This is a genomic window from Haliea sp. (assembly GCF_041395985.1).
GTDB lineage: Bacteria > Pseudomonadota > Gammaproteobacteria > Pseudomonadales > Halieaceae > Haliea.
The window spans coordinates 55,937-169,302 of the sequence record NZ_JAWKZJ010000001.1 but is presented as its reverse complement, the minus strand read 5'-3'; the positions used below and the strand labels follow the sequence as shown (position 1 = coordinate 169,302).

At 63.7% G+C, this 113,366-nt stretch carries 105 protein-coding genes (2 of these 105 running past the window's edge); 56 read left to right on the top strand and 49 right to left on the bottom strand.

Going from position 1 to position 113,366, the window contains the following annotated elements; all coding sequences use genetic code 11:
- From R3E49_RS00785 to R3E49_RS00765, 5 genes are all read left to right on the top strand, one after another.
- Positions 1-544, top strand: partial view of an urea amidolyase associated protein UAAP1 gene (locus tag R3E49_RS00785; protein ID WP_371293310.1) — the 3' portion only. 173 nt of this gene lie to the left of the window's left edge; only the last 544 of its 717 coding nucleotides appear in the window; its start codon lies beyond the left edge, outside the window; the stop codon is at positions 542-544.
- 10 nt (positions 545-554) lie between these two features.
- Positions 555-1,196 (top strand): urea amidolyase associated protein UAAP2, encoded by a 642-nt coding sequence (locus R3E49_RS00780; protein WP_371293309.1) that lies wholly within the window; start codon positions 555-557, stop codon positions 1,194-1,196.
- 72 nt (positions 1,197-1,268) lie between these two features.
- Positions 1,269-4,892 carry an urea carboxylase gene (uca, locus tag R3E49_RS00775; RefSeq protein WP_371293308.1) on the top strand — a complete coding sequence of 1,208 codons (3,624 nt, stop codon included), beginning with the start codon at positions 1,269-1,271 and terminating at the stop codon, positions 4,890-4,892.
- Entirely contained in the window at positions 4,889-6,703 is a 1,815-nt protein-coding gene (atzF, locus tag R3E49_RS00770) for an allophanate hydrolase (protein WP_371293307.1), read from the top strand. The genes uca and atzF overlap by 4 nt, the downstream gene beginning before the upstream one ends.
- A 67-nt stretch (positions 6,704-6,770) precedes the next feature.
- Complete coding sequence (locus R3E49_RS00765) at positions 6,771-7,109, top strand: P-II family nitrogen regulator (protein ID WP_290742375.1); 339 nt, start codon at positions 6,771-6,773, stop codon at positions 7,107-7,109.
- A gap of 24 nt (positions 7,110-7,133) precedes the next feature.
- On the opposite strand, the gene R3E49_RS00760 is transcribed toward R3E49_RS00765, so the two are convergent.
- The 6 genes from R3E49_RS00760 to R3E49_RS00735 are packed head-to-tail and all read right to left on the bottom strand — an operon-like array spanning position 7,134 to position 11,781.
- On the bottom strand, positions 7,134-7,898 hold the full coding sequence (locus R3E49_RS00760; RefSeq protein ID WP_371293306.1) for an HAD family hydrolase: 765 nt from the start codon (positions 7,896-7,898) through the stop codon (positions 7,134-7,136).
- Complete coding sequence (gene xerC / locus R3E49_RS00755) at positions 7,849-8,760, bottom strand: tyrosine recombinase XerC (RefSeq protein WP_371293305.1); 912 nt, start codon at positions 8,758-8,760, stop codon at positions 7,849-7,851. Before xerC ends, R3E49_RS00760 begins: the two co-directional genes overlap by 50 nt.
- The gene (locus R3E49_RS00750) at positions 8,760-9,464 is read right to left on the bottom strand and encodes a DUF484 family protein (protein WP_371293304.1); all 705 of its coding nucleotides are present in this window, start codon (positions 9,462-9,464) and stop codon (positions 8,760-8,762) included. The genes xerC and R3E49_RS00750 overlap by 1 nt, the downstream gene beginning before the upstream one ends.
- Positions 9,465-9,501: 37 nt before the next feature.
- Positions 9,502-10,332 carry a diaminopimelate epimerase gene (dapF, locus tag R3E49_RS00745; protein WP_371293303.1) on the bottom strand — a complete coding sequence of 277 codons (831 nt, stop codon included), beginning with the start codon at positions 10,330-10,332 and terminating at the stop codon, positions 9,502-9,504.
- Positions 10,333-10,345: 13 nt separating this feature from the next.
- Entirely contained in the window at positions 10,346-11,596 is a 1,251-nt protein-coding gene (lysA, locus tag R3E49_RS00740; protein WP_371293302.1) for a diaminopimelate decarboxylase, read from the bottom strand.
- A gap of 14 nt (positions 11,597-11,610) precedes the next feature.
- On the bottom strand, positions 11,611-11,781 hold the full coding sequence (locus R3E49_RS00735; RefSeq protein ID WP_371293301.1) for a lipoprotein: 171 nt from the start codon (positions 11,779-11,781) through the stop codon (positions 11,611-11,613).
- Positions 11,782-11,944: 163 nt separating this feature from the next.
- On the opposite strand from R3E49_RS00735, the gene R3E49_RS00730 reads away from it, so the two are divergent.
- Positions 11,945-12,946, top strand: coding sequence for a DUF3187 family protein (locus R3E49_RS00730; protein ID WP_371293300.1), 1,002 nt, complete (start codon positions 11,945-11,947; stop codon positions 12,944-12,946).
- 34 nt (positions 12,947-12,980) lie between these two features.
- Here R3E49_RS00730 and argH read toward each other — a convergent pair whose 3' ends face one another.
- On the bottom strand, positions 12,981-14,384 hold the full coding sequence (argH, locus tag R3E49_RS00725; protein ID WP_371293299.1) for an argininosuccinate lyase: 1,404 nt from the start codon (positions 14,382-14,384) through the stop codon (positions 12,981-12,983).
- 112 nt (positions 14,385-14,496) lie between these two features.
- Here argH and R3E49_RS00720 point away from each other — a divergent pair, with 112 nt between their 5' ends.
- From R3E49_RS00720 to R3E49_RS00695, 6 genes are all read left to right on the top strand, one after another.
- Entirely contained in the window at positions 14,497-15,555 is a 1,059-nt protein-coding gene (locus R3E49_RS00720) for a sensor histidine kinase (protein WP_371293776.1), read from the top strand.
- Positions 15,552-16,280, top strand: a complete 729-nt coding sequence (locus R3E49_RS00715; RefSeq protein ID WP_371293298.1) for a LytR/AlgR family response regulator transcription factor — start codon at positions 15,552-15,554, stop codon at positions 16,278-16,280. The genes R3E49_RS00720 and R3E49_RS00715 overlap by 4 nt, the downstream gene beginning before the upstream one ends.
- Before the next feature lie 73 nt (positions 16,281-16,353).
- Entirely contained in the window at positions 16,354-17,286 is a 933-nt protein-coding gene (gene hemC, locus R3E49_RS00710; protein ID WP_371293297.1) for a hydroxymethylbilane synthase, read from the top strand.
- A 4-nt stretch (positions 17,287-17,290) separates the two neighbouring features.
- Complete coding sequence (locus R3E49_RS00705; protein ID WP_371293296.1) at positions 17,291-18,052, top strand: uroporphyrinogen-III synthase; 762 nt, start codon at positions 17,291-17,293, stop codon at positions 18,050-18,052.
- A complete protein-coding gene (locus tag R3E49_RS00700; protein WP_371293295.1) occupies positions 18,049-19,248 on the top strand; it encodes a uroporphyrinogen-III C-methyltransferase in 1,200 nt (399 codons plus the stop codon). The genes R3E49_RS00705 and R3E49_RS00700 overlap by 4 nt, the downstream gene beginning before the upstream one ends.
- Positions 19,249-19,250: 2 nt before the next feature.
- Entirely contained in the window at positions 19,251-20,501 is a 1,251-nt protein-coding gene (locus R3E49_RS00695; RefSeq protein ID WP_371293294.1) for a heme biosynthesis HemY N-terminal domain-containing protein, read from the top strand.
- A 9-nt stretch (positions 20,502-20,510) separates the two neighbouring features.
- Here the strand turns inward: R3E49_RS00695 and ubiD are convergent, their stop codons facing one another.
- The 3 genes from ubiD to trxA all read right to left on the bottom strand — a co-directional run bounded on the left by ubiD (position 20,511) and on the right by trxA (position 23,920).
- The gene (gene ubiD / locus R3E49_RS00690; protein ID WP_371293293.1) at positions 20,511-22,013 is read right to left on the bottom strand and encodes a 4-hydroxy-3-polyprenylbenzoate decarboxylase; all 1,503 of its coding nucleotides are present in this window, start codon (positions 22,011-22,013) and stop codon (positions 20,511-20,513) included.
- Between the two features lie 80 nt (positions 22,014-22,093).
- On the bottom strand, positions 22,094-23,362 hold the full coding sequence (gene rho / locus R3E49_RS00685) for a transcription termination factor Rho (RefSeq protein ID WP_290742330.1): 1,269 nt from the start codon (positions 23,360-23,362) through the stop codon (positions 22,094-22,096).
- Between the two features lie 231 nt (positions 23,363-23,593).
- On the bottom strand, positions 23,594-23,920 hold the full coding sequence (trxA, locus tag R3E49_RS00680; protein WP_371293292.1) for a thioredoxin TrxA: 327 nt from the start codon (positions 23,918-23,920) through the stop codon (positions 23,594-23,596).
- Positions 23,921-24,078: 158 nt separating this feature from the next.
- Here trxA and R3E49_RS00675 point away from each other — a divergent pair, with 158 nt between their 5' ends.
- A complete protein-coding gene (locus tag R3E49_RS00675) occupies positions 24,079-24,363 on the top strand; it encodes a GIY-YIG nuclease family protein (RefSeq protein ID WP_371293291.1) in 285 nt (94 codons plus the stop codon).
- Here R3E49_RS00675 and R3E49_RS00670 read toward each other — a convergent pair.
- Positions 24,347-26,248 carry an ABC-F family ATP-binding cassette domain-containing protein gene (locus R3E49_RS00670; protein ID WP_371293290.1) on the bottom strand — a complete coding sequence of 634 codons (1,902 nt, stop codon included), beginning with the start codon at positions 26,246-26,248 and terminating at the stop codon, positions 24,347-24,349. The two genes, R3E49_RS00675 and R3E49_RS00670, sit on opposite strands and share 17 nt — an antisense overlap.
- A gap of 51 nt (positions 26,249-26,299) precedes the next feature.
- Between R3E49_RS00670 and R3E49_RS00665 the strand changes: the two genes are divergently transcribed.
- Both R3E49_RS00665 and R3E49_RS00660 read left to right on the top strand, forming a co-directional pair.
- Complete coding sequence (locus tag R3E49_RS00665) at positions 26,300-26,788, top strand: TIGR02444 family protein (RefSeq protein WP_371293289.1); 489 nt, start codon at positions 26,300-26,302, stop codon at positions 26,786-26,788.
- Between the two features lie 76 nt (positions 26,789-26,864).
- A complete protein-coding gene (locus R3E49_RS00660; protein WP_371293288.1) occupies positions 26,865-27,629 on the top strand; it encodes an FKBP-type peptidyl-prolyl cis-trans isomerase in 765 nt (254 codons plus the stop codon).
- Between the two features lie 3 nt (positions 27,630-27,632).
- Here R3E49_RS00660 and R3E49_RS00655 read toward each other — a convergent pair whose 3' ends face one another.
- From R3E49_RS00655 to gshA, 3 genes are all read right to left on the bottom strand, one after another.
- The gene (locus R3E49_RS00655) at positions 27,633-28,121 is read right to left on the bottom strand and encodes an Rsd/AlgQ family anti-sigma factor (protein WP_290742314.1); all 489 of its coding nucleotides are present in this window, start codon (positions 28,119-28,121) and stop codon (positions 27,633-27,635) included.
- Between the two features lie 80 nt (positions 28,122-28,201).
- The gene (locus tag R3E49_RS00650; protein WP_290742311.1) at positions 28,202-28,696 is read right to left on the bottom strand and encodes a disulfide bond formation protein B; all 495 of its coding nucleotides are present in this window, start codon (positions 28,694-28,696) and stop codon (positions 28,202-28,204) included.
- 34 nt (positions 28,697-28,730) lie between these two features.
- Positions 28,731-30,320 (bottom strand): glutamate--cysteine ligase, encoded by a 1,590-nt coding sequence (gshA, locus tag R3E49_RS00645; RefSeq protein ID WP_371293287.1) that lies wholly within the window; start codon positions 30,318-30,320, stop codon positions 28,731-28,733.
- Between the two features lie 164 nt (positions 30,321-30,484).
- On the opposite strand from gshA, the gene R3E49_RS00640 reads away from it, so the two are divergent.
- Positions 30,485-32,218 carry a ShlB/FhaC/HecB family hemolysin secretion/activation protein gene (locus R3E49_RS00640; RefSeq protein WP_371293286.1) on the top strand — a complete coding sequence of 578 codons (1,734 nt, stop codon included), beginning with the start codon at positions 30,485-30,487 and terminating at the stop codon, positions 32,216-32,218.
- 128 nt (positions 32,219-32,346) lie between these two features.
- On the top strand, positions 32,347-33,510 hold the full coding sequence (locus tag R3E49_RS00635; RefSeq protein ID WP_371293285.1) for a PilT/PilU family type 4a pilus ATPase: 1,164 nt from the start codon (positions 32,347-32,349) through the stop codon (positions 33,508-33,510).
- Positions 33,511-33,527: 17 nt separating this feature from the next.
- On the opposite strand, the gene R3E49_RS00630 is transcribed toward R3E49_RS00635, so the two are convergent.
- Genes R3E49_RS00630 through moaA form a run of 4 tightly spaced genes read right to left on the bottom strand, consistent with a single transcriptional unit; the run spans position 33,528 to position 37,186 of the window.
- Positions 33,528-33,734, bottom strand: a complete 207-nt coding sequence (locus R3E49_RS00630; RefSeq protein ID WP_371293284.1) for a hypothetical protein — start codon at positions 33,732-33,734, stop codon at positions 33,528-33,530.
- Between the two features lie 7 nt (positions 33,735-33,741).
- Positions 33,742-35,226, bottom strand: a complete 1,485-nt coding sequence (locus R3E49_RS00625; protein ID WP_371293283.1) for a VWA domain-containing protein — start codon at positions 35,224-35,226, stop codon at positions 33,742-33,744.
- Entirely contained in the window at positions 35,213-36,154 is a 942-nt protein-coding gene (locus R3E49_RS00620) for an AAA family ATPase (RefSeq protein WP_371293282.1), read from the bottom strand. Before R3E49_RS00620 ends, R3E49_RS00625 begins: the two co-directional genes overlap by 14 nt.
- 21 nt (positions 36,155-36,175) lie before the next feature.
- Positions 36,176-37,186, bottom strand: a complete 1,011-nt coding sequence (moaA, locus tag R3E49_RS00615) for a GTP 3',8-cyclase MoaA (protein WP_371293281.1) — start codon at positions 37,184-37,186, stop codon at positions 36,176-36,178.
- Between the two features lie 118 nt (positions 37,187-37,304).
- Here moaA and R3E49_RS00610 point away from each other — a divergent pair, with 118 nt between their 5' ends.
- Positions 37,305-38,372, top strand: coding sequence for an SMP-30/gluconolactonase/LRE family protein (locus R3E49_RS00610; protein ID WP_371293280.1), 1,068 nt, complete (start codon positions 37,305-37,307; stop codon positions 38,370-38,372).
- Positions 38,369-39,748 (top strand): DASS family sodium-coupled anion symporter, encoded by a 1,380-nt coding sequence (locus R3E49_RS00605; RefSeq protein ID WP_371293279.1) that lies wholly within the window; start codon positions 38,369-38,371, stop codon positions 39,746-39,748. The genes R3E49_RS00610 and R3E49_RS00605 overlap by 4 nt, the downstream gene beginning before the upstream one ends.
- Positions 39,749-39,783: 35 nt before the next feature.
- Here R3E49_RS00605 and R3E49_RS00600 read toward each other — a convergent pair whose 3' ends face one another.
- On the bottom strand, positions 39,784-40,263 hold the full coding sequence (locus R3E49_RS00600; protein ID WP_371293278.1) for a peroxiredoxin: 480 nt from the start codon (positions 40,261-40,263) through the stop codon (positions 39,784-39,786).
- A gap of 30 nt (positions 40,264-40,293) precedes the next feature.
- Between R3E49_RS00600 and R3E49_RS00595 the strand changes: the two genes are divergently transcribed.
- The gene (locus tag R3E49_RS00595; RefSeq protein WP_371293277.1) at positions 40,294-40,971 is read left to right on the top strand and encodes a class I SAM-dependent methyltransferase; all 678 of its coding nucleotides are present in this window, start codon (positions 40,294-40,296) and stop codon (positions 40,969-40,971) included.
- 9 nt (positions 40,972-40,980) lie between these two features.
- Here R3E49_RS00595 and R3E49_RS00590 read toward each other — a convergent pair whose 3' ends face one another.
- Positions 40,981-41,643 (bottom strand): TetR/AcrR family transcriptional regulator, encoded by a 663-nt coding sequence (locus R3E49_RS00590; RefSeq protein WP_371293276.1) that lies wholly within the window; start codon positions 41,641-41,643, stop codon positions 40,981-40,983.
- 22 nt (positions 41,644-41,665) lie between these two features.
- On the bottom strand, positions 41,666-42,139 hold the full coding sequence (locus tag R3E49_RS00585) for a phasin family protein (protein ID WP_371293275.1): 474 nt from the start codon (positions 42,137-42,139) through the stop codon (positions 41,666-41,668).
- Between the two features lie 280 nt (positions 42,140-42,419).
- Between R3E49_RS00585 and R3E49_RS00580 the strand changes: the two genes are divergently transcribed.
- Complete coding sequence (locus R3E49_RS00580; RefSeq protein ID WP_371293274.1) at positions 42,420-44,735, top strand: TonB-dependent receptor; 2,316 nt, start codon at positions 42,420-42,422, stop codon at positions 44,733-44,735.
- 122 nt (positions 44,736-44,857) lie between these two features.
- Here R3E49_RS00580 and R3E49_RS00575 read toward each other — a convergent pair whose 3' ends face one another.
- Positions 44,858-45,430, bottom strand: a complete 573-nt coding sequence (locus tag R3E49_RS00575; protein ID WP_371293273.1) for a hypothetical protein — start codon at positions 45,428-45,430, stop codon at positions 44,858-44,860.
- Between the two features lie 224 nt (positions 45,431-45,654).
- Here R3E49_RS00575 and R3E49_RS00570 point away from each other — a divergent pair, with 224 nt between their 5' ends.
- Entirely contained in the window at positions 45,655-46,848 is a 1,194-nt protein-coding gene (locus R3E49_RS00570; RefSeq protein WP_371293272.1) for an efflux RND transporter periplasmic adaptor subunit, read from the top strand.
- Between the two features lie 2 nt (positions 46,849-46,850).
- Positions 46,851-49,967, top strand: coding sequence for an efflux RND transporter permease subunit (locus tag R3E49_RS00565; protein WP_371293271.1), 3,117 nt, complete (start codon positions 46,851-46,853; stop codon positions 49,965-49,967).
- Between the two features lie 42 nt (positions 49,968-50,009).
- Here the strand turns inward: R3E49_RS00565 and R3E49_RS00560 are convergent, their stop codons facing one another.
- Positions 50,010-51,569 carry a phosphoenolpyruvate carboxykinase gene (locus tag R3E49_RS00560; protein WP_371293270.1) on the bottom strand — a complete coding sequence of 520 codons (1,560 nt, stop codon included), beginning with the start codon at positions 51,567-51,569 and terminating at the stop codon, positions 50,010-50,012.
- A 146-nt stretch (positions 51,570-51,715) separates the two neighbouring features.
- A complete protein-coding gene (hslO, locus tag R3E49_RS00555) occupies positions 51,716-52,630 on the bottom strand; it encodes an Hsp33 family molecular chaperone HslO (protein WP_371293269.1) in 915 nt (304 codons plus the stop codon).
- A 177-nt stretch (positions 52,631-52,807) separates the two neighbouring features.
- On the opposite strand from hslO, the gene R3E49_RS00550 reads away from it, so the two are divergent.
- From R3E49_RS00550 to R3E49_RS00540, 3 genes are all read left to right on the top strand, one after another.
- The gene (locus R3E49_RS00550) at positions 52,808-53,674 is read left to right on the top strand and encodes a TIGR03619 family F420-dependent LLM class oxidoreductase (protein ID WP_371293268.1); all 867 of its coding nucleotides are present in this window, start codon (positions 52,808-52,810) and stop codon (positions 53,672-53,674) included.
- Between the two features lie 71 nt (positions 53,675-53,745).
- Positions 53,746-54,621, top strand: a complete 876-nt coding sequence (locus R3E49_RS00545; protein ID WP_371293267.1) for a DMT family transporter — start codon at positions 53,746-53,748, stop codon at positions 54,619-54,621.
- A gap of 30 nt (positions 54,622-54,651) precedes the next feature.
- Complete coding sequence (locus tag R3E49_RS00540; protein ID WP_290742245.1) at positions 54,652-54,927, top strand: polyhydroxyalkanoic acid system family protein; 276 nt, start codon at positions 54,652-54,654, stop codon at positions 54,925-54,927.
- Here the strand turns inward: R3E49_RS00540 and R3E49_RS00535 are convergent.
- Both R3E49_RS00535 and R3E49_RS00530 read right to left on the bottom strand, forming a co-directional pair.
- Entirely contained in the window at positions 54,920-55,939 is a 1,020-nt protein-coding gene (locus tag R3E49_RS00535) for a patatin-like phospholipase family protein (protein ID WP_371293266.1), read from the bottom strand. The genes R3E49_RS00540 and R3E49_RS00535 overlap by 8 nt on opposite strands.
- 40 nt (positions 55,940-55,979) lie before the next feature.
- Positions 55,980-56,981 (bottom strand): AraC family transcriptional regulator, encoded by a 1,002-nt coding sequence (locus tag R3E49_RS00530; protein WP_371293265.1) that lies wholly within the window; start codon positions 56,979-56,981, stop codon positions 55,980-55,982.
- Between the two features lie 110 nt (positions 56,982-57,091).
- On the opposite strand from R3E49_RS00530, the gene R3E49_RS00525 reads away from it, so the two are divergent.
- A complete protein-coding gene (locus R3E49_RS00525) occupies positions 57,092-58,273 on the top strand; it encodes a ferritin-like domain-containing protein (protein ID WP_371293264.1) in 1,182 nt (393 codons plus the stop codon).
- Positions 58,274-58,342: 69 nt separating this feature from the next.
- Here the strand turns inward: R3E49_RS00525 and rpsT are convergent, their stop codons facing one another.
- Positions 58,343-58,612 carry a 30S ribosomal protein S20 gene (gene rpsT, locus R3E49_RS00520; RefSeq protein WP_290742230.1) on the bottom strand — a complete coding sequence of 90 codons (270 nt, stop codon included), beginning with the start codon at positions 58,610-58,612 and terminating at the stop codon, positions 58,343-58,345.
- Between the two features lie 160 nt (positions 58,613-58,772).
- On the opposite strand from rpsT, the gene R3E49_RS00515 reads away from it, so the two are divergent.
- A complete protein-coding gene (locus tag R3E49_RS00515; protein WP_371293263.1) occupies positions 58,773-59,411 on the top strand; it encodes a TetR/AcrR family transcriptional regulator in 639 nt (212 codons plus the stop codon).
- A gap of 12 nt (positions 59,412-59,423) precedes the next feature.
- Entirely contained in the window at positions 59,424-60,431 is a 1,008-nt protein-coding gene (locus tag R3E49_RS00510) for a tyrosine-protein phosphatase (protein ID WP_371293262.1), read from the top strand.
- On the opposite strand, the gene R3E49_RS00505 is transcribed toward R3E49_RS00510, so the two are convergent.
- Positions 60,432-60,704: a hypothetical protein gene (locus R3E49_RS00505; protein ID WP_371293261.1), complete on the bottom strand. Its 273-nt coding sequence runs from the start codon at positions 60,702-60,704 to the stop codon at positions 60,432-60,434. It abuts the gene before it with no gap.
- A gap of 274 nt (positions 60,705-60,978) precedes the next feature.
- The gene (locus tag R3E49_RS00500; protein WP_290742219.1) at positions 60,979-61,200 is read right to left on the bottom strand and encodes a hypothetical protein; all 222 of its coding nucleotides are present in this window, start codon (positions 61,198-61,200) and stop codon (positions 60,979-60,981) included.
- 165 nt (positions 61,201-61,365) lie between these two features.
- Between R3E49_RS00500 and R3E49_RS00495 the strand changes: the two genes are divergently transcribed.
- Both R3E49_RS00495 and dinG read left to right on the top strand, forming a co-directional pair.
- Complete coding sequence (locus R3E49_RS00495) at positions 61,366-62,535, top strand: 1-acyl-sn-glycerol-3-phosphate acyltransferase (protein WP_371293260.1); 1,170 nt, start codon at positions 61,366-61,368, stop codon at positions 62,533-62,535.
- On the top strand, positions 62,529-64,661 hold the full coding sequence (dinG, locus tag R3E49_RS00490; RefSeq protein WP_371293259.1) for an ATP-dependent DNA helicase DinG: 2,133 nt from the start codon (positions 62,529-62,531) through the stop codon (positions 64,659-64,661). Before R3E49_RS00495 ends, dinG begins: the two co-directional genes overlap by 7 nt.
- Here the strand turns inward: dinG and nhaR are convergent.
- Entirely contained in the window at positions 64,658-65,557 is a 900-nt protein-coding gene (gene nhaR / locus R3E49_RS00485; protein ID WP_371293258.1) for a transcriptional activator NhaR, read from the bottom strand. The genes dinG and nhaR overlap by 4 nt on opposite strands.
- 169 nt (positions 65,558-65,726) lie before the next feature.
- Between nhaR and purE the strand changes: the two genes are divergently transcribed.
- The 8 genes from purE to R3E49_RS00445 all read left to right on the top strand — a co-directional run bounded on the left by purE (position 65,727) and on the right by R3E49_RS00445 (position 73,126).
- On the top strand, positions 65,727-66,224 hold the full coding sequence (gene purE / locus R3E49_RS00480) for a 5-(carboxyamino)imidazole ribonucleotide mutase (RefSeq protein ID WP_371293257.1): 498 nt from the start codon (positions 65,727-65,729) through the stop codon (positions 66,222-66,224).
- Positions 66,221-67,315 carry a 5-(carboxyamino)imidazole ribonucleotide synthase gene (locus R3E49_RS00475; protein ID WP_371293256.1) on the top strand — a complete coding sequence of 365 codons (1,095 nt, stop codon included), beginning with the start codon at positions 66,221-66,223 and terminating at the stop codon, positions 67,313-67,315. Before purE ends, R3E49_RS00475 begins: the two co-directional genes overlap by 4 nt.
- Position 67,316: 1 nt before the next feature.
- The gene (locus R3E49_RS00470) at positions 67,317-68,261 is read left to right on the top strand and encodes a sodium-dependent bicarbonate transport family permease (protein ID WP_371293255.1); all 945 of its coding nucleotides are present in this window, start codon (positions 67,317-67,319) and stop codon (positions 68,259-68,261) included.
- Between the two features lie 2 nt (positions 68,262-68,263).
- Positions 68,264-68,566, top strand: coding sequence for a P-II family nitrogen regulator (locus R3E49_RS00465; protein WP_290742200.1), 303 nt, complete (start codon positions 68,264-68,266; stop codon positions 68,564-68,566).
- Positions 68,567-68,595: 29 nt separating this feature from the next.
- A complete protein-coding gene (locus R3E49_RS00460) occupies positions 68,596-68,913 on the top strand; it encodes a YqcC family protein (RefSeq protein WP_371293254.1) in 318 nt (105 codons plus the stop codon).
- A 198-nt stretch (positions 68,914-69,111) separates the two neighbouring features.
- On the top strand, positions 69,112-70,281 hold the full coding sequence (locus tag R3E49_RS00455) for an amidohydrolase family protein (protein WP_371293253.1): 1,170 nt from the start codon (positions 69,112-69,114) through the stop codon (positions 70,279-70,281).
- Positions 70,274-71,596: an OprD family outer membrane porin gene (locus R3E49_RS00450; protein WP_371293252.1), complete on the top strand. Its 1,323-nt coding sequence runs from the start codon at positions 70,274-70,276 to the stop codon at positions 71,594-71,596. The genes R3E49_RS00455 and R3E49_RS00450 overlap by 8 nt, the downstream gene beginning before the upstream one ends.
- 15 nt (positions 71,597-71,611) lie before the next feature.
- Positions 71,612-73,126 (top strand): hypothetical protein, encoded by a 1,515-nt coding sequence (locus R3E49_RS00445; RefSeq protein WP_371293251.1) that lies wholly within the window; start codon positions 71,612-71,614, stop codon positions 73,124-73,126.
- Positions 73,127-73,186: 60 nt separating this feature from the next.
- Here the strand turns inward: R3E49_RS00445 and fadA are convergent, their stop codons facing one another.
- The 6 genes from fadA to R3E49_RS00415 all read right to left on the bottom strand — a co-directional run bounded on the left by fadA (position 73,187) and on the right by R3E49_RS00415 (position 80,892).
- Entirely contained in the window at positions 73,187-74,362 is a 1,176-nt protein-coding gene (fadA, locus tag R3E49_RS00440) for an acetyl-CoA C-acyltransferase FadA (RefSeq protein WP_371293250.1), read from the bottom strand.
- A gap of 27 nt (positions 74,363-74,389) precedes the next feature.
- Positions 74,390-76,537 carry a fatty acid oxidation complex subunit alpha FadB gene (fadB, locus tag R3E49_RS00435; protein WP_371293249.1) on the bottom strand — a complete coding sequence of 716 codons (2,148 nt, stop codon included), beginning with the start codon at positions 76,535-76,537 and terminating at the stop codon, positions 74,390-74,392.
- A gap of 186 nt (positions 76,538-76,723) precedes the next feature.
- Positions 76,724-78,583, bottom strand: coding sequence for an SLC13 family permease (locus tag R3E49_RS00430; RefSeq protein WP_371293248.1), 1,860 nt, complete (start codon positions 78,581-78,583; stop codon positions 76,724-76,726).
- A gap of 16 nt (positions 78,584-78,599) precedes the next feature.
- Positions 78,600-79,547 carry a haloalkane dehalogenase gene (locus R3E49_RS00425; RefSeq protein WP_371293247.1) on the bottom strand — a complete coding sequence of 316 codons (948 nt, stop codon included), beginning with the start codon at positions 79,545-79,547 and terminating at the stop codon, positions 78,600-78,602.
- Entirely contained in the window at positions 79,544-80,521 is a 978-nt protein-coding gene (locus R3E49_RS00420) for a PA2778 family cysteine peptidase (RefSeq protein WP_371293246.1), read from the bottom strand. The genes R3E49_RS00425 and R3E49_RS00420 overlap by 4 nt, the downstream gene beginning before the upstream one ends.
- Complete coding sequence (locus R3E49_RS00415) at positions 80,518-80,892, bottom strand: PA2779 family protein (RefSeq protein ID WP_290742169.1); 375 nt, start codon at positions 80,890-80,892, stop codon at positions 80,518-80,520. Before R3E49_RS00415 ends, R3E49_RS00420 begins: the two co-directional genes overlap by 4 nt.
- Positions 80,893-81,061: 169 nt before the next feature.
- On the opposite strand from R3E49_RS00415, the gene R3E49_RS00410 reads away from it, so the two are divergent.
- Positions 81,062-81,778, top strand: coding sequence for an NUDIX domain-containing protein (locus R3E49_RS00410; protein ID WP_371293245.1), 717 nt, complete (start codon positions 81,062-81,064; stop codon positions 81,776-81,778).
- 36 nt (positions 81,779-81,814) lie between these two features.
- On the opposite strand, the gene R3E49_RS00405 is transcribed toward R3E49_RS00410, so the two are convergent.
- The 5 genes from R3E49_RS00405 to R3E49_RS00385 all read right to left on the bottom strand — a co-directional run bounded on the left by R3E49_RS00405 (position 81,815) and on the right by R3E49_RS00385 (position 88,629).
- Positions 81,815-82,000, bottom strand: a complete 186-nt coding sequence (locus R3E49_RS00405) for a hypothetical protein (RefSeq protein WP_371293244.1) — start codon at positions 81,998-82,000, stop codon at positions 81,815-81,817.
- Positions 82,001-82,052: 52 nt separating this feature from the next.
- On the bottom strand, positions 82,053-83,291 hold the full coding sequence (locus R3E49_RS00400; protein ID WP_371293243.1) for a ribonucleotide-diphosphate reductase subunit beta: 1,239 nt from the start codon (positions 83,289-83,291) through the stop codon (positions 82,053-82,055).
- 53 nt (positions 83,292-83,344) lie between these two features.
- A complete protein-coding gene (locus R3E49_RS00395; RefSeq protein ID WP_371293242.1) occupies positions 83,345-86,227 on the bottom strand; it encodes a ribonucleoside-diphosphate reductase subunit alpha in 2,883 nt (960 codons plus the stop codon).
- A gap of 291 nt (positions 86,228-86,518) precedes the next feature.
- Positions 86,519-87,430: an ornithine carbamoyltransferase gene (argF, locus tag R3E49_RS00390; RefSeq protein WP_371293241.1), complete on the bottom strand. Its 912-nt coding sequence runs from the start codon at positions 87,428-87,430 to the stop codon at positions 86,519-86,521.
- A 32-nt stretch (positions 87,431-87,462) separates the two neighbouring features.
- Complete coding sequence (locus R3E49_RS00385) at positions 87,463-88,629, bottom strand: aspartate aminotransferase family protein (RefSeq protein ID WP_371293240.1); 1,167 nt, start codon at positions 88,627-88,629, stop codon at positions 87,463-87,465.
- A 248-nt stretch (positions 88,630-88,877) separates the two neighbouring features.
- On the opposite strand from R3E49_RS00385, the gene grxD reads away from it, so the two are divergent.
- A complete protein-coding gene (gene grxD, locus R3E49_RS00380; protein WP_290742152.1) occupies positions 88,878-89,207 on the top strand; it encodes a Grx4 family monothiol glutaredoxin in 330 nt (109 codons plus the stop codon).
- 27 nt (positions 89,208-89,234) lie between these two features.
- On the opposite strand, the gene R3E49_RS00375 is transcribed toward grxD, so the two are convergent.
- Positions 89,235-89,870 (bottom strand): 2-hydroxychromene-2-carboxylate isomerase, encoded by a 636-nt coding sequence (locus R3E49_RS00375; protein WP_371293239.1) that lies wholly within the window; start codon positions 89,868-89,870, stop codon positions 89,235-89,237.
- Positions 89,871-89,958: 88 nt separating this feature from the next.
- On the opposite strand from R3E49_RS00375, the gene R3E49_RS00370 reads away from it, so the two are divergent.
- The 11 genes from R3E49_RS00370 to lipB all read left to right on the top strand — a co-directional run bounded on the left by R3E49_RS00370 (position 89,959) and on the right by lipB (position 99,756).
- Positions 89,959-91,215, top strand: a complete 1,257-nt coding sequence (locus R3E49_RS00370) for a glutamate-5-semialdehyde dehydrogenase (protein ID WP_371293238.1) — start codon at positions 89,959-89,961, stop codon at positions 91,213-91,215.
- Positions 91,212-91,883 carry a nicotinate-nucleotide adenylyltransferase gene (gene nadD, locus R3E49_RS00365; protein WP_371293237.1) on the top strand — a complete coding sequence of 224 codons (672 nt, stop codon included), beginning with the start codon at positions 91,212-91,214 and terminating at the stop codon, positions 91,881-91,883. Before R3E49_RS00370 ends, nadD begins: the two co-directional genes overlap by 4 nt.
- Positions 91,884-91,903: 20 nt before the next feature.
- Positions 91,904-92,239: a ribosome silencing factor gene (gene rsfS, locus R3E49_RS00360; RefSeq protein ID WP_290742142.1), complete on the top strand. Its 336-nt coding sequence runs from the start codon at positions 91,904-91,906 to the stop codon at positions 92,237-92,239.
- Positions 92,239-92,709 carry a 23S rRNA (pseudouridine(1915)-N(3))-methyltransferase RlmH gene (rlmH, locus tag R3E49_RS00355; protein WP_290742139.1) on the top strand — a complete coding sequence of 157 codons (471 nt, stop codon included), beginning with the start codon at positions 92,239-92,241 and terminating at the stop codon, positions 92,707-92,709. Before rsfS ends, rlmH begins: the two co-directional genes overlap by 1 nt.
- Positions 92,710-92,744: 35 nt before the next feature.
- Positions 92,745-94,622 carry a penicillin-binding protein 2 gene (mrdA, locus tag R3E49_RS00350; protein ID WP_290742136.1) on the top strand — a complete coding sequence of 626 codons (1,878 nt, stop codon included), beginning with the start codon at positions 92,745-92,747 and terminating at the stop codon, positions 94,620-94,622.
- Positions 94,615-95,757 (top strand): rod shape-determining protein RodA, encoded by a 1,143-nt coding sequence (gene rodA / locus R3E49_RS00345; protein ID WP_290742133.1) that lies wholly within the window; start codon positions 94,615-94,617, stop codon positions 95,755-95,757. The genes mrdA and rodA overlap by 8 nt, the downstream gene beginning before the upstream one ends.
- A gap of 29 nt (positions 95,758-95,786) precedes the next feature.
- Positions 95,787-96,773, top strand: a complete 987-nt coding sequence (mltB, locus tag R3E49_RS00340; protein ID WP_371293236.1) for a lytic murein transglycosylase B — start codon at positions 95,787-95,789, stop codon at positions 96,771-96,773.
- Positions 96,770-97,594 (top strand): septal ring lytic transglycosylase RlpA family protein, encoded by an 825-nt coding sequence (locus R3E49_RS00335; RefSeq protein ID WP_371293235.1) that lies wholly within the window; start codon positions 96,770-96,772, stop codon positions 97,592-97,594. The genes mltB and R3E49_RS00335 overlap by 4 nt, the downstream gene beginning before the upstream one ends.
- A gap of 72 nt (positions 97,595-97,666) precedes the next feature.
- On the top strand, positions 97,667-98,830 hold the full coding sequence (locus R3E49_RS00330; protein ID WP_290742123.1) for a D-alanyl-D-alanine carboxypeptidase family protein: 1,164 nt from the start codon (positions 97,667-97,669) through the stop codon (positions 98,828-98,830).
- A gap of 7 nt (positions 98,831-98,837) precedes the next feature.
- Positions 98,838-99,107, top strand: a complete 270-nt coding sequence (locus R3E49_RS00325; RefSeq protein ID WP_371293234.1) for a YbeD family protein — start codon at positions 98,838-98,840, stop codon at positions 99,105-99,107.
- Between the two features lie 4 nt (positions 99,108-99,111).
- On the top strand, positions 99,112-99,756 hold the full coding sequence (gene lipB, locus R3E49_RS00320) for a lipoyl(octanoyl) transferase LipB (RefSeq protein WP_371293233.1): 645 nt from the start codon (positions 99,112-99,114) through the stop codon (positions 99,754-99,756).
- Positions 99,757-99,816: 60 nt separating this feature from the next.
- Here lipB and R3E49_RS00315 read toward each other — a convergent pair whose 3' ends face one another.
- The 4 genes from R3E49_RS00315 to R3E49_RS00300 all read right to left on the bottom strand — a co-directional run bounded on the left by R3E49_RS00315 (position 99,817) and on the right by R3E49_RS00300 (position 105,889).
- Positions 99,817-100,347, bottom strand: coding sequence for a response regulator transcription factor (locus R3E49_RS00315; protein WP_290742114.1), 531 nt, complete (start codon positions 100,345-100,347; stop codon positions 99,817-99,819).
- Entirely contained in the window at positions 100,340-101,662 is a 1,323-nt protein-coding gene (locus R3E49_RS00310; protein WP_371293232.1) for an ATP-binding protein, read from the bottom strand. Before R3E49_RS00310 ends, R3E49_RS00315 begins: the two co-directional genes overlap by 8 nt.
- Before the next feature lie 82 nt (positions 101,663-101,744).
- Positions 101,745-104,834: an efflux RND transporter permease subunit gene (locus R3E49_RS00305; RefSeq protein ID WP_371293231.1), complete on the bottom strand. Its 3,090-nt coding sequence runs from the start codon at positions 104,832-104,834 to the stop codon at positions 101,745-101,747.
- Positions 104,834-105,889 carry an efflux RND transporter periplasmic adaptor subunit gene (locus tag R3E49_RS00300; protein WP_371293230.1) on the bottom strand — a complete coding sequence of 352 codons (1,056 nt, stop codon included), beginning with the start codon at positions 105,887-105,889 and terminating at the stop codon, positions 104,834-104,836. Before R3E49_RS00300 ends, R3E49_RS00305 begins: the two co-directional genes overlap by 1 nt.
- A 628-nt stretch (positions 105,890-106,517) precedes the next feature.
- On the opposite strand from R3E49_RS00300, the gene R3E49_RS00295 reads away from it, so the two are divergent.
- The 4 genes from R3E49_RS00295 (at position 106,518) to R3E49_RS00280 (ending at position 111,001) form a co-directional block, all read left to right on the top strand.
- On the top strand, positions 106,518-107,681 hold the full coding sequence (locus R3E49_RS00295; RefSeq protein ID WP_371293229.1) for an IS256 family transposase: 1,164 nt from the start codon (positions 106,518-106,520) through the stop codon (positions 107,679-107,681).
- Between the two features lie 60 nt (positions 107,682-107,741).
- Positions 107,742-109,190 (top strand): AMP-binding protein, encoded by a 1,449-nt coding sequence (locus R3E49_RS00290; RefSeq protein ID WP_371293228.1) that lies wholly within the window; start codon positions 107,742-107,744, stop codon positions 109,188-109,190.
- A 189-nt stretch (positions 109,191-109,379) separates the two neighbouring features.
- The gene (locus tag R3E49_RS00285) at positions 109,380-109,742 is read left to right on the top strand and encodes a DUF3127 domain-containing protein (protein WP_371293227.1); all 363 of its coding nucleotides are present in this window, start codon (positions 109,380-109,382) and stop codon (positions 109,740-109,742) included.
- Positions 109,743-109,786: 44 nt separating this feature from the next.
- Positions 109,787-111,001: a cytochrome P450 gene (locus R3E49_RS00280; protein ID WP_371293226.1), complete on the top strand. Its 1,215-nt coding sequence runs from the start codon at positions 109,787-109,789 to the stop codon at positions 110,999-111,001.
- A gap of 3 nt (positions 111,002-111,004) precedes the next feature.
- On the opposite strand, the gene R3E49_RS00275 is transcribed toward R3E49_RS00280, so the two are convergent.
- The 3 genes from R3E49_RS00275 to R3E49_RS00265 form a co-directional block, all read right to left on the bottom strand.
- Complete coding sequence (locus tag R3E49_RS00275) at positions 111,005-111,514, bottom strand: nuclear transport factor 2 family protein (protein WP_371293225.1); 510 nt, start codon at positions 111,512-111,514, stop codon at positions 111,005-111,007.
- 64 nt (positions 111,515-111,578) lie between these two features.
- On the bottom strand, positions 111,579-112,598 hold the full coding sequence (gene epmB, locus R3E49_RS00270; RefSeq protein WP_371293224.1) for an EF-P beta-lysylation protein EpmB: 1,020 nt from the start codon (positions 112,596-112,598) through the stop codon (positions 111,579-111,581).
- An 8-nt stretch (positions 112,599-112,606) separates the two neighbouring features.
- Positions 112,607-113,366, bottom strand: partial view of an NAD(P)/FAD-dependent oxidoreductase gene (locus tag R3E49_RS00265; RefSeq protein ID WP_371293223.1) — the 3' portion only. 524 nt of this gene lie beyond the right edge of the window; only the last 760 of its 1,284 coding nucleotides appear in the window; its start codon lies beyond the right edge, outside the window; it ends in the stop codon at positions 112,607-112,609.

The following is a 113,366-nucleotide window of genomic DNA, read 5'->3' as shown; positions in this document are numbered from 1 at the left end:
ATGCCAGCATACCTTCAAACTCACCCGGGGCCATTGCCTGTATTCGGACATGGGTCGTATTTTCGCTTCTATTGTGGATGACTCATTGGGGTGGCATGAGACGGTATGTGGTAATTCCCGTGCCGAACACGTTGCGCAACAGTGGGGTTGCCGCGATTACCAGGGAGACCGCAACGACTGGCACCAGAATGGCCACGATGCGTTTCTCGTCGAGCTCGCCAAGTATGGGCTCGGTGCGGCGGATATGGCTGCGAATATCAACTGGTTCAGTCGCGTTTCCACCGACGAGAGCGGGAACCTGCAGCGGGTGGAGGGGCATAGCGCTGCGGGCAGTTACGTCACCCTGCGCTTCGAGATGGACACGCTGGTACTGCTCCACGCCTGCCCGCATCCGCTGCACCGTGCGCCGTCCTATCCGCGCAATCCTGTACATATCGCTCTGGGCAAGGCTGCTCCGGTGGCCGAGGACGATGTCTGCCTGAATCATTGCGACGAGAACCGGCGCGGTTTCCACAACAACCTGTTGTATCACTTGGGAGGCTGAGGAGTTCACCATGTTGACTGAAAGTGTACGTCGCCCCGACGAAGCGCATTCCCGCACCACCGTGCCCGCCGGTGACTATTACCTCGGTCGGGTAAACGCGGGCCAGACACTGCGTATTCTGGATATCGAGGGCAATCAGGCGGCTGATACCCTGTTCTTTAGCGCAGACGACAGTGCCGAGCGCTACAGCGCGACGGATACCCTGCGTGAACAGGGCAATGTATACCTGAGTGCGGGGTCCATACTGCGTTCCAGCCGCAACCGCCCGATGCTGGAAATTGTGGCGGACACCTGTGGCCGTCACGACACGCTGGGCGGCGCCTGTGCCAGTGAGAGTAATACGGTGCGCTACGACCTCGAGAAGCGCTGTATGCATTCCTGCCGCGACAGCTGGATGCTGGCGATTGCCGAGCACCCCGAGTTCGGACTGCACAAACGCGATATCGGCCACAACATCAACTTTTTCATGAACGTGCCGGTGACCGCAGCGGGTGGCCTGACCTTCGAGGACGGTATTTCCGCACCGGGCAAATATGTCGAGCTGACCGCACTGATGGATGTGTTGGTGCTCATTTCCAATTGCCCTCAACTGAATAATCCCTGCAATGGTTTTAATCCAACACCGGTCGAGGTGTTGGTCTGGGATCACTGAATCAGATAACCCCGGCTGTGGACGACCACAACCGGCAACGATGAGACGGGACGACCCGCGCCAGGTTTGACGATGTTTGACACTGTACTTGTAGCCAACCGCGGGGCCATCGCCACCCGCATCCTGCGCACCCTGCGTCGACTGGATATCCGCTCTGTGGCGGTATATGCAGATTGCGATGCCGACAGCCTGCATGTGCGGCAGGCGGACCAGGCATTCTGCCTGGGTGAAGGTGGCGCTGCAGAGACCTACCTCAATATGGAGCGCATTCTCGAGGTGGCGCGCGCAAGCGGCGCGCAGGCCATTCATCCGGGCTACGGTTTTCTCAGCGAAAACGCTGAATTCGTCAGGCGCTGCGAAGCGGCGGGCATCGCTTTTATCGGCCCCACTCCCGAGCAGATGCAGGCCTTTGGGCTCAAGCACCGGGCAAGGGCCCTGGCGGAGGCGGCGGGTGTTCCGCTGTTGCCGGGTTCCGGGTTGCTCGACACCCTGGCGGCGGCGGAAGCAGAGGCACTGCGCATTGGCTACCCGGTGATGCTCAAGAGCACGGCTGGCGGTGGCGGCATAGGCATGCAGCTGTGCCACGATGCCGCAGAACTGGCCGGTGCGTTTGACTCTGTACGTCGGCTGGGCGCCAACAACTTCGCTGATGACAGCGTGTTTCTGGAGAAATTCATTGGCCGCGCCCGGCACATTGAAGTGCAGGTGGTCGGTGACGGCCAGGGCAGGGCGCTGGCGCTCGGGGAGCGTGACTGTTCAAGCCAGCGTCGCAACCAGAAAGTGGTTGAAGAATGCCCCGCCCCCAACCTGGAGGAGGCCACCCGTGCTGCCTTGCACAGTACGGCTGAACGACTGTTGTCGAGTATCGGCTACCGCAACGCCGGCACCGTGGAGTTCATCTACGATGCCGACACGGCGGCGTTTTATTTTCTCGAGGTCAACACGCGGCTGCAGGTTGAGCACGGTGTGACGGAAGAAGTGTATGGCATAGACCTGGTCGAGTGGATGCTGCGCATTGCCGCCGGCAGCGCTCCCGACCTGGATGCCGAGCGCGGCGCCCTGCGGCCACGGGGTCACGCCGTGCAGGTGCGTGTCTACGCCGAGGACCCGTGGCTGGACTTTCAGCCCTGCGCGGGCCTACTGAGTCATGTCAGTTTTCCCTCCGGTGACGGGGTGCGCATCGACCACTGGATTGAATCCGGTGTTGAGGTGCCTCCCTTCTTCGATCCGATGCTGGCCAAGGTGATTGTGCATGCCGGGGACCGCGGCGCGGCACTGCAGAAGCTGCAGCGCACCCTGGACGAGATCGAACTCTACGGCAGTGAGACCAATCTCGGTTACCTGCGGGCCCTGAGCCGCGATGCCACGCTGCTGCAGGGACAGGTGACCACCCGTTACCTGAACCGCTTCAGCCATCGCCCGGCGCGGGTTGATGTGCTGCAGGGTGGTACACAGACCACGCTGCAGGACTACCCTGGTCGGCAGGGGCACTGGGATGTTGGCGTGCCGCCGTCCGGTCCCTTCGACAGCTACTCTTTCCGCCTCGCGAACCGTCTGCTGAACAACGACGCTGATGCCAGCGCCCTGGAGATTACCCTGCAGGGCCCGCTGTTGCGCTTCGCTGTCGATACGCAAATGGTGATTGCCGGCGCGGCAATCGAGGCCACCCTCGATGAGCAACCTGTCTTTCCGTGGCAGGTGGTTGCCGTGCGCGCGGGCCAGACACTGCAACTGGGGCGCGTGCGTGAAGCCGGGGCGCGTGCGTACCTCGCGGTGCGCGGCGGCTTTCAGTGTCCGGCGTATCTTGGTTCGCGCTCCACCTTCACCCTCGGCCAGTTTGGCGGCCACAACGGCCGCGCGTTGAGGGCCGGTGACGTGCTGCACCTGCGTGAGGAGCCTGTGCTCCCCGCGCCACCGCAACAGCTTCCCGCTGCACTGCAGCCAGATATCCACCGGCAGTGGGAGCTCAGGGTAATTTACGGCCCCCACGGTGCCCCTGATTTCTTCACGGATGACGACATCGCCACATTCTTTGCCACCGACTGGGAGGTTCACTACAACTCCAGCCGCACGGGTGTGCGCCTGATTGGCCCGAAACCGCAGTGGGCGCGTGCCGACGGTGGTGAGGCAGGCCTGCACCCCTCCAACATTCACGACAATGGCTACGCCTTCGGCACGGTGGATTTCACCGGTGATATGCCCGTTATTCTGGGCCCGGATGGTCCCTCACTGGGTGGGTTCGTGTGCCCGGCGACAGTGATTACCGCGGATCTGTGGAAGCTCGGGCAGCTGCGGGCGGGCGACAGGCTGCGTTTTATGCCCGTTTCGCTGCCGCAGGCGGTGGCGCTCGAGGCGGCCCAGAGCGAGGCTATCGCCGCGCTTGCACCGGTCGCCTGTGAGTGGCAGCCGGCGGCACCGCTGTCGCCGGTGCTGGCGCGCTTCCCCGCCGAGACCTTTGGTGACGAAATCGTCTGCCGCAGCGCGGGAGACCACTTTCTGCTGGTCGAATATGGCGAGCAGGAACTCGATATTCGGCTGCGCTTCCGGGCACATGCACTCATGCAGTGGTTGCAGCAATACTCGCTGCCGGGGCTGCGCGAGTTGATCCCGGGGATCCGCTCACTGCAGATTCACTACGACAGCCAGGTGCTGGGCCACGATGCCCTGCTTGCGCACCTCGAGCGCGGCGAGCGCGAGCTGGCCACGCAGCTGGCGCAACTCAGCGTGCCCTCACGCATCGTGCACCTGCCGTTGTCCTGGGATGATGAGGCCTGCCGGCTCGCCATCGAAAAATATACGCAGTCCGTGCGAAAAAATGCGCCCTGGTGCCCGAGTAACCTGGAATTCATTCGCCGCATCAACGGTCTCGAGGACATTGAGGCGGTCAAGCGCATTGTGTTCGAGGCCGCGTACCTGGTGATGGGTCTGGGTGATGTCTATCTCGGGGCGCCGGTGGCTACGCCGGTAGACCCTCGGCACCGTCTGGTCACCACCAAGTACAATCCCGCGCGCACCTGGACGGCAGAAAACTCTGTGGGCATCGGGGGTTCCTATCTCTGCGTGTATGGTATGGAGGGCCCGGGAGGCTACCAGTTCGTCGGGCGCACCCTGCAGATGTGGAACCGCTATCGACGTACCGAGGCCTTCGAAGAGCCCTGGCTGCTGCGTTTTTTCGACCAGATCCGCTTTTATGAAGTCAGCCACGACGAGTTGCAGCAAATCCGTCGTGATTTCCCGCAGGGGCGCTACCCGCTGACCATTGAACAGAGCCAGTTCTCACTGGCCGACTACGAGCAGCTGCTGGCCGACCATGCAGGCGCCATCGACGACTTCCGTAGCCGCCGCCAGCAGGCCTTTGCGGCGGAGCTGGCGCAGTGGCACGCCAGCGGGCAGTTCAACTTCGCTGAAGAAGAGCAGCCGCCGACGGTGGAGGAGCAGAGCTGGCCCGACAGCGCCACCGTCGTGGACAGCCCAGTATCCGGCAGTGTCTGGCAGCTGCGCGTGCAGGTGGGGGATACCGTGCGCCGCGGCGATCCGCTGCTGGTGCTGGAATCAATGAAGATGGAGATTGCCGTATCTGCCCCCTGCGACGCCACGGTCACCCAGGTGTTGCCGACCGCCGGAGGTCGCGTCGCCGCGGGGCAGGCACTGGTGGTGCTTGAGGACACGACGGACAGCGCAGGAGCTGCACCATGAGCCACACTATGACCATCTCGGGGTTGCAGGCGGCCTACGCGGCCGGTGAACTGACACCGGCGTCCGTGATGGAGAATATTCGCCAGCGTGCCGTAGAGTATGCTGCGCACAATATCTGGATTCATGTGCTCAGTGCGCAAGAGCAGGCAGGCTGGCTGGAGGCTCTCGCCGAGCGTGACCCGGCCACCCACCCCCTGTGGGGCGTGCCCTTCGCCATCAAGGACAATATTGACCTCGCCGGTATTCCCACCACGGCGGGCTGCCCCGAGTTTGCCTACACGCCGGCGCAGTCTGCCCGGGTGGTGCAGCAACTGCTGGATGCGGGTGCGATTCCGGTGGGCAAGACCAATCTGGACCAGTTCGCGACCGGGCTCAATGGCACCCGCTCGCCCTATGGCGCCTGTCACAACGCCTTCGCCCCGGAATACATCTCCGGCGGCTCCAGTTCAGGCTCGGCAGTGGCTGTGGCGCTGGGTCTCGCGAGTTTCAGTCTCGGCACTGACACGGCGGGCTCGGGCCGCGTGCCGGCCTGCTTCAATAACCTGGTGGGCGTGAAGCCCACCCGCGGCCTCCTGTCCTCCCGTGGCCTGGTGCCCGCCTGTCGCAGCCTGGATTGCATCAGCCTGTTTGCGCTGGATACCGACGACGCAGACCGGGTGTTGAGCTGCGCGGAAGGGTTCGACCGGGAGGATGCCTTCAGTCGCCGCAACGTCTTCGCCAACAGCGCACGCCACTACGGGCTGCGCACGGGGCCGCTGAAAATGGGCGTACTCGGCGAGGAGCACCTGAAATTTTTTGGTGACAGTGACTACGCGGCGGCCTACCGACACACCCTGGCGGCGCTGGCTGACGCGGGGGTGGAACTGGTGCCGGTGGACTACACGCCTTTCGACCAGGCGGCGCGCCTGCTTTACGATGGCCCCTGGGTGGCGGAGCGCTACATCGCCTGTGAATCCATGCTGACCGCGAATCCCGAAGCCATCCATCCGGTGGTTCGGAGTATTGTGGCGCAGGGTGACACGCTGCAAGCAACCGCGCTGTTCCAGGCCCAGTACCGGCTGGCAGCGCTGCGGCAGCAGTGCGAGGCGGCGCTGGAGGGTCTCGACTGCCTGCTCACACCCACGGCGGGACGCCTGTTCAGTATTGCCGACCTGCTCGCCGAGCCGGTGCTGTACAACGCCCAGCTCGGCTATTACACCAATTTCATGAACCTGCTGGATATGGCAGCGGTCGCGGTGCCCACGGCCTTTACGGCTGACGGGCGCCCCTTTGGTGTGACCCTGGCGGGCAGCGCTTTCAGTGACCGCGCACTGCTGTCGATGGCCAATCGCCTGCGTGCCCTGCTGCCGCTGCCACTGGGTGCCCTGCAGGTGGCCGCGACCGGCAGCACGGCGCCGGCAGTGGCTGACACGACGCACACGAAGATTGCGGTATGCGGTGCGCATCTCGACGGCCTGCCCCTGAACTGGCAGCTCCGCGAGCGCGGCGCTACCCTGCTGGCCCGCACGCAGAGCGCCGCCTGCTACCGACTCTACCTGCTGGCCGGAGGCCCTCCCTTGCGCCCGGGTATGGTGCGTGACGAAGCGCAGGGGCGCGATATCGAGGTTGAGGTGTGGTCCATCCCGACTGCCGAACTGGGCGGCTTTGTCGCCGGCATCCCCGCACCGCTGGGGATCGGTAAAGTGGAGCTGGCGGACGGCAGCTGGGTCAGTGGCTTCATCTGCGAACCGCAGGGTGTATTGACGGCAGCGGAGGAGATCACGCACCACGGTGGCTGGCGGCGTTGGTTGCAGGGCAGCGGAATGGCATGAGGGCCTGTGCCCACCGGCGATTCTATGGCGTATACTGCGGGCTTCGCTGAAATTCGGAGATGCCTGCATGAAACTGGTCACTGCCATCATCAAACCGTTCAAGATGGACGACGTCCGTGCCGCACTGGCGGAAATAGGTGTTCAGGGGATTACTGTGACTGAGGTCAAGGGCTTTGGTCGTCAGCGCGGCCACACCGAGCTGTACCGGGGCGCCGAGTACGTGGTGGACTTCCTGCCCAAGCTGAAACTGGAGATCGCCGTCGGTGAGTCCCAGCTGGCTTCGACGATTGATGCCATCATTCAGGCAGCCAATACCGGCAAGATCGGAGATGGCAAGATCTTTGTCACCGAGATGGAACAGGTCATCCGCATTCGCACCGGCGAGACGGGCGAAAACGCGATCTGAGCCGGAACGGCTCGGGGCTCCTGCTTAGGGGCTGCCGTGGAGACGGGCGATGGCTGCGGGCAGGTCGCGCAGCGCTGTGATCTCCTCGTCGGCGCGATAACTCTCAGGCTGCCAGGCTTCACCCGCCAGATTCACCCAGACAGTGCGCAGGCCCACCCGCTGTGCCCCGAGAATGTCATGTTCGGGGTTGTCACCCACATGCACAATCTCTTCAGCGGCGGCACCGGTCGCCACCAGTGCGGCGTGAAACATGTCCGGCGCAGGCTTGCTGGCACCGATCTCTTCTGCCAGAAAGGCGAAATCGAAGTATTCCGCTGCATCGGTCTTGTAGATGTCGGCGTTACCGTTGGTCAGCGCTCCCAGTCGGTAGGTTTTGGCCAGCGTCTGCAGCACGTCCAGCGCCTCCGCGTAGAGCTCGACCTTGTGCCGCTCTTCCAGGAAGGCGGCGAACGCCGCGCGGGCGCCGGCCTCGCTCTCTGCGATGCTGAAGCCCGCCGCGCGCTGCAGCTCAAACAGTGTGCGTATGCGCATCTGACTGACGTGATGCGCCAGTTCCGGATGCTGCTTCCAGACCCGCTTCTTGAATTCCCACAGGCTGTCATGGTCGTGGTGCTCGATGCTCCCGGGGCGATGCTGCAGCAGCCAGTCCCGCTGTGCCTGCTCCGCACGCAACAGGGCCGGCTCCACGTCCCACAGCGTATTGTCCAGGTCGAAGGTGATCACCCGCAGTGGCATGTACTCATTCTCCACCGGGCTTGCGGCGCCGCGCACGCGGATGCGCTGCGTCATAGACCTTGGCCAGATGCTGGAAGTCGAGGTGGGTGTAGATCTGGGTGGTGGCAATGTTCGCGTGCCCCAGCAACTCCTGCACCGCGCGCAGGTCTCCGCTGGATTCCAGCATGTGGCTGGCAAACGAGTGGCGCAGCATGTGTGGATGTACGTCCTGGTACATGCCTGCCCGCCTGCCTTGCAGGCGCAGCCGATCCTGGATGGTGCGCGCGCTGACGCGTGTTCCACGACGGCTGAGGAACAGCGCGCGATCCGCGCTTGCGGGGCGCACCTCCAGCCAGCGATCCAGTGCCGCCAGTGCCACCGAGCCCACCGGTACGGTGCGCGTTTTACGGCCCTTGCCGGTGACGGTGAGCAACTGCTCATGGCGGTCTATGTCACCGAGATTGATAGCGGCCAGCTCCGCCAGTCGCAGGCCTGAGGAATAGAAGAGTTCCGCCATGGCGCTGTCCCGGCGTGCGGTCAGGTCATCGCCGCTGAATTGCAGGTAGCGGTTTACCTGATCGGTATCCAGGGCTCGCGGCAGGCGCCTGGGCTGCCTCGGCGCCTGTACCGCGGCGGCCGGGTTACGCGTGTGACCCTGTTCCCGACCGAGATAATTGAAGAAGGAGCGCAGCGCCGACAATGCACGCTGGATGCTGCTGCTGGCGAGGCCCTGGCGGCGCAGCTGGCTCACCCAGGCACGTATGTCGGACTCGTGCAACCGGGCAGGATCGGTCCGACCACGATCCGTGCAGAAGCGCTCGAGGCCCGCGAGGTCTCGCTGGTAGTTGCTGACAGTGTGTGGCGACAGCTGGCGCACGTCGCGCAGGTAGCGGATAAAGGCCTCAGTGGCGACCTGCAGCGGTGTGGCCTCCGGCATCACGTCTGTGCCGTTGCTTGCAGGCGGGGCAGCAGGCGCACCATCACCTCGGCAATATGCTGCAGGAACAGCGTGCCCATGGTGCTTGTATAGTGGTGTGCATCGGAGCTGCCCACCGCGATGACCCCCAGGTCCTCTGTCCCGGTAAGTGGCATGACGGCCGCAGACCCCACGCTACCGGCGTTCTCGAACAGGAAGTCGAGCTCTTCCCGGCGCAGCGGGCCGCAGACGGCCTTGCGTCCCCGCAGCAGGGCGCCGATGGTGGACTGGGCGCTTTCCGCCGGGACCACACGTACGCCATCCGCCGCGGTCGCATCGCCGAACAGGATGATGCTTGCGTGTTCAACACCGAAATCCGCCTGCATGGCGCGCTGGAAGGCGGCGCACAATGCCGGGACGGAGTCGGCGTCCAGCATGGCGAGCACCAGGTGCCGGGTTTGTTCGTAGAGCTTGTCGTTGCTGCGCGCATTTGCAGTGAGGGCGTTGAGTCGTTGGCGCATTTCGGTGTTGCGTTCGCGCAGCACGCTCACCTGCTTCTCTACCAGGGATACGGCACTCCCGGAGGCGTGATTTACGTGCAGAAAATCCAGCATGTCAGGATGGCGCTGCAGGAAATCGCTGTGGTTCTTGAGGTATTCGCGAACGCTGTCGTCGGTTAATGCTGCCCCGCCGGCAGTGACTGCATGTTCATTTCTGGCTGACATGGTCTGTGCTCCACATTTCCGGCGCGCCGCGCCGGCGTCATATTCTGATACTGCCCTCGAACACGACGGCGGTCGGACCCGTCATGGTCACCGGGTTGCCGGGGCCGGGCCAGCGAATCTCAAGCTTACCGCCGGGCAGGTGAACTGTCACGGTGTCCTGCAACCAGCCGCGTATCATGCCGTACACGGCTGCCGCGCAGGCACCTGTGCCGCAGGCCAGTGTCTCACCGACCCCGCGCTCGTGAACACGCAGGCGGATTTCTCCTGCCGAGAGCACCTGCATGAAACCGGCATTGGTGCGTTTCGGAAAGCTGGGGTGGTGTTCGATCGCCGGACCCAGTGTGGCAACGGGGGCGCTGTCTACGTCTTCCACACGCAGCACCGCGTGCGGATTGCCCATCGACAGCACGCCGATTTCCAGCTGCTGGTCCGCCACCTGCAGTGTGTAGCTCGGCGCCTCGTGATCGGCCAGCAGTGGAATACGCGCTGGCTCAAAGACCGGCGCGCCCATGTCGACTTCCACCCGCTGCTTGTCACGCAGGCGCAGTTCGAGCACGCCACCGGCGGTCTGCACACGGATCACGCGCTTGCCGGTCAGGTGCTTGTCGCGTACGAAACGGGCGAAGCAGCGTGCGCCGTTGCCGCAATTCTCCACTTCACTGCCATCCGCATTGAAAATGCGATAGCGAAAGTCCACCTCCGGGCTGTCCGGCGTTTCCACCAGCAGGACCTGATCACAGCCAATACCAAAGTGCCGGTCGGCGAGACGCTTGATGTCCTCGGTGCGGGGGCGATAGCGCTGGGTTATCAAATCGATGACAACAAAATCGTTCCCTGCACCATGCATTTTGGTGAATTTGAGCAGCATCGGCGGGTGCTCCTCAGTCCGGCAGACGGCGTTCCCGCCGCAACAGGTCGTCAAGGGTTTCACGGGCGCCGACGACATGCATCGCGTCACCATCCACCATGATTTCCGCAGCGCGTGGCCGGGTGTTGTAGTTGGAGCTCATGCTGAAGCCGTAGGCGCCGGCGCCGAACATGGCCAGCAGGCTGCCCTCCCGCAGGCACAGTGTGCGTTGCTTGCCGAGGAAGTCGCCGGTTTCGCACACCGGGCCGACGATGTCCCAGGTGGCGTTGATGCCGTCGGCCGCAGGGTGACTGGGCTGTATATCCAGCCACGCCTGGTACAGTGCGGGACGGATCATGTCGTTCATGCCGGCGTCTACCAGCGCAAAATTGTGTTCCGGTGTCTGCTTCAGGTATTCCACCCGGGTGAGCAGAACACCGGCGTTGGCAGCGATGGAGCGGCCGGGCTCGAACACCAGGGGCAGCCGGCGTTCGCCCAGCTCCCGGCGGATGGCAGCGATGTAGTCGGCGATGGCGGGGGGCTGTTCGTCGCGGTAGCGCACGCCGAGGCCGCCACCGAGGTCGAGATGGCGGATGGCAATACCCTCGTCCGCCAGTGTGTCGACCAGCAGCAACAGGCGCCGCAGGGCGTCAATGAAAGGGCTCAGCTCCGTCAGCTGTGAGCCGATGTGGCAGTCCAGCCCCTGCACATCGATATGCGGCAGCGCGACGGCGCGCCGGTACAGCGGCAGGGCTTCGTCGACGCCGAGGCCGAACTTGTTTTCCCGCAGACCGGTGGAGATGTAGGGGTGGGTGCGCGCATCCACATCGGGGTTTACCCGGATCGACACCGGTGCCTGCCTGCCCATCTGTCCGGCGACGCGGTTGAGCACATCCAGCTCCGCCGCCGATTCAACGTTAAAACAGTGAATGCCCAGCTCCAGAGCCCTGGCCATTTCTGCGGCGGTCTTTGCCACGCCGGAAAATACGGTCTTCGCGGGATCTCCGCCGGCGGCAATCACCCGCTCCAGTTCGCCCACGGAAACAATGTCAAAGCCCGCACCGAGGCGGGCCAGCACATCGAGGACGGCGAGGTTGGAGTTGGCCTTGACGGCGTAGCAGATCAGGTGCGGCCAGTCGGCAAGCGCGCCCTGGTAGGCGCGCAGGGCTGTTTCCAGGGCGGCCCGTGAATACACATAGCAGGGCGTGCCGTGGTGCTGGGCTATGGCGTCAGCGGCGACCTCTTCGGCGTACAGGGTGCCGGCGCGAAACTCGAAGAAACTCATGGTTCTGTGGGCACTCAGTAGGTTGCGGAAGCGTGAGCCGTCGTTGCTGGCAGCCCTGCACTCGCCACCGGCGTGGTCGCGGGCGCCTCTCCCTGCGGCGGCAACTGCAGGGGGCCGGTCTGCCCGCAGCCGGCCAGCAGGGCCAGTAGTGGGGCAAACAGCCAGTGAGGGCGCGTCATGGGCATGGCTGGGGTTCCGTCCATAAAAGCGCGCAGTATACCCGAATTGACGCAGGATTCTGCGTTGCACAACGCGGGGCGGGCAGGCCCGGGGGCGGCGCCTCGGCAAAGGCTCGAATTGCGCGCGGGATCATGGCAGGATCAGGGGTTTGTTACTGAGGCCCTGCCCGTGCGAGCGTGTGTTTCCCTCAAGGTGTCCCTGCGTCGCTGTGCCATTGGCGGCCTGACTGCCCTGCTGCTCCTGGCCGGTGCGGCCCAGGCGGTGGAGCCGCTGTACGGCAAGAACCTGACACCGGTCAGCGGTCTTCTGGGCTTGCCCTCGATGCGCGGTGCCGCGCTGGTGCCTGCGCAGGACATGGCTTTCGCCGTGCATGGCGCGATGGCCAGCCACGCCGTGTTCGACAGCGCCACCGGGGAGGCACTGCGCCTGGATGGTGAAACCCACCGCCTCGCCCTCGAGTGGCGCTATGGCCTGGCACCCGGCTGGGAGCTGCAGGTGGAGCTGCCCTGGCTGAGCCACAGCGGCGGCTCGCTGGATGCGCTGATCGACAGCTGGCACAGCCTGTGGGGAATGCCGGATGGGGGGCGTGATGCGGTGCCCCGCGACCAGCTGGACTTCCGCTATCTGAATTCGACGGCGGCGTTTGCCCTGCAGGACAGCGTCTCCGGAGCGGGTGATGTCACCCTGGGCCTGCACCGCGCATTGCGCACTGGGGGGAGCTGGCGCCTGAGCGCCGGATTGGGGTACAAGCTGGCGACCGGAGAAGAGCGCGAGCTGCTGGGCAGTGGCGCGGAGGATGTTTTCCTGGTGTTGCGGGCCGACGGCTTGCCCCCGCAGAGCGTCTGGCAGCTGTTTGGGCAGGCGGGTTATCTGAGAGCGGGGCAGGTTCCGGGGCTGCGTGCCGCGCAGGAGCGCAATCTCTGGTTTGCCGGTATGGGGGTGAGCTGGGCCGTGCATGAGCGCGTCACCTTGCTGGCGCAGGTCGATGCCCACGCCGCTCCGCTGCAGAGCAATCTGACGGCCCTGGGCGACAGCGCCCTGCTGCTGAATGTGGGTGCGCGCTGGCAGCTGACGGACCGCTGGGCGCTGGAAGCCGGGTTTATGGAGGATATCCGGGTCGAGACGGCGCCGGATATCACCTTTCAGGCCAGCCTGCGCTTTGTGCCCTGACTGGGCCGGCGTCCGCCGGCACGCCTCGCCGGGCCTACTGCGGGCGGGCTGACAGCCGCTGCAGCGCCGCATCCGCGGCCGCCTGTACCTGCCGTGGCGCAGTGCCCCCCAGGTGATCGCGCGCGGCCACCGAGCCCTCCAGAGTCAGCACGTCGAACACGTCGGCATCGATCTCCCCACTGAACCCCTGTAGCGTAGCCAACGACATTTCGGCCAGGTCGGCTCCGCTGGCCACGCCGTGGGCGACCGCTTTGCCCACCACTTCGTGGGCGTCGCGGAAGGGCAGCCCCTTGCGCACGAGATAGTCTGCGAGATCGGTCGCGGTGGAAAACCCACGGCGTGCCGCCTCCCGCATCTGCGCCGCGCGCGGCCGGATGGCAGGCACCATGTCGGCAAAGGCGCGCAGGCTGCCCAGTACGGTATCAATGGTATCGAAGAGCGGCTCCTTGTCTTCCTGGTTGTCCTTGTTGTAGGCCAGAGGCTGGCTTTTCATCAAGGTGAGCAGGGAGATGAGATGGCCGTTGACCCGACCGACCTTGCCGCGCACCAGTTCGGGGACGTCCGGGTTCTTTTTCTGCGGCATGATGGACGAGCCGGTGCAGAAACGGTCCGGCAGCTCGACGAAGTTGAACTGGGCTGACGTCCACAGCACCAGTTCTTCGGACATGCGCGACAGGTGCGTCATCAGCAGCGCGGCGAAACTGCAGAACTCGATGGCGAAATCCCGGTCCGAGACCGAATCCAGCGAGTTGGCCGTCGGCCGATCGAAGCCCAGCGCGTGCGCTGTCATCTCACGGTCAATGGGATAGGTGGTGCCGGCCAGTGCAGCCGCACCGAGCGGAGACTGGTTGAGCCGGGCGCGGCAGTCCATAAGCCGGCCATAATCGCGTTCCAGCATTTCATTCCAGGCCAGCAGGTGATGCCCGAACACCACGGGCTGCGCGGTCTGCAGGTGGGTGAAGCCGGGCATGATGGTTGTGCAGTGCTCGGCTGCCAGCCCGATGGTGCCCCGCTGCAGGCGCGTCAGCTCCGCGCCAATGGCATCGATGGCTGCACGCAGGTGCAGGCGGATATCCGTCGCGACCTGATCGTTGCGCGAACGACCGGTGTGCAGTTTCTTTCCGGTATTGCCAATCAGCTCGGTCAGGCGCGCCTCGATATTCATGTGCACGTCTTCGCGCTCGATGGACCACTGGAACTCGCCGGCCGCGATCTCAGCTGCCACCTGGTCGAGCCCGTTCTGGATCTGTTTGCGCTCGGCCTCGGACAGCACACCGACTGCGCACAGCATGTCGGCATGTGCTCTGGACCCCTGGATGTCCTCGGCCGCCATGCGCTGATCAAATTCCACGGACGCAGTGAAGCGCTGGACGAACTGGTCAGTGGGTTCAGCGAAACGCCCACCCCAGAGTGTATTGGTGTCTGTCTGCTTGCTCATGTTGATCCATGTCTGGTTGAAGGCCCGCGGCAGGCTGAGGTTTGGGTTCTGGCGCTTGTACCCGCCGCTCTTGGGTGCAAGTATACCACTGGGTGGACGAGGGTTTGTGTACATGCGGGAGATGGGGGAGCAGCAACTGAGGGCGCGGGCACAGGCCTCGGGTGCGTTTTTCATCCCCGATCTCTGCGCGCCGCGTCCGCTGCTGTTCCTGGTGTTGCTGGCTGAGCTGATGGTCCTGATGTATACACTGGCGGTGAGCAGCCTGCCGCGTTTCGAATGGACCGTACTCGCCACCGGTTCGGTGCTGGTGCAGTGGCTGGTGCTGGCCAGCGCGGTGACCCTCTGCCTCTTGCGGGGGTGGTTCTCGCGGCACAGCCTGTGGCTTGCCGCGGTGGGTAGCATCGTGCTGGTCGTCGCCGTCACGGGGCTGTCCGGCGAGCTGATTCTGCATTTCTACCCCGGCCTGATGGTGGATGCGGATGATCGCTGGTGGGTACTGCGCAACATGCTGGTTGCCGCGCTGGTCACAGGTATCACGCTGCGCTACTTCTATCTGCAACAGCAACTGACCCTGCGGGAGCGTTCGGAGCTGCAGGCGCGTATCGATTCCCTGCAGGCCCGTATCCGCCCGCACTTCCTGTTCAATACTCTGAACAGCATTGCCAGCCTGATCGCCTCACACCCGGAGCGGGCTGAGACCGCCGTGGAGGACCTGGCGGAACTGTTCCGTGCCAGCCTGCGCCAGGCTGGCCCCGGTGATACCGTGGCGGAAGAGGTGCACCGCTGTGAACTCTACCTGGGTATTGAGCGGTTGCGCCTGGGTGATCGCCTGCAGGTGGAATGGGAGGTGGCCGAGGCGGTTGCCAGTCTGCCGATGCCCAGTCTCATCCTGCAGCCACTGGTGGAAAACGCTGTGTACCACGGTGTATCGCTGCTCCCGGCGGGGGGCGTGATCCGGATTTCCGTGCAGCGCGAAGGAAGCGATGTACAGGTGGTGATTGACAATCCACGGCCGGACCCGCCAGCCCCCAGTCGAGGTGAGCGCATGGCCCTGAGCAACATCGAGCAGCGCTTGCAGGCGCTGTACGGCGATGCCGCCAGCCTGCGCCAGCGAGCCGGTAGTGGGGCGTTCCAGGTCGCGCTGCGCTATCCGGCGGGGCCTGCGGTATGAAAATCCTGCTGGTGGATGATGAACCGTTGGCACGGGACCGCCTGCGTCGACTGCTGCAGCGGCTGCGGCCCGAAGCAGAGGTCATCGAAGCCGGTTCGGGTGAGGATGCCCTGGCACTGCTGGCACGCGAGGACCCTTCGCTGGTGTTGCTGGATGTGCGCATGCCTGGCATGGACGGCATCGAGGTGGCTGCGGCGCTGGATCGTCTGCCCGCGCCACCCGCAGTGATTTTCTGTACGGCCTATGATGAGTACGCGCTCGATGCGCTGCGTCATCAGGCGGTTGCCTATTTGCTGAAGCCGGTGCGCGAAACGGAGCTCGCGCGGGCCCTGGCGACAGCGGGGCGGGTGAACCGTGTGCAGCTGGCTGCACTCTCGGATGGCGAGCCGGCGGGCCGCACCCAGGTCAGTAGCCAGGGGCATCGCGGTCTGGAGACCCTGCCCATCGCCGACGTGCGCTGCTTTATCGCCGGGCAGAAGTATGTCACGGCGGTTGCCCCGGAGCGCGAGCTGCTGATTCAGGACGCGCTGAAGGATCTGGAGCAGGAGTTTGCAACGGACTTCCTGCGTGTGCATCGCAATGCCCTTGTGGCGCGGCGGCACATCCGGCGCCTGCGCCGGGATGCAGGCGGTGGCTGGTCAGTAGAACTGGACGGCGTGGAGCTGCGTCCACAGGTCAGCCGTCGTCATCTCGCCGACGTGAAGGCCCGGCTGCAGCAAGGCTGAGCGCGCGGTAGCTGAAGTCGCGGCGCCGGGGCGCGGCTGGTATCATCGCGGCTCGAGCCCCAGGAAGCTGTTCATGCCTCGCACCATTACCATCGCTACCCGAGAAAGCCCGCTCGCACTGTGGCAGGCTGAATTTGTCCGTGACGCGTTGCAGCGTGCGCACCCCGGCCTTGATGTGCAGCTGTTGGGCATGACCTCGCGCGGGGACCAGTTGCTGGATGTGCCGCTGGCCAAGGTCGGCGGCAAGGGCCTGTTCGTCAAAGAGCTGGAAACCGCACTGCTCGACGGCAGTGCGGATATCGCGGTGCACTCGATGAAAGATGTGCCCATGGCGTTCCCCGAGGGGCTCTGTCTGGGCGTGATCTGTGCCCGGGAAGACCCCCGGGATGCCTTTGTCAGCAATTATTACGACAGCGTTGCCGCGCTGCCGCCGGGCAGTGTGGTGGGGACTTCAAGCCTGCGCCGGGAGTGTCAGCTGCGTGCCGCGCGCCCCGACCTCGAAGTCCGCTTTCTGCGCGGCAATGTCAACACCCGCCTGCGCAAGCTTGATGCCGGTGAGTACGACGCGATTATCCTGGCGACTGCCGGCCTGCTGCGTCTGGAAATGGCCGATCGGATCCGCCAGCGTATGCCTGTGGCGGATTCACTGCCCGCGGGCGGGCAGGGTGCGGTGGGTATCGAGCTGCGCAGTGATGACCAACAGCTGCTGGCGCTGTTGCAGCCCCTGCACCACGCGCCGACCGCGCAGCGGGTGACCGCGGAGCGCGCGTTGAATCGCCGACTGGAAGGTGGCTGCCAGGTCCCGATTGCCTGCTACGCAGAGTTCGAATCCGGTGGTGAAACACTGTGGCTGCGCGGCCTCGTCGGGCAGCCGGATGGTGCGCGGCTGCTGCGTGCCGAAGGGCGCGCGCCGGTTGTGGAGGCCGAGGCATTGGGAGTCGCGGTGGCCGAGGACCTCCTGGCGCAGGGCGCGGGCGCCATACTGGCTGAGGTCTATGGGCGCTAGGTCGGTGCTGGTTACCCGCCCGGCGGGACAGGGTGACAGGCTGTGCAATGCGCTGACGGCGCGCGGGTTCACAGCACACCACCTGCCTTTTTTGGCCCTGGAGCCGGTGGCGCCGCTACCGGCAGTCGAGCGGGCCCGCATCCTGGACCTCGACCGTGTACAGCACGTCATTTTTATCAGTGCGAATGCGGTGAATTTCAGCCTGCCGGTGATCGAGGGCTACTGGCCGCAACTGCCCGCCGGTCTGCACTGGTACGCGGTGGGTGAGGGCACGGCCCGCGCGCTTGCCGCCTTCGATGTGGTGGCCCAGACCCCCGGGGAGAACATGAGCAGTGAAGGGTTGCTGGAACTGCCGGGCCTGCGTGACTGCGCCGGACAACGCGTGCTGATCGTCAAGGGGCAGGGCGGGCGCGACACGCTGCGCGAGGAACTTGAGCGGCGTGGCGCTCAGGTTGAAACCCTGACCTGCTACCGCCGTGTCCGCCCGCGCATGGCACCGGGCGAACTTGCCGCGCTGCTGGCACGGTGGCAGGTAGACCTGATTTGCATCAGCAGCGGCGAAGGCCTTGAGACCATGTTGGCGTTGCTTAGCCCCGCAGAAACCACTAAGTTACAGGCAGTCACCTTGCTGTTGCCCTCGCGCCGCGTTGCGGATGCGGCGATGGCAGCGGGATTCCGGCATTGCCTGATTGCGGACAATGCGTCTGATGGCGCGATGCTGCGCGCGCTGGAGCGCTGGACCCCGGCTAAGGGAGAGAACATGTGAGTGAAGAAAAAGACCTGACCGAAGCGCCCGCAACACCGGCTGCCGAGGCGCCGGTGGAGGAAAACACGGCGGCACAGGGAATCCCCGGCGACAAGCCTGCCGCGCCGACGCAGACGCCACCTGCTGCCCGTTCCGGCGGCGCGGTGGCGTGGTTGGCGTTGCTGTTGGCGGTGGGCCTGGGAGCTGCCGCCGGCTGGGCATTCTGGGAGGCTCAGGCGCGGGAAGCAGCCCTGTTGCAGCGTCTCGCAGAGCTGGAAGCGTCCGATACACCCTCGCAGGCGGTGGCTGCTGATGACTCGGCGCTGCGCGCTGAACTGCGTGCGCTTGAGCGCGATGTGCAGGATGCGCTGGAACAACGGCTGGATGCGCTGCAGCCCCGCTTGCAAAGTCAGGCACTGTCGGTGCAGGAGCAGGCCTCACGGCTGGAGGCCCTGGAGTCGCGGTTGGCGGAGCAGCGTGCGGAACTGGCGCAGTTACGGGGTGGCGACCGCGACAGCTGGTTGCTGGCGGAAGTCGAGTATCTGCTGCGTCTGGCCAATCAGCGCCTGATCATGGCCGGCGATACGGCCTCCGCCCAGCGTCTGCTGCAGAGCGCGGACGGAATCCTGCGGCAACTGGACAGCGTGGGCCTGCACCCGGTACGCCGCGCAGTGGCCGAAGACCTCGCGGCCTTGCGCGCGCTGCCTGAGCTGGATGTCGAGGGTCTCTACCTGCGCCTCGGCGCGCTGGTCGACCAGGTCGCGGGGTTGGTGATCTTTGAACTGCCGCAGCGCGCCGGGGAGGACGAGGCAGCGCCCGCCGATACCTGGCAGCAGCGTCTGCAGCAGGGTTACCAACAGGCGTTGTCCACACTGTCACATTATATTGTCGTGCGCCGTCGCGAAGTGCCTGTCGAGGCACTGGTGGACCCGCAGTGGGAGGGGCTGCTGCGCCAGAACCTGGTGATGCTGCTCCAGCAGGCACAGGTGGCATTGCTGTCCGGGAATCAGGCGCTTTACACCGCCAGCCTGCAGCGCGCCAGGCGCTGGCTGATGGAGTTTTTCCTCGCCGATGAGGCGGCGGCGGCCGCTGCAGTGCGTGAGCTGGACGATCTGGCGGATGAGGTGATTGCCGTGCCGTTGCCGGATATCTCCACATCGCTGGCTGCGCTGAAAACCTATACCGAGCCGCGCCTGCAGCGCGACGGAGCGCAGTAGCCATGCGTGGGTTGCTGATACTGGCGCTGCTCGCCCTGCTGCTCGGTGTCGGGGTGGTTGCCCTGATCGAAAACCACCCCGGCTATGTGCTGATCGCCTATGGGCAGTACACCGTGGAAACCAGCCTGTGGGTAGGCCTGGTGCTGCTCGCCTTGATCGCACTCCTGCTGTACGCCGCCATAGCGCTGTTGCGCAAAGTGTTTTCCGGGCAGCGATCCATTGCCGGCTGGTTGGGGCAGCGCAAGACGCGGCGGGCGGCCCGGTTGACGCACCGCGGGTTGATCAATTTCATCGAAGGTAACTGGGAGCGTGCCCGGCGGCAGCTGGTGGGCGGCGCCGAGCACAGCGAAGTTCCCCTGCTCAACTACCTGATTGCGGCTCGCGCCAGTTTTCAGCTGGATGAAGCGGATAAAATGCGTGAGTACCTGGGCATGGCAGAGCAGGCGGGTTCTGATGCCGGTATTGCCGTGGAACTGACCCAGGCTGAGCTGAAACTGCAGGGTGGGCAGTTTGAGCAGGCGGTGGCCACCCTGGAGCGCGCGCGCCGCAACGCGGGGCGGCACCCCTATGTGCTGAAGTTGCTGCACAAAGCCTACCGTGCGCTGGAAGACTGGGATGCACTGCTCAAATTGTTGCCAGAGTTGCGCAAACACGCCGTGCTGGACGATGCTGCACTGCTTGATCTGGAGCGCACCGTGCACACGCAGCTGCTGGAGGCCTGCGCGACGGCCGGTGGTGACTCCGCCTCGGTGGCTCTGCATCAGCGCTGGCAGGCGACGCCTGCGGCACTGCGGCAGGACAAGGTGGTGCTGCGCAGCTATGTGGGTTACCTGATCCACGCGGGGGATGTCAGCGGCGCGGCCAAGGTGATCCAGCGGGCATTGAAACAGGATTGGGACGGCGACCTTGCGCGATTGTTCGGCTACGTGGAATTGCCGGATGCGGGGCGTCAGCTGGCCCAGGCAGAGGCGTGGCTGGCGGATCACCCCCGCGACTACCAGTTGCTGTTGACCCTGGGGCGACTTTCCTGCCGGCACGAGCTGTGGGGCAAGGCGCGGGATTACTTCGAGAGCAGCTACCGGCAGCGCCGCACTCCTGAAGTCTGCGCGGAGTTGGGACGTTTGCTGGCCGCACTGGGGGAGGACCGGGAGAGCGCCGGGTACTTCCGCGAGGGTCTGTTGCTGCGGGAAACCAGCCTGCCGCTCTTGCCCCAGCCAAAACGGGCCGACGCCAGTCCCGCAGCCCTGCGCTAGCCCGGGCGTCTAGCGCCGCGCGGTATCGGGTCGTTCAATGCCCAACTCATCCCACAGGGTGTCAACGCGCGCCTTCACCTCGCTGCTCATGACGATGGGTGTGCCCCATTCACGGCTGGTCTCGCCCGGCCACTTGTTGGTGGCATCAAAACCCACTTTCGATCCGAGCCCTGCCACTGGCGAGGCAAAGTCGAGATAGTCGATGGGCGTGTTGTCGATGAAAACGCTGTCGCGCTGTGGATCCATACGCGTGGTCATGGCCCAGATAACGTCCTGCCAGTCGCGTGCGTTCACATCCTCATCTGTCACGATGACAAATTTGGTGTACATGAACTGGCGCAGGAAAGACCACACACCCAGCATCACGCGTTTCGCATGCCCGGGGTATTCCTTGCGCATGGTCACGATCGCCATGCGGTAGGAGCAGCCCTCGGGCGGCAGATAGAAATCCACAATCTCCGGAAACTGTTTCTGCAGGATCGGCACGAAGACCTCATTCAGTGCCAGGCCGAGAATGGCGGGTTCGTCCGGAGGCCGTCCGGTATAGGTGCTGTGGTATATCGGGTCCTCGCGGTGCGTAATGGCCTCCACCGTAAACACCGGGAAGCGCTCGACTTCGTTGTAATAGCCGGTGTGGTCACCGAAGGGGCCTTCGTCGGCCATTTCTCCGGGTTCCAGATACCCCTCAAGGATGAACTCGGCGCTGGCCGGTACCTGTAATCCGTGTTTCCGGCAGCCCTCGGTGTAGCATTCGGTCAGTTCGGTCTTGGCGCCGCGCAGCAGGCCGGCAAAGGCGTACTCCGACAGGCTGTCCGGGACTGGAGTGACCGCACCCAGTGTGGTGGCCGGGTCCGCGCCCAGGGCAATGGCGACAGGGTAGCGGCTGCCGGGGTTCTGCAGTTGCCAGTCGCGGTAGTCCAGCGCACCGCCGCGGTGTGACAGCCAGCGCAGGATCAATTTATTGCGCCCGATGAGTTGCATGCGGTAGATGCCGAGATTCTGCCGGGTCTTGTTCGGCCCGCGCGTAATCACCAGGGGCCAGGTGACCAGTGGCCCGGCATCGCCGGGCCAGCAGGTCTGAATGGGAAGTTGATAGAGATCCACGTCGTCGCCACTTTTGGCGTGGAACTGGCACGGCGCGTTGCGTACCAGCCTGGGTCCCATGTTCATCACCTGTTTAAGCAGCGGTGCTTTTTCCCAGGCATCGCGCAGCCCTTTGGGCGGGTCGGGCTGGCGCAGGTAGGCGAGGATCTCCCCTATCTCCCGCAGCGCCTGCACGTTCTCGGCGCCCATGCCCAGGGCAACCCGGGTCTGCGTGCCGAATAAATTGGCGAGTACCGGAATGCGGCTGCCTTTCGGGTTCTCGAACAGCAGTGCTGGCCCACCCGCGCGCAGCGTGCGGTCGGCAATTTCTGTCATTTCAAGATGGGGATCAATTTCCTGCCGGATACGCACCAGTTCACCGCGCTGTTCAAGTGCAGTGATGAATTCGCGAAGGTCTTTGTAGGTCACAGGCTGTCCTGGCGGGTGTTGCGGGGGAGGGGACAGTATAGCGCGCAGCGGAGCCGGCCCACGCCAGCTCCGCATTAACTTTATTTGCGTTTCATGGACATGAAGAATTCGTCGTTGGTCTTGGTGTCCCGGAGTTTGTCGAGCAGGAACTCAATCGCCGGGCCATCTTCCATGCTGTGCAGCAGCTTGCGCAGAATCCACATGCGCTGCAGTTCTTCCTCGCCGGTGAGCAGTTCCTCGCGGCGGGTGCCGGAGCGACGGATGTTGATGGCGGGGTAGACCCGCTTTTCGGCGATCTTGCGGTCCAGGTGCAGCTCCATATTGCCGGTGCCCTTGAACTCTTCGTAAATCACCTCATCCATTTTCGAACCGGTGTCGACCAGCGCTGTGGCGATAATCGACAGGCTGCCGCCTTCTTCGATGTTGCGCGCCGCGCCAAAAAACCGTTTGGGGCGCTCCAGGGCGTGAGCATCGACACCGCCGGTGAGGACCTTGCCGGAACTCGGCACCACCGTGTTGTAGGCGCGCGCCAGGCGGGTGATGGAATCCAGCAGGATCACGACATCGCGCTTGTGCTCCACCAGCCGCTTGGCTTTCTCGATGACCATATCGGCCACCTGCACGTGCCGCGAGGGTGGTTCGTCGAAGGTGGAAGCAACCACTTCGGCGCCACGCACACCCACGGTGCGCTGCATGTCGGTGACCTCTTCCGGTCGCTCATCAATCAACAGCACGATGATGTAGCATTCGGGATTGTTGGTCAGGATGGCCTGGGCGATGCTTTGCATGATGACCGTCTTGCCGGCCTTGGGCGGCGCCACCAGCAAGCCGCGCTGGCCCTTGCCGATGGGTGCCACCAGGTCGATGACGCGACCAATCAGGTCCTCAGTGCTGCCGTTGCCCTTCTCCAGCTTCAGTCGCTGATCGGCAAACAGGGGCGTCAGGTTCTCGAAGAGAATCTTGTGCTTCGCGTTCTCCGGGCGGTTGAAGTTGATCTCACTGACCTTGAGCAGCGCGAAGTAGCGTTCGCTGTCCTTCGGCGGGCGTATCTTGCCGGAAATGCTGTCACCCGTGCGCAGGTTGAAACGGCGGATCTGGCTGGGTGATACGTAGATGTCATCCGGCCCGGCGAGGTAGGAGCTGTCGGCGGAGCGCAGGAAACCAAAGCCATCCTGCAGGATTTCCAGAACACCATCGCCGGAAATGTCCTCGCCACTTTTGGCGTGGCGCTTGAGAATGGCGAAAATGATGTCCTGCTTGCGGGACCGGGCCATGTTTTCGAGGCCGATCTCTTTCGCAATATCGATCAGTTCCTGCGTGGATTTGGTTTTTAGGTCAGTTAGATTCATAGAGGAGCGCTGAGTTGTTGTTCGGGGAAGACGTTCAATGCAAACGAACGCGCTGCCGGAAGGCCGGCCAGAGGCGACGTGAATGCAGCGTTAAATCGTTGGGTGGCAGAGTTATTATCGCGGCACGGGGCCGTGCAACGAAACTGAATGTAGCACGCTGTGCTGGAGGCGTCTAGGATTTTTGGCCCGCCTGTTCTGCACAGCGCGACAGGCGGGCCAGGCCACTGTGTCCTAGATGACTTCCTTGATAAAGTCCACGAGCTGGCTCTTGGACAGGGCACCGACTTTGGTCGCTTCGGCGCTGCCACCTTTGAACAGGATCAGCGTCGGGATACCACGAATGCCGAATTTCGGCGGAATCTCGGGGTTGGCATCCACATCCACTTTGCAGACCTTGAGTTTGCCCGCGTATTCGCTGGCAATCTCGTCCAGCACGGGGGCGATCATCTTGCAGGGGCCACACCACTCTGCCCAGAAATCAACCAGTACCGGCAGGTCGGCGTTGAGGACGTCGGCGTCAAAACTTGCATCGCTGACGTGTACGATGTTTTCGCTCATGGTGCTCTCCAGTTGCTGTGGCGTTGGTACGGCAGCACATCCGCCGCGGTTCACCGCCCGTCGATGAGGCGCAATGATACCATTGGGCAATGTGCGTACAACCGGCGCTCAGGAGTTTTTCGTTATGACCTTATGCCTTGCGTATGGGTGAGAGCCGCGTGATCGCGACTGAATCGACCTGGGTGGTGTACCTGTTGCAGTGCGTCGATGGCAGCCTGTACACCGGCGTCACCGTCGACATGCAGCGGCGGCTGGCCCAGCATAACGGCGAGCGCAGCGGTGGGCCGCGTTACACTCGCGGGCGGCGCCCTGTGCAGTTGCTCTGGAGTGAGCCGGCGGCGGACCGGGCGACAGCCCAGCGCCGGGAAGCAGCCATCAAACGCCTGTCGCGCGATGCCAAGCTCGCCCTGTGCCAGCTGGACGCTGTTATCCCGGCGCCGTAATCGCTTCCAGCTCTTCCTGTTGCGTCAGCCAGCGTTCCTCAAGTTGTGACTGTTCTGCCTTCAGGACGCCTTCCTGTTTGACCAGATCCGCCACTTCACCGGTGCTGCTACCGGCGTACATTTCCGGGTCGGCAAGTCGCGCCTGCAGCGCGAGCAGCGCTTGTTCCACCTGTGCCATGGCCTTTTCGGTGTGTGCGATTTCACGCTGCAGTGGCCGCAGCCGCTCGCGCTGGGCAGCCGCCTGCTGCCGGCGTTCCTTGGCCGAGGCTTCCGGCGCAGTCGGGGCTCCTGCGGTGGCTGCGTTGTCGCCAGTGCGGTAGCTGCCGAGGATCCACTTCTCGTAGGCCCTCAGGTCTTCTTCATATTCTTCAACGACGCCATCGTGCACCAGTAGCAGCTCGTCCGCCGTATTGCGCAGCAAGTGACGGTCGTGGCTGACCAGGATCAACGCGCCCTCATACCCTTGCAGCGCCATCTCCATGGCGTTGCGCATATCGAGATCAAGGTGGTTGGTGGGTTCGTCCAGCACCAGCAGGTTGGGGCGCTGCCAGACCACCAGAGCCAGGGCCAGGCGGGCCTTTTCGCCGCCGGAGAAGGGCGCGATGGGCTGGGTGGCGCTGTCGCCGCGGAAGTTGAAGCCGCCGAGGAAGTTCAGGATGTCCTGGTCCCGCGCCTCCGGACTCAGGCGTTGCACATGCAGTGCGGCGCTGGCCTGAAGGTCCAGCGCTTCCAGCTGTTGCTGGTCGAAATAGCCGATGCGGCAGTGCTCCCCGGCCTGACGTACGCCGCGCAGCAGCGGCAGGCGACCAATCAGGCTCTTGAGCAGGGTGGATTTGCCGGCGCCGTTCTTCCCCAGCAGGCCGATGCGAGAACCGGGGCGCAGCACCAGGTTGACGTTGTGCAGCACCGGTTTACCGGCGTAACCCAGGTCGGCCTCGTCAATGCGCAGCAGGGGATCACTGCTCTTGCCCGCCGGCGGGAACATGAAATTGAACGGTGAGTCGATGTGCGCGGGCGCCAGCTGCTGCATGCGCTCCAGTTCTTTCAGCCGGCTCTGTGCCTGGCGCGCCTTGGTCGCCTTATAGCGGAAGCGGCGCACGAAATCCTCGATGTGGGCGATGCGTTGCTGCTGCTTCTCGAAGCTGGCCTGCTGGTTGGCAAGCATCTCGGCGCGCAGACGCTCGTAGTCAGAGTAGTTGCCTTTCCAGGTGTGCAATTGCTCGTGTTCAATGCTGAGGATGCGCTCGCAGGTGGCGTCAATGAAGTCGCGATCATGCGAGATCATCAGCAGGGTGCCGGGGTAGGCCTGCAGCCACTGTTCCAGCCACAGGGTCGCATCCAGATCCAGGTGGTTGGTAGGCTCATCCAGCAGCAGCATATCGGAGGGCGTCATCAGCGCGCGGGCCAGATTGAGCCGGATGCGCCAGCCGCCGGAAAAATCGCTGACCGGCCGTGCTGCGGCATCGGGCGCAAAGCCCAACCCCTGCAGCAGTCGCTGCACACGGCTGTCGGCGCTGTAGCCGTCGGCCTCTTCCATGGCGGTGTGCAGGGCTGCGGCGCGCTGGAAGTCGCCCGAACCCTCAGCGCTTTCCAGTTCGGCGCACAGGCGCGCGAGTTCAGTGTCACCCTGCAATACATAGCGCCCGGCCGTTTCATGGGTGGTGGCCACTTCCTGCGCCATGTGGGCGAGGCGCAGGTTGTTCATACCCTCGATATCGCCGCCGTCCGCCTGCAGCGTGCCCAGCAACATGGCGAACAGGCTGGACTTGCCGCTGCCATTGGCCCCGATCAGGGCCAGTTTTTGCCCCGGTTGCAGAGTGACGCTGGCGCCTTCGAGCAACAGTTTGCTGCCCCGCCGCAGTTCGATATCGCGTAGTATGATCATCAGGACGCGCATTCTACGCGCAGCCTGTGCCTCTCACCAGCCGGAGACGCGATGACGCATCCCTTGTGGACATTCTCTCTGCACTGCTACGGTCAGCCGGGCGTGGCCGAGGCGTGTATTGAGGCGCAGGACCGGTGTGGCGCCGATGTGAATCTGCTCCTGTATGCGGCCTGGCTGGCACACAGCGGGTTGCAGCTGCCCAGCGCGCAATGGCGGGAGCTGCAGGCCTGTGTGGCCCCCTGGAGCCAGCGGGTGGTGCAGCCGCTGCGCGCCCTGCGTCGCGACTGGCGCGACCTGCCACAGGCGGCCGAGCTTCGGCAGCAGGTCAAGGCGCTTGAGCTGATGGCGGAGCAGACGCAGCAGGGGGCCATATGGGCCTGGCATGAGCGCTGTGCGGCGTGTGTGCCAGCCCCGGCGCTGGAGGTGGCGCTGGTCGCTGCCCTGGGGTGCCTGCTGGCTTCCGGGTGTTGTGTGGCTGCGGAGCAGGAGGCGCTGGTGCAGCGGCTCGCCGGGCTGCTCGCCGGGCCGGGGGTGGCATAGAGGTGGTCCGCGGTAGTATGATCTGCCGCCTGTCGGTTTTTCCGCATGTCCATTTCTCTTACCCATGGAACCCATTATGAAGAAATACGCATTGCCGCTTGCCCTGGTCGCGACTGTGACCTTGCAGGCCTGTAACCAGCAGTCTGCGCCTGAAGCTGCAGACACTGCCGCCACCGTGATGCTGGAGGACAGCAATCAGCGCCTCAGCTACGGTATTGCGTTCGGCCTGGGCCAGCGCATGGCCGCAGACGGTGTGCCGATGGATGTCGATGCTTTCAGCGCGGGCCTGCGCGACGCCATGGAAGGTGCCGAGCCACGCATGACGCCGGAAGAAATTCAGGCCGAGATGCAGGCGTATCAGGAGCGCGCCATGGCCGAGCAGCAGGCGGCGATTGCGGCTGCCGGTGAGGCCAACCTGGCAGCTTCAGAGGCCTTCCTGACAGAAAATGCCCAGCGCGACGGTGTTGTGGTGACGGAATCCGGCCTGCAATACGAAGTGATTGAGGCGGGTGAAGGCGCAAGCCCGAGTGCAGACGATATGGTGGAAGTTCACTACCGTGGCACGCTGGTGGACGGCACTGAGTTCGATTCCTCCTACAAGCGCGGCGAAACCGTCAGCTTTGGCGTCAGCCAGGTGATTGCAGGCTGGACCGAGGCACTGCAGCTGATGTCACCCGGCGCCAAGTGGAAGCTGTTTATTCCAGCTGATCTCGCCTATGGCCCCGGCGGTGCAGGCAACCTGATTGGCCCGAACGCGGCTCTGGTGTTTGAGGTGGAGTTGATCTCGGTGACCAAGGCGGCTGATGACGCCGAAGCCCCTGCAGACGGCGCTGAAGGCTAAGCGCTAGCGAGCTTCTTCCGGCGCCGACTGTAGCTGGCGCCGGTGTTGGGTGTGGAGGCCGGCGATCAGCCGGTCCTCCAACACAAAACGCGATTCCAGCAGTTCCCCCAACGCCGACAGGTCCCTGAGCATGGTTTCCGGGTACTGGTCGCCGCTCCCGTATTTTTCTTCGTAGGCCAGAATGACGTCGGTTGTGTCCGCGATCTCGGCGATCAGTGCAGTCGCCAGCGCTGCACCCGTGTCGCCGAAGGCTTCTGCCTCGTGCAGCAACTCGTTGTAGACCTCGAAATGTCCGGCTGACACGTAGTCCACCAGCAGTTCGCAGAGGTCGCGCTGGCGTTGGGTGATGGCTGCCGAGCCGGGCACATCGTCGCTGGCGACCACCAGTGCGGTGTAGCGTGCGAGTACGGCACGGCGCTCCGCCAGCCAGGTGGTGAGCAGGCTGTCGACGGCCTGGAACTGTTCAGCGGGATCTTGGTTGCGTGACGGCATGCGGCGTGCTCTTGCGTTGGCGGTGACTTCGGCTGCCACTATAGGCACAGGGGGAGGCCGGTCGCAAGCACGCCGCGGGGTCAGCCTCGGCGCAGTGTTTGCCAGAGGCTGATCACGGTGAGGGCGATGAACAGCAGCAGTGTCTGCTCGGGGATGCTCAGACCCAGCAGCGTCCAGTGGGTTTCCGCACAGTTGCCATCGCCCATCAGCACCATGCTCAGCGTGTCCTTGAAGGGCAGCGTCTCCAGCATGTATTCCAGGCTGGGGCCGCAGGCTGGCACCTGGTCGGGCGGCAGGTGCTGCAGCCAGACGTGGCGTGCCGCCACCGCACCGCCACCGATGGCGAGCAGGGCACACAGCAGGCCATACACGCGGCGGCCCCAGGCGCGCGGATTGTGCAGTGCTGCCAGCAGGGCAACCACGCCGCCGGCGATCACGAACACGCGCTGGGTCATGCACAGGGGGCAGGGGTTCAGCCCCACCTGGTACTCCAGGTACCAGGCGAACAGCATGGCGAACAGTGCCAGGGCGGCAAGCCCGAAGTAGACGAGGCGTGGGGTCAGTGTGTGGAGCATGGTTTCAGATTCCTTTTGCGGCCTGTGCCGGCGTTTAGAACAGTGTTCGGTACTGGCCAAAAAAGCGTGCCAGGTAGTCTTCGAAGCTCAGGTCGTCGCTGGCCTCCAGCCGCCTCTGCGCCGCCAGCGATTCGCGTGTTTCCTGCTCAAAACGCTGCTGTGTGCTCTCTGACAGCACCCGCTCCCGGAAGTGCCGTGCCCACTGTTCGCTGTAGGCCATGGCGAGGCGGAAGAAAGGCAGGTCACGGTCCCGCATCTCCTGCAGTACGCGCGCGGAGGGTGTCAGTGCGGTGTCCTCGACCTTGGCCCGTTGCGCCTTCAGTGCCCCGCGGTAGCTGTCGCCGCCGTGGGCGGCATCGAGCAGGTCGGCGATGCCTTCCATGTCTCCCAGCAGTGTGCCGGCCAACGCCTGCAGTGTCTCATCGCCCGCCGCAGTGCGCAGACGCAGGCCGGGCTCACGTCCGCGATTGACCACGGTGCTGAGGTTGTCCGCCTGCAGGGTGCGCTCTGCGTCGTCGCAGGCGGGGCTGTCTTCCAGCAGGCAGTAGAGCAGGAAGGTGTCCAGAAAGCGGATCTGGCTGGCGTCGATGCCCAGCGGCGCGAACGGGCTGACGTCGATGCAGCGTACTTCGACGTACTCGATGCCGGCCCGGCGCAGCGCCGCGAGCGGCGCTTCGCCGGGCTGGGTCACCCGCTTCGGGCGGATCGTGCTGTAGAACTCGTTCTCGATCTGCAGCAGGCTGTCGTTGAGTTGCTGGTAGTCGCCCTGCTGTCCCGCAGGGAATGCCTGGTAGGGTGGGTGCGGGTGCATGATGGCATCGCGCAGCGCCAGAACGTAATTGTCCAGCGAGTTGTAGCAGACGTTGAGGCCTTTCTGCGCTTCGCTGTTGTAACCGAGATCGCCCATGCGCAGTGCGGTGCCCCAGGGGCGATGCAGGGTGCGGCCAGTGGCGTCGAAGGGCTCCAGGCCGTGGCTGTCGCGGCCGCGCAGAAAGCTGGCGCACACGGCGGGTGACGCTCCGAACAGGTAGATCAGCAACCAGGAATGGCGATGGAAATTGCGGATCAGCCCCAGGTAGCGGTCAGTCACGTAGTCCTGCAGGGTTCCCGGATTGCCGGCATCATCCCAGGCGCGCTGCCAGTACTCTGCAGGCAGCGAAAAGTTGTAGTGGATGCCCGCAATGGTTTGCATCAGCCGCCCGTAGCGGTGGCCGAGGCCGTAGCGATAGACTTTTTTCATGCGGGCGACATTGGCACTGCCGTACTCGGCCACCGGAATGCTGTCATCGCCGTTCACCACACAGGGCATGCTGGTCGCCCAGAGCATCTCGTCGTCCAGCTTGCTGTAGGTGAAGCTGTGGATGTCCGCCAGCGTATCCAGGGTTTGTTCAATGCTGGTATCCACCGGCGTGATGAACTCCATCAGCGCCTCGGAGTAGTCCGTGGTGATTGATGAGTGAGTGAGTGCCGAACCCAGGCTGGCGGGGTGCGGTGTCTGGGCGAGCCGGCCCTCGCCGGTGATGCGCAGGCTCTCTTTCTCAAGGCCACGCTGGATGCGTCGCAGCAGGGCGTCATAGCCGGGCCCCTTGAGGGCTTGTAATTGGCTGAGCAGATGAGGGGTCAAGAGGCACTCCTTGTCATGGCTGGGGGCACGCCGGGAGTGTGTCCCGCCGCCAGGGCGGTGAAAGTGTAGCCGCCAATGGGGGGCGAGTACAGATTGTGCTGCGATGTCGCGAAAAGCCCGGTCGATGATTGTCGTAGCCCGCGGTTTGTGGCTATCTTGGGTACATGAAACGTCGCAGCGACATTACCACCCGCCTGCGCAGGCTGTGCCCCGTGTTCTGGTGCAGCTGGTTGCTGTGCGTGCAGGTCGGGAGCGCGCTCGGCGACGAGGAGCAAGCGGCCTGCGTACTGGCCCCCACGCAGAGCGATTCCGCCCGGTTTCGCTTTGAGCCTGTGCCTCACATGGAGGACTTTCTCGAGGGCATCCCAGAGGGCGCCCGCATCGGCAGCATCCGCCAGCAGCGGTTCGCCGTCTTTGATGTTGAGGATCCTCGGGAAGACAACGCGCTCTATCGCTGGGCCAACGACTTCCACAGCGTGACACGGGAGTGGGTGATTGAGGATCATCTGCTGGTGGAGCCGGGGGAGGCCTACAGCGCAGCGCGTGTTGCGGAGTCCGAGCGCATCCTGCGTAACCTGGGTTTTATCTACGATGCCAGGGTGCGGCCCTGGCGGCTGTGCGGTGAGATCGTTGACCTCGAGGTGATCACCCGGGATATCTGGACTTTCACCCCCATGCTGTCAGTGTCCCGCCGCGGCGGTGAAAACACCTTTGCCTTCGGTTTTCGCGATGCCAACTTCCTCGGTACCGGCAAGCAGGTGGTGGTGCAGCGCGACAGTGATGAAGAGCGTTCGGGTACCACCGTACGCTATTTCGATCCGGCCCTCGGCGGGTCCCGCTGGCGACTGCGGCTGTCAGTCGCCGACAACGATGACGGCTTCGAACAGGGCGTAAGCCTGGTGCGGCCATTTTTCTCCGTCTACGAGCGCTGGTCGGCGGGAGCCAACCTGAACCGCACCAAGCTCGAGGAGACCCTCTGGTTCAGGGGTGACGAGCAAACCGAGTTTGACCATGAAATCGAGTTTGCCAACGTGTTTGGCGGTATCGCCCCGGACAGCAGGTCCCATGGACGTGTGGGGCGCTGGTTGTTCGGTTACACGCTGGAAACCCACAGCTTCGACTTCAGTGATTCCGCTCTGCCACCTGCCGTCCTGCCGGAGGATCGCGAATACAGCTATCCTTACATCGGTTACGAGTCGACCGAGGACCGCTTTGTCGAACTACACAACTTCAACTACCTGGGCCGCACCGAGGATGTCTACGTCGGGGAGCGCTTCGCCTGGGCGCTGGGCTGGTCGGCTGAAGCCCTGGGTGCGAGTCGCGACCAGCTTATGCTGCGCGGTAGCTACAGCAACACGCTGCTGGTGGACGAGCGTCGCCTGTGGCAGCTTGACTCCAGTCTCAGCGGTTTTCTGGGAGTGGACGGTAGCGGTTTCGAGAACCTCCTCTGGAGCAGTGAGAGCCGCTACCACCACAAACAATCCCGGCAGTGGGTCGCCTTCAGTCGGCTGCGGGTTGACGTGGCAGAGGGGCTGACCGGCGAGCGCCAGCTGACCCTTGGGGGTGACAACGGGCTGCGCGGTTACGACCTGTTCTATCAAGTGGGTGATCGTGCCTTTGTCTGGAACCTGGAGCAGCGCTACTACTCCGACTGGCATCCGTTCCGCCTGTTCCAGGTGGGGCTCGCGGCATTTGTGGATGTAGGGCGGGCGTGGTTTGAGGGCGAAGACAACGGCGCCAATGGTGGGGTGCTCGCCAATGCCGGTTTTGGCCTGCGTCTGAACTCCAGCCGGGCGGAGAAAAGCTCGGTGGTACATGTGGATATTGCCTTTCCCTTCATGCGCGATGAGACGGTCAGCAGCCCGCAGATCCTGTTTACGGTCAAGGACCGATTCTGAGTCGCTCATACTACCGCGCGCGAGGGGCGCACAGCGTGTTTTTGTTGTGGGTGTCGGGGATGCTAGAGTGGCACAGTGCCTGAGCGGAGGGCACTACTACAGGCGGTTGGTTTGCCGGTCGCGCGGCGATGTTCGGGGGGTGGTGTAGCGTGCGTATTGCGGAATGGCTGAAGATACTGGCGAAAGAGCAGGGTTCGGATCTGTACCTGAGTACCGGCGCGCCGCCCTGCGCCAAGTTCCAGGGCAAGCTGCGTCCGATCGCGCGGGAAACGCTGAAGCCCGGCGAGATTCGGGCGATTGCCGAGGAGTTGATGGACGCCACGCAGCAGGCAGATTTTGCCCAGGAGCTGGAGATGAACCTGGCAATTTCCCTGCCCGGTTTTGGTCGCTTTCGCATCAATATTTTCATGCAGCGCAACGAGGTGAGCATCGTCGCGCGCAATATCGTGGCGGAAATTCCGCACTGGAAAGACCTGCGGTTGCCTGAGAGCCTGACCGAGGTGGTCATGCGCAAACGCGGTCTGGTGCTGTTTGTCGGGGCGACAGGGTCGGGCAAGTCGACCTCGCTGGCCGCCCTGATCGACTACCGCAACAGCAACAGTGCCGGCCACATCGTGACGATCGAAGACCCGGTGGAATACGTGCACAACCACAAGAAATCCATCGTCAACCAGCGCGAGGTAGGCGTCGATACGCGCAGCTGGCATAACGCGCTGAAAAATACCCTGCGTCAGGCCCCGGACGTGATCCTCATTGGCGAGATTCGGGATCGCGAGACAATGGAGCACGCCATCGCCTTCGCCGAAACCGGCCACCTGTGTATATCCACCCTGCACGCCAACAACGCCAACCAGGCGCTGGACCGCATTATCAACTTCTTCCCTGAGGCGAAACGCCAGCAACTGCTGATGGACCTGTCCCTGAACCTGCAGGCCTTCGTGTCACAGCGCCTGATACCCACCGTGGATGGCAAGCGTTGTGCCGCAATCGAGATTCTGCTCGGTACCCCAATGGTGGCCGATCTGATCCTCAAGGGCGAGATCGACGGCATCAAGGAGGTGATGGCGAAATCGGAAAACCAGGGTATGAAAACCTTCGACAGCGCTTTGCTGGAGCTGTTCCAGGAAGGCCTCATATCGGAGGAGGAGGCGCTGCGCAACGCCGATTCACCGAACAACGTGCGTTTGAAAATCAAGTTTGCCCGCGAAGGGCAGCTCCGCGACCCGACCGGAGGCTTCAAGCTGAGCGTGGAAGGGCTTGGCGATGAGGATGAGCCCCCGCAGGTCTTCTAGGGCCCGGCTGCTTCCGCTCAGGACACTAACTTGGAGGCCAGCAACCCCGCGAATATCACCCACAGGGCAATGACCAGCGCCAGCTGCCGCTTCCGCGGTTTGGGCGGCGCTTTGACCGCGGCCTTGCCGCCGATGTGAATGTCCGGCGAGCCGCAGGCGGGGCAGTAGCCGCGCTCATCCAGCCGGTTCCCCCGGTAACTGCACTGCCTGCAGTGATAACTCATGTTCGCCCTACCGATTCAGTTTCAGCAGTTGATCCACAATGCGTTCCAGCTGTGTCAGGTTGTTGCACTCGGCAGCGAAGTGACAGGCGCTAAGATAGCGCAGCATCTCCGAGTCACCCGTGCCCCAGGCCCGCCGCGATTCCGGATTCAACCAGATCACCCGGCGGCTGCGCTGGTAAATACTGCGCATGATCTCCAGCTGTGGGTCGCCATTATTATTGCGCGCATCACCCAGCACGATAACGGTCGTGCTGCTATTGATATCCTCCAGCGCAAGCCGGGCAAAGTCCTGCAGACTCCTGCCGTAGTCCGTCGCTCCCCCGTAGCGCCAGTTGACCAGCTCAATCGCCTTGTCCACCGGGTATTGCGCGAACAGGTCACTCACCTCGCCGAGGTGGCTGGAGAACGCGAAGCTGCGCACCTTGGGCAGCACATCCTGCAGGCTGTAGAGAAACAGCAGGAGGAACTTCGCATAGGCCGCCACCGAGCCGCTGACGTCGCAGATCGCCAACAGCTGCGGCTTGGTTTTCTGGACCCGCTTCCAGTGAGTATGGAACAGGATGCCGTCGTTGGCGATACCCCTGCGCAAGGTCCGCCCCATATCCAGCTTGCCGCGCCGGTAGACCCGTCGCTTGCGTGCGTGGCGTTCGGCGAGCTTGCGCGCCATCTGCCGCACCAGCTCATGAACCCGGTGCAGGTAGCGCTGCTCCAGATTGCTCAGCCGTGTCCGGCTCAGCAGGTCGTCCATGAAACGGGCATTCTGGCCCTCCGCCTGCAGCAGGTAGTGTTGCTCAACGTAGTCGCGCACCTGTTCGCGCAGGATGTCACGGTAGCGGCGCAGCGGCTCCAGCGCCGGGCTGTCCTGTTGCTCCAGTCTGGCAAGGGTACGGCGCAGTTGCTCCTCACCCATGGCATCCAGCATGCGCCGGGTGAACTGGCCTTTCTGGGTGAACATGCGGATCTGGCTCAGGTCGATACTCGCCGCTGCCTCAGCCAGCGCCAGATTCAGCGCGGTGCTGTCGTTGTTGCGCAGCTGTTGCAGCAGCGGTGTCGCCAGCAGCTCGGCCAGCGCTGCGTCGTCGCGGGAAGCCTCGTCCAGCAACTGCTCGACGCTGGCCCGGTGGTTCTCTGTGGCTGCATCCGTGCTTACGGCGTCCGTGCTTACGGCGTCCGTGCTCACGGCGTCCGTGCCCACGGCGTCCCCTTCGGCGCTGCGCTCTTCGCGCGTGCGGGCGAAGTCGGCGAGGCTGCGATCAAAGAAGCGCGCGAAGCAATGATGAAAAACCGCCTCCTCTGCCGGCGTTTTCGCCAGCGCCGCCGCGAGGCCGTCGCGCAGCCGCTCGCGTCGGGCATATCCCAGGGTCGCTGCGACGTCCATGGCATCCAGCGTTTCCGCCGGGGACACACGTACGTCGTGACTGCGCAACAGGCTGATGAAGTTGACCAGGTGGCGCTGCATGGCCTGGGAGGGGGCCACGTCAGCCATGGGCATGACGCGGCAGCAGGTCCCGCAGTGCAGATTCTGCGGTATTGATATCGTCTTCGAATTTGAGCAACACGTTCAGTGTGCTGTGGATGACCTGCGCGTCCAGCTCCCGCGCGTGTAACAGCAGCAGGCTGCGCGCCCAGTCGATGGTCTCCGAGATGGCGGGGGATTTCTTCAGGTCAAGGTCGCGCAGGGAATGCACGAACTCGACCAGTTGGTGGCGCAGCTGTTGATCGATATCCGGCACGCGGCTGAGGACAATGCGCTCCTCCAGTTCGACGCTGGGGAAGGGGATATAGAGGTGCAGGCAGCGTCGCTTCAGTGCGTCACTGATATCCCGAGTGTTATTGCTGGTGAGGAACACCATGGGCGACACCTGTGCCTGAACGGTGCCGATCTCGGGGATGGAGACCTGGTAGTCGGAGAGAATCTCCAGCAGCAGGGACTCGAATTCGTAGTCGGATTTGTCCACCTCATCAATGAGCAGTATGGCACCCCGTTCCTGCTGCATGGCCTTGAGCAGCGGCCTGGGTTCGAGGAATTCCTCGGAATAGAAGGTGTCGCCGAACTGGTGCAGGCGGTCCACGGACTCCGCCAGCCCCTGGGCGCCCTTGAGCAGATCCCCCAGCTTTTCTTTCAGAATCTGCGTGTACAGCAGCTGTTTCCCGTATTTCCACTCATAGAGCGCCTTGGCCTCATCGAGCCCCTCATAACACTGCAGGCGGATCAAGGGCACGTCCAGCAGCAGCGCCGTGGTTTTCGCCAGTTCCGTTTTGCCCACGCCTGGCGGGCCCTCGACCAGAATGGGCTTGCGCAACTGAAACGCAAGGTAAACCGCCGTGGCGATCTTCGGGCTGCAGATGTAGCCATACGATTCGAAGCCCTGCTCTATGGCCTCGATGGAAGCCAGTTGCGGAAAATCCTGGGTGTGCACGCGGTATCCTCGTCAGGGCGGTCAGCCGCCAGTGGTGTTCATGAAGCGGAGAATCTCCGGTTCGTCGTCGTGGGTAAAATGATGCTTTTCCGGTTTCAGCGCCAGCGCGGCGACAATCGCCTCGGCGAGTTCCTGCCGGGTGCTGCCCGGGCGGCGCAGCAGCGGGCGCAGGTCCATGGAGTGCTCATTGCCCAGGCACAGCAGCAGTCGGCCCTCAACTGTGAGTCGCACGCGGTTGCACAGGTGGCAGAAGTTGTTGCTGTGGGGCGAGATAAAGCCCACCCGTGTTGCGCTGTCCGGCATACTGAAATAGCGGGCCGGCCCCGCGTTGCCCGCAGGGTCACCCAGAGCCGTCAAGGTGTACCGCTGCTCTATGCGCTGGCGCAGTTCTGCACTGCTGCAGAAGCTCAACCGTCTGCTGTGTTCGTCGATGCGCCCCAAAGGCATTTCTTCAATGAACGCAATGTCGATGCCGCGCTGGCGGGCAAACTCCACCAGGTCCAGAGCCTCGTCGTCGTTGCGTCCGTTGAGGATAACGGCGTTCAACTTGATGCGCTGAAAGCCGCTGGCGGTTGCGGCGTCTATACCCGCCAGAACCTGCTGCAGGTCACCTGTGCGGGTCAGTTCGCGAAACCGCTCGGGGCGCAGGCTGTCCAGGCTGATATTGAGGGTGCTGACACCGGCCTGTTGCAGCGGCTGCGCCAGGCGCGCCAGTTGCGAGCCGTTGGTGGTCAGCGCGAGGGTCTCAAGGCCCGGCAGTGCGCCCAGTTGCTCAACCAGCCAGAGGATATTGCGCCGCACCAGCGGCTCGCCCCCGGTCAGTCGTATCTTGTTGATGCCGAGGCCCACAGCCGCCTGCGCGACGCGGTACAACTCCTCCAGCGACAGCACCTGCGCCCGCGGCACGAACTGCATGTCTTCGGCCATACAGTACACACAGCGGAAATCGCAGCGGTCGGTAACCGACAAGCGCAGGTAGTTGATCCGGCGCTGGAAGGGGTCGACCAGATGAGCTGGGATGCTGGGGGTCATGGGCCCAGTGTACTGTCTGTGGCGGGTTCACTCTAGTCATGGTGCACGGGGTACGGTCGGCCTTTACACAGCGCCTGGCTCTGGGCAGGATGCGAACAGCAACCATGGAAAAATAATCATGCACCTGACAGTCCGCCTGCGGTGGCTTTTCGCTTTGTTTGGCTTTTCCGTCCTGCCCCTGGCGGCCGGCACTCCCTGTGAACCGGTTGACGGTATCCAGTCCATCTGCGGCCTTACCGCGCCGGAAGACCTGGTGCCGGCGCCCAATGGGCGCGATCTCATTTTTGGCCAGATGGCGGGGCCGGGTGGTCTGTACCTGCTGGACACCCGCGACGACTCGGTGCATTCCCTGCTGCCGGAGCCGGTGTCCGCCCCGCCGGATGAGCTGTGGGGCGACCCACAGTGCCTGCGGCCTCTGCCGCGGCTCGAGGCGCATGGTTTGGACATCCGTCGCCGCCTGGACGGACGCTGGCAGCTGCTGGTGGTGAACCATGCAGAGCGCGAATCCGTTGAGTTTTTCGAACTGCAGAATCCACTCGGCGATCGCCCGCGTGCCCACTGGCGCGGTTGCGCAGAGGGGCCACCGGCGGCGAATTTCAACGATGTTGCCGGCCTGTCCGACGGCAGCCTGCTGGTCACGCACATGGCAGACCGGCGCTGGCAATTGGTCAATGCGGTGCTGGCGGCGCTGGGGCGGGATACCGGGTTTGTCTACCGTTGGACCCGCGAAGCCGGCTTTACGCCGCTCCCCGCCACCCGTGCGCGACACCCCAATGGTATTCTGCTGGCGCCCGACGAGCAGACGTTTTACCTCAATGTCTACCTCGGCAACGTTGTGCAGCACCGCGCATTGCCCGGGGGCGAACTATTGGCGGAGGTGCCCGTGCCGAAGCCGGACAACGCCAGCTGGGCGGAAGACGGACGGCTTCTGGTGGCCTCCCACGAAGGCACGCTGTGGCAGGTGTTTCGCAGTCTGTCACAGGGGCACCAGCGACCCAGCGAACTGCCGTTCAGCATTGTTGCGCTGGATTCGGTCACGCTTGAGCCAGCCACGCTGCTGCAGCGCTCGGGGCCGCCGATGGGCGCCGGCACCGTGGCGCTGCAGCGGGGCCAGTCGCTTTATATCGGTTCCTACGTGGGCGACCGTATCCTGCGTGTGCCCCTGTCGCTGCTGCAGCGCCCATGACCCGCTTCCGCCGTTTTCTGCTGTGGGCCGCGCCACTGCTGTCCGTCGGCCTGGCACTGCTGCTGCAGGGCGCCGGCTACAGTCAGGACATTGCGGTGGTATCCATGGTGGCGCTCTGGTGTGTGCTGTGGTGGGTATTCGAGCCGGTTCCGATACCGGTCACGTCCCTGCTGCCCATTGCACTGCTGCCCCTGCTGGGTGTGTTGACTCCCGCCGAAGTGGGCCAGGCCTACGGATCTCCCCTGATATTGCTCTTGCTGGGTGGTTTCCTGCTGTCCAAGGCGATGGAGCATTCCGGCGCGCACCGGCGAATTGCCCTGGGCATGGTGCGGCTGGTCGGTGCGGACAGCGGCCCACGGCTGGTGCTGGGTTTCATGATCGCCGCGGCCAGCCTGAGCATGTGGATCTCCAACACCGCCACTACCCTCATGCTGCTGCCCGTTGCGCTGGCCGTGCTGGAGGCCACCGACCGGCGCCGTGAACTGGCCGTGCCCCTGCTGCTGGGTGTGGCCTACGCCGCGAGTGTGGGCGGAATCGGTACACCCATCGGAACGCCCCCCAACCTCATTTTCATGCAGGTCTATGAACAGACGACAGGGCAGTCGATCAGTTTCAGCCAGTGGATGAGCTGGGCGGTGCCCGTGGTGGTGCTGATGATTCCGCTGATGGCCCTGACCCTCACCCGCAACCTGTCCGGCCCGATCGCGGTGCAGGTGCCGAGCACGGGCGCCTGGCGCAGCGAAGAGAAGCGGGTGCTGACAGTGTTTGGCCTGACAGCCCTGGCCTGGATTACGCGGGGTGAGCCCTTCGGCGGATGGCAGGCCTGGCTGGGGCTGCCCCAGGCCAACGATGCTTCGGTGGCATTGTTGGCGGTTGTGGTGATGTTTGTGGTGCCGAATGGCAGCGGCGGTCGACTGCTGGATTGGGAACGGGCCAGCACGATTCCGTGGGGGGTGCTGCTGCTGTTTTCCGGTGGGATCTGCCTGGCCAGCGGTTTTGTTGCCTCGGGGCTCAGCGATATCATGGGAGAGGCGCTTGCCGGCCTGACCGACATGCCTGTCTGGTTGTTGCTGCTGCTGATCTGCCTCGCGGTAACCTTCATGACGGAAACCACATCCAATACAGCGAGCACCACGCTGCTGATGCCGGTGCTCGCAGCTGCCGCGCTGGCGGCGGATCTGCCGCCGGAGTTGATCATGGTGCCCGCGGCCATGAGCGCGAGCTGTGCCTTCATGCTGCCAGTGGCGACGGCGCCCAACTCCGTTGTCTACGGCAGCGGCCTGATTACGACCGCTCAAATGGCGCGGGAGGGACTGCTGTTGAACCTGCTTGGAGCAGTGGTTATAAGCACCCTGTGCTATGTGCTGGTGAGCTAGCGCCTGCGACGTGTCTCCGCCACAGGCGCCGGTGGTTACAGCAGGGCCATCATGCTCTCGGCGGAGCTGACATCAACACCCGGGCCCGGTTCTACATTCAGGTGCGTTACCTTGCCGTTGTCTACCAGCATGGCAAAGCGCTGGCTGCGCTTGCCCAGCCCGAAGCCGGTGCCGTCGAGTTCCAGACCCAGTGCCGCGGTGAAGTCACCGTTGCCATCGCCCAGCATCAACAACTCCTCGGCGTTCTGTGACTTGCCCCAGGCATCCATGACGAAGGCATCGTTCACCGCCATGCAGGCGATGGTGTCCACACCCTTGGCCTTGATCTTGTCGGCGTTGACCACGTAGCCGGGCAGGTGGGTCAGGGTGCAGCCAGGCGTGAATGCGCCGGGCACGGCGAACAGCAGCACTTTCTTGCCGGCAAACAGCTCATCGGTGCTGATATCGACCGGGCCTTTCTCGCCCATGGTCTTGAGGGTTGCTGAGGGGATTTTGTCGCCAACCTTGATGGTCATGTTACTCTCCTTGTCCGGAACGGGTTTGCCATGAAGCGGGGATCATACCAGATGCAACGTCACTTGCACTGCCCTCTCTGTGGCGCCGTCAGTGACCCCTTTCATGAGGATCGCAGGCGTCGCTACTGTCGCTGTGAGCACTGTTTGCTGGTCTTCGTGCCTCCTGAATTCCACCTGTCGCCGGACGACGAGAAGGCCGAGTACGACCTTCATCAGAACCGTGTGGATGACCCACAGTACCGCGCCTTCCTGGCTCGTCTTGCCACGCCGCTACTGGCCGAGCTGGCGCCGGGTTCGCGCGGGCTGGACTTCGGCTGCGGCCCCGGTCCCGCACTGGCCGCCATGCTGCGTGAAGCGGGGCACCGGATAAGCGTGTACGACCCCTTTTATTTCCCCGCAGAGGATGCCCTCCGCCCGGGGTACGACTTCATCACGGCCACCGAGGTGGTGGAGCACTTGCGGGCACCCGCTACCGAGCTGGACCGGCTCTGGCAGTTGCTGGTTCCCGGTGGTGTCCTGGGTATCATGACCAAGCTGGTGACGGATGCCGGGGCGTTCGCCGGCTGGCATTACAAGAACGACCCCACCCATGTGTGTTTCTTCAGCCGCAGCACCTGGCAGTGGTGGGCGCAGACCCGCGGCAGCCAGCCGGTATTCGAGGGCGCGGACGTGATTCTGCTGCGGAAACCGGTCGCCACCCGCGCTTAGTGCTGTGCCTCAGGGTTTATCCGGTGATGTAATCATGCCTTCGAAGATGGCCTGGCAATCGCGGTAAAAAGTCAGCTGGGCGTCACCCAGATACGGCGCCACCATGGTCAGCAGCTGCAGCACACCCTGATGGATCACGACATGCGGCGAGCGTGGTGCATGTAGCAGTTGGTCGTAGCTCAGCCAGAAGGTCAGCACCAATGTCATGTTGTCCACGAGGCTGAGCAGCTGGTCATCATCGGTATCGATAACCGCCTGTTCCAGCAGTTTGTGGCAGATGGCGAGCAGTGCCGAGCGCTGCAGTTGCAGCAGCCGGCGGAAGCCCTTGCGGATGGCCGGATAGCGTTGCTGCAGATCGTCCAGGTTGTGGTAGAGAAAGCGGTACTGCCACATCTCCTCCAGCACCACATACAGGTAGAACCAGTTGTCCTCCACCTGGCTCGGATCCGTGCCCAGCGGCCCTTCAAGGGGGGCTGCGAGGGTGCCACTGAGGGCCAGCTCGTATTGCTGGAACAGCTCGGCGATGATCTCGTCCTTGCCCTTGAAGTGGTAATACAGGTTGCCGGGGCTGATATCCAGCTCATTGGCGATATCAATGGTGGTCGTATGCGCCTCGCCCTCCTCGTTGAACAGGGCCAGACTGGTCACCAGTATGCGGTCGCGTGTCTTCACCTCGCCGCCGTCAGCTACCGTGTCAGGCGGGCTTGCGGCCGGTGGCGGGCTTGGTCTTCACGGCGGCGCGGCGCGTGGCGGTTTTCTTGCGTGCGGCGGGCTTTCTCGCGGGTTTGCCCTGGGCGGCCAGAGCGGCGCTGAGATCATCCACCTTGCGGGTCAGGCGATCGATTTTCTCGTGCAGTGCGAGCAGGTCTTCACCGCGGGCGGGCAGTTGCATCTGAAAGCTCTCGCGCACGCGATGAATGCGTTCCTCAACGGAATTGCGTGCATTGCGACCGCTGTTCAGGCCCTTGCGCGCCTCGTCCTCCAGCGCGGCGCCCGCCTTGACCAGGTCACGGAACAGCTTGGGTGTTTCCACGCCGGCCTTCTCCATGCGGTCCTGGGCTTCGTCCACGGCGCGCCCGTAGGCACCCACCCCAGCGAGCCAGATGTTGCGGGCAATCTCCCCCGCCTTGTCGGTGACCTTGCTCTTATCGCTTTTGTCATCGCTCACGTCGTCCTCCATTGCGCAGGGCGCATCGGGCCATCGGGCGGTCATTTAAGCAGAAAGCGGGCGCCCTTTGCCAGCTGTGGCACGGTCGACAGGCGGCCGCTGTCCGGGGGCGGCGGAACGGGGGCGCGGGACTCGGTACAGGCAGGCGCTCTGCGCCCAGGAATCTGTGCAAAAATGCATGGATATTATTTTTTTACCGGGGTAGTGTATTTGCTGTCAGCCCGGCCACGGTTGGCGTGGTGACACCTTGGCGATAATAAATATAAAGAGGAAATGGTGCATGAAACAGCAAAAGTATCTGGTCAGCGCGCTGTGTCTGGCCCTCGGCACGACCGCCTCGGCAGGGCTCTACGCGGCAGAACGCGCGGCCCTCGAGGAAGTGATTGTCACCGCCCAGAAGCGCGAGGAAAACCTGCAGTCGGTACCCCTGGCGATTTCTGCGTTGTCCTCAGCGGAGCTCGAGATGCGCGGTATGGAGAGTCTGGCTGACCTGAACGCGGTCGCGCCCAACGTGATGTTCCGCCAGAATCCCGGAGCGCGCCTGGTCTCGGTGGTATCTATTCGCGGCAGTGTAACCGGGCAACCGGCGATCTGGATTGATGCCCCCGTCGGGCTTTACCTGAACGGCATCTACCTCGGCAAATCCCAGGGCTCTGTGTTCGATGTGGTAGACATCGAGCGCGTTGAGGTACTGCGCGGCCCCCAGGGCACACTGTTCGGCCGCAACACCGAGGGCGGTGCGATCAACTTCGTGACGCGGCGCCCCACCGGCGAATTCAGTGGCTCTGCCCTGGCCGAGGTGGGTAACTACGACCGGCGCGTCGGTCGCCTGCAGGTGGATCTGCCGCAGATGGGAATCGCCTCTGCCAGCGTGGGGATGCGCAAGGAGCGCGCCGACGGCTGGGCAGACAACCTCACCGGGCCCGATCTCGGCTCTGTGGATAACGAGGCCTTCCGCGCGTCGATCATGCTGGAGCCCAGCGAGCAGCTGGTGGCCATCTACGACTTTGATTACTCCTACACCGACCAGACGCCGGCACCCTCGTCGCTGGTGTCGCTGGAGGGCTGGGCCGGCACCTTCCCCAGTGTGTTCGGTCCCTTCCTGGGTAGCGCCATTGAAAGCGCGGCAGCGCCCTATGTCGTGTCCGGCCGCCCGGACACCGTCTCCACCAACACCGTACCGGGGCAACCGGGTTTGTTTGAGCGCAGCCGCACGCGTGCACACGCGCTCACGCTGGAATACGACCTGACGTCCAGGGATCAGCTGAAGTACATCGGCGCGCTGCGGACCATGGACTACAACGACAGCCAGGATATCGACGGCATGCCGCTGGATTCAATTGTGGTCATTCCCGGTGCGCTGTCCTGGGGCATGTCTGCGAACTTCAACCGCCTGACCGACTACGAGCAGATTTCCCACGAATTCCAGTGGATTGCCGATCGTGACGACTTCCACTGGGTGTTGGGCGCCTACTACTTCGAGGATGAGGGGGAAACGCTGGGCAGCCAGCTGTTCACCCTGTTCGGCAACGTACCGCAGCAGGTGAACTACGGGGCTGATACCGAGGCTTGGGCCCTGTTCGGGCAAATGGACTGGCGCTTTGCCGAGCGCTGGACCGCAACGCTGGGTGTCCGCTATACGGAAGAAAAACGCTCCGGTTTCTCGCACCGTTACACCACGGACGGCTTTGGCGGCTCCTTTATCACCGATGTGGGCCCGGGATTGCTGCCGTTCATCAGCTACAGTGAGACCTTTGATGACACATCGCCCATGGCGGCGCTGTCCTATGAGCTCACGCCTGACCTGAATTTCTATCTGCGCGTGGCCAATGGCTTCAAGAGCGGCGGGTTCAGCTCTGAAGTGGCCGACCCGGCGGTGAGTACACCTTTCGAACCCCAGACCTCGCTGTCCACGGAAGTGGGCATGAAGTCGCTCTGGCTGGACGGTGCGCTGCGTTTGAACGTCGCCTTGTTCCATAACGCGATTGACGACCTGCACATCACCCAGCTGCTGCCAGGCACGACCCAGTCGCTGCTCACCAACGCGGGGGAGGCCACGTATCAGGGTTTCGAACTGGAAATGGCCTATCAGATCACGGACAACTGGCGGATTTCCGGTAACTACGGGTACCTGGACGCAGGATTCGACAAGTATCTGGACAACTCCTTTGCGCCGGGTCGCCCGATTATCGATACCGCATCGAACCGTCTGGCACCTTACGCGCCTGAAAATACCGCAGCCCTGCAGTTGGAGGGGACCCTGGCACAGTTTGGTTTTGGTGAGCTGCGCTTCCTGCTGGATTACACCTACACCGACAAGGTGTATCTGTACGCGGTCAACAAGAGCCTGACCGCGCCGAATGCGGGTGGCAGCTATGTGCAGGGCATTGATGAAGTGCCGGACACCCAGAACCTGAACGCCAGGCTGCAACTGGCTGACGTGCCGGTGGGTGACGGCACCATGGACTTCTCGTTCTTCGTGCGCAACCTGACGGACGAGGACAAGCAGATCCAGGGTATCGATTTCAGCATGTTCCTGAACGGTGCCTGGCAGGATCCGAGAACCTACATGTTTTCGGCAACCTACAACTGGTAACGGGTGACGCCGGGGGGTTCGCGCTGCGGCATGGTAGCCTCCCGGACTGATCTTCGGGCAAAAAAAAGGGCCACAGCGTGGCCCGAAAAGCTCCCTGCCAGGCAGGGAGTAGGGAACACTCTTCAGGCCGCAGTGCGGAAGCCCACTGAGCCGCGCAGTTCGGCAAACCGGCTGCGGGCCTTCTCAATACGCGCTTCCAGCTTCTTGCGATCCTTCAGGGCATCAAGCTCCAGCTTGGGCAGTTCGATATCACCCAGCATGTCTTTGGCGTCTTTTTCGACCTTCGTGCCGCGCTTGACCAGCTCGGCGTAGGCGACTTCAGCGGCTTTGCCACGCGCATCCAGGCGAGCCTGCAGCTTGTCGAGGCGCTCCTGCACTTCATCGAACGCCTTGCCGTAGAAGCCGAGGCTGGCGAGGAAGGCATTGCGGCTCACGGTGCGGGCGCGCTCGCCGAGGCGTGCAGCGGTCTTTTCCGTTTCCTTGGTGGCTTTGGTGGCGCGACGCTTATAGGTGCGGACCTTGGCTTCTGCCTTGGCGACAGTACTCTTGCTGGTCGCACGGCGCTTGGTGGTGGTTTTGCCGGCCGTGGCAGCCTTCCTGGGGGCAGCCTTGCGCTTGGCAGTCGCGCGCTTGGGTGCTGCAGCCTGAGTGCCTGCTGCTGTGTTGGTCGTGGTGTTGGTGGTTTCGTCAGCCATGTCTCTACTCCTCACGTTTGGGGTGCGCTAGCTTCCCGCACCGGACAAAACGGAAGGTACCGAACAAAATTAGAATGATCCTACTAGAAGTGGCAAATTCCCATTTTCCGGATCCGCGGGCTGCTCTTCTGCGTAAAGTGCGGAACAGGCGTACCATTGTGTTGTCCAGAGAACGTCTTCTTTTCGGTGGCCCGGAGGCCGCCCAGTCAGTCATCAGGTGATTCATGGATTGGAAAAAAGCTCGGTCAATGCTCGCTCCGGGCAGTGTGCTCGCCGGCGGCCTCGCGCTGTCCTGGCTACTGCTTACCGGGAAGCCGGCGCCGGAGCCACAGGAGCTGCCGCCCCGGGCCGTGCCGATGGTCGATGTTGCCACCGTGGATCCAGCACCGGCGGCGCTGTCGGTGACTACACAGGGGACGGTCCAGCCACAGCGGGAAATCGACCTGGTCAGCAGGGTGGCCGGTCAGGTGGAAACCGTGGCGAAGGACTTTGCCGCGGGCAGCTTTTTTCGTGAGGGCAGCCTGCTGGTGGCCATTGAGGATGTTGACTACGAACTCATGATTGCCCGCATGGAGTCCCAGGTGGCCGCTGCGCGGCAGCGCGTCGCCGAAGAAGAGGGTCGTGCATTGCAGGCGCAACGCGAGTGGCGGGATCTGGGCAATTCCCAGGCTAACGCGCTGTTCCTGCGCGAGCCGCAGCTGGCCTCAGCGCAGGCGTCACTGCGCGCCGCGGAGGCGGAGCTGGCGGCGGCGCTGCTTGATCTTGAGCGCACACGCATTACAGCGCCCTTCGACGGACGCATCAGTGAAAAGTTTGTCGACGCGGGGCAGTACGTCACACCGGGGGCCCGCATCGCACGGGTTTATTCCACCCGTTCCATGGAGGTGCGCCTGCCCCTGACCGACCGGCAAGTCGCGCTCATTGACCTGCCTCTGCACTACCGCGCCGGTGGCGACAGCCCGGAGATGCCTGCGGTGAGCCTGCGTGCGACCTTCGGCGGACGGGATTGGACGTGGCAGGGCCGTATCGTGCGGACTGATGCCAGCGTGGATGAGAGTACGCGGGTGGTCTACGCGGTTGCCGAAGTCACTGAGCCATTCGCGCCAGGGCCCTCGGGTGAACGCCCGCCGCTGGTGCCCGGCCTGTTTGTGCACGCGACGATAGAAGGGCGCAGCCTGCCGGCGGTGGTTGGTTTGCCGCGCTCGGCGCTGCGTAGCGACGATACGGTGATGCTGGTGGATGCGGGGCAGCAGCTCGAGCCACGGGCGGTCTCCGTGCTGCAAAGCGAAGGCGGACGGGTCTGGGTCCAGGGGCTCAAGCGCGGTGACCGGGTGGTCGTGCGAGAGCCCGCGGCAATCGTTGCGGGCATGCGTGTCGAGGTCAATGAAGTGGCGCGCATCGCCGGAGCGGGGAACTGATCGTGGGTGGTCCGGTTCGCTGGTTTATTCACAACCCCATTGCAGCCAACCTGCTGATGCTTTTTCTGGTGGTCGGTGGTTTGCTCAGTGTGCCGGCGCTGGACAAACAGTTTTTCCCGCAGATCGAACTGAACCGGGTCAGTATCTCGCTGGTTTACCCGGGCGCTGGCCCGCGCGAAGTGGAGGAACAGATCTGTGTGCGGGTCGAGGAGGCCGTACACGACCTGAGCGGCGTGCGGGAGATACGCTGTACCGCGCGAGAGGGCATGGGAACGGTGCTGGTTGAGGCTGAACCCGACTACGATATGCAGCGCCTGTCCGCGGAAATCAAGACCCGGGTGGATGCCATCAATACCTTTCCTGTCGAGGCGGAGCGCCCCATCGTCACGGAACTCGCCTTTCGACACTACATGGCCGCGGTGTCTCTGGCTGGCAATCTCGGGGAGCGGGATCTCAAGCGCCTCGGCGAGCGGCTGCGTGACGACCTCGCGGCGCAGCCGCACGTGTCGGTTGTTGAACTGGATACCCCGCGACCCTATGAGGTCTCGGTCGAGGTGTCCGAGTACACCCTGCGTCGCTACGGACTGACTTTCGCTGATGTGGTGGCGGCGATACGGGGGTCGTCGCTCAACCTGCCGGCGGGCGCGATCAAGGACGCCGGTGGCGACATTCGGCTGCAGACCCGCGGCCAGGCCTATGATCGCTTTGAATTCGAGCGGATTCCGGTGATGACGGGCAGCGACGGTACGCAGGTCCTGCTGCGCGATGTGGCGACGGTTGTCGACGGGTTTGAGGACGTTGATGTACGCACCCGCTTCAATGACAAGCCCTCACACACCCTGCATGTCTTCGTCACCTCCAACCCCGACACGCTGAAAACCAGCGAGACCGTTCACCGCTGGGTGGAGGAGACCCGTCCGGGGCTGCCCCCGGGCGTTGAGCTGTCGGTGTGGCGCGATTCTTCGGTGCCCTTCAAGGGGCGTGTTGATACGCTGCTGAAGAACGGGATTGGTGGGCTGGTACTGGTGTTCATGGTGCTGGTGCTGTTCCTGCGCCCGCGGCTGGCGATGTGGGTCTGCGTGGGCATTGGTGTGGCCTTTATCGGCACCCTGTTCCTGCTGCAGTACACCAACACCAGCCTGAATATGATTTCGCTGTTCGCTTTCCTGCTGATACTGGGCATTGTCGTGGACGATGCGATCATCGTCGGGGAATCCGTACACGCCCGCCAGGCGGCCGGGGAGCGGGGCATTGCCGGTGCCATCAACGGCACCCAGGCCGTTATCAAGCCTGTGATGTATGCGGTGATCAGCACGATGATTTTCTTTGTGCCGATGTTTTTCATGCCCGGCGACATGGCTCAGGCGGCAATGGCCATTCCGTCCGTGGTGATTCTGGCGCTGGCCCTGTCGCTGGTGGAGTGCCTGCTGATTCTGCCGCCGCACCTGGCCCACATGCCGCCGGTGAAACCCAGTCGGTTTGCTCTGCTGCGCCGGCTCGAACAGCAGCGATTGCGCTTTGCGGACGGCATGACGCGCATCGCGCGACAGCGCTACAGGCCTTTTCTGGCCCTCTGCCTGCGCCACAACCTGCTGATTATGGCGGTGTTTTTCGTCATGCTCGTGGTCAGCCTGGCGCTCTATGGTGGTGGCTGGTTGCGCTCCGCCTTCTTCCCCTCCATTAACTCGGACTATGTCGTCGCGGAGATTGAGCTGCCGGAGGGCGGCGCCTTCGAGGATACGCTGAAGGTATTGCGCCAGGTCGAATCCGCTGCGCTGCAGATCAAGCGTGAATATAACGAGGATCCGCGCTACAACGTCCTCGGCCCGGCCATTGGCCACATTGACTCCAGCGGTAACGCCAACACGATTGAGGTGATCATCGAGACCGTATCCGATGAGGTGGATACCGGAGAGCTGTCCGAGCGCTGGCGCGAGGCCATCGGCGAACTGGGACCGGTGCAGGACTTCCGCATGGACTACACCATCAATGAGACGGGTAAACCCATCCGCCTGGTGGCTACTGCGACCTCGCTGGATGATCTCAAAGCGGTGTCGCTGGCATTGCGCGAGGTGTTGCAGTCCTACGAGGGGGTCTACAACATCAATGACACACTGCAGGATCCCCAGGAAGAAATCGTGCTGGGCCTGAAACCCGCGGCGGAGAACCTCGGCATTACGCTGGCCGATCTGGCGAGGCAGGTACGTGAGGCCTTCTACGGCGCTGAAGTGCAGCGTATTCCCCGCACCCGTGAGGACGTGCGGGTGATGGTGCGCTACCCGGAGTCGGAGCGCCTGTCCGTGGATAACCTGCAGGAAATGCGGGTGCGCACCCCGGCTGGTGGCGAGGTGCCGTTTGCCACAGTAGCCGAGGTGCAGTACGAGCCCGGCTATCTGACCATTGAGCGCCTCAACCGCAAACGCACGCTGGAGGTGTCGGCGGAGGTGGTGCCCGGCAGTGTGGTGCCGCGCGCCGTGGTCAATGCCATCCTCAGTGACCATCTACCGGAATGGAAGCGGCAGTTTCCTGGGCTGACCCTGTCGCTGGATGGCGAGTTGCAGGAAGAATCCGCCTTCATGGATGCCATGCTGAAATACCTGGTGCTGGCCATGTTGGTTATCTACGCCCTGATGGCGGTGCCCTTCCGCTCCTATTTCCAGCCGTTGCTGGTGCTGACCGCCGTGCCCTTTGGGGTGATGGGGGCGATATTCGGGCACTTTATCCTGAACTGGGAAGTGAGCATGTTCTCGTTCCTTGGCGTGATTGCCTGTGCGGGCGTGGTGGTGAACGACAACCTGGTGCTGATTGACCGCATCAATCAGCTGCGTGCGGTGGGACACCCGGTGCTCAAGGCCCTGCTACAGGCGGGCGAGGACCGTTTTCGTCCGATCATCCTCACTTCGCTGACCACTTTCGTCGGTCTGCTGCCGATCATGGCGGAAACCAGCGTGCAGGCGCAGTTCCTCATCCCGATGGTGACCTCACTGGCATTCGGCGTGCTGTTCGCCACGGGTGTGACCTTGCTGCTGGTGCCCTGCCTCTACCTTGCGGGCGAGCAGGTGGGTGCAAGGGTGCTACACCGGCGCCAGCGGTTGCAGGACCTGAGTGATCCCGCGTAGTGGGAAAAAGGTCGCCGGTACACTGCGTACCGGCACGCAGACTCAGTTCGGCTTTGGCCCTGCGGCAACAATGGCCGGTGACACGTCGAACTTCTTGATGTTTTCCTGGAACAGGGTCGCGAGGGTGCGCGCCTGCTCATCATACGCTGCCGTATCGCCCCAGCTGTTGCGGGGGTTGGTGTACTTGGCGTCGACGCCGGGAATGGCCGTCGGGAAATCCAGATTGAGAATGTCCAGGTGTTCGCGGGGCGCGTTCAGCAGTGCGCCGCTCTGTGCCGCCGCAACGACGGCGCGAGTCACCGGGATCGGGAAGCGTGAGCCTGTGCCGCCGGGGGCGCCGGAGCCGCCGGTCCAGCCGGTGTTGATCAGGTAGACCTGGCTGCCGAAGTCCTCAATGCGTTTCATCAGCAATTCGGCGTAGTCACTGGCCGGGCGCGGCATGAAAGGGGCACCGAAACAGGTGGAGAAGGTGGGGTGAATGCCCGCTTCCGCACCCAGTTCGGTAGAGCCAACCCGTGCCGTGTAGCCGCTCAGGAAGTGGAACGCGGCCGCTTCCTTGGACAGTATGGACACGGGGGGCAGTACGCCGGATACGTCGCAGGTGAGGAAAATCACGCACCTGGGTTCACCGCCGGCGTTGGCCTCGGTGCGCTTGGCAACGTGCTCCAGCGGGTAGCAGCAACGGCCGTTCTCGGTCAGGCTGGTGTCGCTGTAGTCGGCGTGGCGCTGGGTGTCGAGCACCACGTTCTCGATGATGGCGCCAAAGCTGATGGCATCCCAGATCACCGGCTCATTCTTCTGGCTCAGATCGATGGTCTTGGCGTAACAGCCGCCTTCGATATTGAACACGGAGCCCTTGGCCCAGCCGTGCTCATCGTCGCCGATGAGGTAGCGATCCGGATCCGCGGACAGGGTGGTTTTGCCGGTGCCGGAGAGACCAAAGAACAGGGTTGTGTCGCCGTCTTCACCGACGTTGGCCGAGCAGTGCATGGACATGACGTCTTTTTCCGGCAGCAGGAAGTTCTGCACCGAAAACATGGCTTTCTTCATTTCACCGGCGTAGCGCATGCCCGCCAGCAGAATTTTGCGCCGGGCAAAATTGAGGATCACGATGCCATCGGAGTTGCTGCCGTGGCGCGCCGGGTCACAGACAAAACCGGGTGCGTTCATCACGGTCCACTCCGGCTTGCGGCCGATGTTGTATTGCTTGGGGCGGATGAACATGTTGCGTCCGAACAGGTTCTGCCACGCAGTTTCCGTGACAACCCGCACCGGCAGGTAGTGGTCGCTGTGCTCGCCAACGTGGAGGTTGGAGACGAAGCGGTCGCGCTCATCCAGGTAGGCTTCAACTTCGTCCCAGAGGGTGTCAAAACGCTCGGCATCGAAGGGGCGGTTGACCGGGCCCCAGTCTATGCTGTCCTCGGTGCTGGGTTCACGCACGATGAAGCGGTCGGCGGGAGAACGGCCGGTGCGCTTGCCCGTGGTAACCAGAAGGGCGCCGGTATCGGCAAGAATGCCTTCACCGCGTTTGAGTGCCTCTTCAACCAGCTGTGCCGTACCCAGGTCAATGTATTCCCGGGGCGTGTTGCTTTCAAGGGTCATGGTGAGTCCTGTGTTCCTGCTGCTCAGTGCAGCCCGCCACGCTGGGCGGAGTTGCCTCTAGGGGTCTTTCAGGGGGCGCCATTATGTCAGAATCCCCCGGGTATGCGAACCGGATTATGCAAAATTTCGGCGATCGTCGGCGAGCCTCAATGCACGGTCCCACCGCGGCCATCCGCCAGCAGGTCGTACAGTGCCTCGCGCTCGAAACGGTACTGCTGGTTGCAGAACTCACAATCCACCGCAATGTGGCCCTGCTCGGCGAGAATGTCCTCCAGTTCGTGAGGCGGCAGGGCGGCCAGCGCGCTGCGGCTGCGCTGCTCTGAACAGCTGCAGTGGAAGCGCACCGCGCGCGGGTCGAACAGGCGCACGGGATCTTCATGGTAGAGGCGGTGCAGCAGGGTTTCCGCGGGCAGCTGCAGCAACTCGTCGCTGCTCACGGTGGCGGCGAGCGTGCTCGCATGTTGCCATTGCCGGGCCCGCTCTTCGGCGCTGCGCTGCAGCTGGGCCGGCAGTTGCTGCAGCAGGAGCCCGGCGGCCTGTCGCTCGTCGCTGGCCAGCCAGAGGCGGGTCTGCAGCTGTTCCGACTGCTCGAAATAGGCATCCAGGCTGGCGGCGAGTGAGTTCTCTGACAGGGGCACAATACCCTGGTACGGCTTGCCCCTCAGGGGCTCCACGGTGATCGCCAGCACCCCGCCCGCCAGCAGCTGGGTAAACGCCTCGGAGGTGGCATGCTGGGCACCTCGTGCGATACCCCGCACCAGCAGCTGGTCGCTGCACTCGGCCATCAGCAGGGGAATCTCGCCCTCGCTGCGTGCCTGCAATACCAGTCGCCCCTCGAATTTCAGGGTGGTGCTGAGCAGGGTCGCAGCGGCCAGGAATTCACCCAGTAACCGGCACACCCCCGGCGCGTACTGGTGAACGGCCAGCAGGTCCGCCAGTGTGCGATCCAGCTGCACCAGTTCGCCACGGATATCAGCATCGTCAAAGAGAAAGCGTCGGCTGTAGTCGGTGCCCGTGTCCCGGGTATCTGCAGTGTCGGTCATGAGGGTGCTGTCATCCATGTTTCGCTCCGACGGTGCGCCGGCGTACGGGTGCTTCGGTTGGCAAGGTTTAGCATTTGAGGCCGCTCCCATCTATTTTAATGGTTACGGTGACCCGGGTCATCCGCCGGAGTACAGTGGCCGTAGTTCTTAGGTGGCTGCGGTGGCGGCCGCGCCATAATAGACAGGAGCAGCATAATGAGATTCAGTTACCAGATCGGTATGTGCGAGGCCGATCACTACGTCCCGCTGGCGCAAGCCGCGGAGCAGGCCGGTTACGACGGCCTGACCATCCCCGACAGCATTTGTTACCCGCAGGAGGCCAGCTCCAAGTATCCGTACAACAAGGATGGCAGCCGCGAGTTTCTGGAGAGCGTGCCGTTTCTCGAAAGCCTGATCGCCGTCGCAGGCATGGCAACCGTTACCGAGAAGATTCGCTTCGCCACGTTCGTCTACAAGGTGGCGGTGCGCCAGGTGGCGATTGTTGCCAAGCAGGTGCAGAGCATCCAGGCGCTGTCCAACAACCGCTTTGACTTCGGGGTGGGTATCAGCCCCTGGGAAGAGGACTTTGCGGTCTGCGATGTGCCGTGGGAAAAGCGCGGTCTGCGTCTGGACGAGCAGATCGACATCATTCGTGGCCTGGAGAGCGGCGAGTTCTTCGGCTACAAGGGCGAGATTCACAACCTGCCGGCGATCAAAATGACCCCCAAGCCTACCGCGCCCACCCCCATACTCGTGGGTGGCCATGCCGAGCCGGCACTGCGTCGCGCGGCCAAGGTCGGTGATGGCTGGATGTGCGCCGGTGCGGACATGCAGCAGCTGGAGGGCTATATACGTCGCCTGCACGAACTGCGCGATGAGCACGGTACCAGCGATCGCCCTTTCCGTATTTTCACTACCGGTCAGGACGCGTTTACCCGCGAAGGTATCGAGAAACTGGAAAGCATTGGCGTGACCGATGTGGTGATCGGCTTCCGCAACGTCTACGAGATGGAGGAAGACAAGCCCCTGGACGAGAAGATCGCCATGCTGAACTGGTACGCCAGCGAGTTTATCAAGCGCTGACCCCTGCCAGCGGTCCTGTAGGCGCGAGCCGGCGGATGCGCTAAAGTGCGCGCTTTTCGTCGGCCCGCGCCATGAATAACCTGCTGTTATATGCCATCACGGTGGTGATCTGGGGCTCTACCTGGATCGCCATCAAATTCCAGCTGGGGACAGTGGCGCCGATGGTCTCTATTGCCCATCGCTCCATGCTCGCCGCGCTGCTGATCTTTCTGTATCTGGTGCTGCGCCGTCGGCTGACGCCGCTCTCGCGGCGCGACCACCTCATGGTCTTCTTTCAGGGACTGTGCCTGTTCAGCGGTAATTACCTGTTCATTTATCCCGCCAGTGAGCATCTGGCCAGTGGCCTGGTGGCCGTGGTGTTCTCTACCCAGGTCGTGCTGAACATGGTCAATGGCGCCATTTTCCTGCGACTTCCCATCAGCGGCATGGTGGCGCTGGGCGCCGGCATCGGGTTGGTTGGGATGGTGGGTGTGTTTATGCCGCAGCTGGAGAGCTTTACCTTCGACGATGCTGGCTTTCGCGCGCTGCTGCTGTGTTTTGCCGGCACCTGCTGTGCGTCCTTTGGCAATATTTTCGCGGCGCGCAACAGTCGCGATGGCTTGCCGGTGCTGGTCTGCAACGCCTGGGGTATGCTCTACGGTGCGCTTGCACTGTATAGCACCGCGCTGCTGCTGGGCACGCCTATTACGGTCGACTGGCAGTTCAGTTACCTGAGTTCCCTGCTGTATCTTGCGGTGTTCGGCTCGGTGGTGGCGTTCTGGGCCTATGTCACGCTCATCGGCAATATTGGTCCGGGACGGGCGGCCTACAGCTCGCTGCTGTTCCCGGTGGTAGCGCTGCTGATCTCGACCGTATTCGAGGGCTACCACTGGACACTGCTGGGGGTGTTGGGCTTCGCCCTGGTGCTGGCGGGCAACTGGCTGGTCATGCGCCGCGGCTCGGCGTAATCTTGGGCACAAAAATACAGGCATTCGACCATGGCGGGATTCCGGCTGACCAAACCTTACACCATGCCCAAAGAGGACCTGCGTCAGGCGGCGCAGCGTCTCGCGGACCAGCTGGAGCGCGAACACGGCGTGCGCTCGCGCTGGGAGGGTGACAGCGTGCGCATGAAGGGCGGCGGTATCGACGGCAAGCTGTCGTTTCACGACGGGCTGGTGGACGTGTCGGTGCGCCTCGGCCTGCTGGCCTCGGCGTTCCAGGGGCCGCTGCGCGCCGAAGTGCAACGCTACCTCGACGAGATGATCAGCTGAGCAGCGTGGCGCCCGCCAGCGGGTCGGGGCCATCGATCAATGCCTGGAACGCTTCCGCCAGCGCCTCGCTGCGCGCCACACACTCGCGCCAGACCGCCACCCTCTGAGCGGTGCTCAAGCGGGTGAAATCTCTGCGGTCCGGGATTTTCCCCCCGGGCAGCGTGGCGACGAACTGCGGGCTGGGGCACAGCAGCACCAGGTCGTCGAGATTCTCCAGGCCGGATCTGCGCCAGGGCAGGAACTTGTCGAACCAGCCCGCGGTGAGGTCAGGGCGGAAGTGTGGGTACAGCACCAGTCCCTCGCCGCGGTACTGTCTCAGGTCGAAGTGATAGTCGATGATGCCACCATCCCAGTAGTGTCCCGGTGGTGCGCCGCCAATGTTGCGTTCGCCGGCCAGTACGAAGGGAATTGAGCCGCTGGCCTGCAACGCGAGAGGCACCGTCGCCGGCCGCAGGGGCGTGTAGGCGGTATTGAAGTCAGCCATCGAGAGCTGCGGAGCCGGGCGTTCGCCGCTGTGGAAGACCACTCGCTGGAAGCCGGCACCAAGCAGTCGGCGGTGGACGGTGTTGCCGAGCGCCGCCGCGCCCATGGCGGCGCCGAGCAGGGCCGGTTGTCGTGCGCCCGCAGGCCCTCTGCCGCGTGCGGTCACAATGTGGGTGCGCCAGCGAGGGTGATCGCTCAGTGCGGCGGCGCCCTCGGCACCCAGCAGCTGGGCGAGGATGTGTGCGCTGGCGGCGCTGATTTCGCTGGGTGGTGGACGCGCGCTGTAGGCCTGCTCCAGGTAGGCGTTCTGGAACCGGTCCAGCGCCGCCACAGGATCCGTCTGCGCCAGGCAGGCGTGGCGCCAGGAGCCGATCGAGGACCCCAGCAGCGACATCGGTTCCCCGCCGCGTTGCAGGAAGTCGCCGAACAACACGCGGTCCAGCTGTCCCAGCACCAGCCACTTCGGTCCCCCGGAGGCACCCAGTAACAGGCTGAAGTGATCCGGGTGCCAGCCCTGATCGCGCAGCACCCCGGCGGCGCGACGCCCGAGGTAGACCGACAGTGCCTGTTCAGCGCTCAGAGCGTACCTCCCGCGGTGTGCGACCGGTCCATTTCTGGTAGGCGCGGCGGAAATTGGAGGCGTCGTTGAAACCGACCAGGTAGGCAATAGTGGACAGGGGCAGGCGACCGTTTTTCAGGTAACGAGTGGCATGTTCTGCCCGGACTTTGTCCAGCAGCTGCTGGTACGCGGTGCCCTCATGTTCCAGGCGCCGGCGGTAGGTGCGGGGGCTCAGGTTGAGCATGTTGGCCACCTGGGGCATCTGCGGATACTGGCCCTCCAGCTTGCGCAGCAGGCGCAGGGTTTGCTCCGACACGGAGTCATGTTCTTCCAGGTCCGCCAGTAGACGTGCGCACTCGTTCTCATACAGCGAACGCAGTGCAGGATTGGATAGCGGCAGGGCCACATCCAGCAGGCGGGCGTCAAACGAGATGCGCCCCAGCGCACTGTCGAAGTGCACGTCCTCGCCAAACACCTCGCGGTAGGTGTCTGCATGCGGTGGCGGCGGGTAGGGGAGTTCCACGCGCACAACGAGATCCTGCCGGTTGAGCAGGCCGCGGAGTGTATTGAGCATGGCGGCATACATCAGCTCGGTGCCGAATTCGGGTGGATTGTCAGCGGGTGCGGCGACGGTGGTCAGTACGCAGCGGCCCTCGGTTTCGGTGAATTCGAGTTGCAGCGTGGGCGAGGACAGCAGGTGGTAGTAGCGCATGAACAGATCCATCACCTGACGCAGGTCGCGGCAGGTCATGAAGGCCTGACCGAGGATGGCGTGTGCGCTCAGGTTCAGGCGCATGCCAAGCTGCAGGCCCAGCGCCGTATTGCCGGTGATGGCCAGGGCGTTGGCGACCAGTCGGGAAAAGTCGTCTTCACTGACGCGCGCACCGATACCGGCGAGCCCGGAGTCCGCGAGGGAGGTGCCGACCAGCATGTCCTCACGGTCAAAGCCCCAGCTCTCGACCATGTCGATCAGGATCAGGATGTACTGTGCTGGCGCGCTGACTCGGGGCATGGCTTCATTTGGCCACAAATAACCTTATTTTGACAAGACTTCACCTTGTGAGCCGGAGGTGGCTCGAACATAGTACAGACTGGTGCAATGTCGATGTCAGGAGTACGGTTATGAAAGTCGAGTGGAGTTCCACCCCGCGCAAGATCCAGCGCTTCGCCAACGCTGACTATCCGCGTGAAAATCCGGATCTGGAGGATTTGCTGACTGCCGGCGATGTCGACCACATTGCGGAGATCTTCAACACGCCGCTGACCGGGTCCTACAACTGGGACTACAAGGTGCAGGACGATCGCATCAAGAAACTGTACGACCTGGGCAAGCAGCTGAACTGGGACCCGGAGATGGATATCAACTGGGATCGTCCCTGGCCCGATGAAGAGCGTATGCCCGAGTTGATGAACCTGCATACCTACCAGCCCTATCTCGACATGGACGAGGCGACCCGCAAGGAGTTCTGGCTGCACATGAACGCCTGGAGCCTGTCGCAATTCCTGCACGGAGAGCAGGGTGCGCTGCTGGTGGCCTCGCAGCTGTGTTCCTGTGCGCCTACCCTGAACGCCAAGCTGTACGCCGCGTCACAGACCTTTGATGAGGCGCGCCATGTGGAGGTATTCAACAAATACCTGCAAAAGCGCATTGGCGTGATGTACCCGATCAACACGCACCTGAAAGCGATTATCGACAAGATCCTCACCGATGCGCGCTGGGACATGAAATTCATCGGCATGCAGCTGGTCATCGAGGGCCTGGCGCTTTCGGCGTTCAACACGACCCGCGAAACCACGCCGGATCCGGTGCTCAAGGACGTGGTGTACCTCGTGACGCGCGACGAGGCGCGGCATGTCACCTTCGGGGTCAACTATCTGGAAGAGTTTGTCAAAACCCTCTCCGATGAGGAGCGTGAAGAGCGCGCGCAGTTTGCCTATGAGGCCTGCGTGGTCAGTCGTGAGCGGCTGGTGGCCACAGACGTCTTTGCGCACTTCGGCTGGGACGTGGAAGAGGCGCGGTTGCAGGTGCTGGAAGGTTTTGTCATGTCCACCTTCCGCAACCTGCTGTTCCAGCGCGTGATCCCCAACCTGAAGCGCATCGGCCTGTTGACTGACAAGATCCGGCCGAAGTTCGAGGCGCTGGGGATCCTTGAGTTCGAGAATCTGGCGACGGATGGTGATATCGACTGGGCGCTGCTCGAACGCCCGCTGGACACCAACGAAGCGCAGGGCTACGAGCAGAGTATGCTGGCGGAGTTCCACAAGCTGCAGGATGCCCCGGAAGAGCCGCGTAAGGCGAGCTGAGGGCGGATAGTTTGCCACACAAAAAAGCCGGCTCTGAGCCGGCTTTTTTGTGGAAGTCAGTGCCCGGGCTCAGGCAGAGGCGAGTGCCTTGATCTGGGTGTTCAGGCGGCTCTTGTGCCGGGCGGCTTTGTTCTTGTGAATGATGCCCTTGTCAGCCATGCGGTCGATCACCGGAACGGCGCTGGCATAGGCCGCTTTGGCCTGCTCGGCGTCGCCGGTAGCGATAGCGGCAATGACTTTCTTGATGTTGGTGCGAACCAGTGAACGCAGGCTGGCGTTGTGGGCGCGACGCTTTTCCGCCTGGCGGGCGCGCTTTCTGGCTTGTGGGGAGTTGGCCACAATGATGTCCTCGTGGGTTGGCAAAATTAAGGAGGCGAGATTATTCACATAAGCCCATGAGTTGTCAACTGCAAGCCCGGTTCCCGAGGGGCCTGCTGCGTCATAAGGTGAAGCTGCGGTATACTGCGGGATTAACCCGTCAGTGCCGGAAATACACGCCATGGTTGCGACCCAGGTACACAGAGCCGAACTCGGGGGCGGTACCGCCGAGCGCATCCTTGATGCCGCCGAGGACCTGTTCGCCAAGAAAGGCTACAAGGGCGCTTCGCTGGGCGAGGTGGCAGAGCGCGTGGGCATCCGCTCCCCCAGCCTCTACAATCACTTTCGCAACAAGGAAGCCCTTTACCGGGCGGTCCTGAGCCGGTTACTGGATGAGTTCGCCGCGCCCATGGAGGAGCTGCACACGGCGCCGATCACCGATGAGCGCCTGTATCAATGGCTGGAAGCGATAGTGCGCAAGCATCACGCCAATCCCAACCTCGCCCGCCTGCTGCAGCACGCGGCGCTGTCCGGTGGCCCCGGCACCAACGACCTGATCGAGCGCTTTTTCCGGCCCATGTTTCACGACGATGACGGTCTGCTGCAGCCCGGTCTGCGCGCTCTGGGCAATGCCGGTCTGCGCCCCTGGGCCGTGATGGCCTTCAACAACCTCATCATGTCCTACGTGACCATGGCGCCGATGTATCGCGACCTGCTCGGCCAGGACCCGTTCAGCGAGGAAGCGCTGGAGCGCCAACTCACCCTGATAAAAACCCTGGTGCAGGCGGTGATCGCAACCCCCGCTGCCGCACCTGCCTGATTCGGAGATCGCATGCCGCTGCTGGCTGACACAGTACACATTTGGCGCGCCCCAGAGGGCGACTATCATGTGGAATGGGAGGCCTCCCACCCCCAGACCCGGGTCACCGTCAGTCCCCTGGACGCCGCGGCGCCGGATCTGCAACTGCACTACGAGGACGCGGACGCGGCGTCACGGCTGCGTATCTCTGGCTTGCCAGCCGACCGCCGTCACACCTTTCGGCTACAGGACCAGCACGGCAATGAACTGGTTGCGATGGAGCGTCGCCTCGGCATGCAGGGCACGCCCAACTTCCGCGATTTTGGCGGCTATCGCACGACAGATGGCCGGCGTGTGCGCTGGGGTTACCTGTATCGTTCGGGGCAGCTCTCGGGTTTGACGGAGCGGGATCTGGCGCTGCTGGCGTATCTGCAGCTGGATCTGTTGTGCGACTTTCGCCGCGAAGAGGAGCAGAGTGCCAGCCCGAACCGGCTGCCGCGGGAGCGCGCGCCACGCGTCGCCAGCCTGCCGATCACGCCGGGCAGCAACGATGCGGCCTTCGCCAACGGGCAGCTCGATCGCGGGGGGCGCCAGCCGATGTTCAACTTTATGGTGGATATCAACCGGGATTTTGTTGAGGCGCAGAGCCCTATGTATCGGCGCATGTTCGCCGAGATACTCGCCGAGGACGACGCCCGCTTCCTGGTGCACTGCGCGGCAGGCAAGGACCGCACAGGCTTCGCTGCCGCCATCATTCTGATGGCGTTGGGGGTGTCGGTGGATCAGGTGATGGCGGATTACCTGCTGACGCGTCGCTTCTTCGATCCGCGGCAGGAGATAGACCGCCTGCGCATCAAGTACGGTTTCCAGTCAGTTGAGGACGAGGCGATCATGCCGATGCTGGAGGTGCACGAGGCCTATCTGCAGCGGGCGCTGCAGGCCATTGCCGATTACGGCGATGTCGATACCTACCTCACCCGTGAGCTGGGGGTCGGCAGCGCCGAACGCGAGGAACTGCGTCGGCGCTATCTCGAGGACTGATCAGAGCGCGTTACAGGCGGCCTTCGCGGCTTTGATCTGCTTGCGCTCGCAGCTGTCGTTCAGCTCGTTGCCTGCGCACCACTTGCGACGGTTTTCCCACGCCGTGAGCGTAGCCGTTTTGCCATTGGAGCACTTTACGAGGTACTCGGAATAGGCGGCGCCGGTGTTGGATTCGTGGTTGCCGTGGAAGACGATGCTGGTCGGCTTGGCGGCAAAGGCAGCGGATGACAGGGCCAGCAGGGCGGAGACGGTGGCGATTTTGACGAGTTGCATAGTAGTTCCTCAACGGACGGTAGAAGTGATTGGCCAGCCTGTGACGGTGGTATACCGGTGGCAGGATGGTGTCAGTGTACGAGCTGAATACGTGTGTAAAACAGTTACAGATTCGTAACCCTGTACACGAAAAAGTAACAGGTATTCAGTCTCGAGTTCGACCCTTTGAGGTAAGCTACTGTTTTATATGAACAAATTATAAAAATGCGAGCGCCCGTCCTGCGGGCGCCAAAAGGTTACAAATGTTTAATGGGCCGGACCCGGGGTAACAACCTCAGGCCAGGCCGATCATTACCAGCCCGGCAACCGCGAGCAACACCGATTGCCCGGCCTTATCCAGCCGGAACAGCGCATAGAGGTAGGCGAACGGGGGAAGAATCAGGGTGCACAGGCCCCATGCGTAATCTTCTTTCCAGGATTGGATCAGCAACAACACCCAGCTGAGAAACAGCGTGGCGAGGCCGAAGGTGAGTAGTGATGCAGATGTGGCTTCCATGATTCCTCCCAATAGGCACATGGCTCCGGTGGAGCGGGCTGCAGATTAGCAGAAGCGCGGGGCCGTGTCAGCGCGCGGGAGCTGCCTTGTGTGGCGGGATCTGGCGGATGACGTGCCGGGGGAATTTGGGTATCGTGTGGCGCTGTTTTTCGTGAGGATATTGCTTTGAGTGACCCCTTTGCGGATATCCGCCCGTACCGCGATGACGAGGTGCCCGAGGTTCTGGGTCGGTTGCTCGCAGACCGGGAAATGCTCGATGCAATTGCCAGGCTGAGCCTGGGCCGTTTGGCGCGGGCCCTGCCCGGGCTCGCGCGCCCCGCCGTGCGCTGGTACCTCGGCCGTCAGCTGCGCGGAGTGCGCGATGTGCACGGCATGCAGATGGTGATCAAGCACTACGTCGAGAAGGTCATCGACGACACCACCGCCGGGTTCAGTGTCTCGGGTCTGGAGCAGCTGGATGTGTCGCGCCCCTGGCTGTTCATGAGCAACCACCGCGACATTGTGATGGACCCGGCATTCACCAACTACGCCCTGCATCGCAGTGGCCACCAGACTGTGCGCATCGCCATCGGTGACAACCTGCTGACCAAGCCCTGGGTGTCCGACCTGATGCGGCTGAACAAGAGCTTTATCGTCAAGCGCTCGGTGAGCAGTGGGCGGGCGCTGCTGGCCGCATCCCGGCATCTGTCCAGCTACATTCGCCTGTCTCTGCAGGAAGAGCGTTCACCGGTCTGGATTGCCCAGCGCGAGGGCCGGGCCAAAGACGGCATCGACCGCACCGAGCCCGCCGTCATCAAGATGCTCGCCATGAGCCGTGACAAGCAGACCGAAAGCTTCAGCGACCTGATCAACGCCCTCGGCATCGTTCCGGTCTCCATTGCCTACGAGCTGGACCCCTGCGATGGCATGAAGGCGCGTGAAATGCACCTGCGCAGCACGACGGGAACCTACGCCAAGGCCGAACAGGAGGATGTCGCCTCGATCGCGCGCGGCATTTCCGGCCAGAAGGGCCGGGTGCATGTGGCGTTTGGCACGCCGCTGGCGGGCGAGTTCGATGGCCCGGACGCTGTCGCTGCGGAAATCGATCGACAGATCATCTCGCTCTACTGTCTGCACCCCACCAACTTGCAGGCCTGGGAGATGCTGCACGGGCCGGGCGCGGCCGTGCCCGAAACGCTGACCCGCGAGGCGGGGAGCTGTTCGGACGCGCAGTTTCGTGCCCGGATCGAAAGCCTGCCCGAAGAGCAGCGCAGTTTTGCGCTGGCGACCTACGCCAATGCGGTGGCCAGTAAACTGGCGTTGCGTGCGGCGGCGGAGCCCCCGGCCTCTTGCTGAACGAAGCGCTGAAGGACCAGATTCGCGAGGCCTACGCCGCCATCACGGCCGCCAAAGGGTTGAAGCCGCGCTGGGGACAGCGGCAGATGATCGCCGAAATCGCCAACGCCCTGGCCCGCATCAAACCGGAAACCGGCCGGGCAAGCCCGGATTCCCCGGCGGTGTGCGTGATCGAGGCGGGCACCGGAACGGGCAAGACCATCGCCTATGCGGTGACGGCGATCCCCCTGGCCCAGGCCCTGGGCAAGCGGCTGGTCGTAGCGACCGCAACCGTCGCCCTGCAAGAGCAGTTCGTCAACAAGGATCTCCCGGATATTCGCGAGCACAGTGGCCTGGAGTTCAGCTACACCCTGGCCAAGGGGCGTCGTCGGTATGTATGCCTGTCCAGGCTGGACCACCATCTCGGCGGCAGCGGCGCGGGGGACGTACTGCCGCTGTACCCGGACGAATTCCAGGCGCCGGACAACGCCGAGGCGCTGCCCGTGTACAGCGCCATGCTGGAGGCCCTGGGCCGCGGGGACTGGGACGGCGACCGGGACAACTGGCCGGGACAGATACCCGACGCCATCTGGTTCGGTGCCACCACCGACCACAGTCAGTGCAGCGGCCGTCGCTGCCCCAATATCAGTCAGTGCAGTTTTTTTCGTGCGCGGGATGCACTCCAGTACGCCGATGTGGTGGTGGCCAACCATGACCTGGTGCTTGCCGACCTGGCGCTCGGCGGCGGTGCCATCCTGTCGCCGCCGGAAGACAGTATTTATGTGTTTGACGAGGGCCACCATCTGCCGGACAAGGCGCTGGGGCACTTCTCCAGTTTCTGCCGCCTGCACACCACCGGCCAGTGGTTGCAGGACAATCGCAAGCTGCTGCTGCAGGCGGCCTCGGCCCTGGCGCCATTGACTGACCTGGCGCGGCCGCTGGCTGCGCTGCCGGGGCTGATGGAGGAGGCCCAGGGCGCGCTGCAGGTGGCGGAGCAGGCGGTGGCCGCCTTGTTTGCCGAGCGTGTGTCCGGGAGCGGGCGCAGTGACGAGCAGCAACTGCGCTTCGCCCATGGCCGGGTGCCCGCGCAATTGCAGCCGCTGGCCGCCGGCCTGGCCAACCAGTTCCAGCAGATCAGCACCGCTCTGGCGAAGATTGAGGCCCGCCTGTCGGAGGCGTTGGAAGAGGAAGACTGCGGCCTGCACAAGAGCGATGTCGAGACCTGGCACCTGAGCCTGGGTGGTTTGCTGAGCCGCGCGGAGTCCACGCTGGCCCTGTGGCAGGCCTATGCTGTCAGTGGCGAGGGTGAAGTGCCGCCCATGGCGCGCTGGGTGACCTTGCTGGAGGGCGGTGGGCAGACCGGTTTTGACCTGCGCTGTAGCCCCATCCTCGCGGCGGATATTCTGCAGGAGTACCTGTGGTCACGTGCCGCCGGCGTCGTGGTCACCTCGGCAACCATCACCGCATTGCGTTCTTTCGATCGTTTCCGGCTTCACTCCGGCGCGCCGGCCGAGGGCGTCTTCAAGGTGGTGGCCAGCCCCTTCGATTATTCCAAGGCCACCCTGCATGTGCCCGCCATGTCCTGCGATCCCGGTGACGCCGAGGCACATACCGCGGCGCTGATCGAGCAGCTGCCCGGATTGCTGGACCTCGCCGAGGCCAGCCTGGTGCTGTTTTCCTCGCGGCGGCAGATGCAGGACGTCCATGCGGGGGTCAGCGCGATCTTTGGCGACCTGCTGCTGATGCAGGGCGATGGCAGCAAGCAGGAGATCCTGCGCCTGCATCGGGAAGCGATCGATGCCGGACGGGGCAGCATCCTGTTCGGGCTGGCCAGTTTCGCCGAAGGGGTGGATCTTCCGGGTGCCTATTGTCGCCACGTGGTGATTGCGAAGATACCTTTCGCGGTACCCGACAGCCCCATTGAGGCGGCGCTGGCGGAATGGGTGGAAGCCCAAGGCCGCAACGCCTTTATGGAAATCAGCGTGCCGGACGCGGCGCTGCGGCTGGTTCAGGCCAGCGGCCGCCTGCTGCGCACGGAAGGCGACAGCGGCAGGGTGACCCTGATGGATCGGCGTTTACTCACGCGACGCTACGGTCAGGCAATACTGGATTCCCTGCCGCCGTTTACCCGAGAGCTGGCCCGTTAGCCGTCCGCGGCCCCGCCCAGTGACGTATTGACGATCTCCAGCGTGGCCGGATGCTGCAGGCGGCGCTCCGGGGATATCACATAAAACACATCGACGAATTCCTGGGTGCGGCCAATCACCGCAACGCCGTACTGGGAGATCACATACGCTTCAATGATGGTCGGCGCGGCAAAGATGCCCAGCCCGGTCTGGCCGAAGGACTTCAGAAGTGCGCTGTCGTCAAACTCCGCCACGATTTCTGGGGTAATGCGGTGCTTTTCAAACCAGGCCTTGAGAAAGGAGCGGCTCCCCGCCTTGCGGCCAGGGGCCAGAAACGGCTTGCCACTCAGGCTCGCCGGGAACTGGCTGCGACAGGTCTCGGCGAGCCCGGGAACGGCAAAGAAGGTGAAACCGGACTCCAGAATGCGGTAGTTCCAGGCCTTGATGTGGCTGCCGGAGGGCAGGGGCTGGTCGGTGATGATGCAGTCGAGGCGGCTTACCGCCAGTTCCGCGAGCAAGGTCTCCTGGTCGCCCTCGTGGCACTGCAGGCGCAGGTTGTCGACGGCCTTCAGCGCGGGTTGCAGCAACCGGTTGGCGAGAATCTTGGGGATCGAATCGGTGATGCCGACGCGGAACGTCTCGGTATGAGCGCTCTCGTTCTGCAGCATCTGGCGGATTTCCCGCCCGAGCTGGAAAATTTCATCGGCGTGGGCATAAATCTGTCGGCCCTGTTCGGAGAGCCGCAGGCGCCTTCCTTCGCGGCGGAACAGCTTGACGCCGAGCTGTTCCTCAAACGCGGCAATCTGTCCGCTGATGGTTTGCGGGGTCAGATTCAGGCGCTTGCTGGCGCGCGTGATGCTGCCGTCGGTGGCAACATGGAAGAAATAATACAGGTGGTTGTAGTTGAGCGGCGTCATCTCAGAAATAGTCGAATTGATTATTTATAAAAATCGAATATATCATGGCTGGCGTCTTGTGTAGGATTCGTGCGCTTTCTATCCCGCCGGCCCCCGCCACAAGGATTCATGTCCGGGTACAGAAGTGCCCACCGGCCGCAATGGCAGGACACAAGGGGAAAGACTCACAATGAATGAACTCGTCGGTATTGTCATGGGCTCCCGTTCCGACTGGGAGACCATGCAAGGCGCTGCAGACACCCTGGCTGAGCTGGAGGTGCCGCACACCGTTGAAGTGGTGTCCGCGCATCGCACGCCGGACCGCCTGTTCAGTTACGCCGAGGCGGCTGAAGCCAGCGGTCTGCAGGTGATCATCGCTGGCGCCGGTGGTGCAGCGCACCTGCCGGGAATGCTGGCGGCGAAAACCCTGGTGCCGGTGCTGGGTGTGCCGGTGCAATCCCGTGCCCTCAACGGCATGGACTCGCTGCTTTCCATCGCGCAGATGCCGGCGGGCATTCCGGTCGGCACGCTGGCCATAGGCCGCGCAGGGGCCGTGAATGCAGCGCTGCTGGCCGCGGCGATGCTGGCCAATCAGGACAGCGCCCTGCGCGAGCGTCTCCGCGCCTACCGTGAGCGCCAGACCGCCAACGTGGCGGCGCACCCCGACCCCCGGGTCACCGCACCGTGAATATCGGGATCCTGGGCGCAGGCCAGCTGGCGCAGATGCTGGCGCTGGCAGGTTACCCGCTGGGGTTGCGCTGTACCTTCCTGGCGCCCGAGGAGATGCCCTGCGCCGCACCCCTGGGAGAACATCTTCGCGGTGGCTATGAAGACGCCGCTGCACTGGCCTCCTTTGCAGAGCGCATCGATGTGGCCACGGCGGAGTTCGAGCACATTGCGCCGGTTGCGCTTGATGCACTGGAGCGGCGCGGTCTGCTGGCCCCCTGCAGCCAGGCGATTCTCCTCTCCCAGGAGCGGCTGCAGGAGAAGTCATTGTTCACGCGCCTGGGCCTGCCCACCGCGCGCTACGCTGCCATTGATTCCGAGGCGGACCTGGCCGCAGCGCTGGCCCAGACGGGCACTCCCGCGATCCTGAAAACCCGGCGCATGGGCTACGATGGCAAGGGTCAGGCGTCCGTGGCTGCGGCTGGGGATTTGCTGCCGGCCTGGGAAGCCCTGGGTCGCGTACCCTGTATCCTCGAAGCCCGCGTGCCTTTTGATCGCGAGCTCTCGGTGATTGCTGTGCGCGGCCGTGACGGTGAGTGCCGTACCTGGCCGCTCAGCGAAAACCGCCACGAGGACGGCATTCTGCGTGTCTCGCGCTCCCTCGCGAACGATCCCATGGAAGGTCCCGCCCGCGACTACTGTGAGCGCTTGCTCAACGCGCTGGATTACGTCGGTGTGCTGGCGCTGGAGCTGTTCCAGTGTGGCGACCAGCTGCTGGTGAACGAGTATGCACCACGCGTACACAACAGTGGCCACTGGACTATCGAGGGCGCGGTGACCTCCCAGTTTGAGAATCACCTGCGGGCCATTGCCGGCCTGCCCCTTGGGCTCACTGCCGCCGTAGCGCCCAGCGTGATGGTCAACGTTATCGGTGAGTGGCCCGCCGCACGGGATATCCTGGCGGTTGCTGGCGCGCACCTGCACGACTACGGCAAGTCGCCCGCGCCGGGCCGCAAACTGGGCCACATTACCCTGGTCGACCAGGACGCCACGGCGCTGCGCCAGCGTACCGCCGAGCTCCTGTGCCTGGTGGGCGTGGAGGGTACCGCGTAGCATGGATCCCGTTGTTCTCTTTTTCCTGCTGGGCGTCACCGCCGGGATCCTGCGTTCAGAGCTGCGGCTGCCGGTGCAGGTCTATGAACTGCTGAGTATCCTGCTGCTGCTCGCCATTGGCATGAAAGGCGGCATCGAGCTGGCCCGACAGCCCTTTCTGGAGCTGCTTGGGCAGATGGTTGCGGTGGTCGCCATGGGATTCATCCTGCCCCTGCTCAGCTTCCCCGTGCTGCTCCGGTTCGGTCGCCTGCCGCGGGCGGATGCGGCCTCTATCGCCGCGCACTACGGCTCGGTCAGCGTTGGCACTTTCGCGGTGGTCGTCGCCTATCTCGGTTCACGGGACATTGATTTCGAAGCCTACATGCCGCTGTTTGTCGTGCTGCTGGAAATTCCCGCCATCCTGGTGGGCATTGTCCTCGCCAAGGGGCTGGTCGGCGGTGAGCGGCTGCGCGAGTCGGCACATGAGGTGCTGCTGGGCAAGAGCATCGTCCTGCTGGTGGGCGGCCTGCTGATCGGCTGGATTGCCGGCGCCGACGGCCTGGCCAAGCTCGCCCCGCTGTTCTTCGACCCCTTCCAGGGCTTGCTCGCCCTGTTCCTGCTGGAAATGGGCCTGGTGACCGCGAGCCAGATCGGCACCCTGCGCCGCTATGGCTTCTTCCTACTGGCATTCGGTGTGCTGACCCCGGTGTTCTCGGCAATGATCGGCCTCGGGCTGGGCTGGCTGCTGGGCCTGTCCGTTGGCGGAGCGGTGGTGCTGGCTACCCTCGCGGCGAGTGCATCGTATATCGCCGTGCCCGCCGCGATGCGTATTTCGGTTCCCGAGGCCAACCCTGCGCTGTCGCTGGCGGCATCGCTGGGTGTGACGTTCCCGTTTAATGTACTGGTCGGCATTCCGCTGTACCATTGGCTTGCTGGCCAATTGTACGCACTGATCGGAGCCGCCTGACCATGGAACAACACCCGCGACGCCTGCTCACCATCGTGACTGAATCCTCTATCGAGTCGCACCTGCTGCGGCATATCGAACGCTGGGGCGCGCACGGTTACACCATCACCGAGGCCCGCGGCAAGGGGGCCCGGGGTGTGCGCGAGGGCAACTGGGAGGCGAACCGCAACCTGCGCATTGAGGTGGTGTGTGATGACGCCACGGCGGATCGCATTGCCGCCGGCCTGCGCGAGCACTACTACGACAACTACGCGATGATCCTCTACACCTGCGATGTGGATGTGCTGCGCCCGGAGAAGTTCTAGCAGCGGCCGTGGAGTATCCGGGAGAGCCCATGCGCACGGAAGTCGCCGAAGTCCTGATCGACATCGAGGCCCAGCTGCGGCAACTGGCCCTGTGGGAGACGGTGCCGCCGCCGGCATCTGCGCTGGCCTCTACCGAGCCCTTCGCCGTCGACACGCTGACACTACCGCAGTGGCTGCAGTTCATTTTCCTGCCGACCCTGTATCGGATGCTCGAGCAGGGTGAGCCCCTGCCCGGGCGCTGCGCCATCACGCCCATGGCGGAGGAGTTTTTTCGCGGCTCATCGCTGGCCACGGCAGGCTTGCTGGCGGCGCTCGCACGCGTGGATGTACTGCTGACCGTGGAGTAGGCGCGTCCCGCGCTGCTCCGTGGGGGTTGTCCAGATTCTGTCTGCCAGTGCAAGCACGCAGTGTTTGCTTTTGGAACGGCTTGTTTATTCTCAGGTGAAGGGTGTTCCGGTCGTTCGCGTTGCACATGCAGGTCAGGATGACGGTGAGGGCGGCAGCGCATCCCCCCCATAACAACTATCATCCCGGAGTTGGACGCCATGACCGCATTTCTGAAACCTTCTCAACAGCTCTCCCTGCGCACTGTGGCCAGGGCGCTGGCTGGCGGCTCGCTGCTCACCCTGCTGGCGGGCTGTGTGGCCCTGCAGGAAACTACCGACGATCCCGTGGCGGCCCTGCCCAAACCGCAGCGAGACCTCGCCTCATTCGCCCTGCCGCCCGAGCAGCAGGCCTGTTTTGATCGCAGCAGCGAGACCTACACGCCGGTGGTGGATGCGCACTTCCACCCACGGCCCTTCGGGGGGGCGGCGATTCCCCCGCAGGAACTGTTCGGCTACTTCGACCAGTTGGGTGTTCGCTTCGTCAACTATTTTGGCATCGGCCAGATTCTGGAAATGGACTCCGGGTGTACCTATTACCTGGACTGCCCCGGTGTGCGAGCGATGCCCAGCATCAAGAATGACTTCGTCAACGGCATGGAGGCTGTCGCCTACCCCAACGACAACCTGAATATCGTCCTCTCGATGACCTTCATGGATCTCGCGCATCCCGAGAACGTGGTGGAGACCATTGAGCTTTACGACCGGGAATACCCGGGCATGTTCGCCTGGGCCGGAGAGCTCAATGTGGTCAAGCAGGCGCTGCTGGGCAATCTGCATGAGCCGGCCACGCTCGAGTCCATTGATGCCTGGGCGCCGTTCATGGCGATCCTGCAGGAGCGCAATATCCCCGTAACGCTGCACTCGGACCTGGGCAACGATGCCAATCCGACGGAGTTCCTCTACCTGATGGACCATATCCTGGAAACCTACCCGGAGAACCCGATCGTGTGGGCGCACATGGGCTTGTCCAAGGAATTGACCACGATGGATCCCAACCGGCATGTGGCGCTGATGAAGGAGCGGCTGGACGCCTACCCGAACCTGATGCTGGATATTTCCTGGGACGTGCTGTTCAACGCCTACCACCAGTGGGGTGATATTTTTGTTGATTTCTTCAATGCCTACTCCAGCCGTATTCTCCCCGGCTCTGACTTCGTGGCGGCGGATGCCAAGGAGTATGCCAATTATGCGAAGGAACTTGAGGTCACCAGTCGCGCCTTGCGCGCGCTCGACGACACGGCGTTCCGCAATATCGCACTGGGTGAGAACTACTTTCGCCTGATGAAGCTCGACTATCACGCTCCCATGGTGTGCGCTGCGAGTGAGTAAGGTGCCAGCCGGTTGCGGGCCGCGCGCCCGCGCTGCCAGGGCCCTGTGCTGCGGTGCGCTGCTCGCTGCCGCGCCGGGCCTGTCTGCGCAACCCGAACATGGGCGCCTGGACGACGAACCCAACCAGCAGAGTGGCGTGGTGCCGGTAATCGAGGCACACCGCGAGCGCTCGTCGTTCCTGGACGGCAGCAAGCTGGTGCTCCGTCCGCGCAGCTATCTGCTGGACCGGAACCGCGACTCTGGCAAGGACAGTGTCGGCCTCGCCCTCGGCGGTGCGCTGGCCTACCAGTCTGGCTGGTGGCTGGACCGGCTGCGCTTCGCGGCGACGGGCTACACCTCGCAGAAGCTCTACGGGCCCAGCGACAAGGACGGTACCCTGCTGTTCAAGCCCGGCCAGGAATCGTTTTCCGTGCTGGGCGAGGCGAACGTGACACTGCGCCTCGCGGAAGACACGGGCATCCGGCTCGGCCGCCAGAGCCTTGAGCTGCCCTACCTCGGCAGTCACGACATCCGCATGGTGCCGAATACCTTTGAGGCGCTGGCCATCGGCAATGTGGCGGATACCGGCCTCGCCTACATGGCGGGCTACGTTGACCGCATCAAGCGCAAGAACGACGACGACTTCGTCAGCATGTCCGAGGCGGCCGGCGCGGCGGGGAGCGACGAGGGTCTCGGCTTTGCCGGCGCCCGATACAAGACCGCCGCCGGGGGAAACCTCGGAGCGATCTACCAGCACTCCCTTGAAACCTTCAGTACCCTCTATGCCACGGCAGAGTATCCGTTCGTGCTGGATAACGAAACGACGTTGAAGGCCTTCCTGCAATACACTGACCAGGGCAGCCACGGCGATGCCCTGATCGGTGACTTCGACACCTCCATGGTGTCAGCAAAGCTGGAGCTGCGGCGCGGGCTGTGGGCCTGGCGACTGGCAGCCAGCAGCACGGATGATGAAAAGGGTATACAGAAACCCTACGGCAACCCCGCCAACTACCTGTCGGTGATCGTTGACGATTTCGATCGCGCCGGTGAGGATGCCTGGCTGGCAGGTCTCTCCTATGACTTCCAGCGTGTCGGCGCGGGCGACCTCAGCCTGTTTGCCAATGTGGTGTCGGGTGACACCCCAGACTCGGGGAGCAGCGCCAGCCCGGATGAAACCGAGTACGATCTGACGCTGGATTATCGCCTGCGCGAGAGCTGGGCAGAGGGCTTGTGGATGCGCGTACGTGGAGCCTACATCGACCAGGATGAAGACCTGGGCGGCGACGACTTTTTCGATTTCCGCATTATTCTGAATTACGAATTTGACCTGCTTTAGCAAGGACATGCCACTATGAATAAACCGTTGTGGGGCGTTGCCCTGGCCTGTTCGCTCGCCCTCGCGGGGTTGGTCTCACCCGCATCGTCCGCCGGGGAATCGCAGTTGAGCGTCGAGGAGGAAATTCGACAGCTGCAGGCATTGCGCAACGAGCTGGAGCGCAAGACACGGGAGTTCGACCAGCGCATTAAGGCGTTGGAAGCACGCCTGCAGGACATGCCGGGTGAGGGCGCTGATGCAGCGCAGCAGTCGGTCACCGTAGTACCGGCACTGGCATCCGCCCCGGAGGAAACGCCGGCAGTTGCGGGTATCGCCGAGGAGGAAGCGCCCGAGACCTGGGGCCGCTTCGAACCCGGCAAGGGGTTTGTGCTGGCCCGCACCGACATGGGTGAGCTGGATTTCAGCGCGTTCACCTACGCGCGCTACCTCAACCAGAAGGGACTGGACAGCACCTACACCGATGCCTTCGGTCGCACCACCACGCTGGATTTACGCAACGACATCCAGTTCCAGAAGCTGACCATGAACTTCAAGGGCTGGTTGTTCGACCCGAAGTTCCGCTACCTGTTCTACACCTGGACGGCGAATACCAGCCAGGGAGACGGTGCCCAGGTGGTTGTCGCGGGTAATCTCGGTTATCAGTTTGACGAGGCGTTTTCGCTGTATGCCGGTATCGGTGCGCTGCCCTCCACGCGTTCGACCAACTACACCTTTCCCAACTGGTTGAAGAACGATCACCGCACCATCGCCGATGAGTTCTTCCGCGGCTCCTACACCACCGGCCTGTGGGCTTCCGGTGCGCTGTCACCCACCGTGGGCTACCGCGCTATGATCGGGAACAACCTGAGTCAGTTGGGTGTTAATGCCGTGCAGTTGGACAACGAACTCAACACTTTCTCGGGAGCCCTTTGGTGGATGCCGACGACCGGTGAATACGGCCCCGGCCAGGGTTTCGGGGATTATGAGTACCACGAAGAGGTCGCGACGCTGTTTGGTGTGCACTTCACCCACAGCCGCGAGGATGCCCAGGGGCAGTCCGAGGTCGAAGGCTTCGAGAATTCCCAGATTCGCCTCTCGGATGGCACACGGATTTTCAGTGAGGATCCCTTCCTCACGGGGGGTAACGTGCGCAAGGCGACCTATGAAATGCTGGCCTTGAACGCGGGCTTCAAATACCGGGGCCTGTCGCTGGAGGGCGAATATTACTACCGCAAGGTGGATGACTTCGTCGTGATTGGCGAAATACCGGTCACCGAGCTGGAAGACCAGGGTTTCCAGCTGCAGGGTTCGGCCATGCTGATTCCCAAGGTGCTACAGGGCTATGCGGCGTATTCCTACATTGACGGGGAGTACGGCAACCCCTCGGACGTCAGCCTGGGCCTGAATTACTTCCCGATGTCGCGGCGTGAGCTGCGCCTGGGTGTGCAGGCTCTGCGTCTGAATGATTCCCCGGTCGGTTACAGCAGCGTGCCAATGGCCCTCGGTGGCAACGGCTGGGTGTTCTCCACCGACGTTATTCTCGCGTTCTGATCCGTCCGGAAAGTGGCCGTCGCCCCTTGCAGGCGGCGGCCACCCCCGGTACCGGCGCGGTTAGACCCGCTCCACCACGGTGGTGATGCCCTGGCCCAGGCCGATGCACATGGTGGACACGCCCAGCGTCAGGTCGCGATCCTGCATCACGGTCAGCAGTGAGCCGGTAATGCGTGTGCCGGAGCAGCCGAAGGGGTGCCCGAGGGCGATGGCACCGCCGTGCACATTCACCTTGTCTTCCATGTCATCCAGCAGGTCGAGGTCCTTGAGCACGGGCAGGGCCTGTGCCGCAAAGGCCTCGTTCAGTTCCACCATCTCAATGTCCTTGATGGTCAGGCCGAGCCGCTTCAGCGCTTTCTGTGTGGAGGGCACCGGGCCATAGCCCATGATGGACGGGTCGACACCGGCGAGAGTCATGGCGCGGATGCGTGCCACCGGCTCAAGGCCCAGCGCCTGCGCGCGCTCCGCGGACATCACCAGCATGGCAGACGCACCATCGGAGATCTGCGACGAGGTGCCCGCGGTGACGGTGCCACCCTGGGGGTTGAAGGCAGGCGGCAGGCTGGCCAGTCCTTCCAGCGTGGTTTCGGGGCGGATGGTTTCATCCTGCTCAATCAGCGCCAGCGCGCCTGAGGCATCGTGCCCCTCAACGGGAATGATCTCCCGGGCAAACTTGCCCTCCACCGTGGCCTTGTGGGCCAGCTGGTGCGAGCGCAGGCCCAGCTTGTCCTGGGCCTCACGCCCGATGCCGTGCATCATGGCCAGGTACTCGGCGGTCATGCCCATCATGCCCGCCGCCTTGGCCACGTTCAGGCCCAGCTTCGGGTTGATGTCCACATCGTCCATCATGGGCAGGTGACCGAGGTGTTCCACCCCCCCCACCAGGTACACGTCGCCAATGCCGGCCATGATGTTGGCCGCAGCCGTGTGCAGGGCCGACATGGAAGAGCCGCAGAGCCGGTTGACGGTCTGGGCGGGAATGGTGAACGGCAGCTGCGCACGCAGGACGATATTGCGTGCCAGGTTCATGCCCTGTTCGCCGCGTTGCAGCACGCAGCCCCAGATCAGGTCGTCGATTTCGTCGACGTCCAGTTTGGGGTTGCGGGCCAGCAGGCCACGAATAACAGCGACGGACAGGTCGTCCGCGCGCACGTTGCGGAAGCAGCCATTCTTGGAGCGGCCCATGGCGCTGCGGGCGAAGTCGACGATAACGGCGTCTCTTGGATTCAGACTCACGATAATTCTCCTGTTGTCACCCGGTGCTCAATAGTAGGTTTTGCCATCGGCCAGCATGGCCTGCATGCCGTCGGTGAGTTCGTAGGACTTGCCCAGGTGGGCAAACTGCTTCGAGGCGTCGGCGATGAAGGCAAGGCCCACCGTATCCATCCAGCGGAAGATGCCGCCGCGGAAGGGAGGGAAGCCCAGACCGTACAGCAGCGCGAGGTCCGCCTCTGCGGGCGTGCCGACGATGCCTTCCTCCAGGCAGCGAGCCATCTCTGTTGCCATCGGCAGCATCATGCGGGCGATGATTTCTTCCTTGGAAAACTCCGTGCGCTCAGCGGCGACGGGAGCCAGCAGGCGGTAAACCTCCTCGCTGGCGGTTTTCTTCGGCTTGCCGCGCTTGTCCGGCACATAGTCGTAGAAGCCTTTACCACTCTTCTGGCCATAGCGCTCATTTTCGAACATCACCTGGCCCGCAGGCTTGAAGTCCAGCTGCATGCGGTCAGGAAAGCCCTCCGCCATCACCGCAGAGGCATGCACGCCGGTATCGATGCCCACCACGTCGGTGAGATAAGCCGGCCCCATGGGCCAACCCCAGCGCTCCATGACCTTATCGACGGCCTGGAAGTCGGCCCCGTCGCGTACCAGCTTGGAGAAGCCATCGAAATAGGGGAAAAGTACCCGGTTGACGAGGAAGCCGGGGCAATCCTTCACTACGACGGCTTTCTTGCCCATCTTGTTGGCGTAGGCGACTGTCCGGGCGACCGCGCGGTCTGAGGTTTTTTCACCGCGAATCACCTCCACCAGGGGCATGGCGTGTACCGGATTGAAGAAGTGCATGCCGCAGAAGTTCTCCGGCCGCTGCAGCGCTTCTGCGAGGTGGGTAATGGAAATGGTCGAGGTATTGGACGCCAGAATGGTGTCTTCGCCGATCTGTTTTTCGGTTTCGGCCAGCACGGCGTGTTTTACCTTGGCATTCTCCACCACCGCTTCCACCACGATGTCGACCGCGTCGAAACCGGTATAGGTCAGTGTGGGGTCGATGCTGTTGAGCACATCGCCCATCTGCGCCGGCGTCATCTGTCCGCGCTCTACACGCTTGGACAGCAGCTTGTTGGCTTCCGACAGGCCCAGATCGAGGCCGGCCTGGTTGATGTCCTTCATCAGGATGGGGACACCGCGGTAGGCGGACTGGTAGGCGATGCCACCGCCCATGATGCCGGCACCCAGTACTGCGGCACGCTGAACTTTACGGTCGGCCTGTTTTTCCCAGTCCCGGGCCTTCTTGCCCAGCAACTGGTCGGAGAGGAATACGCCCACCAGCGCGGCGGCCACCGGTGTCACGGCGAGCTCGGCAAAGCCTTCGGCCTCGACCTTGAGCGCGTCCTCCAGGCCCATGCCGCGGGCTTTTTCGATGACATCAACGGCCTTTACCGGTGCCGGGTAATTCTTGCCGGCCTGCTGCTGCACCAGGGATTTCATGGTAAAGAAGGCCATCATGGCCTCGGTATCGTTGAGCGGCAGTGGGCTGCTTTTCGCCTGGCGGCGACCGGCATAGTCCAGCTTGCCGGCGATGGCGTGGTTCAGTGTGGACAGTGCCACCGCACGCAGTTCCTCGGGTGCGGCGACCGCATCGACGGCGCCCGCCTTAAGCGCCTTGTCCGCGCGTTGTTCAGTCGCGCCGGCAATCCAGGTGGCCGCCTCGTCGACGCCGATGATACGCGGCAGGCGCACGGTGCCACCCCAGCCGGGCAGGATACCCAGTTTGGTTTCCGGCAGGCCGACCTTGGCGGCCGTGCTCATGACCCGGAAGTCGCAGGCCAGGCAGATTTCGAAGCCGCCCCCCAGCGCAAACCCGTTGATGGCAACACAGCTCGGGAAGGGCAGATTCTGCAGGCGGTTCAAGTTGGCATTGTTGGCCGCCGTGAAGCCCTTGATCTCCTCGGGGCCGGCTCCGAAGATGCCGGTGAATTCGGTGATGTCGGCGCCGACAATGAACACGGGCTTGCCGCTGGTCACCAGCAGGCCCCGCAGGCCGCTCTGTGCCTCCAGCGCGTCGAGCGCTTCGGTGAGGCTGTTGACGGTGGTCTGGTCGAATTTGTTGACAGACTCACCCTTCAGGTCGAAATGCAGCTCGGCGATGTCGCCGTCAAGGCGGGTCACGGTGAGCGCGTCACTCTGGTAGATCATGTCGCTGTCCTGTGTGGGATGAACGGGGCTGGCTGCGGCCTTTCCGGCGCCGGGCCAGAGTCGATGCGAGGCGCCATTGTAGCGGTGAAAGCCGCAGGCGTGAACCGCAATGTTAACGCTGATAACACTGAAAAGCCATCGCCTCTCGCGCCCCAGCAGGGGCCGCTTGCCGGGCATCCCGCGGCGCTACAACGGCCAGACGATGAGCAGCAGCGGCAGGCTGACGGCGACCACCAGGGCTTCCAGCGGTAGCCCCAGGCGCCAGTAGTCGCCGAAGTGAAAGCCGCCCGGACCCAGAATCAGGGTGTTGTTCTGGTGGCCAATGGGCGTGAGAAAGGCGCAGGAGGCGCCGATGGCGACAGCCATCAGGAAGCTGTCGGGGTTTACCTCCAGGGCAGCCGCGGTGCCCAGCGCAATCGGACACATCACGGCGGCGGTGGCCGCATTGTTCATCAGGTCGGAGAGGAACATGGTGGTCACCAGTATGATGCCCAGCACCAGTATGGCGTTGCCCTGGGCCACCGACGTAAGCAGGAAGCGCGCGATCAGGTCTGCGGTGCCGGTTGAGGCCATGGCGCCCGCAACCGGTATCAGGGCCGCCAGCAGCACAATAACCGGCCAGTCGATGGCACTGTAGACCGAGCGCGGTGGCACCGTGCGCAGCGCCATGGAGGCGAGTACGCCGAGGGCGAATGAGATGGCCGCGGGCAGCAGCCCGAAGGCTGCGCCGCCCACGGCGAGCGTCATGATGACCGCTGCCATGACCGCCCTGCGCGGGCTGGGGATGCGCAGGTCACGCTTGGCCAGCGGCACGCAGCCGAAGTCACTGGCGAATTCCGAGGTGGCGTTCAGCGGACCCTGGATCAGCAGCAGGTCACCCGGTCGCAGGGGCAGGGCGCGCAACCGACTGCGGGAGCGGTGGCCTTCGCGGGATACGGCCAGCAGGTTGAGGCCGTAACGCGTGCGCAGCTGGATGTCTCTGGCAGAGCGCCCGACGGCTGCGGCGGCCGGCATGACGGCGAGCTCCGTCAGTACAATGTCCTCCCGCCTGTCCCCTTGCTCGCCCTCGTGCTCGACCTCCTCCTGCGCTTCGCTGTTGGGTGCGGCGGCTTCCGGCCCGCCGCTGTCACCGGTTGTGGACTCTGTGGCTGCCGGTTTCACCGATTCCTCAAGCTTCAGGTCCAACCGCGCCAGCACCTCTCCCAGGGTATCGGCGTTGGTTTCCAGTACCAGAATGTCATTCCCGCGGATCTGCCGGCCGCCGTAGGGGGTGTGCAGGCGCACCTCATTGCGAACCAGGCCGACCACCTGGGCGCCGGCATCGTCGAGCGCCGCTTCCACCTGTCGCAGGCTCATGCCTACGGCTTTGCTGCTTTCCGGGACACGTGCCTCGGTGAGGTAGGCCCCGGTGTCGAAATCGCCCGCGGCCTGCTGCTTGCGCGCCGGTACCAGACGCCAGCCCAGCAGCACGATAAACGCCACGCCGCAGAGCGCGACCGCCAACCCCACGGGTGTGAAGTCGAACATGGCAAAGGCATTGCCGCCGGCCTCGGCACGAAAACCGGAGACGATCAGGTTGGGTGGTGTGCCAATCATGGTGGTCATGCCACCGAGTATGGTGCCGAACGCCAGCGGCATCAGTGTCTGTCCCGGCGGCAGGTTGTGGCGGCGGGCCATCTGCAGGGCGACGGGCATCAGCAGCGCCATGGCGCCCACGTTGTTCATGAAGCCCGAGAGCAGCGCACCCAGCCCGACCAGTGCCGCCAGGCTGACCAGGGGCCCGGCACTGGCGGGCAGTGCGCGTCGGGCGATCACGTCCACGGCTCCCGTGGCCTGCAGACCGCGGCTAAGCACCAGCACGCAGGCCACGGTGATGACAGCGGGGTGACCGAAGCCGCTGAATGCCGCGTCTGGCGTCACCAGGCCGGCGAGCACACAGGCCAGCAGGCTGCCCAGGGCGACCATGTCATGGCGCCACCGGCCCCAGAGGAACATGCCCACCGAGGTCAGCAGTATCAGCAGTATCAGGCCCTGGTCGACACTCATCGCGACGGGTGGCGGATCAGCCTGGCTGCACGGAAGGCAGACTGTCGACGGTCTGCGCCACAACGGCGGCCAGGGCCTCGCCCTGTTCCTCCTGCAGAAAGTGCCCGGCGCCGGCTATCACCGGGTGCTCGACGCCACGGGCGCCGGGAACCCGCCGCTGGAACACCGGGGCCCAGGCGGCGGTCGCCGGGTCGCTGTCGCTGAATGCGGTGATGAAGGGCTGCTGCCATTGGCTCAGGAAGGCCCAGGTCTGGCGATTTTCAGGCGCGCCGGCCATATCGGCGTGAGTGGGTATCAGGCTGGGGAAAACCAGTGCACCGGCTTTGTAGCGCGGGTCCGGAAACGGCGCATCATAGGCCGCCAGCACGTCCGGGCTGAGTGGGGTACAGGAGACGGCGGCTATCACCCCGGACACATCGAGGTCATCGGCGTCCCGGGTGGCTGCAACCCATTGCTCCACGATCTCGCCCGGCCAGGGTGCGACCCCGTTGGGGGGTGGCTCACAGCCGGGCAGCAGGGTGTTCGCGGCCACCACCGCGCAGAAGCGCTCGGGCATGCGGGCGAGCAGAGACAGGCCGATGGGGCCTCCCCAGTCCTGACAGACCAACACTGCACCGGTAACATCCAGCGCACACAACAATTCACCGACCTGCGCGACGTGGCCGGCGTAGCTGTAGGCACTGCGTGCCGTGGGTTTGTCTGAGCGACCAAAACCAATCAGGTCCGGGGCGATACAGCGCAGTCCACGGCTGCTGAGTGCGTGGATCATGTGCCGATAGAGAAAGCACCAGCTGGGCTCGCCATGCAGCAGGAGCACGATGCGTCCGTCGCGCGGGCCCACATCCAGGTAGTGCATGCGCAGTTGCCCGTGGCGCTGATCAGACACCATCTGGTAATTCGGTGCCCAGGGAAAGCCGGGGAGATGGTCGAAACGGTGATCAGGCGTACGCAGAACGTCAGTCATGGCCGTGTGGGATCCTGTGTGAGTGCCCGGCAATGCTCCGGGTCGTAGCTGACCTGTGCGCGCTGGCGCGCGATGTCCGCGGCGGTTTGCCTTACGGCCTCCGCAACGGTTGGAGAGAGCGCCGTGGTTGCTTGCTGTGCCGGGGCGATCAGCCTTTCTGCGCTGACCGGGCAGCCCGCCTGTAACAGGAGGTCGGCGAAATTGTTGCGCGCTGGTAAATGCTGCGGCGATTGCATCAGCAGTGTGCGGTAGCGCTGCGCAGCGCCTTCGGTGTCTGCGTTCGCGCGGCGGGCATTGGCCGCCGCGAACAGCAGGTTCGGATTGTCTGGCCAGCGTGCCAGTGCTGCGTCCCAGATGGCCGCGACCAGCGCCGGCTCGAGCAGCGCCTCCTGCCCGGCAAGTTCACGTGCCAGGTTGTCGGCCGAGCCACTGGCTGGAATCTCCCCGGGGCGGGGAATGACCAGGCCCCAGTAGTCGGCATAGGCCCAGCTGGTGATGAACTGGCTCCAGCGCTCCAGCCGACGCTGTTCGGCCCCCGAGCGCAACAGCACACGTTGAGTCTCTGGCTGGTAGCCCACGACCACCGCGTAGTGCCAGCGCGGCAGCCACTCCCGCCCCAGATTCTGTAACACCAGTACCGGATTGCCGGCCTCAAGCTCCTCGAACAGTGCTGCGGGACGACCCTGCAGGGTGAATGGGATACGCCCGGAACGGCGCGTGGCGGCCAGCAGTTCCACTTGCAGGCTGCCGCCGCGGCCGGGCAGATAGACCTGCGGCACCAGGGCTTCCGGGGTGATGGCCACACCGCTGTGCACCAGCAGGGTGGCCAGTGCAGCGGGTCCGCACTGATACGTTTCCTGTGGAAAGAACGGCACTGTGGTGAGTTCGCTCGCAGCCTCGTCTGGCGGTTGGGCGGTGATCGTGGCGCAGGCGCTGAGCAGGGTTACCAGCGCGAGCGCCGCACTGCGAATCAAAGCTTACTGAAGACGTTGGTGACCCCGATCAGTTCCAACACCAGCAGCACCAGGAAGAGCGCGCCGAGCACTCCCAGCGCACCGCTGCCGGCGGGCAGCGCGTCCAGCTGTTGCGCCAGCTGCTGCAATTCGGCGTCGGACAGGGCGTTGATGCGCGCAAGGGTGTCTGCGGGGCTTACGCCCATCTCCAGCATATGCTGTTGAACGGTGTCGCTGGCCAGCGTGGCGCTGATCTGCGCCAGTTGCTCGCTCCGGCTCTGGTCGGCCAGGTGTTCTGCCGTGCCGATGATGGCGGCCTGCGCCGTTCCCACCGTGCTTGCCACCAGAAACGCGGTAATCTGCAACAGTACAAGCAATCGTGACGTCAGCATGTCGTATCCTTAGTGGAATGAATTCCGCTGTGAGTATAGGCAAAAACCGCCGCCCGGGTAAGGAAAATGCGTGCTTCCCACCGCGGGGCGACTTCGGGCCCCGCCGCGGCAGACCCGGCGGAAGCAAGCGTTTATACTCAAGAGTCGAGGCTTACAGGAGACCAGTGAATTGACGAGAGTGCCAGAAGGGCAGCCTGCAGCGGGCAAGACACAGGTGCCCATACGCGATGCGGCCACCGTGATTCTGGTGCGTGATCGCCTGTCACAGCCGCGGGTTTTGATGGGCAAGCGAGGCTCCCGCGCCGTTTTCATGCCAAGCAAATTCGTGTTCCCGGGTGGCGCCGTGGACCCCGCCGATGCCCGTGTGCCCATGGCGGGCCGGGTGGGGCCGGTGTGCGCACGCCGGTTGGCCGAGGCTGCTCCGCCGGAGCGGGTGCACGCCCTGCAGGCTGCTGCCGTGCGGGAAGTGTGGGAGGAATCCGGCCTGCTGCTGGGCGCGCCCGGTGACTGGCAGGGCACAGTGCCCCCGGACTGGGCCGACTTCAGTGCCAGGGCGCATCTGCCCTGTGCCGGCAACTTCCGTTACGTGTTTCGGGCAATTACCCCGCCGGGCGCGCCCCGACGGTTTGATGCACGTTTTTTTCTGGTTGATGCCGGCGCCGTTGTAGGTGACCCGGACGACTTTTCATACGCCTCTGACGAGTTGTCAGAATTGCAGTGGATTGACCTGGAGCAGGCCCGCAGCCTGGATCTGCCGCTGATTACCGAGGTGGTGCTGGGTGAAGTGGCCGACATCGTTACCCTGGAAGGGCCCCCGGAGTGCGTGCCCTGTTTCCGCCACGATGACGAGCAGCTGGAGATCCTGCGCCGGCGCGGCATGCGTTAGGGCGTCTGGCGAGTGGCTGCCCGATGCCGCCTGACGTCAGTGCAGCACCCGATCCGGGCGCATTTCGGCCTGCAGCTCGCCCTGCTTGGCCGTTGACTGCTGTTGTACGTATTTGCGCAGCCGGGTCACGACACTGCTCATCACATCAATGGTCTGGCTGATCTGATCCAGTGCCATGAGGACTTTTTCGCTGTTGCGCTGTGCTTCGTCTTGCTGGTCCATTGGCAGTCCTCGGGTACGGGGGCGACTCGCAGGCGGGCCGCCCCCGGGGTGATCAATCCCAGTTCAGCGCGCCGCCGGTCTGGTACTCGATCACACGGGTTTCAAAGAAGTTCTTCTCTTTGCGCAGGTCCATGATCTCGCTCATCCACGGGAAGGGATTCTGCACCCCCGGGAACTGCTCTGGCAGGCCAAGCTGCGAGAGGCGGCGGTTGGCGATAAAGTGCAGGTACTCTTCCATCATGGCCGCGTTCATGCCCAGCACGCCGCGCGGCATGGTGTCCCGCGCGTATTCGATTTCCAGCTGTGTGCCTTCCAGAATCATCTGAATCACTTCCTGCTGGAAGGCTTCGGTCCACAGATGGGGGTTCTCGAGCTTGATCTGGTTGATCACGTCAATGCCGAAGTTCAGGTGCATGGACTCGTCGCGCAGGATGTACTGGAACTGCTCCGCCACGCCGGTCATCTTGTTGCGCCGGCCCATCGACAGGATCTGGGTGAAGCCGCAGTAGAAGAAGATGCCTTCAGTGACGGCGTAGAACCCGATCAGGTTGCGTAGCAGGGTCTGGTCGTTCTCCACGGTGCCGGTCTTGAAACTGGGGTCCGACAGGTGATGTGTGTGACTGAGGCTCCAGGTGGCTTTCTTGGCCACGGAGGGAACCTCGCGGTACATGTTGAACACCTCGCCCTCGTCCATGCCCAGTGACTCGATGCAGTACTGGTAGGCGTGGGTATGGATCGCTTCCTCGAAGGCCTGGCGCAGCAGGTACTGACGGCACTCGGGGTTGGTGATCAGGCGGTAGATGCCCAGCACCAGGTTGTTGGCGACCAGTGAATCGGCCGTGGAGAAGTAGCCTAGGCTGCGTTTGACGATGCGCCGCTCGTCCTCGGACAGGCCGTCGGCGCTCTTCCAGGTGGACACGTCCGCCGTCATGTTGATCTCTTGTGGCATCCAGTGGTTGGCGCAGCCGTCGATGTACTTCTGCCAGGCCCAGTCGTATTTGAAGGGCACCAGCTGGTTGAGGTCCGCTCGGCAGTTGATCATGGCCTTCTCGTCGACTGACACCCGCGCTGCACCCATCTCAAGCTCTTCCAGCCCGGGTGCGACATCCAGCGCCTCCACGGCGCGCGCGGCGGCGGCCACGTTGGCCGCGGCCGTCGGTGCCACGACAGGAGCCGTGTCCTCCACAGCGGCGACGGGCGTGGCCTCCAGCGCCGGCGGCGGTGGTGGTGCCTTGGCCGGTGCCGGTGCTGTTTGCGTCTCGTCCTGGTGGTAGTCGTCCCAACTCAGCATGTACTGTTGTCCTTTTGCCGTCTCTGTTGTTTCAGGATATCTGTGGGCCCGGCCTACTGGCAGGCTTCACAGTCCGGGTCGTCCAGGGAGCACGCCGTGGGCACCGCGGCGGGTGCCGCCTGCACGGTCTGGCTGCCGGACGACACCTTGTTCAGGTTGCCGGTGCTGATGGTGGACTTCTCGGTCCCCGTGGCCGCCAGCGAACGCAGGTAGTAGGTGGTCTTCAGCCCGCTGTACCACGCCATGCGGTAAGTGACGTCGAGCTTCTTGCCACTGGCGTTGTTGATGTACAGGTTCAGCGACTGGGCCTGGTCGATCCATTTCTGGCGACGGCTGGCGGCATCCACCAGCCAGCGAGGCTCCACCTCGAACGCGGTGGCGTAAATGGCCTTCAGGTCCGCTGGTACGCGATCAATAGCCTGCACGCTGCCGTCGTAGTACTTGAGGTCATTCACCATGACGCCATCCCAGAGTCCGCGCGCCTTCAGGTCGTTCACCAGGTAGGGATTGACCACGGTGAACTCGCCGGACAGGTTGGATTTGACGTACAGGTTCTGGTACGTGGGCTCAATGGATTGCGATACGCCGGTGATGTTGGCGATGGTCGCGGTGGGTGCGATGGCCATCACGTTGGAGTTGCGCATGCCGCGCTCCTTCACCGCTGCACGCAGGCTGTCCCAGTCGAGGGATGTGCTGCGGTCGACCTGTATGTAATCGGCGCCGCGCTGTTCAATGAGGATATCCAGGGAGTCAATGGGGAAAATGCCCTGGCTCCAGAGCGAGCCCTCGTAGCTGGAGTAGGCCCCGCGCTCGGCCGCCAGCTCACTGGAGGCCTCGATGGCGTAGTAGCTGATGGCTTCCATGGACCGGTCGGCAAAGGCGACGGCCTGCTCGGAACCATAGGCGATATGCTGGCGGTAGAGCGCGTCCTGGAAGCCCATCAGTCCCAGGCCCACCGGGCGGTGGCGTAGATTGGAGCGTTCCGCCTGCGGCACCGAGTAGTAGTTGATGTCGATCACGTTATCCAGCATGCGAACGGCAGTGCGCACCGTCCTGCGCAGCTTGTCGAGGTCGAGGCCGTTTTCGCCGACGTGCTGTGGCAGGTTGATGGAGCCGAGGTTGCACACGGCAATCTCGTCCTTGCTGGTGTTCAGTGTGATTTCCGTGCACAGGTTGGAGGAGTGCACAACACCCACGTGTTGCTGCGGTGAGCGCAGGTTGCAGGGGTCCTTGAAGGTCATCCAGGGGTGGCCGGTTTCAAACAGCATGGCCAGCATCTTGCGCCACAGGTTCTGCGCGCGCAGGGTCTTGTGCAGTTTCAGTTTGCCGGCGCGTGCCTGCTCCTCGTACCACGTGTAGCGCTCTTCGAAGGCACGGCCATACAGGTCGTGCAGGTCTGGCACATCGTTGGGCGAGAACAGGGTCCACTCGCCATCGTCGAAGACCCGCTTCATGAACAGGTCGGGGATCCAGTTGGCGGAATTCATGTCGTGGGTGCGGCGGCGGTCGTCGCCGGTGTTCTTGCGCAGCTCGACGAACTCCTCGATGTCCAGGTGCCAGGTTTCCAGGTAGGCGCACACTGCGCCTTTGCGCTTGCCACCCTGGTTGACGGCCACCGCCGTATCGTTCACCACTTTCAGGAACGGCACCACGCCCTGGCTTTTGCCGTTGGTGCCCTTGATATAGGAGCCGAGTGCACGCACCGGTGTCCAGTCGTTGCCGAGACCGCCGGCGAATTTGGACAGCATGGCATTGTCCTGGATGGCGCCAAAGATGCCGTGCAGTTCGTCGGGCACCGTGGTCAGGTAGCAGGAGGACAGCTGTGGCCGCAATGTGCCCGCATTGAACAGGGTCGGGGTGGAGCTCATGTAGTCGAAGGACGAGAGCAGCTGGTAGAACTCGATGGCCCGTGCCTCCCGGTCGGCCTCGGCAACGGCGAGTCCCATGGCAACGCGCATGAAGAACACCTGGGGCAATTCGATACGCACATCGTTGCTGTGGATAAAGTAGCGGTCGTAGAGGGTTTGCAGACCGAGATAGGTAAACTGCAGGTCGCGCTCCGGCAACAGGGCCTGACCGAGGCGCTCCAGATCGAACTGGGCGAGCTTCGGGTCCAGCAGTTCCAGTTCCACGCCGCGTTGAATGTAGGCGGGTAGTGCCCGGGCGTAGAGCTGGTTCATGTCGCCCTGGGTCGCAGACTGTGCAACGCCGAGGAAATTGAGGGCTTCGGCGCGCAGGTTGTCGCAGAGCAGGCGCGCGGCGACATACGTGTAGTTGGGCTCCTTCTCGATCATGGTGCGGGCAGTAATCACCAGGGACGTGGCCAGTTCCGCAGCGGTGACGCCGTCGTACAGATTGCGCAGCGCCTCATCAATGATCTGTGTGCTGCTGACGTCGGTCAGGTTGCTGCAGGCCTCGGTGACCACCGTGTGCAGACGCTCCAGATCCAGCGGAGCACGGCTGCCGTCGGCCTGGATTACGGTGATATTCCCGGCGGCTTCCTGGGCCGCCGGCGACAGTGCCTTCCGCGCGGCCCGCTTGCGCGCCTGCTCTTCGCGGTAAATGACGTAGTCGCGCGCGATCTTGTGCTCTCCGGCTCGCATCAGCGCCAGTTCCACCTGATCCTGAATGTCCTCGATGTGCACGGTGCCGCCGGAGGGCATACGGCGGCGGAACGTGGCCGCCACCTGGTCAGTCAGCTTCGCCACGGTTTCATGGATGCGGCTGGACGCCGCCGCAGTGCCACCCTCAACGGCAAGGAAGGCCTTGGTGATGGCGACGGATATCTTGCTCTCCTCGAACGACACCACCATGCCGTTGCGCTTGATGACGCGCAGCTGGCCGGGGGCGGTGGCAGCGATACTGGCGGGAACCGGGGTGGTCTCGGCACCGGTCTGGGTGCCGGTGGTGCTGGTGAGGGTGGTTTCGGTGTGCATAGCGTCTCCGTACGGCGCGGGGCGGGCAGCCTTATTGTGTGGTCGAGGCCCCACATGTTGGGGTATCCGGGAGGATAAAGCACAAGATAAAGCGACCCTGCCGGCAATGCAAGGCCGCAAGGCTGGGTTTATGTTGTGGATAAGTTGTGGGTGAAGCGGTAGGTCTGTACCCACTTACCCCGCAGGCCGCAATGAGCTTGAAGTTGCCCTTGCGCGACGTGAAGCAGCGCGGTTCAGAGGCGCGAGTAAATAAATTCTTCTAAGAATTTTTGCGTTTAGGCGCCCCGGTTATTAGCCGCCCTGCAGCAGAAACTCCAGCAGCGCCTTCTGGGCGTGCAGCCGGTTTTCCGCCTCGTCCCAGATCACCGTATCCGGCGCATCCATGAGCCCCGCGCTGATCTCCTCGCCGCGATGGGCCGGCAGACAGTGCAGGTAGAGGGCATCGCTGGCGGCGTGCGCCATCAGGGCTTCGTTCACCTGGTAGGGTGCAAACTGGCGCGCGCGGGTCTGCTGTTCTTTTTCCTGGCCCATCGAGGCCCAGACATCGGTCACCACGAGGTCGGCGCCGCGCACTGCCGTAACCGGGTCATGACTGAGCTCCACCCGGTCGCGGTTGTCGCGCAGCAGGTCGGCGCGGGGTTCAAATCCGGGGGGGCAGGCGATGCGCAGCTTGAAGTCGAACTGCCGTGCGGCGTTGATATAGGACTGGCACATATTGTTGCCGTCGCCGACCCAGGCGGCGGTCTTGCCCGCCATGGGGCCCCGGTGCTCCTGCCAGGTCTGCATATCCGCCAGCAGCTGGCAGGGGTGGAAGTCATCGGTGAGCGCGTTGATCACGGGCACCGAGGAGTGGGCCGCAAAGCGTTCCACGATGTCGTGGCCGAAGGTGCGGATCATCACCACATCCACCATGGAGGAGATCACCCGTGCGCTGTCTTCCACGGGTTCGCCGCGGCCCAGTTGGGTATCCTGGGGTGACAGGAACATGGCATGCCCGCCGAGCTGTGCCATGCCGGCCTCAAAGGAGACGCGGGTGCGGGTCGAGGACTTGGCAAAGATCATCGCCAGCACCTTGCCCGGGAAGCGACGCTGGTCGGCGCCCGCGCGGTGCCCCTGTTTCAATTCGCTGGCGCGATTGATCAGTGACTGCAATTCGTCGGGGCTGAAATCGAGCAGGGTTAGGAAGTGCCGGGGTGACGCCATGAGAGTTTCCTGCTAAAGCGCTGGTCCGGGCTTCAATCGAAGTCCCGGATCAATGTATTGAGGCCTGCGGCCAGTTCGTCCAGCTGTGCGTCGCTGCAGATCAGCGGCGGCAGCAGGCGGATAGTGTCGCCCGCTGTGACGTTGATGAGCAGCCCCGCTGCCAACGCACGTTGTACCAGGTCGCCACATTCACGGCGCAACTGCACACCGATCATCAGGCCGCGACCGCGTATCTCGACCAGGTTGTCGCAACCCTGCAGGGCCGCTTCCAGCCGCTGCCGCAGGTGTGCGCCCGCCGCGGTGGCCCGTTTCGCCAGCCCTTCATTGACCACCGTATTCACCACGGCAAGCCCGGCCGCACAGGCCAGCGGGTTGCCGCCGTAAGTGGAGCCGTGGTGGCCTGCCCTGAACACGGTTGCTGCCGGGCCGTGGGCCAGGCAGGCGCCGATGGGCACGCCATTGCCCAGCCCCTTGGCGGTGGTGATCACATCCGGCACCACACCCATACCCTGGCAGGCGAAATAGTGGCCGGCCCGGCCGTTGCCGCATTGCACTTCGTCGAGCATCAGCAGCCAGCCCCGAGCGTCGCAGAGTGCGCGCAGGCCCTGCATGAACGCCGTGTCCGCGACCCTGATACCGCCTTCGCCCTGAATCGGCTCCACCAGTATTGCCACCACGTCCGGGTTGTTGGCGGCGATTTGCTGCACGGCCGCCAGGTCGTTCAGGGGCGCTCGTATAAAGCCCGATACCAGCGGTTCAAAGCCCGCCTGGATCTTGCGGTTGCCGGTGGCGCTGAGGGTGGCGAGGGTGCGGCCGTGGAAGGCGTTCTCGAACACGATGACCGCGGGCTTTTCCACGCCGCGCTGGTGGCCGTACAGCCGGGCCAGTTTGATGGCGGCTTCATTGGCTTCCGCGCCGGAGTTGCAGAAGAAGGCGGTCTCCATGCCGGAGACGGCCGTCAGGGCGTCGGCCAGCGCCTCCTGCGCAGCAATGTGGTAGAGGTTCGAGGTGTGCAGCAGGCACCCCGCCTGGCGCTGTACGGCCTCGGTCACGGCGGGATGTGCATGGCCCAGGTTGGTGACGCTGATGCCGGACAATGCATCCAGATAGCGTCGGCCATCGGTGTCCACCAGGTAGACACCTTCGCCGTGACTGAAGGTCACGGGCAGCCTTGCATAGGTTTGCATCAACGCGGACACCGGCTTTTCTCCCCAATGGCAGGGCCCGCTCAGGGGCCCAGAAACGCAAAAAGGCAGCGCTAGCTGCCTGTCAGACCGTGATATTAGCGGCATTGCGAGAGCTTGGCAATTGCCTTGCCGCGACCCGGTCAGCCTACCGCGCCCCGTACAGCCTGCCCGTATCATGCCTGCGTTTTCTCCCCGGATCGGGTAAACTTCCGCCTTCGCAATGGGTCCAACACGCACCCCCAACACAGGCATGGAACACTATGGATATTCTCGACACGATCAAGGAGCAGATTCAGAGCAACAGCATTTTGCTGTACATGAAAGGCTCCCCCAACCAGCCGCAGTGCGGGTTTTCCGCGCAGACTGTACAGGCCCTGATGGCCTGCGGTGAGCGCTTCGCCTACGTGGATGTACTGTCCAACCCCGATATTCGCGCCAACCTGCCCAAGTACGCGAACTGGCCGACCTTCCCGCAGTTGTGGATCAACGGCGAACTCATCGGTGGTTGCGATATCGTCACCGAGATGCACGCCAGCGGTGAACTGCTGGCGCTGGTCAAGGAAGCCGCTGCCGCCCAGAGCGCCAGCTGACGCCGGGCGCGGCCCGGACCCCGGGCCTCAGCGCCCGTCACCGGCGAGGCACTGCCTGATGCGGTACTCCACCAGTGGCAGGCGGTCGTTTCCGAAATACATGTCCGACCCGTTGATGAACAGCGTCGGAGAGCCGTAGCCACCCCGTTCCACCAGCTCATCGGTGTTGGTGCGCAGCAGTGCCTTGTAGTGGGGGTCGCGGGTCGCAGCCAGCGTCGCTGCCGGGTCCAGACCCACATCCGCAGCCAGCTGCGCGAGTACGTCCTGCTGCGAGATGTCCCGGTTGTCGCCCCAGTAGGCGGCGAACACGGCCTCTGACCAGGGTACCAGCAGCCCCTGTTCGGCAGCGAACAGGGCGCCGCGCATCGCGCCTGCCGAGTTCACCGGGAACACGTCCGGGTGACGGATGGTGAGGCCACAATACTCCGCCCAGTCCGCGAGGTCTTTCTGGTAGTGGCCCAGGCGGCGGGGATTGTTGAACATGCTTTCCCGGGCCGCATACAGCCCCTGGTTGACCGCATTGAACACCCCGCCGACGAGGATCGGGCGCCAGTCGACCGCGATGCCCAGGTCGCGGCACAGGGGTTGCAGGCGGTGGAAGGCGAGGTAGGTCCAGGGGCTGGAACAGTCGTAGAAGCATTCGAGGGTGGGCAGGTCGTTCATGGGGGCTCCTGTGCGGTCTGTCAGCAGATTAGCACACCCGCCCCGGGCTTCAGGTATAATCGGCAGCGAAACAGGCACGGGAAGCGGAATGAGCATTGAGCATTACATGCAGGAGCTGGGGAGCGCGGCGCGCGCCGCCTCGCGACAGCTGGCGGCGTCGAGTACGGCGCAGCGCAATGCCGCCCTGCTGGCGACCTGCGAGGCGCTGGATGCTGCCCGCGACAGCCTGGCGCAAGCCAATGCCGAGGACCTCGCCCGGGGTCGCGAGCGCGGGCTCGATGCGCCGCTGCTGGATCGCCTGGAGCTCACCCCGGCGCGGATCGATGCCATGCTGCAGGGTTTGCAGCAGGTGGCGGCGCTTGCCGACCCGGTGGGCAGCATCAGTGACGTCAACCGCATGCCGAGCGGCATCCAGGTCGGCCGCATGCGGGTGCCGCTGGGGGTGATCGGCATCATTTACGAGTCGCGCCCCAACGTCACCGTGGAGGCGGCCAGTCTCTGCCTGAAGTCGGCGAATGCCACGATCCTGCGCGGCGGGTCCGAGTCGCTGGCCTCTAACCGTGCGATCGCCGCCTGTATCGCCTCGGGGCTCAGGCAGGCGGGTCTGCCGGCTGCCGCGGTGCAGGTCGTGGAAACCGCCGACCGGGCTGCGGTGGGTGCGCTGATCGGCATGCCCGAGTATGTGGATGTGATCATCCCCCGCGGTGGCAAGAGCCTGATTGAGCGCATCAGCCGCGACGCCCGCGTGCCGGTGATCAAGCACCTCGACGGCGTCTGCCATGTATACATCGATGCCGGCGCAGACCACGACATGGCGGTGGCCATTGCGGTGAATGCCAAGACTCACCGCTACGGCACCTGTAACACCATGGAAACGCTGCTTGTCGCGGCGGGAGAGGCGCCGGTATTGCTGCCGCGCCTGGCCGAGGCCTTCGCCGCCAAAGGTGTCGAACTGCGGGGCTGTGCCCGCAGCAGCGCCATCCTGCCGGGCGTGCAGGCCGCCACTGAACAGGACTGGTTTGAGGAATACCTGGCGCCCGTGCTTGCCCTGCGCATCGTTGACGGGCTTGATGACGCCATTGCGCACATCAATCATTACGGGTCACAGCACACCGACAGCATCGTCACGCAGCACCACGGACGCGCCATGCGGTTCCTGCGAGAAGTGGATTCCAGCTCTGTCATGATCAATGCCTCAACGCGCTTTGCCGATGGATTTGAATACGGACTGGGTGCGGAAATCGGTATTTCCACCGACAAGCTGCACGCCCGCGGGCCGGTGGGTCTGGAAGGCCTGACATCGCGCAAGTACGTGGTATTTGGCGAGGGGCAGGTTCGCTGTTGACGCTGCCCGAGGCCAGTGTCGCTCCGGTTGCCATCCTTGGCGGGACTTTCAACCCGATACACAATGGGCACCTGCGCTCTGCGCTGGAACTGGTCGAGCGCCTTGGCTTTGCCCGGCTGCACCTGATGCCCTGCGCCACGCCGCCGCATCGCGATGCGCCGGATTGCCCGGCGACGCGCCGTGCCGACATGGTGGAGCTGGCGATCCTGGGTGAACCCCGCCTGTGCTGTGACCGTCGTGAACTGGCGCGCAGCGGGCCCTCGTGGACGGTCGACAGCCTGCAGGAACTGCGCGCTGAATATGGGCCACAGCGCAGCCTGAGTCTGGTGCTGGGCTGCGATGCGCTGCTCGGCCTGGATCGCTGGCATCGCTGGCAGGCGCTGCTCGACTTTGCGCATATTGTGGTGATCGCGCGGCCCGGCTGGCAGTTGCCCGAGCAGGGTGCAGTGGCAGACTGGCTGACGCGGCACAGGGCGGCGGAGCCCTCGGCAGTGCAGCAACACCCTGCCGGAGCGGTGCTGGTGCTGGAACTGCGGCCCCTGGACATTTCCTCAACCGAGATTCGTGCCCTGTGCGCTGCGGGGCGTTCCCCGCGTTACCTGCTCCCTGAGCCGGTACTGGACTATATTGAAAAGCACCAGCTGTACGCGGCTGGCATCGATTTCTGAACTGGAGAGAACAACACCGGATGCAAGCCGAAAACCTGAAAGAACTCGTCATCAATGCCCTGGATGAGCTGAAGGCGGTCAACACCGTCACCCTGGATGTGAGAGACCTGACTGACGTCATGGATTACCTGGTCATCGCCAGTGGCACCTCCAACCGGCACGTCAAGTCCCTCGCGGATAATGTCTGCATGGAAGCCAAAAAAGAAGGCATCCGCCCGCTGGGGGTTGAGGGCGAAAACCCGGGCGAATGGGTTCTGGTGGATTTCGGTGATGTGGTGGTGCATGTGATGCTGCCCGCGACCCGCGATTTCTATGACCTTGAGCGGCTCTGGGTCGATACCGGGCAGAGTGGTTGATGCGTCTGACGGTCATTACCGTGGGCGGCAAAATGCCTGCCTGGGTCAACGAAGGTGTCGCGGACTACAGCCGCAGGCTGCCTCGGGAGATTCGCCTGGAGTGGCGTGAGTTGCCCCTGGCCCGGCGTGGACGCGATACCAGCCCGGAGCAGCTCCGGCTGCGCGAGGGCGAACAGATTCTCAAGGCGCTGCCCGAGGGCGACCGGGTCATTGCACTCGATGTGCGTGGCGCCGCGTGGAGCACTGAGCAACTCGCAGAGGAACTCAGTGACTGGCAGATGGCGGGGACCCATGTCAGCCTGCTGATTGGTGGTCCAGACGGTCTGTCGCAGGACTGCCTGCAGCGCGCTCAGCAGCGCTGGTCACTGAGCGCGCTCACCCTGCCGCACCCTCTGGTGCGCGTGGTGCTTGCAGAACAGCTGTACCGGGCTTGGACAATCACTGCCGGGCACCCGTATCATCGCGCCTGACGCACCAGCCAGCCACCTCGCGGGCCCTGCACGACATGCCACAGCACATTCCTCTTAAGGACCCCGGCGGTGAAGCCCGCCTGTTCATTACCCGGATCCTGTTTTCAGTGCTGCTGGTGCTGGCCTTGCTGGGCGTGATACTGGCGCGGTACTACGACCTGCAAATCAATGATTACGAGATCTATCGTACCCAGTCCGACCGCAACCGGGTGCAATTGCAGCCCCTGCCCCCCAAACGCGGCCTGATCTACGACCGCAACGGCGTGCTGCTGGCCGACAACCGGCCCAGCCATATCCTGTCCATCGTCCGCGAGCGCGTGGAGGATCTCGATGCCACGCTGGCGGAGTTGCAGGCGCTGCTGCCCATTTCGGAGTCCGACCTCGAAAACTTCCAGCAGAAGCTGCAGCGTCGTCGTCCCTACGAGGCGGTGCCCCTGCGTTTTCGGCTGACCGAGGAAGAGCGCGCCCTGTTGGCGGTGAACCGGCACCGCATGCCGGGTGTCACAGTGGATGCGCAGCTGGTGCGGCACTATCCGCATGGCCCCCTGTTCTCCCATGCGGTGGGGTATGTCGGGCGGATCAATGAGCAGGAGGCGCAAAGCCTGGATGAGCGCGACTACCGCGGCACCTTTCATGTGGGCAAGGTGGGCGTGGAGAAATTCTACGAAGACCTGCTGCACGGGGAGGTGGGGTATCAGAATGTGGAGACCAATGCGCATGGACGTGTGCTGAGGGTGCTGGAGCGCTTCGACCCGGTACCGGGTGCGGATATCACGCTGCACCTGGACTTTGAGCTGCAGCAGACCGCGCTGGAGGCGCTGGGTGAACAACGCGGCGCCGTGGTCGCCATCGATCCCTGGACCGGCGGCGTGCTGGCACTGGTTTCCACCCCGGGCTTCGATACCAACCTGTTCGTCAACGGCATCAGTTCTGCGGATTACCAGGCGCTGCGCAATTCCCCGGACGTGCCCCTGTTCAACCGCGCCATACAGGGCCAGTACCCGCCGGGCTCCACGGTGAAGCCAATGATGGCCATGGCAGGGCTGCAGGCGGGGCTGGTGACGCCGGAAACCACCGTCCCGGACCCCGGCTGGTACAGCCTCCCGGGAGACTCCCGCCGCTATCGCGACTGGATCCTGAAGATCCGTGGCACAGGGCATGCCCCCCGTGTGGACATGCACATGGCCGTTGCAGAGTCCTGCGACGTCTACTTTTACGACCTCGCCCGGCGTCTCACGATAGACCGCATGCACGAGTACCTCTCTGGTTATGGCCTCGGCAAGCGCACCCAGGTGGACACAACCAACGAGCGCCCCGGTGTGCTGCCCTCCACCCGCTGGAAGCGTGACGCCATGAACCAGCCCTGGTACCCGGGAGAAACCCTGAGTGCCGGGATCGGTCAGGGCTACATGCTGGCGACACCCATGCAACTGGCGGCGGCGACCAGTGTTCTCGCCACCCGTGGGCAGTGGCGCACGCCGCGCCTGCTGCGCAGCGTGGCGGGCCAGGAACTGCCGAATGAACCTGTCGAGACACTATCGGCCCCCCCGGCCTACTGGGAGGCGGTGCACGAATCCATGCGGGCAGTCGTGCACAGTGCCCGGGGCACGGCGCGCAAGATCGGCGAGGGTATACGCTACGAAATGGCCAGTAAAACGGGTACTTCACAGGTCATCGGCATTGCGCAGAATGCGATTTACGTGGAGGCCGATGTGGCCGAACGGCACCGCAACCACGGGCTGTTCATCGCCTTCGCGCCCTACGAGGCGCCCACCATTGCCGTCGCAGTGATTGTGGAGAATGGCGGCGGGGCCTCCGCGGCCTCGCCCATCGCCCGGGCCGTGCTGGACGCCTGGCTGGTCGATGACCCCGAGCCAGTCGACGGGGTGGCAGAGGAGCAGACCGATGGGTGATTACGTCCGCCAGCTACAGCTCCCGGGTGAGAGTTCTGATTTCTCACGCAGACAGCCCCTGGCCCTGCGCCTGCACCTGGACCTGCCGCTGTTGCTGTTGCTGGCGCTGCTCACCGGCTTCGGCCTGTTTGTGCTCTACAGTGCGTCGGGCCAGAAAATGCCGGCGCTTATCCGCCAGGGGCAGTACTTCCTGCTCGCCTACTGTGTCATGTTCGCGGCGGCGCAGATCGACCTCAAGCGCTACCAGCGCTGGTCCCCCTGGTTTTATCTGTTGGGTGTGCTGTTGCTGGTGGGGGTGATATTTTTTGGCGTGGGGGCCAAGGGAGCCCAGCGCTGGCTGTCGGTGGGTGGATTCCGTTTTCAGCCCTCGGAAATCCTCAAGCTGGTGATGCCGCTGACCGTGGCCTGGTACCTGTCATCCCGCGCGTTACCGCCGCGTTTCAAGTACGTGCTGGCCTGCCTGTTGCTGGTGGCCCTGCCCTCGGTGCTGATCCTGCTGCAGCCGGATCTCGGCACCGCCCTGCTGATAGCCGCCAGCGGGCTTTTTGTGCTGTTCATGGCGGGCATAGGCTGGGCTTACATCGTGGGGGCCTTCGTCCTGGCCTGTCTCTCCGCATGGCCGGTGTGGATGTATGTGCTGAAGGACTACCAGAAACAGCGCATCCTCACCCTGCTCAACCCGGAGAGCGACAAGCTGGGCGCTGGCTGGAATATTATCCAGTCGAAAACCGCCATAGGTTCCGGTGGCTGGGAGGGCAAGGGGTGGCTCAACGGCACCCAGTCCCAACTCGACTTTCTGCCGGAAAGCCATACCGATTTCATCATTGCGGTGCTTGCGGAAGAGTTCGGCATGCGCGGCGTGCTGGTACTGATCGCGCTGTATCTGCTGATCGTCCTGCGCGGTTTCTGGATTGCCGTGAACGCGAAGAGCAATTTCGGCTGTATGGTTGCGGGCAGCATCACCCTGACGTTTTTCGTCTACATCTTTGTTAACATGGGCATGGTCGCCGGCCTGTTGCCGGTGGTGGGTGTGCCGCTTCCCCTGGTCAGCGCCGGAGGGACGTCCGTGGTCACACTGATGGCCGGTTTTGGCGTGCTGATGGCCGTGGCTACCAGCGATTCGGGCCGGCGATGACAAGGCAGTGTATTGGTGAGAATCAGCGCATGACGAAAGCGATGGCCGTTCGGCTGCTGGCCCTTTGGTGTGGGTGGCAGGCGGCAGCTGCCAGCGCGGGCTACGGGGACCTCCCGGCCGCGCGGGCACTGGTGGACGAGCTGGTGGAAGAGCGCGGCCTGGATCGCGATCACCTGCTTCAGGTGATGGCCAGCGCAGAGCGCCAGGAACGCATCCTGGAGGCCATGTCGAGGCCTGCGGAGCGGGTCAAGCCCTGGTATGAGTACCGGCAGATTTTCCTGAACGAACAGCGGGTGACCGAAGGCCTGGCGTTTTACCGCACACACGAGGCCACATTCCGCCGCGTGCAGGCGGAACTGGGTGTTCCGCCCGAGATTGTGCTGGCCATCCTCGGTGTTGAAACGTCCTATGGCCGCATCACCGGCAGTTATCGCGTGCTGGATGCGCTTGCCACATTGGCCTTCGACTACCCCCGTCGCTCCTCGTATTTCAGGAAGGAGCTGAAGAACTATCTGATCCTGACCGCCGAACAGCAGCTGGACCCGCTCGCGATGCAGGGCTCGTATGCCGGCGCGATGGGTTACGGGCAGTTCATGCCCAGCAGCTATCGGAGTTACGCCATTGACTTTGACGCTGATGGCCGCATTGATATCTGGAATAACCCGGTGGATGGTATTGGCAGCGTGGCCAACTATCTGCGTCGCCACGGCTGGCGCAGCGGCGAGGGTGTCGTGGTGCCTGCGGCGGCCTCCGCCGAGGTACCTGAAGCATGGTTTGGGCTGGGTCTGGTGCCCAAGCGCCGCGTGGACGAACTGAAGGTCGGCGGCCTGCGCGCCAGGGCACCGCTGGAAGACGAGACACTGGTGACACCGGTACGTCTGGAGTTGGAGGAAGGGTATGAATACTGGCTGGGTCTGCACAATTTCTACGTCATCACGCGCTACAACCACAGCGCCATGTACGCCATGAGCGTGTACCAGTTGAGTCAGCGCCTGGCGGCGGGGCTGGTTCAGTGAGCCGGGGTGGTCTGCTGGTTGTTGCGGGTCTGGCCCTGGTGCTGGCTGGCTGCGCCACGCGGGGTCCGGAGGTGGTCACCGTGCCCGGCGAGCCACCCGCGCCGACAGGTGCCTTGATCAAGGACGGTGCGCCCCTGCGCACGATTCACCCCGATGATGTGCTCGATGCCGTGCCACGTCCCGACCCGATCCTTATCGTGGGGAATTTCAGTCCCTACACCGTGAATGGCGAGACCTATGAAGTGCTCGACAGCTTCACGAATTACCGCGAGCGCGGTATAGCGTCCTGGTACGGCACCAAGTTCGACGGCCAGAAAACCAGCAACGGCGAGATTTTCGACCTCTATTCCGCGTCGGCCGCCCACAAGACCCTGCCGATTCCCTGCTTTGCCCGCGTGACCAATCTGGCCAATGGGCGCAGCATGATCGTGCGCGTGAATGACCGCGGCCCCTTTCACAGCGACCGCCTGATAGACCTGTCCTACGGTGCAGCGGTCAAGCTCGGCTTCATGGAGGTAGGCACCGCGCCGGTCGAGGTGGAGGTTATCAACCTGGCGGGCATTGACGACCGCCGCAACAATCCTGCCGGGCACTATCGGTACGTACAGCTGGGTGCGTTCGGTTCAGAGTCGGCAGCGCAGCGGTTGCGTATTGAGCTGGCGGCGCTGGTGACCTCGCCCATCGCGGTGAGCCCGGTAGAAACCGGCAGTGGCCGCCTGTACCGGGTGCGCATTGGCCCAGTGGCAGCCAATGACGATATCCTGCAACTGCAGCAGCGCCTTGAGGCGAGCGGCTACAGTGGTACGCAATTGCTGCCCTGACGAGGCGGGGCGCGCCGTCCTCACGGTGCGTTCTGCTCCATCCATGTTCCAACCTTTCAGGCCTGATACGTTATGACGCGTTTTGTATGTTCTCTTTTGCTTGTTCTTGCTTCCGGTTTTGCGCAGGCGGCCATCGTGCCCGCGCCGCCGCAGGTGGCGGCCGAGGCCTATTTGCTGATTGATGCCGACACTGGTGCGGTGCTGGCGGAGGGCAATGCCGACGAGCCGCGCCCACCCGCCAGCCTGGTCAAGATGATGACAGCTTATGTGCTCGCCGGTGAAATAGAGTCCGGTCGTGTATCGGCAGACGATATGGTGACGGTCAGCCGGAATGCATGGTCGCAGAATCCGGTATTCAATGGTTCCTCGCTGATGTGGATTGAACCCGGCAAGGACGTGTCCATTCGGGACCTGGAGCACGGCATCATCATATCTTCGGGCAACGACGCCACGGTGGCGGTGGCGGAGCATCTCGCCGGCAGCGAGGAGGCTTTCGCCGACATGATGAACAGTTATGCCAAGGCATTGGGCATGACCAATTCGCATTTCGCGAACTCCCACGGGCTGCCTGCCGAAGGGCAAGTGGTGACGGCGCGGGACCTGGCCAAACTGTCCGCCGCCATGATCAATGATTTTCCGGAGCACTACTCGCTCTACAAGAAGCGCGAGTTCACCTACAACAATATTCGCCAGTACAACCGGAATTCCCTGCTCGGCGAGGATCCCTCGGTGGATGGCATCAAGACCGGCTACACGAAAGAAGCGGGATACGGGCTGGTAGCCTCGGCGGAACGTGACGGCATGCGCCTGATTTCCGTGGTGCTGGGAACGCGCAGTCCAACGGCGCGCAAAAACGAGACACGGGGCCTGCTGAACTACGGCTTCCGATTCTTCGAGACGGTGGAGCTGTTCACCGCCGAGCAGGAACTGGCGCAGCCGCGCGTCTGGAAAGGGTTGCAGGATAGCGTCGCAGTCGGTGTGCTGGAGGCTGCGCGGGTCACACTGCCCCGTGGACAGCGCGAGGCAATGGAGACGGTGGTCGAGCTGGACACCACGCTCGTGGCGCCCATTGCCCGCGGTGACCAGGTGGGTACGGTGCGCCTGACCCAGGGCGATGACACTGTGTTTGAGGCACCGGTTGTGGCGCTGGCATCTGTTGAGCAGGCGGGGTTCTTTGCCCGCGTGTGGGACAGTATCCGCCTCTGGTTCAGTCAGCTGTTCAGCGTCGAGGGCTGAGTTCACCATGACAGCGCAGGAGCCGCCTAAAATCGAGTTTCCCTGTGAGTACCCGATCAAGGTGCTGGGGCGCAGCTCGGAGGATTTCCGCAGCCTCATCGTGACCGTCTTCGAGCGTCATGCGCCCGGGTTTGACCAGGAGACCATCGTCGTGAAAGGCAGCAGCAAAGGCACGTTTACCTCATTGACGATCACCATCACGGCGACAGGTCCGGAGCAGCTGCGCGCACTGCACCAGGACCTGATGGCGACCGGGCAGGTGCAGATGGTGATTTAGTCCGATGGACATACTCTGTCGTCGCTTGCCGGGCGCTGCTGACTACCTGGCGACGCTCGAGGCGATGAAAGCATTCACCGACAGCCGTGACGCCGCCACACCGGATGAACTGTGGCTGCTGCAACACCCCAGGGTCTTCACCCAGGGGCAGGCCGGCAAGGCGGAGCATGTGCTGGCGCCTGGCGACATTCCGGTGATTCAGGTCGACCGTGGCGGACAGGTGACCTACCACGGACCCGGCCAGTGGGTACTCTATCTGCTGGTGGATTTGCGGCGCCGCGGTCTCGGCGTCCGGCAACTGGTTACCCTCATTGAGCAGGGCATCGTCCAGGTGCTTGCAGCTTACGGTATCGAAGGCGCGCCGCGCGCTGATGCCCCCGGGGTCTATGTGCAGGGTGACAAGATTGCCTCGCTCGGCCTGCGCGTGCGCCGCGGCTGCAGTTATCATGGCCTGGCGCTGAATGTCGATCTCGATCTGGAGCCTTTCCTGCGCATCAATCCCTGCGGCCACCAGGGCCTGCGGGTGACGTCCATGGTGCAGTGCCTTCCGGAAGCGCGCGCGCCGGCAATGGAGGATGTCGGTGATGCGCTGCTCGAGGCGCTTCGCGAACAGCTGGAGGCGGCTACCAGCGCACCCGGAGTTCGCTGAACGGCCGCCTCGGAGGCCAGTGGACAGGTGTCCTGCTCCACGGCCGCTAGCCGATCGCGCTCAGCGACGTACCGGGCGTTTCTGTAGTTTCCGCTGCAGCGTGCGGCGATGCATACCCAGTGCACGGGCCGTCGCAGAAATGTTGCCATCGTTGGCGTTCAGTACACGCTGTAGATGCTCCCACTCCATGCGGTCCAGGGAGGGCGGATGTGTGGCGTGTTCCGGTGCCGGTTGCTCCCCGCGAAAGGCCAGGAGAATTTCATCCACGGTAGCCGGCTTGCAGAGATATTGTACGGCGCCAAGCTTGATGGCCTCTACAGCGGTGGCGATACTCGAGTAGCCGGTGAGCACCACCAGGCGGGCTTCGGGGGCCTCGTTGAGCAGGTCCGGCAGCGCTGCCAGACCGGAGCGCCCCGGCATGTTGAGATCGAGCAGGATGTGACTGGGGGCAAACTCACGGCAGCAGCGCAGTGCGTCTTCGGCACTCGCGCAGGCGCGGCAGGTGAAGCCGCGACGCTCGAGGCCGCGCGCCAGCACGCCGGTGAACGTGGGGTCATCGTCCACCAGCAATACGCGCGCAGGGCTATCCACCTGCAGGCTCCGCGGGCATGGTGAGGGTGGCCAGGCAGCCTCCATCAGCGGGATTCTCCAGACGGACATGGCCCCCGTGGCGTTCGGCGGTGGCCCGTGCGAGCAGCAGCCCGATGCCCAGACCGCCATGGGTTCTGCCAGCCGCGTTGGCGCCCGGGCCTGCCGCGGACACCGGCGGCGCCGTTGCGCTCATGCCCGCGAGCACATCTCCGGGAGCCCCGGGGCCGTTGTCCCGCACGCCGATGCTGACCGTGTCGGCATTCCAGTCGACCGTGACCTCGACCTGCTCGGCACCGGTATCGGCGGCGTTGTTCAGCAGGTTTTCCAGGGCCTGCGGCAGGGTCTGATCATAGGCAACCCGGGGGACAGGCCCCTGTCCGATCACCCGCAGCTGGCAAGATACGCGTGGCCGCCTGGCCGCCCAGTGTTCCACGCAGCTTCTCGCCAGCCGGTCCGCCTGCCGCTGCTGGCGGGTACCTGCGGCAGAAACTTCCGCAGTATTGCTGAGCTCAGCCAGGATGTTCCTGCACTGCAGAAGTTGCTGCTGCATCAGCGCGATATCCTCACGTGCCTGCTGCCCCAGCGACCTGTCCTGTTGCAACTCCTCTGCGAGCAGGGTCATGGTGCCCAGCGGCGTGCCCAGCTCGTGTGCAGTACCTGCGGCGAGGCTGGCCACTGCCAGAATCTGGTCGTGTCGCAGTCGGTCCTCCCGGCGCCGCATTTCGTCTGCTTCCTGTTCCCTCAGCACGGCTGCCATGCGCACCACGAAGTAGGTGATCAAGCCGGCGCTGAAAAGAAAATTGAACCACATGCCCAGGCTGTGCACGCTGCCCTGCTGGTGGCCCATGGCGGCATGCGGGGAGAACAGCGGAAAGGGCACCCGGAAATACAGCAGCAGGCTGTAGGCGGCCACCGACGCAGCCGCAACCAGCCAGGTGTAGCGCCAGGGCAGCACGGCGGCCGCCACCACCAGCGGTACGATGTAATAGGAGATGAACGGATTGTCGGCTCCACCGCTGTAGTACATCAGTGCACTCCAGCCAACCACGTCGACCATCAGCTGCGCAAAGAAGGTGCGGTTGCCGATGTCTCGCGCCGTGGTGCTCCACCAGAGGCTGGCGACGGTGATCACCGCGAGCAGGACGAGGCTGGCCGCCATGCCCCACAGGCTTTGCGTGGTGCGGCTTACCAGCAGCACATAGGCGAGTACGCCGGCCTGCCCCAGGAGCGCGATGGCCCGAATGGCGAGCAGGCTGCGCAGGTTGGCCAGCGACGGGCTGTAGGCGGAGTGCTTGGGGCGGTCTGCGACGTTCACGCGCAGAGTATAACGCTCTGCAGCGCGTCTCGGGAGCGTCAAAGCGTCGCAGCGCGGCCGGTATTCCGCGCCACAGCGTGAATCAGACTTGCCGCGGCTGACGCTCCGCGGGTTCGGCCGGGCTCGACAGCGTGCGTTTGGCCAGCAGACGATAGGCCGCCGGCACAACGTAGAGCGAGAGCAGTGAGCCGAGCAGCATTCCCCCGATCACGGCCAGGCCCAGCGGCACCCGGCTCTGCGAGCCCGCGCCGAGTGCCAGCGCGATGGGCAGCGTGCCGAGCACGGTCGACAGGGTGGTCATCAGAATGGGCCTGAAGCGGGCCGCTGCCGCCTCCTCGACCGCGTCGTTGATGCTCAGCCCCGCAGCACGGCGCTGGTTGGCAAACTCCACGATGAGAATGCCGTTCTTGGTGACCAGTCCGATAAGCATGATCAGCCCGATTTCCGAGAAGATGTTCAGGGTCTGGTTGAAATACCACAGGGTAATCAGGCCGCCCGTGAGTGCCATGGGCACGGTCAGCATGATGGCAAGGGGATCGCGGAAGCTCTCGAACTGCGCAGCCAGCACCAGATAGATCAACAGCAGGGCCAGCACGAAAACGAACACCAGACTGCTGCCGGTTTCCGCAAATTCACGGGACTGCCCCGCCAGCTCGGTGGTGTAGCTCTCGTCAAGCACCTCGCTGGCCACCTCGCGCATGGCTCGAATGCCGTTTTCCAGTGCAACCCCCTCCGCCAGGTTGGCGGAGAAGGTCGCGGCGGTAAAGCGGTTGAAGCGATAGAGCACCGGTGCCGTGCTCTGCTCGCGTACGCTGACCAGGTTAGGCAGGGGAACCAGGGTGCCGTCAGCAGCCCGCACCGAAAGCCGAGACAGGTCGGCCGGCTCGTCGCGCCCCTGACGTACCATCTGGCCAATGATTTCGTACTGCTCACCGTCCTTGAGGAAATAACCGAAACGCTGGCCGCTGAAGGAGGCCTGCACGATGTCGGCGATCTCGCGGGTGTTCACGCCGATGGCCTCGGCGCGGTCACGGTCAATCTCCAGCACCAGCTCCGGCTGGTTGAATTTGAGGTTGACGTCTACGTAGCTGAACGCGGGGTGTTGCTGGGCGCGCTCGAGGAACCTCGGGATGACTTCGCGCACCTTCTCGATGTCGGTATTCTGCACCACGAACTGTACCGGCAGACCGCGACCGCCGACGTTGATGGTATCGAACTGGCGTACAAAGCCCTGCAGTTGCGGGAAGCTGGCCAGCGCTGCGGTGAGGTTGGCGGCCACCTGAGCCTGGGTCAGCTCGCGCTCTTCCGGCGCTTTCAGGACGACGCGGGAGAAGCCGGTGTTGACCGTTGTGGAAGAGCCGAAGCCCGGGGAGGTGACCGTGAGTCGAGCCTTGACCGCGTCGCCCCCGGCCTCGGCGATCAGCGCATCGAGATCAAGCATCGCCGCGGACATGTAGTCGAAGCCTGCGCCTTCGGGGCCGCGCGCCGAGACGAAGAGCTGGCTCCTGTCCTCCAGGGGTGCCAGTTCCTGGGGCATGCTGCGGAACAGGGTGATGATCAGGCCCAGGCAGGCGAGCAGGATCAGCGCCGCCCAGCTGCGGTGACGCAGGAAAGCGCGCAGCGAGGCGCGATAGCGATCGGCGAGCCGAACGAAGAAAGGCTCCGTGGCCCGATACAGGGCCGGGTGCTGTGCTCGATTCTTGAGAAAGCGCGCACAGAGCATCGGTGCCAGGGTCAGTGCGACGAAGGAGGAGATGACCACGGCGGCCGCCAGTGTGACGCCAAATTCGCGAAACAGCACACCGGTGAGACCGCCGAGAAAAATCAGCGGCGCGAACACCGCGACCAGTGCCAGAGTGGTGGCGATAACGGCAAAAAAGATCTCTTTCACACCCTCCGCGCCGGCGACTGCCGGTTTCTGGCCCTGTTCAATACGTTTGTAGATGTTTTCCACCACCACAATGGCGTCATCGACCACCAGCCCGATAGCCAGGACCATCCCCAGCAGCGTTAGTACATTGATGGAAAAACCGGCCAGGTACAGCACGAAGAACGTGCCGGTCAATGCAATGGGAATGGTCAGCAGGGGGATGATGGTGGTGCGCCACTCGCGCAGGAACGCAAAAATCGTCGCACACACCAGCAGCAGAGCGATGCCCAGGGTTTGCATGACCTCCAGAATACTGGCGCGTATGAACGTCGTGGTGTCGAAACCCACGGCAACATCGACATCCTCCGGCAGATCGCGCTCGATGATCGCCAACCGCCGGTAGAACTCATCGGCGATTGCAATCTCATTGGCGCCGCTCTGCGGGCGCAGCACAACACCGACGTTGGTGATGCCATCCCGGCGCAGCACGGTGCGCTCGTTCAGGGGACCGATCTCGGCGCGGCCGACATCCCGCAGGCGCACCAGCCGGTCGCCCTCGCGGCGAATGACCCGATCGTTGAAGTCCTCGGGATCGTCTCCAAGGCGGCTGAGGGTGCGGATGTTGATATCGACGGTTTCGCCTTCCAGGGTACCCGTGGGCAGCTCCACGTTCGCGGCCTGCAGGGCATTGCGGACATCGATGGCGGTGAGCCCGTGGGCGATCAGCGCATCCGGGTCCAGCCACAGGCGCATGGCGTATTCCTTGTAGCCCCAGATATCCACCTGTCCCACCCCGGAGATGGTTTCAAAGCGCGATTTGAACAGGTTGTCCGCCAGCGCGCTGAGTTCCATCAGGTTGCGCTGCTGGCTGCGCACACTGAGGAAGATGATGGGATCGCCGTCAGCATCGGCCTTGTAGATCGTGGGCGCCTCTGCCGCGTTGGGCAGGCGTCGCATGGCGGAGCCGACCCGGTCGCGGATATCGTTGGCGGCGGTATCCAGGTCGTCGCCGAGGGAGAACTCCGTGGTGACCGTGCTCAGCCCCTCGCGGCTGATCGAGGTCATGGTGCGGATGCCGGCGACCGTATTGAGCTCTTCCTCCAGCGCCTCGGTAATCTGGCTCTCGACCACGCTGGCGTTGGCCCCCGGGTAGGCGGTCTGCACGGAAATGATGGGTCGTTGCGCCATGGGGAACTCGCGCACGCCCAACTCGCGCAGGCCAATCAGGCCAAAGACGATGATCACAATGGACATGACCGCCGCCAGCACCGGGCGGCGGATACTGATCTCGTGCAGCGCCATCAGCTCAGGTCCAGCGCGCGTTGCACCGTCACGGGTTGCCCGTTGCGGATCGACTGGATGCCGGAGGTAATGACTTCCATGCCGGGCTCAAGCCCGCTGAGGATTTCCACCCGCCTGGCGTCGCGGTAGCCGGTTTCAACCTCGTGGCTGACGGCGATGCCGTTTTCCACGGTAAATACGGTGACTGCCTCGAGGTTCTGCATTACCGCGATGCTGGGGACCACCAGTGCCGCATCGTTGCGTGTGACCAGCTCTACCCGGGCGTAGTTGCCGGGCAGGAGCACGCCGTCCGGATTATCCACATCCGCGCGCACCGTCAGGGTGCGCGTTGCGGGGTCCACCCGCGAGTCGATGGCACGCACTGCAGCGGGAAAGGGCTTGGCATGGCCGCTGACGGTAAGCGACAGGGTGGTGCCGGGCACCAGACGCTGCCGGTAGCGCTCCGGTACACTGAAGTCCACGTGCAGGTCGGCAACGGTTTGCAAGGTGGTGATCAGCGTGTCCGCTTCGATGAGGTCGCCGGTGCTGACATGTCGCAGGCCGAGGGTGCCCGCGAAGGGGGCCTCGATCCGGCTTTTGGCCAGCCGTGCCCGCAGACGTGATACCTCCGCGCGCAGCACTTCGCGGCGACTGATGGCGTCATCCCGGTCGCTGGCGGTGACGGCGCCGGTGCCGAACAGGTTCTGCAGACGCTCGGCCTGGGTGCTGGCCAGAGTCAGCTGCTCCTCCAGCGAGCGCAGCTCCGCGCTGAGCTCGGCAGATTCTATGAGGATGATGGGGTCGCCGGCGCGCACGGTCTGACCGTCTTCAAAAAGGATTTTCTCAACCTTGCCCCGCAGCTCGCTGCGGATGTTGATCGACTGCTCGGCGGCCAGCGTGCCGTTGAAGAACAGCCGGCTCTCGAATGTCTGCGGTTCCAGGCGCTGGGTGCGCACTGTGGTGGCGCTGCGTTGCGCCTGTGCGCCCGCGGTCGGAGCGGGTGCCGGCTGCAGGCGTGGCCACAGCAACGCGCCAGCGGCCGCGACGGCCAGTGCGGCGATGAAAAAACGTTTCATGAAAAGTCCTGTTTGCCGGGCGCAGGGCCTGCTGGTTGCGCGCCGCTGATTATACCGCAAAAACGTTGCGGTTATTGACTCCGGGCAGCGTCACCGGTTCCCCGGGGCGCTGCCTGTTGTCGCCAAAGCGCGTATAATCTCCCGTTTTTCCGGCAGGTTCCAGCATGGCAGACTTGACAAAGGCAATTGCCGACCGGCGCACATTCGCCATCATCTCCCACCCTGATGCCGCCCAGCCTTTCAACGCTTAAAATCACCTTTCATTGCACACCACAATCACATCTCTACGTACTGAATTTAAAGGCTTTTTGTCTTTTTCTCGTTTATTGCTTTTCAATGATGTTCAGCGTAACCTCGGAAAGTGTGTACAAACTTCAGGTACAAATTCCGTTTTGGGAGGCCTTTGGCGGAAATTCCATGACACAAACCTGTCTGTAGGCCTTGTGGTTACTGGGTTGGAAAAGCGTAAAAAGTACTACCGTTAAAAGTCTCTTTTTTGCGTGAATTCAATTTGTAAGGTAGTGCACCATTCTTTCTGTAATTTTCCGGTGGCGTTGAAGAGCTGAGCCACCCGGTTATCCTTTCGATTGTGAATTTGGCGATTTACAAATCTAGAGGAAAAAACTGAATGGCTCAGCAATCACAGGATAGTGCGATTTACGATGCAGTGGAACTGCTCAAGGACAATGGATTCGACGGGGTTGCCGAGGCAGTCACCGTGCTGATGAACGCCGCGATGGTGGTGGAGCGCAGCGAATACCTCGGGGCCAGGCCCTACGAGCGCTCAGACGACCGCCGTGGCTACGCCAATGGCTTCAAGGGCAAGACCGTCAAGACCAGACTCGGGGAATTGCCGCTGAAGGTGCCGCAGACCCGGGACTGTGAGTTCTACCCCCAGAGCCTGGAGAAGGGATTGCGTTCGGAGCGGGCGTTGCTGCTCTCCATCGCGGAGATGTACGTCCAAGGGGTCTCCACGCGCCGCGTGAAGCGGATCGTCGAGGAGCTGTGCGGCATGGACGTCAGCTCCACTCAGGTATCACGGGCCGCTGCTGAACTGGACGAGTTGTTGACCGCGTGGCGCGAGCGCGACCTGGGACGCTATCGCTACGTGGTGCTGGACGCCCAGTACGAGAAGGTCCGCCAGGGTGGCCAGGTGCTCGATGCCGCCGTGCTGATCGCCTGTGGCGTGGATGCCGAGGGTCGGCGGGATATCCTTGGCTGCTCCGTGTCCCTGTCCGAGGCGGAGGTGCATTGGCGAGCCTTCCTGAGCTCGTTGAAGGACCGAGGGCTGTATGGCGTCGAGTTGATTGCCAGCGACGCCCACGAGGGGCTCCAGGCGGCCCGCAGGGCGGTGTTCCCCAGCGTGCCATGGCAACGGTGCCAGTTCCATCTGCAACAGAACGCGGGGCAGTATGTACCTTCAGTGGCAATGCGTTCACCTCTTGCAGCGGATATCCGGGCGATCTTCAACGCCCCAGATCAGCATGAAGCCGAGCGCCTGTTGGAAATGTTTGTGGAGCGCTACCAGAAGACGGCGCCGAAGCTGGCGAACTGGGCCGAGGAGGCACTGCCGCAGGGCTTCACCGTGTTCAGCCTACCGCCCGCCCATCGGCGCAGGCTGCGGACCACGAACCTGGTAGAGCGATTGAATGAGGAAATCCGCCGGCGAACCCGTGTGGCCCGGCTGTTCCCCAACGAGGCATCTTGCCTGCGACTGGTGTCGGCGGTACTGATGGAAATTGCTGAGGACTGGCAGACCGCTGAGAAGCGGTACGTCACCTTCAGCGACTAAACGGCGGTCGAGGGATAGCCGAATTTACAGAAAGGATGTTGCTTAATCTCGAAACGTTTTATGTTTATCGCGCAATACATCTTCGATTTCGCCGCACGTACACCGTCTGCACCGGCCATCATTTACAACGACCACGCGATTTCCTATCACGCGTTTGCCGGAGCCATTGCCCGGGCGGCCGGTGAGGTCGCTGCTGCCCTACCGCAGCCCAGGGGGACGGTTGCGGTGATGGTGCACAACCTGGCCGACTGTTGGGTGGCGACTCTGGCGCTGCAGGCGCGAGGGTATACGACGATCTGTGTTGCGTCGCTGGAGGTGCTGGCGTCGCTGGAGATCAGGCCTCTGCTGGGCGTTGTGGTGTGTGGCGAAAACACGGACACGGTGGAGCCCTGTGAGCTGGCTCCCGTGTTGACCCTGGGCAAACCCGTATTTGACGACGCGCTCGCTTTCGGAACCCCGCCGCTGGCGGAGGACGTCGATGACTGTGGGCATATCCTCTTCACCTCGGGAACATCAGGCAAATACAAGAAGGTCTTGGTGCCCGCGCGCGTGCAACGCGAATCAGACAGGGAGCGCTGTGATTTCCAGGGCTATGACAGCAGCACGCGGTACCACGCATTGGGCTTTGGCCTGTGGACGGGTAACGGCTACAAGGCGCCCACCTCGGTGTGGCACGTTGGCGGCACGGCCATTCTGGATCAGCGCAGTGACTGGGTAGAGCCCTTTGTATGCAGCGGCGTCACGCGGGCAACACTGCTCCCGGACATGGCCCTGCGGCTGAGCGAGTGCGAGAGTCTGGCGCAGATGGCGATCCAAACGGGCGCCCGCCCGATTCTCTATATGAGCGGCGGTTTCGTATCAGCCAGGGTCGTCGGCATCTTGCGTGAGCACTTCGATGTGTTCAATTCCTACGGTTGCACGGAAGTGGGCCTCGGCGTTCTCTGGCATGACTACGCCCTGCCGGCGGATCTCAGCTGGATGGTCTCGACCGGGGCCCGGGTGGTCGAAGTGGAAAATGCATCGGGGCAGCTGTGTGCGGTCAACGAGGAGGGTCGATTGCGCATCAAGCTGACCGAGCTGGATGCCAGTGGCTACATGGATGACCCGGAGGCCACCCGCGCGGCGTTCCGCGAGGGCTATTTCTACCCGGGTGACCAGGCCATACAGCGCGAAGACGGCGCATTCCGCATTCTGGGCCGCACTGCCGATGTGGTGAACCTCGCCGGGCAGAAACTCGCGGTGGCGCCCATTGAGGCGAACCTGCAGAACGTTCTGCAGGTGAATTACGTGTGCCTGTTTGCAGGTGTCACGGCATCGGGTGAGCCGGAAGTGGTGATTGCCATGGAGGCTGCCGAGCTGCCCAGCCGCGACCGGCTGGACCACGTCGGGCAGGAGTTCTCCCAGTGGGGTGAGGTGCGCTTCGCATTGCTGGACACCTTTCCTCGCACCCAGTCCGGCACCAGCAAGATAGACCGCAAGCGACTGAAATCGCTGCTTTTTCCAGTGTGACACCGGGCGTCGGCAACAGCAGCGGCCGGCGCAGCCAGCCACCAAATCGAATCCTGCCCTACACATCCGGACCGCGCCCCACTAGACTGGGCATGTTTACATTCCGGTTCTCGCCCTGACTGCCCGAGTGTGCCGTGGCAGGGCGCGTGGCACCGGAGTGACCCACCTGATACAAGGAGATCCACACGCGTGGCCTACGACCTCACCGGCAAGATCAAGCTCATCCAGGAACCCCAGACCTTCAACAGCGGCTTTACCAAGCGCGAAATGGTGGTGACGGTGGAGGACGGCAAATACCCTCAGGACATCAGCCTGGAGTTTGTGCAGGACAAGATCGGCCTGCTTGAGGGATTGCAGCCCGGCCAGGAAGTCACGGTGACGTTTGACATCCGCGGCCGGGAGTACAACGGGCGGTATTTCAACAACCTGCAGGGCTGGAAGATCAGCGCCGCAGGTGCCCATGCATCAGCGCCGCCGCCCGTCGCTGAATCCGCCGGGTTTCCCCAGCAGGCCGGTGATCCGGGTTACAGCGATGACGACATTCCGTTCTGACCGGCGCATGATAGCTGGCTGCCGCCTCCAGGGAGAATAACAGTATGCGCACCGACACACAGTCAGCCATTGCACGGGTTTTTCCGGAGATTGATTTCGCGACTGACCCACTGCCCGACTTTCACCAGCGCATGGCTGCCCTGCGTGATGCCGGGCGGCGCGTGGTACCCGTCAATTACCTCGGCGCGACAGCCTGGATTATTCTGCGCCACGAGGACGTGTCGGCACTGTACCGCAATGAGTCCGGTGTGCCGGCTGCGCCGGCCTATCGCCGGCACTCGGAACCCGCCCAGGGCAAAACCCTGCTGTGTATGGAAGGGGATGAGCATCGGGTGAACCGATTGCTGGTCTCGGGTGCCTTTCACCCCGGCGCCATCCGCCGTCGCATAGACACGCTGCTGCGGCCGCTTGCGGATGAATTGATCGACAGTCTCGCGGGTAGTTCCGGTGTCGATCTGGTGTCCGCCTACACCCACCGGTACCCGTTCAAGGTGATCACTGGCTTGCTTGGCATTCCGGTGGAAGACGAGCCCGAGCTGCACCAGTGGCTTGACGGTCTGTTCCAGTTTCCGTGGAACCCTTCACTTGCGCTGGAGGCCCGTGCGGCGATCACGGCCTACCTGGCGCCGATTGTGCAGCAGCGCCGCGCGCAGCCGCAGGACGACCTGCTCTCCTTGCTGGCAGCCGCCGAGGTGGAAGGCAAGCGCTTGACGGATGAAGAGATTTTCTCCTTCGTGCGGCTGATTTTTCCCGCCGGGGCGGATACCACCTACCTGTCATTGGGGAGCCTCCTCTGGGCGGTGTTGCGGGATGACGCCTTGCGCGAGACGTTGCTGGCCGACGCCGCCCTGCACGCGGCCGCAGTGGATGAGGGTTTGCGGTTGTATGGAGCGGTGTGCCTGCAGCCGCGCTATACGGAACGGCAGATCAACGTGGCGGGTGTCACCATACCGGCCAACTCGGCGCTTCTTTACGGCAACGCCACGGCGAACCGCGACCCGGCCGTGTTTACCGATGCCGATACGTTCCGGCTGGACCGCGGCGCGCACCACAAGTCCGTCACCTTTGGCGGTGGACCGCATTTCTGCCTGGGCTCACACCTGGCACGCGCGGAGATCGAAGTCTCGCTGGGCGCCCTGCTGGGCCGCCTGCCGGGGTTGCGCCTGGCAGATCCGGCCCAGCCCGGACCTCAGGGCGCGGTGTTGCGGGGCGTCAGGGAACTGCCGGTGCTGTTCGATGCGGTCCTGCCGGCGGGATGATGCTCAGGCGGACTGCGGCGGCATGTGGTTGGCCGCCCACACCACGGTGTCGCTGCCACTGGTGTAGTCGGTGATGAGGGCAGAGCGCACGTTGAAGGTGCTGGCGCTGATCAGCCACTCGCCGTCAATGCGGCGGTATTCATCCTCGTAGAAACCGCCGAGTTGCACGGTAGTCTTGTCCTGTGTGTTGATGCTGTGGAAACGCAGCCCCACCCGCGCGCGCGCGGTGTCGTCCCCGGTAATCTCGACCAGCATGTTCTCCGCGTGGTGCATGTCGACGATGTGCTCGTGACAGCCCAGGGCGACAAACACCGCAACAAAGTCCTCGCGGTTGGCGAACTGCCCGATATGGCCGAAGTTGATGTTCACCGGGCCGGGCGCGAAACAGGCTGTCACCTGCTCGGGTGATTTGTCGTCGCAGGCATTCAGGTAGCGGTACTTCAGTTCGCGAATCGCCTGCTTGTCCAGCAGGGTCTGCAGTGCGCCCTGCGCATCGGCTTTGTCGACAGTCATGGTGTGCTCCTCCGGGTGAATATGCGCTGCAGCTTACCGCAGGGGCGGGGCGCTGTAAGTCCCCTCAGCCGTCGACCGCAACTTTTGAGGGTGCTCCGGCAATTTCCCGTACCAGCCTCGGCAGCAGGTAGCCGGGCAGCCGCGCGGCCATCTCGCGGTGCAGGTTGCGGGCCTGTTCCGCAGGCACGTCGAAATGCGCCGCGCCGCTCACCCGGTCTAGCAGGTGCAGGTAGTAAGGCAGTGCACCGGCCGTGAACAGGCGTTCGCTCAGTGCGACCTGGGCATCGACTGAATCGTTGATGCCGGCCAGCAGTACCGTCTGATTGAGCAGTGTGATGTCGGCCCCGCGTACCTTGCGGAAGGCCGCTGCGACCCCGGTATCGATTTCATGGGCGTGGTTGGTGTGGACCACCAGGGTACTTTGCAGTCGCGGTGGGGTGAGCGCCCGCAACAAGCCGTCCGTTACGCGCTCGGGGATGACCACCGGCAGGCGTGTGTGTACCCGCAGGCGCTGCACGTGAGGGATGCCCGCGACCTGCTGCACCAGTTCGGTGAGTTGCTGGTCGCTGGCCATCAGCGGGTCGCCACCGCTCAGGATGACTTCGCTGATGCTGTCGTCTGCAGCGATGTAGGCCAGTGCCGCGGGCCAGTCATTGCGGCCATTCTGGTTGTCGGCGTAGGGGAAATGCCGGCGAAAGCAGTAACGGCAGTGGATGGCGCAGCTGCCGGTGACAATCAGCAAGACGCGGCCGCGGTATTTGTGAATGATGCCCGGGTGGGGGTTGGCGCGGCCGGTCTCGCCGTTGGGGTCCGCTGTGAAACCCGCCACCTGCTGCATTTCCTGGGCCCCGGCGAGTACCTGCAGCAGCAGCGGGTCGCGCGGGTCTCCAACCCGCATGCGCGCCACGAAACCACGCGGCACGCGCAGCGGGAACTGCTGCATGGCCGCAGCGCTCCAGCCGAGTGCGTCCGGCGAGAGTTCCAGCAGTGCGCAGAGCGCTTCCGGCGATGTCACCAGGTCGCGCAAAGCTGCGCGCCAGTCAGCTGCGGGCTGGGCTGTCGTGAGTGGTATCAGCGCGGCCATGGCATCCTCTAACCCAGCCTGTCGCGCAGGCTGTAGAACAGCATCCCGGCCACCAGCCCGGGCCAGCGCAGCAGTGTGCCGCCGGGGAAACGCGGCGAGGGTACGCTGGCCATGACGTCAAAGCGCTCGGCGCTGCCGCTGATGGCCTCCGCCAGCAGCTTGCCGGCCAGCGTCGCGGTGGGTACGCCGTGCCCGGAGTAGCCGTGGGCGTAAAACACGCCCTGCGACAGCCGACCGAAATCCGGCATGCGGTTGAGCGTGATAGCGAGTGTGCCGCCCCAGCCATAGTCGATACGGGTGTGCGCCAGTTCCGGGTAAATGCGCAGCATGTACTTGCGTACGAAAGCTTTGATGTCTGCCGGGAAGCGACGGCTGTAGGACTCGCCGCCGCCGAACAGCAGGCGGCGGTCGGCGGACAGTTTCCAGTAGTTGACCACAAACAGGGTGTCCGACATGGAGCAGTCGTCCCGGATCAGCTGTTGCGCCAGCGTCTCGGGCAGGGGTTCGGTAGCCAGCATATAGTTGTTGATGGGCATGATGCGCCCCGCGGTGCGGGGCTCCAGACGCTCCAGGTAGCCGTTGCAGGCCAGAACCAGGTAGTTGCAGTCCACGCGGCCCTCGGCGGTGGACACCGCCACCCTGCCGTTTTCCCGGTAACGGGTCACGCGGCTGCCCTCATGCAGCACAGCGCCCAGGTCACGGGCAGCGCGCGCGAGGCCCAGGGCATAGTTGAGAGGGTGCAGGTGCCGCGCGCCGCTGTCGAGCGTG

Bases quoted from the DNA above. Each gene is read 5' to 3' on its own strand.
- R3E49_RS00780 (WP_371293309.1), top strand. From the start codon at position 555: ATGTTGACTGAAAGTGTACGTCGCCCCGACGAAGCGCATTCCCGCACC.
- uca (WP_371293308.1), top strand. From the start codon at position 1,269: ATGTTTGACACTGTACTTGTAGCCAACCGCGGGGCCATCGCCACCCGC.
- atzF (WP_371293307.1), top strand. From the start codon at position 4,889: ATGAGCCACACTATGACCATCTCGGGGTTGCAGGCGGCCTACGCGGCC.
- R3E49_RS00765 (WP_290742375.1), top strand. From the start codon at position 6,771: ATGAAACTGGTCACTGCCATCATCAAACCGTTCAAGATGGACGACGTC.
- R3E49_RS00760 (WP_371293306.1), bottom strand. From the start codon at position 7,898: ATGACGCAGCGCATCCGCGTGCGCGGCGCCGCAAGCCCGGTGGAGAAT.
- xerC (WP_371293305.1), bottom strand. From the start codon at position 8,760: ATGCCGGAGGCCACACCGCTGCAGGTCGCCACTGAGGCCTTTATCCGC.
- R3E49_RS00750 (WP_371293304.1), bottom strand. From the start codon at position 9,464: ATGTCAGCCAGAAATGAACATGCAGTCACTGCCGGCGGGGCAGCATTA.
- dapF (WP_371293303.1), bottom strand. From the start codon at position 10,332: ATGCTGCTCAAATTCACCAAAATGCATGGTGCAGGGAACGATTTTGTT.
- lysA (WP_371293302.1), bottom strand. From the start codon at position 11,596: ATGAGTTTCTTCGAGTTTCGCGCCGGCACCCTGTACGCCGAAGAGGTC.
- R3E49_RS00735 (WP_371293301.1), bottom strand. From the start codon at position 11,781: ATGCCCATGACGCGCCCTCACTGGCTGTTTGCCCCACTACTGGCCCTG.
- argH (WP_371293299.1), bottom strand. From the start codon at position 14,384: ATGAGCAAGCAGACAGACACCAATACACTCTGGGGTGGGCGTTTCGCT.
- R3E49_RS00720 (WP_371293776.1), top strand. From the start codon at position 14,497: ATGCGGGAGATGGGGGAGCAGCAACTGAGGGCGCGGGCACAGGCCTCG.
- R3E49_RS00715 (WP_371293298.1), top strand. From the start codon at position 15,552: ATGAAAATCCTGCTGGTGGATGATGAACCGTTGGCACGGGACCGCCTG.
- hemC (WP_371293297.1), top strand. From the start codon at position 16,354: ATGCCTCGCACCATTACCATCGCTACCCGAGAAAGCCCGCTCGCACTG.
- R3E49_RS00695 (WP_371293294.1), top strand. From the start codon at position 19,251: ATGCGTGGGTTGCTGATACTGGCGCTGCTCGCCCTGCTGCTCGGTGTC.
- rho (WP_290742330.1), bottom strand. From the start codon at position 23,362: ATGAATCTAACTGACCTAAAAACCAAATCCACGCAGGAACTGATCGAT.
- trxA (WP_371293292.1), bottom strand. From the start codon at position 23,920: ATGAGCGAAAACATCGTACACGTCAGCGATGCAAGTTTTGACGCCGAC.
- R3E49_RS00670 (WP_371293290.1), bottom strand. From the start codon at position 26,248: ATGATCATACTACGCGATATCGAACTGCGGCGGGGCAGCAAACTGTTG.
- R3E49_RS00665 (WP_371293289.1), top strand. From the start codon at position 26,300: ATGACGCATCCCTTGTGGACATTCTCTCTGCACTGCTACGGTCAGCCG.
- R3E49_RS00660 (WP_371293288.1), top strand. From the start codon at position 26,865: ATGAAGAAATACGCATTGCCGCTTGCCCTGGTCGCGACTGTGACCTTG.
- R3E49_RS00655 (WP_290742314.1), bottom strand. From the start codon at position 28,121: ATGCCGTCACGCAACCAAGATCCCGCTGAACAGTTCCAGGCCGTCGAC.
- R3E49_RS00650 (WP_290742311.1), bottom strand. From the start codon at position 28,696: ATGCTCCACACACTGACCCCACGCCTCGTCTACTTCGGGCTTGCCGCC.
- R3E49_RS00640 (WP_371293286.1), top strand. From the start codon at position 30,485: ATGAAACGTCGCAGCGACATTACCACCCGCCTGCGCAGGCTGTGCCCC.
- R3E49_RS00635 (WP_371293285.1), top strand. From the start codon at position 32,347: ATGTTCGGGGGGTGGTGTAGCGTGCGTATTGCGGAATGGCTGAAGATA.
- R3E49_RS00630 (WP_371293284.1), bottom strand. From the start codon at position 33,734: ATGAGTTATCACTGCAGGCAGTGCAGTTACCGGGGGAACCGGCTGGAT.
- R3E49_RS00625 (WP_371293283.1), bottom strand. From the start codon at position 35,226: ATGCCCATGGCTGACGTGGCCCCCTCCCAGGCCATGCAGCGCCACCTG.
- moaA (WP_371293281.1), bottom strand. From the start codon at position 37,186: ATGACCCCCAGCATCCCAGCTCATCTGGTCGACCCCTTCCAGCGCCGG.
- R3E49_RS00610 (WP_371293280.1), top strand. From the start codon at position 37,305: ATGCACCTGACAGTCCGCCTGCGGTGGCTTTTCGCTTTGTTTGGCTTT.
- R3E49_RS00605 (WP_371293279.1), top strand. From the start codon at position 38,369: ATGACCCGCTTCCGCCGTTTTCTGCTGTGGGCCGCGCCACTGCTGTCC.
- R3E49_RS00600 (WP_371293278.1), bottom strand. From the start codon at position 40,263: ATGACCATCAAGGTTGGCGACAAAATCCCCTCAGCAACCCTCAAGACC.
- R3E49_RS00595 (WP_371293277.1), top strand. From the start codon at position 40,294: ATGAAGCGGGGATCATACCAGATGCAACGTCACTTGCACTGCCCTCTC.
- R3E49_RS00580 (WP_371293274.1), top strand. From the start codon at position 42,420: ATGAAACAGCAAAAGTATCTGGTCAGCGCGCTGTGTCTGGCCCTCGGC.
- R3E49_RS00575 (WP_371293273.1), bottom strand. From the start codon at position 45,430: ATGGCTGACGAAACCACCAACACCACGACCAACACAGCAGCAGGCACT.
- R3E49_RS00570 (WP_371293272.1), top strand. From the start codon at position 45,655: ATGGATTGGAAAAAAGCTCGGTCAATGCTCGCTCCGGGCAGTGTGCTC.
- R3E49_RS00560 (WP_371293270.1), bottom strand. From the start codon at position 51,569: ATGACCCTTGAAAGCAACACGCCCCGGGAATACATTGACCTGGGTACG.
- hslO (WP_371293269.1), bottom strand. From the start codon at position 52,630: ATGGATGACAGCACCCTCATGACCGACACTGCAGATACCCGGGACACG.
- R3E49_RS00550 (WP_371293268.1), top strand. From the start codon at position 52,808: ATGAGATTCAGTTACCAGATCGGTATGTGCGAGGCCGATCACTACGTC.
- R3E49_RS00545 (WP_371293267.1), top strand. From the start codon at position 53,746: ATGAATAACCTGCTGTTATATGCCATCACGGTGGTGATCTGGGGCTCT.
- R3E49_RS00540 (WP_290742245.1), top strand. From the start codon at position 54,652: ATGGCGGGATTCCGGCTGACCAAACCTTACACCATGCCCAAAGAGGAC.
- R3E49_RS00530 (WP_371293265.1), bottom strand. From the start codon at position 56,981: ATGCCCCGAGTCAGCGCGCCAGCACAGTACATCCTGATCCTGATCGAC.
- R3E49_RS00525 (WP_371293264.1), top strand. From the start codon at position 57,092: ATGAAAGTCGAGTGGAGTTCCACCCCGCGCAAGATCCAGCGCTTCGCC.
- R3E49_RS00515 (WP_371293263.1), top strand. From the start codon at position 58,773: ATGGTTGCGACCCAGGTACACAGAGCCGAACTCGGGGGCGGTACCGCC.
- R3E49_RS00510 (WP_371293262.1), top strand. From the start codon at position 59,424: ATGCCGCTGCTGGCTGACACAGTACACATTTGGCGCGCCCCAGAGGGC.
- R3E49_RS00505 (WP_371293261.1), bottom strand. From the start codon at position 60,704: ATGCAACTCGTCAAAATCGCCACCGTCTCCGCCCTGCTGGCCCTGTCA.
- R3E49_RS00500 (WP_290742219.1), bottom strand. From the start codon at position 61,200: ATGGAAGCCACATCTGCATCACTACTCACCTTCGGCCTCGCCACGCTG.
- nhaR (WP_371293258.1), bottom strand. From the start codon at position 65,557: ATGACGCCGCTCAACTACAACCACCTGTATTATTTCTTCCATGTTGCC.
- purE (WP_371293257.1), top strand. From the start codon at position 65,727: ATGAATGAACTCGTCGGTATTGTCATGGGCTCCCGTTCCGACTGGGAG.
- R3E49_RS00470 (WP_371293255.1), top strand. From the start codon at position 67,317: ATGGATCCCGTTGTTCTCTTTTTCCTGCTGGGCGTCACCGCCGGGATC.
- R3E49_RS00465 (WP_290742200.1), top strand. From the start codon at position 68,264: ATGGAACAACACCCGCGACGCCTGCTCACCATCGTGACTGAATCCTCT.
- R3E49_RS00460 (WP_371293254.1), top strand. From the start codon at position 68,596: ATGCGCACGGAAGTCGCCGAAGTCCTGATCGACATCGAGGCCCAGCTG.
- R3E49_RS00455 (WP_371293253.1), top strand. From the start codon at position 69,112: ATGACCGCATTTCTGAAACCTTCTCAACAGCTCTCCCTGCGCACTGTG.
- R3E49_RS00445 (WP_371293251.1), top strand. From the start codon at position 71,612: ATGAATAAACCGTTGTGGGGCGTTGCCCTGGCCTGTTCGCTCGCCCTC.
- fadB (WP_371293249.1), bottom strand. From the start codon at position 76,537: ATGATCTACCAGAGTGACGCGCTCACCGTGACCCGCCTTGACGGCGAC.
- R3E49_RS00430 (WP_371293248.1), bottom strand. From the start codon at position 78,583: ATGAGTGTCGACCAGGGCCTGATACTGCTGATACTGCTGACCTCGGTG.
- R3E49_RS00425 (WP_371293247.1), bottom strand. From the start codon at position 79,547: ATGACTGACGTTCTGCGTACGCCTGATCACCGTTTCGACCATCTCCCC.
- R3E49_RS00415 (WP_290742169.1), bottom strand. From the start codon at position 80,892: ATGCTGACGTCACGATTGCTTGTACTGTTGCAGATTACCGCGTTTCTG.
- R3E49_RS00405 (WP_371293244.1), bottom strand. From the start codon at position 82,000: ATGGACCAGCAAGACGAAGCACAGCGCAACAGCGAAAAAGTCCTCATG.
- R3E49_RS00400 (WP_371293243.1), bottom strand. From the start codon at position 83,291: ATGCTGAGTTGGGACGACTACCACCAGGACGAGACGCAAACAGCACCG.
- R3E49_RS00395 (WP_371293242.1), bottom strand. From the start codon at position 86,227: ATGCACACCGAAACCACCCTCACCAGCACCACCGGCACCCAGACCGGT.
- argF (WP_371293241.1), bottom strand. From the start codon at position 87,430: ATGGCGTCACCCCGGCACTTCCTAACCCTGCTCGATTTCAGCCCCGAC.
- grxD (WP_290742152.1), top strand. From the start codon at position 88,878: ATGGATATTCTCGACACGATCAAGGAGCAGATTCAGAGCAACAGCATT.
- R3E49_RS00375 (WP_371293239.1), bottom strand. From the start codon at position 89,870: ATGAACGACCTGCCCACCCTCGAATGCTTCTACGACTGTTCCAGCCCC.
- R3E49_RS00370 (WP_371293238.1), top strand. From the start codon at position 89,959: ATGAGCATTGAGCATTACATGCAGGAGCTGGGGAGCGCGGCGCGCGCC.
- rsfS (WP_290742142.1), top strand. From the start codon at position 91,904: ATGCAAGCCGAAAACCTGAAAGAACTCGTCATCAATGCCCTGGATGAG.
- rlmH (WP_290742139.1), top strand. From the start codon at position 92,239: ATGCGTCTGACGGTCATTACCGTGGGCGGCAAAATGCCTGCCTGGGTC.
- mrdA (WP_290742136.1), top strand. From the start codon at position 92,745: ATGCCACAGCACATTCCTCTTAAGGACCCCGGCGGTGAAGCCCGCCTG.
- rodA (WP_290742133.1), top strand. From the start codon at position 94,615: ATGGGTGATTACGTCCGCCAGCTACAGCTCCCGGGTGAGAGTTCTGAT.
- mltB (WP_371293236.1), top strand. From the start codon at position 95,787: ATGACGAAAGCGATGGCCGTTCGGCTGCTGGCCCTTTGGTGTGGGTGG.
- R3E49_RS00330 (WP_290742123.1), top strand. From the start codon at position 97,667: ATGACGCGTTTTGTATGTTCTCTTTTGCTTGTTCTTGCTTCCGGTTTT.
- R3E49_RS00325 (WP_371293234.1), top strand. From the start codon at position 98,838: ATGACAGCGCAGGAGCCGCCTAAAATCGAGTTTCCCTGTGAGTACCCG.
- lipB (WP_371293233.1), top strand. From the start codon at position 99,112: ATGGACATACTCTGTCGTCGCTTGCCGGGCGCTGCTGACTACCTGGCG.
- R3E49_RS00305 (WP_371293231.1), bottom strand. From the start codon at position 104,834: ATGGCGCTGCACGAGATCAGTATCCGCCGCCCGGTGCTGGCGGCGGTC.
- R3E49_RS00300 (WP_371293230.1), bottom strand. From the start codon at position 105,889: ATGAAACGTTTTTTCATCGCCGCACTGGCCGTCGCGGCCGCTGGCGCG.
- R3E49_RS00295 (WP_371293229.1), top strand. From the start codon at position 106,518: ATGGCTCAGCAATCACAGGATAGTGCGATTTACGATGCAGTGGAACTG.
- R3E49_RS00290 (WP_371293228.1), top strand. From the start codon at position 107,742: ATGTTTATCGCGCAATACATCTTCGATTTCGCCGCACGTACACCGTCT.
- R3E49_RS00280 (WP_371293226.1), top strand. From the start codon at position 109,787: ATGCGCACCGACACACAGTCAGCCATTGCACGGGTTTTTCCGGAGATT.
- R3E49_RS00275 (WP_371293225.1), bottom strand. From the start codon at position 111,514: ATGACTGTCGACAAAGCCGATGCGCAGGGCGCACTGCAGACCCTGCTG.
- epmB (WP_371293224.1), bottom strand. From the start codon at position 112,598: ATGGCCGCGCTGATACCACTCACGACAGCCCAGCCCGCAGCTGACTGG.